Raw genomic sequence first — 115,343 nt, 5'->3', positions numbered from 1 at the left:
GATTCATCCACGGATTGATCTCATATTCGATCCCATAAAAATCAGGTGGGCACATCAGAATCGTCGGCCGAGAAAACTTGATCACGATCCCGCCTCCAGTTCCGCGGCAACAGTTTCAGTACAACAACACACGACGCGCAATCGCGCGGCATCACGAACAATGCTGTGCTTCATTTGCAGGACCGGTTCCTGTCGGGCGCTGGACGGTGAATGGAAAAATTCACAATGACAGTGGCACTTCCAGCGATCCCAATCCCGTAACCAGGAGCCCGAAGATCGTTCCACCGCAAGGCACGAGCTCGTCGCAGCATCGCCCGCCTTCCATTCTACGCGATGACCAGTTCACGCTATTAAATCGCAACTGAACAGGGCAAGACGCCCCACGGATCGTCCGAACGAATAAAACTCGTATGCGTGACCTCGCTGACGATCCGTAAATCGTCGCTCTCTCGCCACTCGATCACCTGGTCACACGAACGCACATTACATTCGATTGACACACGTCCCGTAAAACAACCTGCGCCAGCTTGGTAGCACGCGGTAGGCAGGCCAGATCAAAAACGTACCATTTTCTTCCACTAGACCATAAAACCCATTCTTCACGCACAATACGCAGATCACGTATTTACACTAAAATCATTTTTTACGATCAATTCACCTTGACGCCGACTCTGACTTTGGTAGTCTGACTCAAGACTCTGCAGGGTCCTTATGTACAGTAACTACGGTACGAATCACGTTCCATGGATGGCGTCACCTGAATCGAAACGAATCAATGCTCCTAACCCTGGATGCAAATTGAGGGATTCGAGCCAGATGAACGGAAAGATTCGCACCTCACGCGGATGTGGCGACAACCACATGCACGCACGTTCACGCGATTCTCTGCCAGATTGTCCGGCAGAGGGAAACTGTTACGCCTCAAAATCAAGGTCACAACCATGAAGTACTTCGCAAGCCTCGCAGTGATTTTCGCGTCCGCCCTCTCGGTCCAAGCTGCTGAACCAGTTTCGGCCCGCTCGCTGAGCACAATCGGTCTGTCCGGCATGCGCTCCATGAGCGACGCCCAAGGACAACAGGTCCGTGCGAAGTTTGCAGCCGTTTTTGGCGCCAGCACGGCTAATGCCACCTCGGGCTTCACAAACGCGACCTCGACCAACGGCTACGTTGCCGCTGGCGGCGGGACCCACGGTGGTGTGAACGTCTCTGCAGCGTATGCGAACGGTGCATTCACGCCTGCAGCCTACTCGGCTGCTGGCGGATTCTCGATCGCCCACTAGTCAGCAAGACGCGAATCAGTCTCCTTGGGAAAACCCGAGGACCTGATCTCAACCAGGCTGAAACGAGAACGCCTTCTGGGATCTACTCCAGAAGGCGTTCTTCGTTATCAGGCATTGGCGAGACGCAAGCCTGCGCCCTTAACAATCAAACTACCAGGTGAGCCCGGTGCTGAGTGCCACGCCATAAAGCGACATCCCGAGCGGACCGCTACTTGCAATGGCCGACGATGAGACCGGTGGTGGGCCTGCAACTGCGAAACTGCCAGCAGTCGCCTGGCTGTTCGAGTTGGCATCCCAGAACTGATACTCAAACGCGATTCGCACAAAGGCGTTCGCGTTAATGCACTGGAGCCGTCGCTGCCACTGAGTACCGACCTGAAATTCTGCAATCCACAGCTGAGAGCTTCCGCTACCCAACGCCCCATTGATCGAACCTGAATTGGCTCCTGGTGAAAAAGCACTCGCCGATGAAATCGCCGAGTTATTATCTTCGCCCCAGATCCACGAGTAACGATTGGAGGCAAACAGACTCCAATTTGTACACGCGATCTGTCGCTTCAACTGATACGAGAACGTCAAACCAGTTCCCGAGAAACTCGACAACCCCGTGGCAGTCGCTGAAGAAAACTGATCAATCGCCTGAAGCTGACTTCCAGCCACCTGACTTGAGGTATTCCATTCGACGTGTCGACCACCGAATGTGACCAAGCCGTCAGTGCAAATGGAGTCGATATGGAAGATACTTCCCACTTCAAAATCGAAGGTCTGAACACTGAGGGTCCCCGTGCTTGCGCCAAACGTCGGGCCATTCAGCGCCCGAACATCATTTCCATTGAGCTGCCAGTATTGAACCTGCACAAACAATGGAGAATTGCAGTCACGAAGCCCCGCCCAGATGCGAGGACCGGCATAGAACCCCTCGGCCTGCGTGCTTCCAGACGACGTCCCGTTGACCGTCGCACTCGAAGCCCCCCCGTGAATATTCGGCTTCAGATAAGTGGCCTCGACTCCAACGAACGGCTGGAATCGACTGCTGGAGCAGGTATCACAGAAGTACGAGGTGGCATTGGAAAGACTTTGAAAGGTGTAGTTATTGCCACACCCATTTGCTGCACAAGCATTCGGCGCGCAGACTGTGCCGGAAGTGACCTGAGGAGCCGGAGGAGTGAAGCCCCCATCCGTCTGTTGAAAAACCTGATCCACATTCGCGACACGATCGTCGGCGGGCGCTGACCAGGTTGACAGCAAGCACAGACTCGCCGCCATCCAGGCCTTCACCGTCATCGTTGGCATTTGTCGGTCTCCTTAGTTTTGCATTACTCACACGGTATCGCGACTGCATTGGTCCCACACTTGTTCTGAATCAGCCGCGACTGACACTCCCTGCCGTCCAGTCAGCCGGTGAGGACACCGGCGAAAGGACGCTGCGCTCCATTTTCATGCAAACCAGGCCTGACTTCGCCAACCCTTAACGAGCGCAGGCCACCGAGACGCAATACAGAGACCAGAACACGATCAAATCTATCGTCGACAAAGCACGTCATTAAGCACATCCGTCCACTACCTTATCGACCTGTTTCTATATTTGCGTTCAGTTGTTATGGTCAGGAAGTGTGGGAAATCTATGACAGAGACCCTGTCGAGTGCGCAATCGACAGAAGTCGCTACAAGCCAATGCATTTCAGCAATTATTGCCGACCGCACACCATTCCCACCAGGCTACGCAAACACCCCAGACAAGCATATGTCTGGCCTCACAACTCACGTCAAATCAAGATGTTAGGTAGCCATAAGACCCTCACCAGGCGAGCGTCACACAGTCAGCTCACTTCGTGACCCCAAGCTCAAATGAGAACAAAACACCACTAATGCATCTCCAGAGGCTGCCGGGAGCATGAATGGGATCGCAATCCAGGTTCACGTCAGACAAAACGTATTGTTTTCGCCCACCTCGGACTCAAGCGACTCAATCAGAATTTGAGCCCACGGGACCGGAAGCGGAACGCCAAGAACCCTGTGAAGCGAGGAACGCACCCACACAAGCCTCAGGCCAAGAATGCAGTCGATGAGTCAGCAAGGCCGAAGCGACAGCGCAGAGTCGCGATTGAACCATTGCAGCGACCACACACGTAGCGGCCAACTCGATTCCGATGCGACACCGGCTGAAGACGAGGGTCATGCCACCCGTTGTGCCGAGCACTTTGACACCCACAATCTTGCTCAGGGAGGAGAATTGCACCGGTGCAGCGAGCTCAAACAACGTGAACAGCGTTATGAACGCGCCCGAACTCCGCCATCGGCGATCTTCGCCAATCACTTCAGGGAAGAAACGGATTGATCATGCGATTGACATACGGCCGGTTTGGATAATGAGGATCGACCTCGCGACACGGAATTGTCAGCCGCGAGTTTGTCGACAGATCCAGCTCTTTATGCAACACGACAAGCACCGCATTGTTGACCCACTGCCTCGCGAACTCATGCGTAGGCATGCGAAGATTTCCGCGTGTGGGATCAGCGAGATAGACCTGATCACCAATTGTGCCGCGGACAACAACGTAGTGATTATTCTCTTTCACGCGGATCGCGACAATCACCGGAACCTTGGCTTCGGCAAGTGGCTGAAAGCTATCGAGCGTCCCGATCACGGCACGATAGCCGCGCTGGATGGCAATGTTCTTCAAATCCGTAATTGAAAGACCGTTTTTGACTCGATCCTCGAGTTCCGCCGACGTCAAGTAACGTTCCACGTCATACAGAATGTCCCCCTCGCCCGTTGGGTCATTCCAGTAGTATGTCAACAAGGTCGCAAGTGCCCCTGCGCCGCATGAATAGTCGTGCCTTTGAAGGACAACATGCTCATTGCGCATCGACTTCCAGGAAACAGGCGAGAGCGATAGCGTGTTGCCTTGGCCGCAACAGCGATCGCAAGAACAGTACGTGCGCATCGGCCCTCCGGCCATAAGCGACAAATGGCCGATGCACAATTCCGCGAGAAATGCCGTCAGAATCAGCATAAGATGGCAGCAAGATCGTCTGAGCATTTGAAGACCATTTCATTCATGCACAGGTGAGACTGAGCTCCAGCCGGATGACTGAAAGAATGCCGTAGAACAGCAATCAATCTCCGCAGTGGTTCAGTTCCATCTCTGAACATCTTCGTGAACAAACCCACCCGCACCAGAGATTCTGGCGCCACCGCTCACTCGCTCGACAAAGGCGACTGAGCCCACAGCAAGGAACCCCCACTCAATCAATCGGAGCCGCACCTTCCGCCACCGCATCTACCGGAATGTCACAACGACACCCAACTGAACGTCGTTCGCCTGTTGTGTACACCCAACCGTCACGAACGGCTCATAGATCCGCCTGTCCTCTGCCCTGGTAATCGCGAATCGCAACGCAACCAGATCCCGCTGACTCCCCGTCAATACGTGATTGTTAATCTGCAATGCAGGCTCATAGCTCCCGAACAACTTGCAACTCAGCGAAGTCTGCTCGTTGACGCCGAAACCCACGCCGTATTGATAGTCAACACAGAAGCCGCGATGAACATCCTGGCCGGAAATCTCAGAATTAAACGTGTAACGAATCCCCGCACCGCCAAAGACAAGCAACGGGTCATACCTGCGAATCGCAAGCAAGCTCGACCCGTATTCAAACCACCCCTTGCCGAATTGCGAGTCAGGAAGGGCATATAGATCGTGAGGCTTACCCGTCGGAATCGAAAGAAAATTCGTCCAGACGATGTTGTATTCACCCGTCATGCACTGCGGCAACGAATAATTCAACGAAACGATCGTGTCGCCAATCGGGCCAGTGGTCGAACTGCGCGTATCGTTCGGAATGACATCAAACTGCTCAGAACTGAACCCCACCGGCACGAAGACCTGAGCTTGGAGGCTATCCGTCAGACCATATCGGAGCGCAAACGGGACGTACATATTCCGATCTTGCACACTGGCATTCGTCACGGCCCCAGGCGGCACGACGACAGGAAAGTTGTACTGATTGACCGTGTACACGGCCCCCAGATCTAACATGTGCTGCCCCTGCTTGAGAAGCACGGCCTCATTCCGCAGATAGGTAATCGGCGGCAAGATGGGGGGGCGCTCTTCGCCGAAACGTCTCGATGGATCAATCTTTCGATCGGCGGGCGTGTCACCCGCGTCGCCCCCTGCCTCGGCAGTGGCGTCAGCTGCAGGGGGAACCACCGAAGCCTCTGGCGCCGGCTCATTCGCCTGAGCGATCCTGATCGGACTTAAGACCGAGAAGTTCGACTGGCCCTTCGCCTGACTGACGCTCAGACACATTAAACTTATGACGCAGTAAAGCTTAAACGTGTTTCGAGCGAACATCTTAGATCCCTCTATATCCGCGACCGCCAGGCATCTCGCGTCACTCACGTGACGAGGCAAAAAGCCTCTTCGCGATGTGCAGCAGTGTCCCAATTGTTTGAGTAACGTCCAAAGGCCGAGTGCGACGCAGCACCTGACCACTGCCACTCGACGCCCAAATCAAATTGGGCCGTCGCGAATTTCCCAACCCGAGCCAAAATAGAAACACTTACGAGTCGCATGTACACAATTACTGGTCACCCGAATCGACACTCAGCCAACTTGCTATCGAGCTTGTTCACTACGACACATGAACAAATCAGCACGAAACATGGCAGAGATTTTCCTTGAATGCCGACAGGGTAAAACAGGCGGCGTCCTCCCACCGCTTTAGCCCCCTCGCCCCTGATTCTGCGGTACATACAGAGGTTTTGCGGACTTCGATGACGTCACCGCCAGAACGCGTGGAAATGCGCAGTTCCGACTGACATGTCGTGCCGCCGGCCGCTTGAAACGCATGACCGGCAGTTCATCGCCCACGCCAAGATTCGGGCCTCACCTCGGATGGCGCCGCGACAGATTGCACCTCCAGAGCGATGTTTCGAAATGACAACATCACGGACCAATCCCTTAACATGGCATAGACATCAAAGCCGACAAAACGAGCGACCCACATCGCCACAAAGCATGCCCTGTAAATGCGTTGCAACGCGTGGCAGATTCTTATCAAACACGTCAAATTCGCCGAACAGGTTTACAACGTTTCGTCACGAATTCGATACCTCGCCTCTCGGACGGATAGAGACCTGAGCACGAGAATCAGCCGTTTTTTTGGTCGCTTACCCCTGGAAATCAGGCAATTTCCACGCAGGAAGCCAGCCTTGATCCACCTCCAATCGCGACCCACTGGCACGACGACTGCGTTAAGTGGGTGGCGTGACGCCGGATCGATCTGGAATCCGTGTGACTGGCCAGTTCGCAAGCAATTAAAGCCTGCGACGGTGACCAACGTCCGGCGCTTGCAATGGCTGAGTGCCCAACATCGAGCACCAGACATTTTGGACGCTTTTCGACGACTACTTGCAGTCACTACGCCTGCAAGATCGCCGAACCGGTGCAGCAGGACGCACGACAAAACGGCAGAAATACCCCGTTCACAACATCACAGATTGCAAACTTAAGAGCAGGAGCATTGACCCATGTTGAAGACATTACTGAATGACGAATCTGGTGTGATCATCTCGGCTGAACTGACCCTGGTCCTGACCATTGCGGTGCTGGCCGTGATCATTGGTCTCAGCGAAGTTTCCGTCGCGGTCAACACCGAACTGAACGATATCTCGAATGCCATCGGAGCATTGAATCAGTCGTATTGCGTGACCGGATTCCGCTCGTACAGTTGCGGCAAACTGAAGAGCTCTGTTGCGGGAAGCTCGTTCTACGACGCGGTTGACGATTGCGACACGAACACGACATGCGATATCGTCGCTGGAGCCACACACAACGCCGTCGAAGGCTACTAATTCGCCCCGCGATGTCACCCCATCACAAAATTATCGCCCGAGCGGTCAAGGAATTCCTCGACCGCTTTTTTCGTCGTCACGAACTCGCCCAATCGCGTAACGAAACGCATGGTCGGTTTTGGGCCTAAGCTGGCACCTTGATTTTGAGTGAACTCAAAAGGCAGTTGCTTCGGCCGATCATTTCGGTTATTTCAATGATTGTCCATTTCCATAAATCATGTCATCGCCATGAGATCGCTCGATTCGAATCCTGTACCTGCATGGCGATCGAAGCTGGCGGCATTCGCCGTAACTTCGTACGAACGTCACGTTTCACATAAGAACAGGTGAGGCCGTGAGTGGTGAGCGTTGGGCCCAACTATCGACTGTCGAAGCTCACGTTAAACTGGTGCTGCTCGTGGAGGACGATCCCGATTCAGCCGCGGTGACCAAACAGATCCTGGAACGCAACGGAATGTCCGTGAAAGTTGCCAAGGATGGTGGCCAGGCGCAGTCCTCATTTGTGCTGCAAAAGCCAGATTTTGTGATCCTCGATCTGATGCTGCCCGGCGAATCCGGATTCGAGATTTGCGATCGCCTGAAACATTCGGATAGCTCGATCCCGGTCGTGATCCTGACTGCGATTGACAGTGATGAGTCGCGATCCCTGGCTGCGCGTGTCGGCGCTGATGCGTACCTGACGAAACCGGCCGACCCTGCGCATCTGATCGAAACTATCCAGCAGGTGGCCCAAGATGTCTGGGCCAAATCAAGGCTTGAAAACAAGGAAGTCGACCGCATCCGATTTCATTGCATCTGTGGCAAGCGGTTTCGCGTCAGCGCGGAACACAAGGGCCGCAGCATGAACTGCCCACGTTGCGGCGAGCCCATGATCGTCCCGAGCTAGCCTGCCGCCAGGACAAAAAAATGGGCACCGAGGATTGAGGAATGGCAGGAGTCGCCGTCGATATGTCGAGAACCTCCAGTCGATCGGCAATTGCCGCTGGCCCACAGACCTTCTTGATCAGCGACCGTCGGAAGAATCACGCGGAAACGTGGCCGCCAATTGATTCGCCACATCCAAAAGACCATGATAGAGACACTCTGAGACTCCGACATTCATGACGAAGGCGGTGCGGCGATCCTCCCTAAGGAATCATGTGGCATTTGCCAGCAAATTGCAGGCGACGAGCGTGCCTCGGACGGCACACGACACCGTCAACAAAATCCTGTCAATGAGTTCTCATGAAACGCTCATGCCTTGTTAGGAGTATTCCTCTATGATGTACCTTCGCACATCACACTCATGACGTTTGAACTGGTAAGAGGTCTGGATTCATGGCAGAGTTGATCATCCAATCGGGGAAGCTTAAGGGCAAGCGGCTGGTCCTACCCGCGAAAGAGATGGTTGTCGGGCGCGACGATGATTGCGACCTGCGGATCGCATCCAGCCTGGTCAGCCGCAAGCACTGTATCCTGAAAAGCTCGCCCGACGGAATTCTCGTCGTCGACCTGTCGAGCCAAAACGGCACGCATGTCAACGACATGCCAATTACCGCCCCCACACTGCTGCGGGAAGGCGACACGTTGCGAATCGGCGCGACACTTCTGTCCGTTCCAGCGTCCCCCAAACAACGCGTGAACGTCGAAAACCCCCAGACGAAGATTTCTGAAGCAGACATTGCCGATTGGCTTGCGGAGTCAGGCTCGAAGCACTCTGGCCCCGACACGGCCGTGATTGGAACGTTTCCCCCTGCATCCGCCGTCCCCACGCCGCTACCGCCGACAATCTCTGCACCACCGCCGCCCGCGTCGCCGACCATCGCTCCCACTCCAAAGCCAACACTGGCAAAACCCCTCTCCGTCAAAGACGAAGCCGCACTTGTGATTCGCAAGCACTGGGAAGCCATGAAGGCCAAACAGAAGCACTGATCGAGCGTCAAACTTGAAATGACACTCCGCTGAGTTCGTGGCACGCATATCAATGACTCGCATGCCGTTCGCGAGGCCGACCTGAATTCAATCTAACAGGCGCTGGTGCCCAGCAGCAGGCCAATGGCCGTCGTCACCAGAAACAGCGTTCCACCAAACGCTTCCGTTATTTGATCAACAGCGAACGGGCGCATAAGTGGCGTATCGCTTCCCCACCGCCCAAGCGCCAATCGCTTGCAATCCAGCAGGCCCGATATTCTAATTATCTTCTGAATGTCGAACTATTGAGCGCCACCCGCCCCTCGCCCCCCCCCGATTCGCAAGGATTCATTGCATGAAGCGCCGTGCCTTCACTTTAATCGAACTTCTGGTTGTGATTGCCATCATCGCAGTCTTGATTTCCTTGCTGCTGCCAGCCGTTCAACAGGCACGCGAGGCTGCTCGGCGAACCCAGTGTAAGAACAACCTCAAACAACTCGGACTCGCGTTGCACAATTACGAGAGCACCATCCAATGCTTTCCACCGAACCTGATTCCCGGCGACACCTACAAATACAGTGCGGGAAACTGGGGAGTCTTGGCGTATCTCAGCCCATACCTAGATCAAACGCCAATCTACAACCTCATGAACCTTAACGCTCCGACATATGCCGCCACACCGCCTTATTACATCGCCGACGCAAACAACATGCTGGCCGCCGCATATAAGATTCCGATGTTTCTCTGCCCCAGCGACAAGGCCCAATCACTGGGCGACGGCTACGGTGTCACATCGCTAGGCCCCGCAAATTACTGCGCAAACATGGGGTCGGGCCTGAATACTTTGGCGGGCGCTCCGGCGAATGGTTCGCCTTACAATTCAGATGGAATCATGTACGCGAACTCGAGCGTCAAGATTGGCCATATCTCGGACGGCACCAGCAACACCGCCTGCATGTCAGAGAGCATTCTGGGCGATGGCCAGAAGGCCGCTCCCGGCACAACGCCACCGAACTCGGCACAAAAATCCTATGCGTATCTCATGACATTCCAGGGCTCACTCGACGATGCCGCGTGTGCGGCCCCGACGATCTGGAACTACACCGACCTGCGTCAGTTCCTGTGGTACTCTGGCGAAATTCGCAACACGTCGTACAACCACTACTACACCCCAAACAGCAAGAAATGGGACTGTATCACCAACGCGTTGTCACTCGGCTACACCGCGATCGGCTGGAAGGCGGCTCGCAGCATGCATGTTGGCGGCGTGCATTTGCTCATGTGTGACGGTGCCGTTAGATTCGTGAACGACAATATCGATCTCTCGATCTGGAGGGCGTTGTCAACACGAAACGGTGGTGAAGTCGTCGGAGAATTCTAATCTCGATTTCGCCCGCAACATCAACACGCCTCGACCGTTCGGACATAGAAAAAGGCCCTTCGAATGACGATGCTGATCGACGACGTCGAAACATTGAAGGACGAACAACGCCGGAACTATCAGACGCATGGATTTCTGGTCCTGCGAAACGTGTTCGACACGACCGAGATACAGTCGCTCTTGGAGGAATCAAACCGATTGCTCAACGAGCGTGGTGATTTGATCAGCCCACAGAATCTGCGATGCCGCTACATGGCGCATCACGAAACGGGCGAACAGTTGTTTGAAGTGTTTGATCCAGTCAACGATATCTCGTCCATATGCCAGCGATTCAGTCTGCACCCCCGCATCCTCTCGGCGGTCGAAGCCTTGTACGGTGAACCAGCCTGCCTGTTCAAAGAAAAGCTGATCTTCAAGCCGCCTGGCGCACTCGGATATCAGCTTCACCAGGACATCCCGCTGGCCTGGAAAGATTTTCCTCGCACATTCCTGACCGTTTTAATTCCGATTGATCCCAGCTCGGAAGAGAATGGATGCACCGAAGTCTTTTCGGGTTATCACAATGACTTTCTGACGAACGACGCGAGCCTTTACATGCTGCCCGACAGCGTAGTCGATGCCAATAGATGTACGGCGCTGGTTTTGAACCCCGGTGACATCGCGATCTTTCACGGACTGACACCGCATCGCTCGGCGCCGAACCGCTCAAGCCAAATGCGCCGCGTCCTCTACGTGAGCTACAACGCACGGTCTGACGGGGGTGACCAGCGAGATGCACATTACGCCGAATTTCGCGAACGAATCCGTTCGCATCGTCAACAAATGACCAGTGAACCGGTCTTCTTCAAGTAGACCGCACCCCTGCAACGAAGATGCTTGAGCAGACGCATGACACGACAAACAGCGGCTTCGAACGGACCTGCATACGGATGGGTGATTGTCGCCCTGGCGGCACTAGCCATGATCGCAACATTGCCGGGCCGAACCCACGGACTGGGAATGATCACTGAGCGGCTGCTTGCCGACAGTTCGCTGCATCTCGACCGCCAGGGATTTGGTCAGATCAACTTCTGGGCAACGCTGATTGGGGCACTCTTCTGCTTTCCCGCCGGATGGATGCTTGACCGTTGGGGATTTCGGGTGACACTATCACTCATCGTCGGCCTGCTGGGATTGGTCGTGATCTCCATGACATACGCGACCGGCGTCATGGCTTTCACTCTCTTGATCACCCTGACGCGAGGGCTGGGGCAAAGCGCACTCTCGGTCGTCAGCATTTCGATGACGGGCAAGTGGTTCCGCCGTGCCCAGTTACCACTCCCAACCGCAGTTTACTCGATCTTGGTGTCGATTGGTTTCATGGCGGCATTCTATTGGGGCTATGGCCAAAGCGGTCGCGACTGGAGATCTCAATGGTTTGAGCTCGGCGGACTGCTGCTCGTCGTACTGGCGCCTCTATTCGCAATCCTTGCAAAGTCTGCCCCCGCCGCCCGCCACAACGAGACCGAGCATGGCATCACTGAAGGCGAGACCGACTACACATTGAAAGAGGCACTGGCAACTCCCGCATTCTGGATATTTGGCTTGGCAACCTCGCTGTATGGACTCGTTTCATCGGGCATCTCGCTGTTCAACGAGTCACTCATTGTGGAGCTGGGATTTAACAAAAGTGTCTATTATCAACTGACCACGATGACAACAGGAATCGGTCTACTCAGCAATTTGACCACTGGCTGGCTGGCGACGCGTGTCCGGATTTCGACTCTCGCCTCGGCCGCAATGACATTATTGGCGTCGGCACTCCTCGGACTTCAATTCGTTAACTCATTCCCCGCCCTTGTCACCTACGCCGTGGCGATGGGTGTGGCAGGTGGAATGGTAACGGTCTTATTCTTTACGATCTGGGCACAACTCTTCGGCCAGGCTCACTTGGGACGAATCCAGAGCGTCGCACAGATGCTGACTGTGATTGCCTCGGCCTTGGGCCCCGTCGTCCTGGCCGAAATCAAAGTTCGACACGGTTCCTACTTACCCGCGATCATCAGCCTGGGCCTGATCGCGGCGGTGGTGGCCGTGACAATTCCACTCATTCCAATTCCTCGACGACATGCGCAACCAAGGATCTCTCCCGTCTTGGAACCCGCGTCCAGCACTTAACGTACTCGCCCCCTGACACGAACTCCGCACCGCCGATCCGCGACGGCACCATCAAAAGGTTCATCATGCTCAGATTCCACCTCTCCTTGAACGTTTCGAATCTGCCAAAGGCGGTCACGTTCTTTCAGAACATCCTGGGTGTTCCTGCCGCGAAACAGCGATTGGACTACGCCAAATTCGAGCTCGATTCCCCTCCGCTCGTCCTTTCGCTGGAACCGCGTTCACCCGCGCAACACGGATCATTGAATCATGCCGGCTTCCGCTTTGCGGACTCACAATCGCTGGTGGATGCACAAGCCCGACTCGAGAAGGCCGGAATCACAACGCAGCGGGAAGAGGGTGTTGAATGCTGCTACTCCAAGCAGACGAAGTTCTGGGTTCACGACCTGGATCATCGACTGTGGGAGTTCTACACGCTGGACGAAGATCTCGATCATCGCGGCGATGGACAGTCACTCGATGACATGGTCGGGGAAGCGGCGGCAGCGGCGATTTCGGACACCCCGGAACCAGCCATCTGGGAGCACCGGATGCTTGAGCCGTTTGCCCCGCCCACATCTCCCTGTGACCAGGTTCGCCTGCGCGGCACTTTCAATGTCCCCGTCTCGAACGAACAGATGCAAAGCCAGTTGGCGCAGGCATTCAAGACCCTGCGTCCGGGCGGCCAGGTTACGGTCCACATTCTAACAAGCGAAGAGCCCGTCGGCGGCGAACTGCACCTTCCGGGGCCTGCGGCGTATGTCAAATATGCGCCGGTTCGAACGGAGCTAATGGCGGCCATCGAAGCCGCGGGATTCGTCGATCAGCAACTCGCAACATTCCGATCCGGGGCCTGCTTCGAGCATGAAGGCGCCCCCTTGCGCGAAACCCAGATTATCGCCCGACGACCAGAATACGCGTCCTCGGAAACCTGCAACGTCGTCTTCAAAGGACCGTTCCTCAGTGTTCTGGACGACGAGGGCCACCAATGGCACCGTGGCGAAGCGGTCAGCATTCCACGTTCGCGCTGGGAAGCACTCAAAGCAAGTTCCGTCGCCGAGCTATTCGTCATGCTGCCAGAATCCGCCGCCGTCAGTCATTGTGGCGTCTGAAGCGCATGACTTTCGTCACTTGAATTGCTCCGTGAATTGATGGCCCCTATGATTCAGGAGTCTGCGTTCGTTTCAAAACCACTTCGTCACCTCTCATGGGGCCGATGCGTTCCTTGGAAAACGACAACTTTCAATCAAAATCGTGTGCGGATCTCTTAAAGGCACTCAGCGAACCACTTCGCCTGAGGATCGTTGATCTCTTGCGCCATGGCGAAATGACGGTTGGCGACATCGCCGAGTTCCTCGAGACGGAACTTGTGACCGTTTCCCATCACCTGAAAATCCTGAAGCATGCGGGCCTGATTGAAGTCGAGCGCGACGGCCGCTTCATGGTCTATCGCTTGCGTCAGGATTTACTTCAAAAGGCGGCCCGCAGCAGCAAAGAATTCTTGAACCTTGGCTGCTGTCGGATCGAAGTCCCCGAAACCAAAGCGAAATAGTTCGCGGCAACGGCTCACGGACTTGGCATCGACTACATTGGAACAATGCGAGTCAACGAAACATCATTGACTCGCACAGAACCGCTTCGTCAATCAGCCGTAAGTTCTTGCCAGTTCACGCAGTTCATCGAGCGCATCATCAACGTCCGGAACAACGGCCCCGCACACGCGGCCGCCACGATCACATTCGCCAAGCAACAAGAGATCGTCGTAGTCGGGCGACGCCCTGAGGCGTGCAAAGGCGCGGTGCCCAATCGAGCGATCTCGAATCTGGTGTACGGCCATATGATGCTCGATCAGCCAAGCCGTTCGAGCCGTAATGTGCCCTTCGAGCGCCTCCAGGCCAGACTCGACGTGGTGCTCTTTGTCGAGCCCCTTCCCCACATCGTGTAGCAACGCCGCAAGCTGAAACTCTTCGTCGTACGGACGCTCCTGCTGGGCCAGCACGTAGCATTGCAGCAGGTGATAGAGAACATCCCCCTCGGGATGGTAGTAACGATCCTGCATCACCGATTCGAGCGGCACCAGTAACGAGCGATACACTTGAAAGCGATCGATCGCCGCCTCGGCTGCGACAAGATCGTCATCCAGATTGGCATCGGGATATTCTTGTTTCAAAAACTGTTCAAACTCGGCCAGTGTTGCACGCTCCATCGCCTTGCCGGTGATGGAACTCGTAAACACAAACGACGCCTTGTCGGGAGCATACAACGTCAACTCGATCGGATACCGGTCACGAACATGAATATGCGTAAACAGCCGCTCTTCGCCAAATTTGCGGACCCGCTTACGCTCCACATGATAGTCCATCCCCTCGTCATCCAGACAACTGGTCACCGCGTCGGTGCCTGAGGCAAAGACGTGGATGTCGATGTCGGAGCCCTGGCGAACATGCCCCGTGAAGGTACTGCCAATAATCTTGGGACGACAGTGTTCAAGCAGCCGCATCACACGCAGCGCTTCAATGCGCATTTCACGCAATCGATCGAACCGCGACTCACCCTCAAACAGATTGGCCATCCGTTCGATCTCGTCACGGATCTCGGCATTGCTGGGCAACTCTGATGGTTTGACCCAGCCCCGACAAAGCCGCTTCGCGGCCTTCATTTTGGCTCGATAGTACTCCGACTCTCGGCGTGAGTACATCATTCGAGCGGCTTCAACGATGATTCCGCGTCTTAACTTTTCGTCAGTCATTGCGATGCGTTGGAGACACCCACGCGTTGCTCGATCGAACCAGAACGGCTCGAAAAAACATCGATCAGCGCATGCACCAGGCCCATCAAAGCCAACGCCGGGCCGGTATTCAGCCCATTTATTCTAAAGCCCTGGCACGGCTCGTCAAGATGATTGCACGGACGGAGCAGTCGCATTGTCGAGACCTTCTTAGTTCAATTCACGCGCAAATCCGGAACTGTGACATGAACCGTTCGGCTGAATTCACGTTGACCCGGAAAAGCGACTACTGATACAAGCCGTCGCTCAACTTCAGAATCGGGCCAACGGGCAGTCCGCCTGTTCACTGGTGAGAACGAGCTAAAGGAGTTCGCTCATGCGTCGCATGAACTGCTGTGCCTCACTATTGGTATTGATGAGTTCAACCTTTCTGGGGGCGGAAGAAACCGTTCAGCCACGCAAGCAACGCGTTTCTCCCAAACTGCTACGCCAGGCAATGTCACTGCCGGAATACCGAGCGCAGGCACCGGGTGGAAAGCCCGCATGCCATGTTGATGATGTCGCAAAGCTCGCTGACAAGCTCAAGAAAAGCGGCGACATCGAAGGTGCGGAACTCCTGCAACAATTTATCGCCGCTCATCAGCAGTTGATGAATCAAGTCGGCGTTCAACGAACTGCAACCGCCGAATCGATCGCAATGGAACTGCAGGTGTTCGAAGTGATCGGAGCCGACGTTCCTGAGTCTTCAGTCCTTCGCGGAAGCAGCCTGATTGATAGCGCTGGGGAAAAGCAGACGGAGCTTAGTCGACTGCTGGAAGCCAAGAAGGCAACGGTTCTGATCACGCCAATTTCAATTGAAACGACCGCGAACCAGCCGATCCGCCTGTCTGAATCCGGCGACGGGGTATCGCCACGATTCGCGAATGGCAGCACGCCCCCAAAGGCCGGCCTGGCCATTGAAATCCTGCCCTCTACGAGTGAAACGCACAACTTGAAGCTTCAAACGACGTGTGAATTTCACCACAAGGGCCTTGGTCGCTCGAAACAAGACGCCCCTGAAACCGTGGAAAAACTCCAAGTGAACATCGACGCCAACTATGGAGATACCCTCGTCATTTCACATTCTTCAACGAAGCAGGGTCACCTTTACTTCGTTGTGCTCACTCCCACCCGCAAGAACTGATTGCCGACACCTCAATCCTTCGGAACAATCCCATGTCATGGACGACTTCTGGACCAGTACGATTGATGGCCTTGACGATGGCAGTCACGCCCTTTGCCTTGGCTGTCCTGAATCACACGGGACTTCAATCGGTTCCGCTGGTCATCACGTCCCCGCCGCCCCCGGCACTGGCATTCCGCCAGTACGCGGTTGACCTTAAGACCGTCCAGCCCACCACGGTTGTCGAGGCCAGCTATGTGTTCGAAAATCGAAGCGCAAAACCAATCCGCATCGCACTCGAGCCCAGTTGCGGTTGCTTGACCCCGCGCCTGCAGGGAACGCGTGACAACGTCATCGAACCCGGTGATCACGGGCGCGTCGTCGTCCGCATGCAACCCGCGAACACAACGCCCGGCCCGCATGAATACACCGTCAACGTGAAGTACACCGATACGGAACCACGCGAAACGCCCCTCACATTGAAACTCGTCGTTCCTCGCGGAATCTGGGTGACACCTCCCGCACTGGCGGTGTCGCACCCGCTTGGATCGAGCCCGACCGTCCAGGATTTCACGGTGACGGATGGACGCGGTAAGCCCTTTGAGATCACCGACGTCTCTTGCAACTCGGACCTCGTCGAGGCCGTGATTGGGGAAAGCACCCGATCTGCAATCGGAAACTATCAACAGTCCGTCCGCGTCTCGATCGCCGGCGACCTTCCCACCGTCCAGACAAATGTCGTCTTGAAAATCACAACGGACGACCCCGATATGGGCGAGATTCGCGTTCCATTGCGACTGCAGGGCCGAGTACCAACCCCGGCTGCCGAATCTGACCAGGCACTCGACCATGAGCGTCAGAAATCCTCTGCCAGGCTGACCAGCGAAACCATCAAACCACGAGAACAGCAGTCGGCCGAAAATACGCCCGCCGAAGCGAAGTAACCCTGCCGACCTGAACCACGCTGTTCTCTCGTCGATCCGCGCTGTGATGGATCTACAATGAGGCAAAGCGGGCGATGGATCGTCACGAGGTTATCGTCGAACTGCTCGCGCCCGCTCGAATTCGAGCAAAAGCGAAAAGTCTCGCGCCCAATCTTGCCTTCCCGGAGCCCTCCAGAGCTGCGTTCTGCGAAAATGTCATCGTGACAAGGAACGTCGTCGCTTCTCCTCAAATTTTTCAACGCGAGAGCTCGTCGTCATCCTCCCCCTGGACCTTCGCGCCGCCAAAAGCGCAATGGCTGTCCTGTTTCATCATCAAACGCCACAGAAGCTTGTTCCCAATCCGCAACGTCGATGTCCACATCGCGCAAAATCCGTTAATTCCCGCCGGGACCTGCGCAATAATTTTCGCCCTTCCACTCACCGCAAGCCCCACCTCCTGTTCGCAAACTACAGTGAAATTGCATGACGAACAGCTTGCTGGCTGCGGTCAACGGCACCGACGTTCCGTCAACGGCAGCGCAGCGATTCAAGCCTGTGGAGCCAAGTCTCGCCCGTCTTAATTGATCGTTTTCAACGCCCTTTACCGACGTCGCTCGCTGGCGAATCAGCCGCGGGCTTTTCGGCCAGTGCACCCACCCCTCGCACCTTCGCTCATCACGTCTTTCGCACCATGTGGACCACCATCCGGGAGGCACAAATTCATGACTGCAATCACCCCGACAATCCAGACGTTTGCCCCGCCTTCAATGAGCCAGATCAACCGAGGCGCACAGATCAACAGTAGCCTCAGTCAGACGGCGACGTTGATCTCGGGAAAAGCCGCACATCGCGTGTTTGACAAGAACTACACAGGAATCCAGATCGACAATGAATCACTGAGCACCTTTCCGATCTCCGAATCGGCAAGCGCACTTTCATTGATGCTCAGCCATGCCGCCAGCACGACCTCCACCGTCAGCCCACTGACAGCCCAGTCCACCAGCCCGAACCCGAAAGTCCCGTCATTGATGTCACCCATACCCGAAAGCCCTACAGGCTCATTTGCACGTGTGTACGCCTGACGCTCAAATTCAGATGGCCAGAGACAAAGTTGGAGCAATCTTCGCATCCACGAATCCTCCAACTTTGCGGTTCCGATTTCCCAGGGGAGACCCAATCAGACTTGCTGCAAACCCTGCGCGGTGTTCCAATACTGCGGCTGGATGCACAGAACTTTCGGTGGAGGTCCACGGATGGACATGTTTGTCGTGCGAGGAGGTCGCCCTCTGCGCGGTCGAGTGACGGTAAGCGGGGCAAAAAATGCGGCCCTACCGATCATGGCTGCCGCGCTGGCCGCAAACGGAACCACAGTGCTGCATGGCGTCCCCGATCTGGTCGATGTCACGACCTTATCCCAAGTGCTGCGTTCCCTGGGTATGTTCGTTGAGCGTCGGCCCGACAATTCCTTGGCGCTGACCGCCGTCGATGAACAGCGATGCCTGGCGGACTATGAACTTGTACGACGCATGCGTGCCAGCGTCTGTGTACTCGGCCCGCTGCTCGGTCGCCGGGGGCGCGCCTGTGTTTCGCTTCCAGGTGGCTGCAACATCGGCCACCGCCCGATTGACCTCCACCTGAAGGGACTTCGAGCACTCGGAGCGCAAATCACCATTGATCGCGGCTACGTCTTCGCGCGGGCCGATCGACTGATCGGGACAGATATCTATCTGGGCGGATCATTCGGCAGCACCGTCACCGGAACGTGCAATGTGTTGTGCGCTGCGGTTTTCGCCGAAGGTGTGACGACAATCTCGGCGGCCGCCTGCGAACCCGAGGTCGTCGACTTGGGCAGATACTTGAACGCGATGGGAGCCAGGATCGAAGGCTTGGGAACACCTCTGCTACGCATTGAAGGAGTACACTCACTCGCCGCCGTCGAACACACCGTGATTCCCGACCGAATCGAAGCAGCCACCCTGCTGATCGCCGCCACAATGGCGGGGGGGCGACTGCAAGTCGACAATGTCGATGCCCAACATCTGGCCGCCGTGATTGACGTTCTGCGTATGGTCGGCGTTGGAATCGAAATTCGTGACCGGACGGTCATTGTCACGGCACCAGACCGCATCCGTTCGCTCGATATCACCGCGCTACCCTATCCCGGAATCCCCACAGACGTCCAGGCCCAGTTGACGGCACTTCTGTCGACAGCCGAGGGAATCAGCGTCGTCACAGACAAAGTTTTCCCAGATCGGTTCATGCACATCCCCGAACTGATGCGAATGGGAGCCAACGTTCGTCGAGAAGGCGCCAGTTCTATCATCTCGGGGGTCAAGACGCTGAGCGGCGCTTGCGTCATGGCGTCAGATCTGCGGGCGAGTGCAGCATTGCTTTTGGCGGCGCTCGCCGCCGATGGCGAATCAGTCATCCGCCGCGTATACCATCTTGACCGAGGCTACGAGCGGCTGGAGCAGAAGCTCAACCAAGTCGGTGCCGACATTACCCGCGTGGCAGATCTTCCCGAAACCATGCCGAACAGTTTGCAGCTCTCTGAAGCCGAACAACAACCGCTGGCCGTCGACGCCAGTGACGTGCCACCGCCCAAATTCTTGTCGAAAGGCGAGTTTGATCGATATCGCACACCACAGTAAGCCAACCGCGAATCGTTCGAGGCTTATCGAGCTCAGTGAAATTCAATCTGGCCCGATACCACTGCTTTCACGCTCTCACTTCGAGTTTCGAGTTTCGAAGCTGTCGCATCGCATCCCCTGCACTCAGGCGCATAAAAACCGGCTGCCATTGACGTTGCATCCGACGCCCGCATTGTGAAATCGAACAGGTCGCGTCCTTTTTGCGCTTGGAGTCCGCCCCGCCATCTGTCATATTCATCAACGGCTCTTTAAATGTTCGCCGGTGGGGGTCGCAATGGCAGACAGCTTCCTTGAGTTCGATCAATTCGGATTGTTCAATCGCCGACGCGCGATGCAGTGGGCTGGGGGCACTCTGGGGTTGAATCTCGGGAGTTTGTGGCGTGCTCAATCGTATGCATCCCCCTCGATCGCATTACCACGGACAGGCCACAACTCGCCGATCAAGTCTTGCATCATCGTCTTCTACTACGGCGGCCCAAGCCACCTGGATACCTACGACTTGAAGCCAGATGCTCCCGCCGAAGTGCGCGGCGAGTTTCAGCCGATTGCGACTTCGGCACCCGGAATCTTCGTCAGCGAACACCTTCCGAAGATGTCGCGTGTGATGCATAAGGTCGCGTTAATCCGCAGCATGCATCACAAGAACCGTCTTCATGATTCCGCATCGACCGAGGCACTGACCGGGCGACCTTCACCGCAAGGCGACCGCGAAGAATTCGCGCCCATCAACCAGTTTTTCCCCTGCTTCGGTGCCACACTCAGCTATCTCTGGCAACAGCAACACATCGAGATTCCCCACGCCGCACTGCCGTTCGTCTTCCACAATGTGATTGATACCCCATGTCAGGGCGGCGGCTTCCTGGGAACGAAATTTGACCCACTGCAGATTTCGCTCGATCTCGAAACCAATGGCTATCGCGCGGGTGCGTTGACACTTCCATCGGGACACACGGCCTCGTCCGTTTCCGACCGTCGCCGACTGCTCGAAACACTGGAGTTGGCGGCGACTTCGAAGGCACTGACACCCGTCGGCCATCAATGGCGAATGTTCTGCGACAAAGCATTTCAGTTGCTGGGATCAGAAGCATTACGTCACGCACTCGAGCTGACGCGCGAATCACAAGAAACTCGTGATCGGTACGGATACGGGACCGCCCCTGTGAGCGTCGGCGAAGGTGGGGGCGGAGGCAATGGCTCTGAAATGGGCTATGGACGGCAGATGCGAGGCCAGAATCTGCTTTGCGCGCGTCGACTGGTTGAGGCCGGCGTTCCCTTCGTCAACGTCTACGATTTCCGCCAGCAAGGCCAAAACTGGGACGCGCACTTCAAGAACTTCAATCAGCACAAGACACACTTAATGCCGCTCGCCGATCAAAGCCTGAGCACACTGATTGACGATCTGGATGAACGCGGACTGCTCGATTCGACACTCGTCGTGGCCATGGGTGAGTTCGGTCGTACTCCGAAGATCAACCAGGACGGTGGACGCGATCACTGGCCTGATTGCTACAGCGTCCTGCTTGCGGGCGGCGGTGTGACAGGTGGAGCCGTCTATGGATCGAGCGATCGGATGGGGGCGTTTCCGGCAACGGAACCCACCACGCCCGCCGACCTGGCGGCCACCATTTTCTGGCGTTTTGGACTCGATCCCGCGACGGAACTACATGACTTGACCGGCCGCCCCCACAAAATTGCAGATGGCCAACCGATCAAGAGCCTCTTCGCATGATGCCGCTCTCGATAGGCGGCATCGAATGCGTCACCGATTCGTAAAAAAGCTCTCAGACAAGATCTCGACCGTCTTCGGCGTCGTCATAAATGTACTCGTCTGTATCGCGGCCCTCGCGCAACCGGAGACGCTCTTCATGCTCTTCGACCAGCTTCCGCGCGGCGGCTTCGTGCTCCACAGGCACCATCACTTGGCATGGGACAGCGCCGATCCCCGGAAAAGGGCCATTCGCATTTTCGACGGAGCTCGGAATCTCAACATCGGCAAGCATCGCCTTGACAATTTCCGCGTCAAATTCAACGGGCGTTGAATACACCGTCACGAGCGACTCTGGCTGATTTGTGCTCATCGTGGCAAACTCCTGATCATGACTGCGAATCATCCGGAACGACCGTGTCGTTCTCTTGCGCCAATCTGTGTTATTCGGTCTAGGATCACTCAGGCATCACGTTACGCATGCTGCGTGCCATCGCACGATGTTTTGATCATACCGCCAGAATTGACCAGTAAAAACTCAAAACACGCGGCCATCGGATTTCGATGATCCCTTGAATCTGGGCGTTTTTCCACCACCTGAGCGGAAGCCGATCATCCAGCGACGTATCGACCGAAATTATGCGTGACGGCAAACGTTCGAAACACAGACCGCTCGAGCAATCCTTTTTCTCGCCAATCCGTTTCTCGCACGGCTCAGTGACGATCGTCCTGAGTGGCCGGATGAGCATGTCCAGACTGGCGACGTTCTCGCAACTCGTCCAGACGTGACTTGAGTTCGACTTCGAAGCCACGCTCGACCGGCTCGTAATATCGACGTTCAACCCCCAGATAGTCTTGGGCCACCCACCCTTCAGACGCATCGTGTGGATACTCATACCCGTCACCATGCCCGAGCCGTGCTGCGCCCTTGTAATGGCGATCTCGCAAATGCATTGGCACCGGCAGCAAGCGCGTGGTTTCAAGATCATGAAGTGCGGCATCGATCGCCTTATAGGCCGCATTCGATTTCGGCGCAAGCGCCAAATAGGTCGCCGCTTGTGCGAGAATAATCCGGCATTCCGGCATGCCGATAAACTCCGTTGCCGCCGCAGCCGACTGCGCAAGGACCAACCCCTGCGGGTCGGCATTCCCAATATCTTCTGAGGCGGCAATCACCAGCCGCCGCGCAACAAAGCGTGGCTCCTCACCGGCCGCCAGCATGCGAGCCATCCAATAGACGGCCGCGTCCGGATCGCTTCCCCGAATGCTTTTGATCATCGCACTTGCGGCGTCATAGTGATCATCACCATCGGCGTCATAGCGGATCTGCTTTTTCTGAATCGACTCCTCGGCCGCCTGAAGGTCGAAGGTCTTTTGATCATTGGCGAGCGACAAAACACCTATCTCGAGGGCACTCAAGGCCCGCCGGGCGTCGCCATCACAAATCGTTGCCAAAAACTCCAGCGCTTCGGGAGTTCCCGTGACTTTGCGCGACCCCAACCCTCGAACGGAATCGCTCAATGAGCGCTCAAGAAGCCTTTGGATGTCCTCGGCCTTCAGTGGCTGTAGTTCGAAGATCTGGCTGCGGCTCAGCAGCGGTGCGATCAGCGCGAAGAATGGATTCGCAGTCGTCGCTGCAACGAGTGCCACAATCCCTTCTTCCACATCGGGCAGTAAGACATTCTGCTGCTGCTTGTTGAAGTGATGCAGTTCGTCGATGAACAGAACGGTTCGCTGCCCACCCGTTGAAACATCACTTCGAGCTTTATCGAGAAGCTCGCGTAGCTCTTTCACCCCCGCCGCGGCCGCATTCAGTGAACGGAACGTGCGTTTGGTGTGTTTGGCGATCAACTCAGCAAGCGACGTCTTGCCGGTGCCCGGTGGGCCATAGAACACCACCGATGATATTCGGTCGGATTCAAGCATCCGTCGCAACAGCTTCCCTGGCGCAACGATATGCGATTGGCCGACAAACTCGTCCAGCGTCCGAGGACGCATGCGAGCGGCCAAAGGACGCACCGAATCGCGATTCGCGGCTTCAAGCCGATCAAATAATGCCATGATGAAAAAGAGAAACCTCCGCCTGTGCCGTTGGAACGCTGAGGTTCTGAACCCAAAGGATTCAGGGGGGAGTCGCTCGTCCGGGTTGTGTGAGCCGAAACATCACCGAAGCAATGTTGTGGATATACACGCGGCCGAACGAAAAAACTCCCGCATGAAGAAGTTGTAGGGTCAACGCACAAGCCCCGTATCGAACACCGCAGAGGTCTCTCGAACCCCGAAGGGTTCCTTGGTGATGCTATCCCGTGACCACCGGACATTCAAGTTTTAGAACGCAACTCGAGCACGATGCGCAACGAATTCATCGGCCGTATCGGTATGATCCGCTCTTGTTCAAACAGGAGGTCGAAGTCCGACGAACGTCCTTGACGCTGCAACAGCCCTCTGTAGAATCGACTTACGCATTTCTCTGCCGAAACAGCGGTCATGAACAGTGGCCGATTGTGTCGGCACGACACGCCTCGCTCGGGCAGACATTTCTTGACACAAGATTCTCAGTTCTGATCGGCGTCGTTCTCGACGGACAGTTGGCGAAAGAGAGACTCATTTGATCCCGCCCCGATTCGTATGGTGTTCGGCATGAAGAGATCCGGCCGAGCAACAAGAATGATCGTCCTCGCGATCCTCTCTCTCGTAGTCGTTGCTTTCGGGGGATGGTACGCATTCTCCAAGCCGCGTATGAATGTCCTGCTTGTCACGCTTGATACCACCCGTGCGGACCATGTCGGGTGTTACGGCTGTGCGGACGCTTTGACAACCACGTGTGATGCCCTGGCCAAAGAGGGAGTGGTGTTTGAGCAGGCCTACGCCACGGTGCCGCTGACGTTGCCCTCTCATGCTTCCATTCTCACCGGACTCTACCCGCCGGAAACGGGAATCCACAACAATGGCCGTGGTCACCTTAAAGACACGTTCGCCACACTCGCCGACTCGTTGCGTCGCCAAGGGTACGAAACAGGAGCCTTTGTAGGTTCGATCGTACTGCCCGCCCGATCTGGACTTAGTCACGGATTCCAGAAGTATGACGACGACATGGCAGGTGGCGAACGTCACGGGCACGAAGCACATCTCATGCGAAGTGCACGCCTGGTCATTGACTCGGCCTTGAACTGGCTTCGTGGACGCCCTTCACGACCATTTTTCTGTTGGATCCACCTGTACGATCCGCATGCTCCATTCGAAGGACATTCCGAAGTCTTCAAGGACCGGTTCCGAGGCAAAGAATATGATGGCGACATCGCGTATGCCGACCTGCAGGTCGGTCGACTGATCAAGTATCTCAAAGACAAAGGCCAATACGATCACACCATGATCGTATTGGTCGGTGACCACGGTGAATCGTTCGGTGAGCACGAAGAACTGGAGCACGGCTTCTTGCTGTACAACGCAACGCTGCGAGTCCCGCTCATCATGTCAGTGCCAGGTGCCTGCCGAGCGGGGTATCGCGTCCCCACGTCCGTATCCCTGGTCGATATCTATCCGACGATTCTCAAGAGCCTGAATCTACCCCTGCCGGCACACGTCAGCGGTGTCGATCTCACCCCGGCGCTTCAGGGTAAGCTCATTGAGCCTCGCCCCTGTTATTCCGAGTCAGAGGCGTGCTATGCCGCATTTCGCTGGGCCCCACTTCGTTCAATTACCACCAACTCGTGGAAGTACATTAACTCGACGCACGAAGAACTTTACGACCTGGAGCATGACCCGAACGAGTTAATCGATCTGGCGAAGTCTCAACCGGATCAGGTCGAGCAAATGCGGCTAACGCTTGAGTCTGTTCGCGAGAGCATGGTCGACTGCGCAGAAAGCGATACCCCCTTCGACGCCAAGCACATGAAGCAATTGAGTGCCCTCGGGTATCTGGGAACGACGAAAACGTCTCCAGTAGGCGAGTCCGAAGAGTCGCTTCCGGACGTCAAAGAAATGATCGGTCACTACAACGCCGAAATCGACGCCAGAAAAATGCTCAGTACCAATCCTGAGCAGGCCATCGAAGCGCTGCAACGGATCGTCCTAGCCGCCCCCAAGTTCCTGCCGGCACGCCTGACACTGGCGACTGGACTACAGAAGCTCAAACGCTTCGATGAAGCAATCGAGACCTACAAGCAAGCGACCGAAATGAATCCGGGCGCGACAGATCCCCATTTTGATCTCGCCAAACTGTACTTCAGTCGCGGCCAGCGAGAGCAAGCGATCGAACAGTACGAAACGGTCCTAAAAATCGATCCGAACTACGCGATGGCTCACGTCAACCTTGCCAGCATCTTGATGGAACAGGGCGACAATGACGAGGCTCGACGACACTTCAAAATCGGACTTGAGAAGTTTCCCGAGTCGACAGTCGCCTTATTCAATTACTCAGTCTTCCTGCAACGTCAGGGCGACCTTGATGCCGCTCGCAGGCACCTCACACGCGCGTCACTTCTTGATCCGCAACTCCCACAAATTCACTATCAATTGGGCTTGGTACTGGTCCAACAACAGCATTTTGATGAAGCGGCCACACAGTTTCGAGAGACGCTGCGAATCAATCCTCGCTTTACCGGCGCGATCGAACAACTCAAGGCACTTCAAGAGCGGCGCTGACGGAATCGCACTCGAACGCTCTGAACACACAAATCAATCGCCATCGCCGCCACAGCGGTCATCCCGGCAATCCGACTGGCGGGTTCTCACGGTCCCACCTTTTCTCATGGTACCACTTTGCAGCCGGGCATTGCCTTCTTGAAATCGGCGACATCGGCGACATTGACGATGGCATCTTTCAAGGACAGGAACTTCAGACCTTTCTGTGCCAGCAATGGCACCAGGCCGTGCTCCCCAAGTGTCGCACCGTTGATCGACAATTCCTCCAGATGCGGGCACTTCGCCAATAGCTCGATGCCCTGATCGTCAAGCTTTAGTCCGCTCGCCCCCAGATTCCGCAAACTCGGAAATTCGGCGAGCGAACCGAAGGCCTCCTGACGAATGTCGCTGAAATTCAAGATCAATGTCTTGAGATTCGGCAATTGTGCGAGCGGCGCGACATCGGTCACTTTCGAACCAGCCAGCTTCAGACTTTCCAACGAAGTCAATTTGGCCACGACTTCCATACCGGCACTTGTCACCAGGCTGTCTTCCAGGTCGAGTGACACAAGGTCCGGCAACCCTTGCACCGTTGCCAATTGTTCGTCACTGATCTTGTCGCCCGACATGGTGACTCGAACCAGACAATTCCGATCGAGAAACGAATGAGAATTCGGCCCCGCAATCGACTGCAGCCACATTGGGACGCGCCGTTCCGTTTCAATCCGTCCGCCCACCATGGCAATTGAGCGGCGTTTTTGCTCGGTCTGCTGCTCGGCTTGCAATGCGAACAACTCAATCACCAGAAATACGGCGAGTGGCACGATCAACACTCCAACGACAATTCGTTTGATTGTTCGACCTCGACTCGTCGCAGTTGCGGTCTCATTAGCGCTGGCCGTCGGCGTTGTGGACATGTCGAAACTTTCCTGTCTAGGCGATCGAAAGCGGCGGATGACAAATCGGACTGATGGGGCGACACACGCCCTGAAATGAATTCGGAACTTGCATAGTGATGATGCAGAATGTTGTACGAACATTCTAGCTTGCCCGCGGGATACGGCGGTATGAGGCCCGGCGATTGCGAAAAGAAACGTGATGCACAACTGGCCAATGGAACGCCGAAATCCTCAGCCAGACTGAAGTCTCGATCCGCAACCCCACCGTTCACGCGAGATCGCGCCAGCGCGGTAACTCCACAGACAGAAACGACGCAACTCCTGTCCGTCACGCACAACGGCACGTGTTGGCAAGAGGCACTCTTAGCGATTTCGAGTGTCCGTCGCAAAGTCTGCGAACAACTTGCTTCGGCAATCTGAAGTCGATCTTCGGCTACCCGACTCCATGAATCGGACTGATGACCCGCACCCGGGACTCACGATTGCGAATGAGCCCACGTGAATCTGCTCATCTTCGCGACACTTTGTGCGTCGTGGATAGGCAGATTCATTTTGCGCATCGCCACAATCGTTCGCGTTGTGGCCATTTTTTCATATGACTTTTTGCTTAATGTCTTCATGATGTTGAACTCATGGCCGACTGAGTCCAACTGAGTGGCATGGCGTTCGCGATTCCACTTGAACCGAAATGAATTCCCGTTAGACGTGAATTTCCAAATTCGAAGTCCCTTCATTCTTGGTACGACAACTGCGTTGTCTCCAGGTCCATGAAGTTCTTCATAGTTGTTTCGAAAACCGCTCTCATCATCCAAGGCCGACTCTGCCGCTCACTGTCAATTGTCTGTCTGCGATAGACTCATCGGATCAAAACGAACGAAGCTTCGCCCGGCGTCAGTTCGACACGCAATCGTTGCGCGTCGAATTCGGAGACGGACAGTCCGCGTCAAGTGACGGCACGTCCAAGACGACAGTGCTCCGTTCAACGCATCATGCCGATCGATTCCGCCCTACAATTTCTCGATGAAACGACAAGCCTCCGTACGGACCGGTCTTGCCGAATCTTCAACTTGCCCCTTGACATTTCAATTCAGGGATCGTTTATTAGATCTTCACATCTCCAGAAGAACTACTTTTGTCAATCGTTCTCAAACGTTCGCACAAATCTGAGTCAGTGTTCTAGCCCGGTTCGCAAAAGCTCCTACCGGTTGCGATTCATACGCCTCGATTTCAATTCTGGTTTGCGTCCTTTCGACGCCTATTCGTTGTTTGTTTCTTTGTACTCGGGAGCCCCCCTATGACAACAGAGCCCTCGTGCGTGGCTGCGCGCCGTACCCACTCCCTTATTCGATCGTTGTTCGTCTCGGCCAGCATGATTGGTTTGATCTCACTTCCAGGTTGCGGTGGAGGACCTGCCGGCCCCAAGCGTGAAGCCGTCTCGGGAACCGTGACGCGCGAAGGTGTGGATGTCGATTCAGGAACAGTCACATTTGAGCCACAAGGCGGCGGACCAGCAGCCACGGCGAGCATTACTGACGGGAAATACAAACTCGACACCAAGACCGGCCCCGTCGCCGGAAAGCAAAAAGTCATCATCGTTCAAAATGCCTTGCGAGACTTCAAAGAGGGGGTTCCCAAGAAAGAAGCCGCCTTGATGCCTGACACGCGATTCAAGAAAAAGATGCCGCCTACGGGTTGGGTAAAGGAAGCGGAAATTCAAGCGGGACAAAAAGAACCGATTGATTTTCATATCGACTCTTGACCCTCAGAGTATGCAGAGACGCGCGTCTCCGTCTGGCCGGCTATGGTCGGTGAATGGTTCGCACACTCGATCCGGGAATATCGCTTCGTATCAAGGAGGTCTATGGATTAAGTCGCCGTCGTTTTGATTTGAACATTGATTTTTCTCATTCAGTCTCAGTTCATTTGTGCCTTAGTTGTTTTTTTGTTTCGCAATTCGAGGATCATTTTATGAAGTTACGTCGAAATCGCGGTTTCACGTTGATCGAACTGCTTGTCGTCATCGCGATCATTGCGGTCTTGATCGCTCTGTTGTTGCCCGCCGTGCAACAAGCTCGTGAGGCCGCCCGCCGCACGCAATGCCGAAATAACCTGAAGCAGTTGGGCTTGGCCTGCCACAACTATCACGACGCTTACAACTTGTTCCCGCTCGGCTGCGGCTACTCGCTGTGGGGCTGGAAGGTCTACATCCTGCCGTACATCGATCAGGGCAACCAGTACAACCAAATCAACTTCACCGACGGTTTGGACACGGCTGGAACCTTCTGCCGTGGACAAGGAACCCCTTGCTACACCAGTCAGCACCAGGCCGCGGCCTTAACCACGGCTGGCAAGAAGAGCTGGGCCAGCACGCCCTTCACCATTCTCGCCTGTCCATCCGATCCGCTCGGCAATACCGCCTACGGTCAGGGTGCTGGTGTCGGCAACGCAGAAAACATCAACGCCAACTACCAAGGTGTTTGCGGTAACGTCAACAGCGTGCTCCGCGCCAATGTGAACTATGGTCCAAACTCGCGTCACCGAATTGTGACCCCCGTGGGAACCGCATCAAGCGACGTCATCGGCGCTTATGATATCGGTGCCGAATACAACGGCATCTTCGGTTACGCGTTGAAAGTGAATATCGGCAACATCACCGACGGCAGCAGTAATACGCTGATGATCGGCGAACGAGCGATTGATGATTCGCACTCATGGGGTTGGACACTGACAGGGAACGAAGGCGATAGCATGCTCGGTACCGGTGCTCCAATGTGGAATACCGTCTTCAGCAGCAAACCGCCGTACAACTACAACTGGCAAAACTCGCCAGTGTTTTCCAGCCGCCACACCGGTGGTAGCCACTTCCTGATGGGTGATGGGGCAGTCAAGTTCCTCAGCACCGCCATCGACTTCAACACCTACAAGGCCCTCGGCACTCGTGCTGGTGGCGAAGTGACGGGCGAGTTCTAATCTGAACTGAAGCTGTTGATTCAGAATGCGGCGTAATGCCTGACGTCACAAGTGACCCCGGCCTGGTGACAGGCCGGGTGTTTTTACGAATGCAGATTCGTTCTTTGACTGATAGTCTCGACATCCAATTCTCACGCACCGATATCGCTCCTAATTCGTCCTTATTCCCTCGTTTATTTCAGCTGCTTGATTTGCCTGATTGGCACCTTCGTACTCTTCGTACTTTTTCCCTCTTTGCCAGGGTCTGAATAGATGAATAGCGACAATTCAATGAAACACCTCAGGATCTCACGACGCGAGTCGCTGATTGCACTCAGCGCCGCAACTGCGGCATTCAGTATGGCGAATACTCCCATTTTTGGCGGACTCAAAGGGACCACCACTCCCGATTGGAATCAGATTTCCAAGCAGTTTTTGCTCGACAAGCAACTGACCTATTTGAATACGGGCTCGCTCGGATCGACTCCGATCCCCGTCCTCGAACTGCGTCGGAAGATCGAGCAGAAACTCGAATCCAATCCGGTCGGCGAAGGTTTCGGCTCGGTCCTCCGCGACGCAGAAGCCGTCGCCGCAAAACTCGCCGGGTTGATCGGCTGTCACGTGAAAGAAGTGACCGTCACTCGCAACACAACAGAATCGATCAACTTTGTTGCCGAGGGAATCGACTTAAAACCCGGCGACCGAGTCCTGACCAGCAACAACGAACATGGTGGCGGACTCGGGGCCTGGAAGTACCTGAAGAAGTACCGTGGAATCGAAATCGACGTCGCGGAAATCGCGTCGCCCCCCGCCAGCGAAGACGAGATCGTCGACCAATTCAAAAAAGCGATTACGCCGAAAACGCGCGTGATCCTTTGCAGCTATGTCACCTTCAGCAACGGCGTGAAAGTTCCAATCGCCAAGCTTTCAGAACTGGCGCATCAGAAAAATTGTCTAATGATCGTGGATGGTGCCCAGTCGACGGGCGGCGTACCGGTCAATGTGAAAGAACTAGGCTGCGATGCGTACGCATCCAGCGGCCACAAATTCATGATCGGCCCGAAGGGCACGGGGATTCTTTACATCAGCGAGACCGCTCGCGATCGAATCAAGCCGATGCAACTTGATGACGGCTATGGATTCTACACCGCGATTCGTGGGACCAATTGCATGCCCGAGGCGATCGGTCTGGGCGCTTCGATCGATTGGGTTGATCAAATTGGACGTGACGCCGTCTACGCCCGCCTGATGACCTTGAGAAATGCGCTCTACGAAGTTCTCGAGAAAACGAACGGGATCAAGATCGACAGCCCGCCGCCCGGCAGTTCAATGGCTTCCCACCTGGTTTGCTGCTCCGTCATTGATCGCGAAAAGTATGCGAAGGTACAACAGCAATTCGCCAAGGACCAGGTCATCGTCAAAGGCGTGGGCATCAATGGAATCGACTATCGCCTGAGCGTTCATCTGTATAACACCGAAGCCGACATCGCGAAGTTCGCCGAAAGCCTGAAGAAGGGTATGGCGTAACGGCAAAATCGCGTATCCACGGTCAAGCGGAACATCCAAAGTAACGGACATGCGTTGCTGCGTCCGCTCGTTTAAACTGCCGCAAGTCGCTTGCATCGGCCATCGCGGACGTGGACGCCACGTCCGTGGCCCTTGATTCTTCGCAGGAGTTTGCCAGATGCCCTTGAACATCGTGAATCGCCGTTCGTTCTTCCGCGACTGCGCACTCGTGGGAACCAGTGTCGGAGTCGGTAGCCTGCTGCCACATCTCTTTCATCGACAATTCGAAAGTTCCGCTGTCGCCGACGAGACTCCTCATCCCAGCTTTGAACAGCGATTGAAGGAACTAAAGATTGAGCTACCGCCTCCGTCGAAACCAGTCGCCATCTATGCTCCGGCCATCGTGACCGGGAACCTGCTTTTCACCGCCGGACATATCCCCTGGTTGCCCGACGGCAAATTGCAGCAGGGACGCGTCGGAGCGGATCTGACCCTTGAACAAGGTGCCGATGCGGCGCGGCTGGTCGGCCTGCACTTGCTGACCACGTTGCAGCAAACCCTTGGCAGCCTTGACCGAGTTGTGCGACTGGTGAAAGCACTCGGTATCGTAAACTGCACGTCCGACTTCACGCAGCAGCCCAAAGTGATTAACGGTTTCAGCGAACTAATGGTCCAGGTCTTCGGGGAAGTCGCGGGGAAAGGCGGACGTAGCGCGATTGGCGCGGGTTCGCTGCCATCGAATGTCCCCGTCGAAATCGAAGCAATTTTTGAAGTGCGTCCCACGTGAGGATGCGATCTCAACCAGCACTCTGATTGGCAAATTCTTCAGCATTTGCGGATGCGGACATTCGCCGTCTGTCAAAAACAAACGCGTTCCATGGCGGACCTTCTATTGGTCCACCATGGAACGCAAATTTTGTTCACTTTGATCTCGTACGCCGCGGCCTCGATTGTGACAGCCATCTTCACAGTGCTGGCAGCAACAATGTTGCGAGAACTACTTGGCCACTTTCGGATTGAACGACTTGAGCGCCAGAATCTCGTCAGGCACGACGCTCATGACCTCAACAACCTCAGGCTCGCCCCCCGTCTTTCCCTGCACGCTATAGTGGACACAGAGTTCCCGCTTCTTCAAGAGGCCGGAGAAGTAGTACAAATCGTACCGCTCTTCGCCCACGGCCGCCTTCACATTGAACGAATCGTCCGGCTGCTTGCCGCCAAGGATCTTTGTGACCGCATCCTTGCTAATTCTGTGATCGGTCGACTCGGCCCGCTCCAGTTCCGAGATCAGCCCGCGATGAGCTAACGTGAGGCGAACATAGCTCCACGCCTCGATCGACACAATCACCAGCATGATCAGAATGCCGCCCTGCACGATCACACGCTCCACCAGGGAACGTTTCGGTTTGGTCTCAGCAGGAACAGGGGTGGTGGTGGTTGAAGCGGTCGTTTCCGGTGTGTCCATCGCGAGTGGCCTTCGTCAAAAGAAAGAAAAGAATTGTCGGAGATGGGAGAACCATCATCCCAAACAACAGGTACGAAGCAAGTGATATGCCGAACAGAATCACCGAACGCGACGACAATCATTGCCACGACGAGTGCGGAAGCGACTCAATCCGAGTCAGCGCCGTCACCACGTGGAAAAACGAACGAAAGGCTTGCCCCTGAGCCAAAGTAACATCAAGACAAGAAGGGCCGGCATTTCGATGAATGCCGGCCCTTCTTCAAAATCGTCAGCCCCACGTTTTCGGGCCGAAAACAAGAACGAGTCTTGATCGCGACGAGACTACTCGTCGGTCACGCACCCTTCGGAAGCACTCTTCACGTTCTTGATGTACTTGTACAAAGTCCCCCGCTTGGCTTTGAGCGCCGGTGCCTTCCATGCGGCACGGCGACGAGTGAGTTCTTGCTCGGAAAGATCGACATCGATTCGGTTCGACTTCGCATCGATCGTAATGATGTCCCCATTCTGCACCAGAGCGATCGGACCACCTTCCTGAGCTTCGGGAGTCACATGCCCAACGATAAACCCATGCGATCCGCCTGAGAATCGGCCGTCGGTCATCAAAGCCACGTCAGATCCCATACCCGCGCCCATAATCGCCGACGTCGGCGTCAGCATTTCGGGCATACCAGGCCCCCCCTTGGGTCCTTCGTACCGGATGATGATCACATCGCCCTTCTGGATCTGCTTTTCTTCCAGCCCCTTGAGCATCAGCTCTTCCGAATCAAACACGCGGGCCGGGCCTTTAAAGACGAGCCCTTCTTTGCCCGTAATCTTGGCGACCGCTCCTTCGGGGCTAAAGTTGCCGCGCATGATTCGAATATGCCCCGACTCTTTCAGCGGGGTTTCGATCGGCTGAATGATCCGCTGACCTTCGGCGAGGCCCGCCAGGTCTTTCAGATTGTCGGCCAGCGTCTTGCCCGTCACGGTCATACAACTCCCGTCGAGCAGCCCCTTCGACAAAAGGTACTTCATCACGGCCGGCGTACCACCGACATAGTGCAAGTCTTCCATGACGTACTTGCCACTTGGCTTCAGATCTGCGATGTAGGGAATGCGGTCACTGACAGACTGGAAATCATCGATTGTCAGCGGCACATCGACGGCCCGCGCCATCGCGATCAGGTGCAGCACGGCATTCGTCGAGCCGCCTGTCGCCATGATCACGACCATCGCGTTTTCAAACGCGGCACGCGTCATGATATCGCGAGGCTTCAGGTCGAGTTCCAACAGATTCCGAATCGCCTTCCCTGCCGCCACGCACTCACCCAGCTTCAGGGGATCTTCCGCAGGAATTGACGAACTATATGGCAGCGACATACCAAGAGCTTCAATCGCCGACGCCATCGTATTGGCGGTGTACATCCCGCCGCACGCACCGGCACCTGGGCAGCTTTTTTCTACGATGGCCTGACGCTCTTCGTCCGTAATCTTGCCAGAGATGTACTCACCGTAGCACTGGAACGCCGAGACAATATCCAACTTCGGATGCAGCGGCAGGCAACCCGCTCGGATCGTTCCGCCGTAAATCATGATCGAAGGGCGGTTAAGCCGGCCCATGGCCATCAGGCAGCCCGGCATATTCTTGTCGCAGCCAGGAATCGAGATGTTTGCATCGTACCACTGGGCAGACATGACGGTCTCGATGCTGTCGGCGATCAGATCGCGCGACTGCAACGAGTACGACATCCCGTCGGTCCCCATGGAAATCCCGTCGCTCACACCGATCGTATTGAATCGCATCGGCCAAAGCCCCGCAGCGGCGACTCCCTCTTTGACCTTTTCCGACAGCTTGTTGAGGTGCATATTGCAGGTATTGCCCTCATACCAGATGCTGGAAATCCCGACCTGCGCCTTGTCCATGTCCTCTCGGGTCATTCCTGTCCCGTAGAGCATGGCTTGCGAGGCGCCTTGCGAGCGAGGTTGCGTGATGCGGGCACTGTACTTGTTGAGCTGGGACATGGGATGATTCTCGGTTCGATGGATCGTGGACAAGTTCCTGGACGCCGTTAGGACACCAGATCGGATGGATGTGGGACGCGTTCAACACGCGGAAGAACTTTGGGTTGGTAAATCGTCGTATAGGCTGTGGCTTTGCGATGTGCATCGATCGCAGCCTGATCGGCCCAATGTTCGTTGAGCAGAAACACGCGCGGGTCAGTCTGAGAATGGTAAACTTCAAACCGCAGGCAACCGGGCTCCTGTCGCGACAAACGCCCCTGCTCAGACAGCAGGGCCTGGATGTCCGCGATGTCGGCGGCATCTTTGACGGTCAATACAACATTGATGTAAATCACATTTGTTCCTTGTTTCCAGACGACGACAGGGTTTCCAGTCGACGATAGGCGGCAATTGGGCTTCTAGCTTGCTCTTCTCCTCGTCCTCAAGCTCCTGCGTTGGGAACGCTCCGTCATGTGTCCGAGAGAGTTTAGAGTCGCTTTTCCATCTGGAAGAAACCGCGATCACAAGCAGCGTCGCCAAGCGGGAGCTTGAAAACGAGGGAAACCGCAACTTCAAAGCGTCTCACTGCTTTCCAAATCTTCGACTCGACATGATTTTCAGCATATCGAGTTAGAATTGCTGGAGGAAACGCAGATCGTTTGAGTAGAAGTGTCGGATGTTTTTGATGTCGTGACGCATCATGCAAAACCGCGCAATTCCAAGGCCAAACGCGAATCCGCTGACTTCATCGGGATTGTAGCCGACGGCTTTCAGCACGTTGGGATCAACCATCCCCGCGCCACCCAGTTCGAGCCATCCATCGCCCCGCTGCACATCGAACTCAACGCTTGGTTCGGTGAACGGAAAGAACGAGGGTCGGAATCGGACGTGAACATCTTCGCCCAGATAGGCTGCGGCAAACAGCCGAAGGACCGTCTTCAACGAGGCCATCGTCACATCGGGTCCCACCATCAGACCTTCCATCTGATGAAACATCAGGTGATGGGTATCGTCGATTTCATCGGGGCGATACACGCGTCCGATCGAGACGATCCGTACGGGCGGCTTGCGATTTTCCATGACGCGGATCTGGATCGTCGACGTCTGGCTGCGAAGCAATCGCGGCCCGCCGCCAGCAACGGCGGCCGTGGCGAGATAGAAATTGTCGAGCGGATCACGGGCCGGATGATCGTCTGGAATATTCAGCGCCACGAAGTTGTGCCACTCGTCCTCGATTTCTGGACCATCTTCAACCTCAAACCCGAAGCGGGACATGATTTCTTGAAACTCGTTGATCGTCTGCGTCAGCGGATGCAACTTACCCGTGGCGGGACGAATCCCCGGCAACGTCAGATCGATCGCGGTCGCCGCGACTTTCGGCCGGTTCAACAACTGCTGTCGTTCTTCCCATGCCTGGGTGACGACATCTTTGATCTCATTGAATCGCTTGCCGACTTCAGGACGTTGCTCGGCGGGCACCTGCCCTAGGACAGTCTGCAGATCTTTGAGCTTTCCCTGCTTTTTCCCCAGGAACTCAATTCGAACCTGTTCCAATTCCGCCGCATTTGTGGCCGCCGCGATCGCGGTCATGGCAAGATTCTGGAAATTGGCAAACGTCTGACCGAGATCCATGTCACGTTCCGATCAAAAGACTGGGAGTCACTACGCCAGTTTGCGGGAGACAAGAGTCATCTGGGACCAGGCAGGTTCGGTGCGAACGCTCGTCGACTCGAAAGAAATGGATTCGCCCCGCGATCTGCACGACCGAATCGAACTCATCACGAATCACCCGCCAATTCATTGCCCCAGCCCCCGCGATTCGGCTTGAGTAACGGATTTCGGGAAAACAAAAAACACCGCCCCTTGGTGGATGGGGCGGTGTCACGAACGATCATGTTCTGGGCGAAACCATCTCAGACGGCTTGGCCAGCCTTCTTCAGCCCTTCGCGCACCAGCGTGGTGACTTCGTCAAAGACTTCAGGCGAATGAATGGCCATTTCGCTCAGCGTCTTACGATTCAGCTTGATCTCGGCCAGCGACAGACCGTAGATGAAACGTGAGTACGACAAACCGCGCATCTCGGCCGCCGCCTTGATTCGAATGATCCACAGCGCACGGAATTCACGCTTGCGGTTGCGACGATCGCGATAAGCGAAGACGCGATTTCGAACGACGGTTTCTTTGACGAGACGCAACAGGTTCTTACGACCACCGTAGCTGCCTTTGACTTCCCGGAAAAGGCGCTTATGGGATCGACGACGTGCGACGCTAAAGCTGATTCTCATGATTAAAGTTCGCTGATTGCTTCAAGAGTAAAGAATACGGGGAAGAAACGACGACACGTCAGATCGCGAGCTATCGCCCGGCTGAGCGCAACGCATCACAAATCATTGCGGCGTCGGCCTTGATCAGAACAGTGTCTACGCGGTTCTGCCGCTTCCGCTTACTCGGCTTGTGGCTCTGCAAGTGCCCACGATACGGACTTCGGCATTTTGCCTTGCCCGAAGCGGTTACTGTGAACCGCTTTTTGATTCCCTTGTGTGTCTTCTGTTTCGGCATGGCCGCAATTCCTTGAACTCAATGGCTGTTACGCCGGATTCCGAAACGGATCATCCTCTCCGTCCGTTATTTGGGGCGGGGAGTATAGACGAAGGTTCACAGACTTTTCCAGCGAAAGGCACCAGAAAGTCTTCGATCTCAGAATTTGCTTGATTTTCTGAATTCACGATCGATTAATTCCCGGCGTGCCTTGACCGAATTTCAGGCTGCGGCAGCACTTTTAGCGAAACGTGCCGCCAGTGTGAACCGTCGACACCCCACTTTTTCAACTTCCCGACTCATGAGTCACAATGATGACGCAATGTCTTTTTGTACCCCAGATCATAGGCAAGTCGCTCTTGATGTGTGTTATGCTGAACGAAACCTGAAGATTCGAGAAGAATTCTCGTAAAGCATCAAAGCTGAATCGACACGTTGATGATCTCCGACACGATGAAGAATTCATTGTGCACCCGTCAGGACCGAGTGGCTGCAACGCCACAACCGTCACGCTCACCTCCGATTTGCCCCTCGTTAGGCTTCGTTCCGCGATTTTTGGTGGAACCAAAATTTGATCAGAATGCGAGATGCGCATGAGCCCGCTTTCCGTTGATCTTTCAGATCCGATGTCGTCCGCCGAGTTCGCAACTCTCGACACGGGTCGAATTGCCGAAGTCGAACGTCGCCACCGACAAGTCCGCGAATTCCTTGAACGTGAAGGCTACTCAGCGCTGCTGATTCAACAGCCCGCGAATTTCGCCTGGCTGACCGCCGGTGGAAATAACCAGCGCGGCGGTTTGACAGGACAGACGGGCTCGCTGTTCATCACCCCCGAGGCCCGCGTCATCGTCTGCAGTAATTCAGATACCGCTCAGTTCTTTGAGTCGGATGCACCTGGTTTGGGATTCCAATTGAAGGAACGTCCCTGGTTCGAACCGCGTGCGGTCATGGTGTCTGACTTGTGTCGCGGAAGACGCGTGGCAAGCGATACAGGGGCCAACGGAACCGACGATGTCAGCCTCATGCTGCTGGGAATGCGGTTGCCCCTTCGAAATTTCGATACGGAACGACTACGCGAAGCCGGTCGCTATATCGCTCATGCCGTCGAGGCCACGGCTCGAGCGTTAACCCGAGGACGCACCGAAGCCGAGATCGCCGGTGAACTTTCACACCGACTACTCAAACACGGAGTCATTCCCGAACGAATCCAGATCCTGGGAGACGGGCGCGGACGTCGTTTTCGATATTGGACGTTCGATCAATCCAAAGTTCAGCGCTGTTGCACAATCTCCGTGGTCGGTCGGTATCACGGACTTCATGTGGGCGTCGCCCGCACCGTCTCGTTCAACGAACCACCTGCGGACTTACTGGCGGCCTTCGAGCCCGCTGCGCTTGTCGCCGCGACCGGAATTTATTTCTCTCAACCCGAATGGGAGCTGTTTGAAGTCTGGAACCGCGTGCTTCGACTGTACGAAAAGTCGGGAGCCGCCGCCGAATGGCGACAGGCCGATCAGGCCGATATCGTCGAGTATGCATTTGGATCGGTTCCATTGATGCCCAACAGCGAGTTTCGTTTGACTGCAGGTGTTCCCGTGTTCTGGCACCCCTCCGTCGGCCCGGCGCTGATGGGAGACACAGTCCTCGTCACAATCGACGGAACAGAGATCATCACTCCCGCAACCGACTGGCCGACCGTTCCGATCAGCGTCAAGGGCGTGACCATCAACATCCCGGCGATTCTGGTTGTCGGCCGTTGATTCTGGTTGTCGCCCGCTCGCGCATTGAAGCCCGATTCCAACGCTTACGCGCGGACAATCAGGATTGCGACGACTCACGTGCCAGACGACGTTGGATTGCACGGCGGTGCGCCACGTAGAGCACGGCTGCAGCGACAACCTCCGAACCAAACGAGACGGCTCGAACCAGCACTGCCGCCAGCACTGCGGTCGCCGGTCCGATTTGTGCCTGCCTCTGCAAGATTTCGATGAGCACCCCTTCGCGAACGCCTATACCACCAGGCGCAATAATCACCAGGAAGCCGCCGACCATCGAACAGGTTGTCGCGGCCAGCCAGATTGGAAACTGAGACCATTCGAGGGGCTGACGGGAAACAGACTGAAGCACGAATCCAAGGCTCACGGCATGTAGCAGCCAACCGAACGTGGTCGCGACGACCCCCTGGCAAACAAGCCAAGCAGAGATTGCAGGTATTTCGATTCCGTTCGTCGCCGTGGGCACCGTTTTTCGGCCCAAGTTGGTGAAGATCCAGGCACTAAATGGCGTTGTCGCGAAAATCGCCGTAAACACGGCGGCCACCGACAACACGGGATAGCCGGACAACCATCTCAGCGACTCGGGAAGTCGCGACCAGAAGGCCTCGCCAAAAACCCAAGGCGCCGTAGCAATCCCCAAGGCTGTTCCAGCGGCCATAAAGACAAGCGTCTCATACACCACCATCAGCCCGGCCAGGAGCGGGTCGACGCCGACATCTTTCACCATCGTGCCACGAATGACCAGCACGAGTGCTTTTCCCGGGACATACTTTCCCAGATGCCCCACGTAGTACGCCCTCAGCGCTGTCCAGAAGTCGATCGGCTGCCGGGTCCGCTTCAATAAAGCCATCCAGAACCAGACCGAAGGCAACCAACTCAACAGGTACGTCAGACTCGCGGGCACCAGCCAGATGGCATGAATCTCAACCTGCGTTGAGGGAGCCGTTTTCCAGATTTGGAATGCCCGCTGAAGCACGAACATAACCACCACGCAAAACAGCAGCAACTTGATAAGATGCCAGATGCGAACTCTGCGAATCGCTGGGGGGGATGCCTCATTCATGATGAGGACTCTAACGATTCGAGACCGCGATTCAATCCGAACGGCAATCCCCGACTCGGAATCACCTCCGCACGAAGCAAACAAACACCGGTCATCGACGCCGAAAACGCCTCAATCCGAGCGAACTTGAATGCGACGTGGCTCCGGTTTGGGATGACGCGGCAATACCACTTCCAGCACGCCTTGATTCAACTTGGCCGTGATCCGCTCGTGGTCAACTTCGTCACTCAAGATGAACGACCGCAGGAAGTGACCGACCTGATACTCCTGGTGGATGATCCGTGCGTCCGAGGGAATGGGAAGCGACACTTTCCCGAACAGCGACAACTTGTTGTCCTGCACCTGCAGTTCAAGCGAATCCGATGAAACCCCCGGCAGATCCGCTTGAAGCACCAGCCCTTCTGCCGTCTCAAAGATATCGATCGGCGGGGTGAACACGACCTGATCGACAGGGTACTCCTGAACGGGTTGCGCAACGACGTCCATTGTCCGAACGATTTCGTTTGACATGCTTGTCTCCTCGCCGTCAGCAGGATGCGACATCATGGAGTTCCATTCGTGACAGGAATTTGTCTCGGAGCGGTGACCGGAGCTTTGGGAAGTCGAATTCGCAACACGCCATTCGACAGTTCAGCCGCAAGCTGATCCTCGTGGATATGAGCCGGCAATGTCAGTGACCGCTGCCAGGCACCTCGGGGACGCTCTTGTCGACGAAAACGGTCATCGGCAACCCCTTCCGGCCCGGATCGTTTCCCCTTGATTGTCAAAACCCCTTCAGAGATCAGGACTTCAAGATCTTCCGCACGCGTCCCCGGAAGCTCTGCGATCAACAGCAATTCGTGATCAAGCTCATACACATTAATGGGAGGGTACTGCCGCCCAAAGCGAATCCCCTGAAACAACGAGACGTTCGCCAGCAACTGGTCAACTTCTCGTTCCAGGTCACGAAAGGGATCCCAAGTTTGGCCCCAGCGAAAGACGGGCATGATATCCCCCTTCATTCCAGCGATCGTCAAACGCACTGCCCGATTGCCCCATCACGCTGAATTCAACAGCTCGGCGACATCAAGGCGAACAAATCCGAACGTCGCTGGCGGCCTTAGGTTTTTCCAGTGCCACCACGTGATCCGAATCCATTAGGAAAACGTTGATGCAAACAGCGTACCGGTAAAAATGGCGATCCGAGGGGATCCATCAAATCTTTCCACGCCCTGTGAAGGTACAGTCAGCGGTGGGTTTTCTCGCAGTTGATTCGATCACGACCGTCAAACACACCGCAGTCCAGCATCGAGATGAACTGCCAATCTGACAGAATGACAGCTTGGCGTCAGGTCTCATACCAGCATTTTGGCGAATTGATTTGTCCATGAAAGTTCGCAGGAACACTCGGCAACCTCTCATTCGGACTTGCTGAACAATCGGCGATCACTACAACATGAATGTCTGAATTGTTTGTAAGCTGGGATCCAACATGTCCAAATCACTCCGGTGGCTGACAGTACTGCTCGTCTTGGGCGTACTCGTTGTCGGCGCCTATTCACCGATTAAAGCCCATCTGGCAGAACGCAATCGCATCGATTGGCGCTCTGAAAAGGTGAGCCAGGGCAACATCAAGTCCGTCGTCAATTCCACGGGGACGGTGACTCCGAAACAGAAGGTCGCGATCGGCTCGTTCGTCTCCGGGCCCATCCTCGAAATTTACGCCGACTTCAACGACGAAGTCAAAAAAGACCAGTTACTCGCCAAGATCGACCCTCTGCTTTATGAGGCCAACTTCGAGCGTGACAAAGCGTCCTACGCCAGCCGCGAAGCCGATGTCCTACGCGTGAGGGCTCAGTTGCAGCAGGCAATCAATGATGAGAAACGAGCCATTGCGTTACGCAAAGAAGACCCCAGCTTCATCGCGCAGGCGGAAATGGACAAATACAAATTCGCGAGACTGTCTTTGGAAGCCCAGCTTGTCGTCGCCGAAACGGCCGCGCAACAGGCAAAAGCGACAATGGACAGTACAGGCGCGAATCTGAAATACACCGACATCGTCTCACCCGTTGACGGGATGATTATTGATCGAAAAATCAATCAGGGGCAAACGGTCGCGGCCTCGTTTCAAACACCGGAACTTTTTACCGTCGCCCCCGACATGCGCAAAGAAATCAATGTTCATGCGTCCGTGGATGAAGCCGATATCGGACTGATCAAAGCCGCTCAGGCGCACGAGTATCCGGTCACCTTCACCGTCGACGCCTATCCGGATGAACTGTTCGAAGGGCGAATCTACGAAGTTCGGCTCAGTCCAACTGTCACCCAGAATGTTGTCACCTATCCGGTCATTGTGACGGCCCCCAACGCGGAATTGAAACTCTTGCCCGGCATGACAGCCAGCCTGTCTTTTCAGGTCGCGTTTCGGAACGAAGTCATCAAAGTCCCTAACGGGGCGCTCCGCTACTACCCTGACCCCAAACATGTTCGGCCAGAAGACATCCCCATCTTGGAAGGCCATCAGGACACCATGGGCAATCAAGACGACGATGACGCGCAGCAAAATAGCAAACAGATGTCCGCCGACGAACGAACGCAGTTGCGAAAGCAACGCGATCGCCGTCATGTGTGGATCCAAGAGGGAAATCTGTTGCGGGCGGTGGCCGTCTCCGTCGGATTGAGCGACAGTAAATACTCAGAACTCGTCGAAGGCGATCTGGAACCCGGCCAGAAAGTCGTCACCGGTATACAGCAACCCCGCATCGGCGCGGCACGCTAGCGCCGCCTCCAGCCAAAGCCATCCTTCGATCTATGAACTTCTTCCTCACTCTGCGGATCGCCTGGCGCGCTTTGAACAAGAACCGCATGCGCGCGGGCCTGACCGTGCTTGGTGTCGTGATTGGCATTGCCGCGGTGACCACCATGGTCTCACTGGGACAAAGTGCCAGCGCTCTGGTACAGGGACAATTTCGCGCCCTCGGCACAAATATGATTCTAGTGTTTCCTGGCCACCGAAATCGTGAGGGGTTGCAACAAGCCATCGTGACACTGACGGCGCGCGACGCCGAGGCGATCGCGAAAGACTGTCCCTCGGTGCTGGCGACGAGCCCTGTCATTGGTACATCTGGCCAAGTGATCTACGGGAGTTCCAATTTCAGCCCTCGCGAAATCGAGGGCGTCGGCGAAGACTTTCCTATCGTCCGAAACTGGCCGACGCAGAAAGGCGAATTCTTCAGCGAGCGTGATATCAACAGTGCCAATAAAGTCTGTGTCATCGGGGCCACGATTGTGGCCAAGCTGTTTCAGACCGTGAATCCGATCGGAGAGACGCTTCGAATCAAGAACATCCCCTTTCGCGTCGTGGGCGTCATGCAGAAAAAGGGCGCCAATATGGTCGGACAAGATCAGGATAACCTGGTCCTCCTTCCGTACACGACCGTTCGAAAACGCCTGCAAGGATCAGAGTTTGACAACGTCGGAGCAATCATGGTCTCGGCACGCTCGATGAATGCCATGGCCGATGCGCAACTCGAAGTCGATCAACTTCTGTCAGAGCGGCATCGGATTCAGCCTGGGCAGGCGCGCGACTATGTTGTCCAGAACACTACCGAAATTGCGAACATTTTCGGCGCCGTAACTGGCACTCTGACCCTGATGCTGGCAAGCATTGCGGGAATTTCGCTGGTCGTTGGCGGCGTGGGAATCATGAACATCATGCTCGTGTCCGTCACCGAAAGAACGCGTGAAATCGGCATTCGAATGGCCGTTGGAGCCCGGTCAACTGATATCCTCAGACAGTTCCTGGTCGAAGCAGTCCTGCTCTCGTGTATCGGCGGGATGATCGGTTTTCTGCTCGGCGTCGGTGCATCGATTGGACTGGTCACTATGATCAACTCGTTCACGACCGGAACGAAATGGACTCACGAAGTCTCAATCACCGCGGGCTGCGTGGCATTTGCCTTCGCGGCCGCCGTGGGCGTCTTCTTCGGATACTATCCTGCACGCCGCGCCAGCCGACTTGATCCGATCGAGGCCCTGCGCTATGAGTAGCCGGTGATAAGCGGATCGCCTCGAACCGAGTGCCCCCCTTCATCGCGTTTCCAAACATCACCTCTATGAAACTCGCCCACGATTTTCCGCGTCATTCGTGCCGCATCGTGTTCTGGCCAATCAACTGTTTGCTCTGCAAGTAATTCCCTGGAATCAGCGCGACCCGATTGTAGGGAACTTGAACCGTGACGGTGATGGAATCACGCGGCAAACAATTTGCGATGACATTCCCCGGACTCGGATTTCCGGTCGCGGGCGTGACGGCAATTGCAACGCTGATGTCTGAAGCAGAGACGCCGAGAGCCCCCACGAGGAACGTCTGAACGGACTGAGTGACGGCGGCATTGGTCGATCCATCTAAGACCGCCGCCCGCGTGCCTTCTCGCGCCGCATTGGTAATCAAGTTGCATACCATCATGGCACGCCCGAACTCGATGATGCCAAAGACGAGCATCACAAAAAACGGAGTCACAAGCGCCATTTCAACGGCGGCCGCGCCACGACGGTTCGGTCCTCCGACGGGGGTTCGTTGGTACATTTCTGATGACCTTGAAACGGAATTGCTTGGAAATTGACAGATGTTTTCGCCCGGCGTGGCCTGGCGAATCAGCGTGAACGAATCGGTGAATGGGGGGGGGCGGTGTGGAGGAAGTCGCCAAAAGTGATTTTCGACGACCGCCGATTTGGAAGGGATGCCGATCAATTCTGCGTGGCCGTAAGAGCGGCGAATTGATGGCATTCAACTCTTAGTGTTGATTGGCCGCGCGAATGCAGAATTCTCGGATGTCACGTGAATTTCGCAGCCCAATGGCCGGATTGTCGCGGCCGTAACGATTGACGCGTTTCTACTGCGACTTTGAATGTCCGTCGCACGTACGGAGAATTTTACGATACCTACGTGAACCGAGGATCTCTCGCTGAATCCTTGACGTTCTGACGGACTTTAACGGTTATGCAATCATGGGTGCGCAAAACCTCAATATTCTCCGGAAAACCACACGAGTTTTCATCTCCCGAAATCAAGACGGCGCGATGTTGAAGATGATGCAAAACCAACCTGCCTTTTGATCGCCTCCCGATTCTCGGGCAGTCTCCGCGATCTCAATTCACCTCGCTTCCCCCCCTGCCACAATCTGATCGCCTCTTCATGGACCAATGCGCTGGTCCGTGTCCACACATAGCCACATTTCCGATTCCACAATCAAAACTGCCCTCAACCCTGGTGCAGGAGAACGCACATGAGACGCTGGGTCTTCGTGAATAAACCAAACACATCTCGCCGCGCGGCCATCCTGGTACTCGCCGCAATTATGATGATTGTCGTAATCGCATTTGCGGCGCTTGCCATTGACCTTGGCCTGATCGCACTCGCCGCGAACCAGCTCCAGAACGCCGCCGATGCCGCGGCGCTCGCGGCGGCCTATGAGTTGATTCCCGACGCAAAGCCCCCATTCCCACTCAAGTCTCCGCTGGCGGTTGGCGTGAATGTCCCTTCGATCGTCTCGCTGACAATCGGCTTGAACCTCAGCACATCTGCATCGGTCTTGGGAACTGATATCCAGGTGATCCAGCCACAAACCCCCACGTCGAACGTCGCTGCGGCGATTGCAGCGGCGCGAGACGTCGCGTCGAAGAATCGTTGCCTGCAGGCGACGTCACTTCAGACCACCGACAGTGATGTTCAAGTTTACTATGAGCCCCAGCCGTCCAAGCCGCTTCCCTTGCTCCCGATCCCGGGAGTCGACGCCTTGCTCTCGAGCCTGATCCTGGCCTCGACGGTCGATACGCGACCGAACACGGCACGGGTGACATTGCGAAGTGATGCCGCGGGAAACAGCCTGATCCCGCTGGTGTTTGCTCCGGCCTTGGGCATGAAGTCGGTCAAGTCCAGCAAGAGCAGTTCCGCACGAGTCGCCCCAGCCTATACGGCGACAAGGGGGGCAAAAATTCTGCCCATCGCCATGGATGTCACCATCTGGCGGGCACTGCGACTTGGCAATGGAGCGTACAACGGAATTCCACTCGCCGGCCAATTGCTGCAGCAAAACGGGGCACCCGTCATCCTGATTGACGAACAACGTTGGGATCCGAAGACGCAAGCCATCTCCACCGGCTCTGACGGAATTTGGGAAGTCTCGATGATCACACAACCGCTTGGAGCCCTGCAACTTCCTTTGCTGTCGCTGCTCGGACTGTCGAATGCTCAGAACGCCGCCGCGACAGTTGTCACTGTGCGAACGAGTTCCAGCCAATCTAACGCGCAGTTGCTGTCACAGATCTCGAACGGACTCGATACGTCGCCGCTTTCAGGCGCACGCATGACGCTCCCCTTTAACATGCAGGGAGAAAAGTCCATTCCCGACGCCGTCTTGTCAGGGATCGAGGCGACCATCGGAGAACCGCAGGTGATCCTCCTTTACGACACGTTGTCAGGAACCATCACCAATACGTTGAATCAACTTTTGAATTTGCCGCAGACATATAAGATCGTGGGATGGGGAGGATGCGTCGTCACAAAGGTGGAGCGACTGGGCGTGCTCACCCTGCTGAAGGTCCAACCAGCCCCCTATGCCAGCAGTACGATGACGGTGCAGCAGTCCGCGAACTCAGCCTACACAGACATGGTTTTTACGGGCCCGCGACTGGTTGAATAGTGACGGCACGCCGTCGCCCAAGGCGGTCTGACGCCGCCACATCCGCAGAAACAGAATCCCCAAGCCTCTCTCGATCGCAGGAATTTTCCTCATGAACTACATGCTGGTCCAGGTCAATAGCAACAAGAACCCCAACGTTTGCTACGAGTTGGAGTGTCAGATCAATCAATTGATGAAGTCTGGATGGGAACCGATTGGCGGCGTCGCGATTCATTCGTTTTCGGACGACATGGGGCAATCGCAACAGATCATGTACCAGCCCGTCGTCCGCCGCCACATCCCGGTCGCTCCGCGAACCGATTGGGGAGTGGGATCGGATGGAACACTGCAGTGTCACAGCGTAGAACGATATCGCTTCGAGCCCTGCATGCCCAAATACTGATTCGAGTTCATCCGACAGTCAGGGTTGCAGCAGTGCGAAACGCCAACGTGGCGCGAACAGCCCAAGCACAAATTCCCCCGTCCACCGCGACCGCCGTCAGCTTCCGGCCTCTGACTCGTCTTTCGTGGCGGAGGGCTCTTCCTGGCCGTCTTCCGGAGCAAACTCGGGCAAAAGTGGCAACCGGTCAGGATACTGGTGGAAAACCGGGAAATTGTGTCCGATTTGTCTTAGACACATCACCACGCCGCTTTCCGTCGCCATATAAATGCGGTCGGTACGTTCATTGCCCACGCGAACGGAGAATCGTCGCAGCGGCATCGAACCAAGAATCTCACCCTTGGCGCGATTCACCAGAACGATGTTTCCATCCACATCCGTCGTCGCAACAGTGTCACCCATAATCGCGACGAATTCCGACAGATCTGGCTGCGACCACCGCTGATTTCCGCTCGCGGGATCGAGTGAATACATGCCGCCACGCTGTGGGAACACGTACAAATCCTGCCCAATGGCGCGAATCGGTTTTCGAATCGGCAAACCGGATGTGAATTCCCATTTCACCTTACCGCTCGTCAGCATCAGCGCCATAAAATTATTGTCGTCCGAGGCCACGAATAGCGTGTCGCCAGAACGAGCAAGGGGCGCAACGATCGGACCATCCGTTTCGAACTGATAGATCAGCTTTCGATTCGACTTGGCAACAGAATACAACGAGGCATCGCGGCTGGCGAAATAGACAAATCGACCGACCGGCATCGGCGGTGATGTGATTTCTTTCGCCGCCTTCGATTTCCAGACCTGCGCCTGTCCCGACCACTTCGGCAAGCGTCGCTCTTCATAAAGCTTGTGAATCTTCTTCAGATCGTACGCGTAAACACTGCCGTCAAGAGTCCCGAAATAGACCTGATCATCGTCGACCGAAGGACCGGTTGACGGTTGCCCCGGCAGAACCAGGTTCCAAAGGACGCGACCGGTCGCCTTATCAATGCCATACATCGATCCGCCGTTCACCGTCAGCACTTCATCTTCATTCGACGTTGCGGCAAAACTCGGTTGATCGAAGCGTCCAACTTGAACCGACCAGATCTGACGCCCATTCTCGGCATCGAAGGCCGTCATCACTCCTGATGTGGCCTGAACATAAACCAAATCTTCATCAACGGTGACGTGCTCAACCTTGTCGCGCTGCGGATTGATGACCGCGTGCGACCACCAGGCCCGCTCAAGGCTGAGATGACTTAATTGCTGCTGAGTCGGAAGCGGATTTCCCCCCGTGACCTGAGCCTGAACGAAGTTGTTCAGGGCCGATGAGATCAACAGCGGGAGGATCAGTCGCTTCCAGAATCGTTTCATGTCTTCGCTCTTTTCGCGTTGGATTTACACGGCCAGCGACGGTCGGTTGCCTCAAACTCAAATTTCATCAAATCACCGGAAGGCTCGTCCTGCCACCTTGATCGGCCGATCGTCTCACTTCTCGCGTTCCAACGCGTCTCGATCTGATCAACTCATCAACGACCTCAACTCGATTCTCTCTGCGTCGACAGTCAGAGGCATTCAAGGTGAATTCTGATCTGGGGATCGTTGTGTCACACCATTTCGCATTTCCTTGCCTATCCTACCGAGTCGCTGCAACCAGTTGCCAGCCTCACTTTTCCACGAATTCAACCGTTTCGCTGCGTTTTCACCTGTGCACCATCGTCAATTTGGACCGACGACACCGATCGACAGGAATCACGATCTGACCTTCACCCGAGCCCGCCGCATCGGCCACCGTGGCGAGACTCTGCAACGTGCAGAATTCAAACACAAGTGATTGCAGCAGCAATTCGTCACAAGTTACAATCCGAGCCGCGTATTGACGTCCCGACAGGATCCAACGTGATCGGTCATCAGATGAGCCATTTAGATGCCATTCGCATGCGTCGATTGTGCTCGCGCGGCCCGAGCCGTTCGGGCCATGCTCACTGGCGCATGGCGATCGGCACCGCCTGCTTCTGCCTGACATTCCTCGTCCTCGGTTCCAACTTCGCTCGCGCGGATCTCGTCAAACTGATAAATGGCGGCGAACTGCGGGGAAAGGTCATCACGCAGAAAGAGGGCCGAAATCAGATTCGCCTCGAAACGGTGACGGGGGCAACTGTCATTGTCGAACGAGATCAGACACAATTCGTCACGATGCGTTCTGCCGTCGTTGAAGAGTACGAAACCAAGGCACGTCGGATCGAAGACGAATGGGAACCCCACTGGGAACTGGCCGAGTGGTGTCGACAGCACGCGCTGGCGAAGCAGCGCGAACATCATCTGAGACGCGTCACAGAATTGTCTCCAGACCACGACAAGGCACAAGTCGCCCTGGGCCGTGTTTGGCACAAAGGCACCTGGATCGACCGCGACGAACTGATGACGGCGCAGGGGTACGTGAAGTACAAGAACAAGTACATCACGCCGCAAGAATTGGACATCATTGAGAAGACCGCCGACGAGTTACAGCGTGAGCGGGGTTGGTTTCAAAAAGTTCGTGCATGGCACGGTTGGCTGATCGGCATGAACGCCGATCGCCATCGCAAAGCACTTGATGAATTCCAGGCGCTCGACGACCCCAACGCGGCGACCGCCATCATCAAATTCCTCAGCGACGACCCGCATATCGAGGTTCGCCGCATTTGCGTGGCGGTCCTGATCAAAATCTCCGGCCACAAAGCTGCCACGGGCTTAATCAAGATTGCCCTGTTCGATGTCGCGCCGGAAGTCCGCGAACTGGCGCGGGACGGCATCGGCCGCGAATACTACGAACAGGCGCAGAATTCATTCATCCAAGCGCTTCGCAGTGAATACAACGTCGTCGTGTGTCGCGCCGCAATGGCGCTTGGAGAAATCGGCGACAAGAAGGCGGTCGGCCCCCTGATCGACGCTCTTGTCACGGCACATCTCTATCAGGTCACGTCCGATATCCCTTCGCAGCCCACTTACAGCTTCACCACCGACGGAGCGTTTGGACCAAACGGAACGGCAATTCCGCCGAATGTCCTGGCCGCTGTGCGAACGGGCCAAATGAATCCACCAATCATCGCTCCATCCGGCGATCAACTGCCGAAGAAAACGGTGACGGTTCGAGTCGAACACCAGAATTCGGAAGTGCGCGACGCACTCGAGAAGCTGACACAGCAAGACTTCGGGTACGACAAACGAACCTGGGGATTGTGGTGGGCAGCTGAAAAAAACGTCGGCGGAAAACTCCCGAAATAGTCAATTCTTCACTTCGATTGGCTTCCGCCGTCGCCCCGTCCTCCCGGCACGTCGTCGCTGGTTTCCCCCGCTCGCCGCAATCCTCGCCGCACAAGCCTGACAACCGGCATAAGCCCGGCAACTCGCATTTTCTGTAACGCCGTTTTGTCCGCTAGCGGGCAATTCAATGCCTTCATTCTCTGCAACTGGAAAGCTTTACCTGAGCTGTCCACTTTGCCAGAGACGATAACTCTCGCGGGATGCACTCAATTCACTTGAACCGATGACGTGATACGATGGAAACTCTGATCATGGCCACACGCGTGGCACTGCTGACCCTCGTCACCGGCACGTTCACGGCGTTGTGGTCTGGCGACCATCCTGAACGACTTGCCGCCGCCGATCGGCCCACCCCGTATCTGGTGGGAACCCACGCTGGATTCTCGGAGCGACACACGCAATGGTCGCGGCCAGCGCGACCTGTTGGCGGACTGCAGACGGGGCGCAGTCCTGCAGCAGAGAAATCGTCTCTGCCTCTGCCTGAAGGCATTGTTGAAGGAACTTACCTAGTCACGGACCAGACGGGACAGACGCAGGTGCGACTCGTCGCGCCTCAAGAAAATGCCTCGCATGATCGCTGTTTGCTCGCCAAACCCGAGGATCACTACGTCGTCGAGCGGAACGGGCATCGCTGGCACTACATTCGCCTGGATGACTCCGTCGTGAATCGATTCAGCCGCTCGTCGTCCACGCAGCACAATTGACGATCTCGATCCGCCCCGAACTGCGGTTTGCCGGATCTGGCAGCCCCTCATTCGATTGAAGCCTTCAGCGCCGCCGGTAGGCCGACCCCCATTGTCGGATAAGCAGGATTCCAGTTGAACTCCTCACGCAGGCGGCGATTCGAACAGCGTTTGTTCAACCCGCCGGAACCGCGAGCACTCGGCTGCGCCGGATCGAACCGCGGTGTCGGCGCTTCCACAAGACGCGCCAGGCATTCGAAATAGTCACGACGCGTTATCGGTTCATCGTCGACAACGTTGTAGACGTTGTGAATTGACTCCAATTCCTGCGTCGCCACGGCACGGATCGCAGTCACGGCATCGTCAACGTGGATCAGATTGAGCCACGAATCGCCTCGCCCCGACAACACCAAACCCTCGCGAAGTGCATTGACACGCGAGAGCAACCGATCTGGACCATAAATTCCCGCCAGACGCAGAACCACCACCCGGCCATGTCCCCGCGCCGAGAACGTTTCATGCAACAGATTCTCCGCGGTGAGCGCGAGCTGACCTCCCGGTTGAATCGGTTCGCAGGTTGCATTCTCATCGACCCATTCACCGTCAGACTGCCCATAGACGCTTGTGCTCGAGATCTGAATAAATCGTCCACAACTGTTGGGCAGATGGTTCAACACGTGTCGCAACCCACCGCAAGTCACGTCTTCCTGGGTTTTCCCGGATGACCGGTCAAACCCGATGGAATGCAATGTCAGATCGATCGCTGGCAGGTCGCGCAACGAACCCGGATCGCACACGTCGCCCAGAATGGGGCGTATCGCCGCTTCGAGAAATGACTTCGCATTCTGCTCACTTCGCGTCAGGGCGAACACTTCATGTCCATCGGCCACCCAAGTCGCAGCCGCACGACGCCCCACATATCCGCAACCCAATACGAGAATTCGCATGCCCAGAGTCTTCCTTCAACGCTAAGAGCCTTTTCAATAACGAGGATCTACAAAGCCTACGAACTCTTAAGAACTTGCGTAAGAATATTGATTCAGGTAACTGGAGCGATTTTGCAGATTGCCAAGTTTGCGAAACTTTTGGCTGCGACCTGTCGATTTGAATTTTGTGCATTGAAATCGCAAAGTCGAGACCGCCTTGAGCGAACTCGTCTTTTACCTTGCGGTAAACGAAACGAACTGATTTGCAGTTCGACTACCGCTTCCTATAATCCCTGAAATCGCTGATGCGAAACAAAGAGACATCGCCGAACATCCGTGAGGCTTAATGATTTGGTGACGCGTCCTTCGAGAGGACGTCCCCGAGACGAAATTGAGGATGCAGGCGGCCATTAATGAGAGCCGCGATCCCGTTTCGAGCGTTCCATGAACGAATGATGGCAGTAGATGCCGCAGGGAGTGACAACGTGACGGACTCGACTTCCCAGCCCCAAGCTGGGTTGATTGACCAAGTGGGTTTGCGCTGGGTTCTACGGTTGCTGTCGTCGTCGATCGGCCAGAAATTTGTGATGGGGGTCACGGGACTCTTCCTGACCGGATTCGTGGTCGCACATCTGGCTGGAAACCTGTTGCTATTCGTTGGTGCTGATGAATACAACGAATACGCGCACGCCCTGCACAATCAGAAAGAACTGCTGATCATCGCCGAAGTGGGGTTGTTGGTCCTGTTCGTGGCGCATGTGTACCTCGCAGTCGCCACTTCGATTGGGAATACGACCTCACGCAATAGCCAGTACGTGATGAAACAGACCAAGATTCCCGGCCGCGTGATTGGTGCCAATTCTTGGATGTTCGCCTCGGGAGCCGTGGTGCTCGGGTTTCTGATTCTGCATCTGATCGACATGCGATTCGGCTTACGCGGCGACCTGAAATATCTGGCCGAGTCTGATCCCAACGCACCCTATCACAATACGATGGTCGTGCTGAACAGCCCCATTAGCCGGGTGATCTACTTTGTGGGTGTCGTGGTCTTGGGCGTGCATCTGTCGCACGGATTCCAAAGTGCCTTTCAGTCGATCGGGCTGAATCACCCCAAATATATGCCGCTGATCAAAGTCATTGGAAAGATTTTAGCGGTCGTCATCGCTGTCGGGTTCGCCAGCATCGTCGTCTTCGTCCCGGGACTGCGGCACTAGTCGCGGACCGGACGGCGTCCTTCGGAATTAAGCGAACACCGGCTTTCACACTTGTTACAGAGTAGACCGCGAGAGGAATGACCATGGCGACCGTCGCTGATACCCCACTGGACGGACTCTGTCCGACCGGCGCAATTGCCAACCGCTGGGATCAACGAAAGAAAGACCTGAAGCTCGTTGCTCCGAACAACAAGCGAAAGTACACGATCATCGTTGTCGGCACCGGACTTGCCGGTGGTTCAGCCGCAGCATCACTCGCCGAACTGGGCTACAACGTCCTTTCGTTCTGCATCCAAGACAGTCCACGCCGGGCTCACAGTATCGCCGCACAGGGCGGGATCAACGCCGCCAAGAACTATCAGAATGATGGCGACTCGATCTGGCGTCTGTTCGCCGATACCGTCAAAGGCGGTGAATGGCGCGCCCGCGAATCGAACGTCTATCGTCTGGCGACGCTCAGCACTTCGATCATCGATCAATGCGTCGCTCAAGGGGTGCCCTTCGCACGCGAGTACGGCGGCACACTGGCCAATCGCTCGTTCGGTGGTGCACAGGTCTCGCGCACGTTCTACTGCGGTGGCCAGACTGGTCAACAATTGTTGCTTGGTGCTTATCAGGCCATGATGCGCCAGGTGGATGGCGGCGGAATCAAGCTGTTCGCACGCCGCGAAATGCTCGATGTTGTCGTCGTCGACGGGATCGCCCGCGGAATCGTGACGCGCGATCTGGTCACAGGCAAATACGAAACGTTCGCGGGCGATGCCGTCGTGCTCTGCACCGGTGGCTACGGGAACGCGTACTATCTGTCCACAAACGCCAAAACCTGCAATGTGACGGCTGCCTGGCGCTGTCACAAGCGCGGTGCCTACTTCGCCAATCCCTGCTACACGCAAATTCACCCGACCTGTATTCCTGTCAGCGGCGATCATCAATCAAAATTGACCTTGATGAGCGAGAGCCTGCGAAATGACGGCCGCGTCTGGGTTCCTAAGAAAAAAGGCGACACCCGCTCGGCCGATCAGATCCCCGAAGACGATCGCGACTACTATCTCGAACGGCGTTATCCCTCATATGGAAACCTGGCCCCGCGCGATGTGTCATCGCGCGCAGCCAAAGAACGCTGTGATGCGGGTTATGGCGTCGGTCCATCCGGGATGTCGGTCTACCTGGATTTTTCCAAGGCGATCAAGCAATACGGCGAATCTGTCATTCGTGAAAAGTACGGTAATCTGTTCCACATGTACGAACGGATCACCGACGAGAATCCGTATAAAGTGCCAATGCGAATCTACCCGGCCGTGCACTACACCATGGGTGGGCTGTGGGTTGATTACAACCTGCAAAGCAACCTGCCGGGCCTGTATGTGCTGGGTGAGGCCAACTTCTCGGACCACGGTGCGAACCGCCTGGGCGCGAGCGCGCTGATGCAAGGCCTGGCCGATGGCTACTTCGTCATCCCCTATACCGTTGGCGATCATATTGCGACCCGCAAAGTCACCCCGGTGACAACTGATCGCCCCGAGTTCAAGGCCGCTCTCGACTCGGCCAAGTCACGGACCGATGCCATCCTGAGCGTGAATGGCAAGACCAGTGCCGAGCACTTCCATCGCGCACTCGGCAAGATCATGTGGAACAACGTCGGAATGGCCCGCACTGAACAAGGCCTGATCTCGGCGATCGATTCGATCCGGGAATTACGCGATCAATTCTGGAACGACGTGAAGGTCCTCGGCAGCGGGGAAACGTTGAACCAGAACCTCGAACACGCCGGACGAGTTGCTGATTTCCTCGAATTCTCGGAACTGCTCGCACAAGACGCGCTGCATCGGGACGAGTCGTGCGGTGGACACTTCCGTGAAGAACACCAGACGGAAGAAGGCGAGTGTCAGCGAAACGATGATGAATTCAGCTATGTGGCCGCCTGGGAATACAAAGGCGTCGGTGCCGATTCCATTCTGCACAAGGAACCTTTGACATTTAACGATGCCCCACTCGGCGTCCGCAGCTATAAGTGAGATCGAATCCAATATGAGCCACTCTTCATCCAAAAACATGAATCTGACACTCAAGATCTGGCGACAGGCCGGTCCAACGGCCACCGGAGTGCTGAAGACCTACCCACTCAGCAACATCTCGCCCGACATGTCATTTCTCGAAATGCTCGACGTGCTCAACGAGCAGTTGATCGCGAAGGGTGAAGAGCCCGTCGCGTTCGACCACGACTGCCGGGAAGGAATCTGCGGCACCTGTGGCGTCATGATCAACGGCCAGGCACACGGCCCCGATTCGGCCACGACGACCTGCCAACTGCATATGCGCCGCTTCCAAGACGGCGACACGATCGTCATCGAACCGTGGCAAGCGAAGGCGTTTCCCATCGTTCGCGACCTGGTCGTCAACCGCTCTGCCTTCGATCGCATCATCCAGTCGGGTGGATATGTGTCTGTCAACACGGGTAATGCCCCCGAAGCGAATACCACTCTCGTGCCACATCATGTGCAACAGGACGCCATGAACGCGGCGGCATGCATCGGATGCGGCGCTTGCGTCGCATCCTGCAAGAACGCGTCGGCCATGCTGTTCGTCTCTGCAAAAGTCTCGCACCTCGCCAATATCCCTCAGGGGCAAGGCGAACGTAGCAAGCGCGTCCTAAAGATGGTGGCCGCGATGGATGCCGAAAAGTTCGGAAACTGTACGAACACCGCCGAATGCGAAGCCGCTTGCCCGGCCGGAATCAAACTGACAAACATCGCTCAGCTCAACCGCGAGTACATCAAGGCAACGCTGTTCTCAACCGAGTGATCGAAATCGATTCGAGCTCGAAGAAGATGGGTGGGGTACCCGGGGCTGGACGAGCGAATCGCTGGAAGCCCCGGGGGTTCGGCAAAGCCATTCAACCCGGGCAACCCGATGATTTCGCCATGACAGGTCACTCGTCAGCACTGCGAATTTCGATCGCCACGACGCCATACAGGCCACCAGAAAGCGCCGGAAACTGGCTGGGTTCGAACGCGATCTCAATGGTGAATTCGTTGAACGAGTTCAATCGGCCAGTGACGTCAAATTCGACGGCATTCCCTTCAGCCGTGAATTCGCCGAGCGGATGTTCGTTCAAACTCGCCCGTCCTGCTCCGCGAACTTCGGTACAGACAAGCACGACACGTTCTTGCGGCGACAGATTCGTAGGGCGATGAAACTTCCGGCGAAAGACGGCCGTTCCGCCAATTTCTTCGAAGACCTCGCGCCACTCACGCGGCATGTTCGCCGTACCGATTTTCGTCACCGCCGGCGCAACGCCAACTGCCGCCGCGTGCAGTGAATAGTCCCAAGGTCCGCGCAGGTGAATTCGATGCGTCGCCATGTCCTCACCGCGCCGGAACCTGCGGCGTTGTCATAAGAAGATTGGGGGTGGCCGGGGTTCGAGAGCATTACGGAAACCCAGGGGCTTCCAGCGTATTCGCTCGTCCAGCCCCGGCTACCCAACCCCCGTTTTTCATCCTGGTAAACCACTCGCCGCCCTCCGCTCCATCGGAAACGATAGACCGGAGGGCAAGCAGGTATTGAAAATACGACTACTTGACGTTGGCCGCCTTGCCTGCCTGCGCAAGACCTAAAGTCTTGATTAGAGCCGCAACACGCGTGCGTTCCGTTTCATCAATCTCGATGAACGGCGGAGCGACTCGGCCTGAGCAGATTCCGGCCGCTTCCAAACCACTCTTCAGACCGCGCAGGTAACCCGCCGGCCCCGCACCGCAAATGTTGTACAGCTCGCCGAGACGCAGCAGCTCTTCTTGCAGGCGATCGATCTCTTTCTGATCTTTGCGGTCCGCAGCCTGGAACAAGCTGACGAACAGGCGTGGGTACAGGTTCCCACCGCCGTTCACGCCGCCGTCCCCTCCCATTAATACCGATTCCGCCATCAGGTGTTCGGGGCCGATCAAGAACGTCCAATCGGGGCGAACGCTGCGAAGTTTCAACAACTGACGATACCACTCAATATCGCCCCCGCTGTCTTTCACGCCGCAAATATTCTTGTGATCCGACAGTTGCTCAATCGTCTCCACAGTCAGCGACAACTTCACGCACGACGGCATGTTGTACACGAACATCGGCAGGACCGATTCGTCCGCCACATCGCGCAGAAACTCGCGCACTTCGGCTTGGCCCAAGCCAAAGTAGTAGGGCGGCGCGGCCACGACGGCATTGGCGCCAGCTCCCTTCGAGAATTGCGACAATTCCAACGCTTCTTCGACCGAGGTGTCCGTGATCCCGACAAGAACCGGAACACGTCCGGCGACGATCTCGCACGTGCGTTCGACCAGTTCGTAACGCAGCCGATAGCTCAGGCTCGGCCCTTCGCCGGTGGTACCAAGAACGAATAACCCAGCCACTCCCGCTTTAACCTGATGTTCAACCAGTCGATCCAGACCTGCGAGATCCAATTCGTCGCGATTGAGCAAAGGAGTGACCATCGGCGGGACAATGCCGCGTAGCGGCTTTTGAAACAGGGACATTGAGTCAGGCTCCAGTGAATGTTGACGCAGGCAGGAATCGGGGCAGACGGACGTTTGTCCGCGGCCGGGTGCCGCAGGACACGAAACAACCGTCGTGTATTGAGTTTATCGACCGACGGTCAGTCTCAAGTCGCGGGTTCTTGAATGGTCTCAAGATTCTCACCGGAACTGATCCGAACATCGCGAGTTTGCCGAACTGAAAAGCGACTGACGGCCAGACCAACCAGCAGAATCGTTAATGTTCCGACCACCAGAATCAGATTATCGTGAAAGGGGCTCACCAGCCACGCCATATTATTGGCCTCGAGACGCGTTTTCCAGATCGGGCTGAATGTCATCCAGACGATCACGACCGCACCAAAAATGACGCCGATCGCCGCATGAAATGACGTCGCTCTCCGTGACAAGACCCCCAGCAGGAACAATCCCAAGACCCCGCCGCTCAGAATCCCAACCAGTTTCCACCAGATGTCGAGCGCCGCAGAATTGATCTGCGTGATCCCGAGCGCTGTCAGGATACTCAGCGCCCCCATCACCAGCGTCGACGCGTGCAAAGCCATCATCGACTCGCGCTCTGACGCATTCGGCCGCAGGTACCGGCGATGAATATCGCACAGATACAGCGTCGCACAGCAGTTCAAATTCGAATCCATCGCCGCCGAGAATACCGCGGCCAGCACCAGTCCCATCACGCCGGGCGGAAGTTCGTGTCCGATGAAATAAGGCAAAACCCCCTCGGGCTTCGTACCGACCGGAATCTCACCAGGCCGCTGATGGACATACAGCACGAACAGGGCCGTTCCAATGAAGAAGAACGCCGCGCTCAGGGGAATGAAACACAAGCCGCCCAGCCAGACACTTCGTCCCGCATCGGCATCGGATTTTGCCGTCACGTACCGCTGAATATAGGCCTGATCAATCCCAAAGTTCTGCAGATGCGTCACCATCCCCATAACCAGCACGACCCAGAACGTCGACTGTGAAATATTCGCGTACCAAACCTGCGATAGCGTGGCATTGGGCTCAGCGAAGGCGATCTTTCCAAGGCTGAACTTGTTGTTCTCGATCGCCACTTTGAACAGTTCGCCAAACCCGCCCTGGAGTTCCAGCATCACCGCAATCAGGCAAACAATGACTCCCGCGACAAGCACGATCGACTGCACCACCCCCGTCCAGATGACCCCCTCGGTCCCACCCAGGAACGGATAAAGCGTAATCGCAATTCCACTGACGATGATGATCGTCTTGACGTCGATACCGACAAGCGGCTCGAACGCCAGCGCCAGCATGTACAGAATCATTCCCAGCCGCGCAAGTTGCGTCAGTAGGAAACAGACGACAGCATACGTGCGAGCCCAGGCGCCAAATCGTTCTTCGAAATGTTCATAGGCCGACAAGTGACCGCTTCGGCGATAGAACGGCACGAAGTATTTGACAGACAACCAGATGGCAAGCGGCATCGAAATCGCGAACACAAAGGCATTCCAGTTGTCTTTGTAGGACTTTCCTGGATTGGCCATGAAGCTAATGCTGCTGATGTACGAACCGAAAATCGAGAGTCCGACGGCCCAGCCCGGAATCGATCGCCCGGCGGACATGAATTGTTCTGACGTCTTCGTACGCCAGGCAAACCAGCAGCCGTAACCCACCACGGCAACCAGGTAAATTGCCAGCACGGCAATATCGAGCGTGTGATCACGGGCGTGTTCGGATAACGGCATGAATGATCTGACGCCTTTCTCAAAATGATGATGACGTAAAAACTTCGATCGTTGGAATGATCGAATCGGACAGGAGAAGGTTTGCCGATTCGGGGGAAATAAGTTGACGAGTCTACTCGCGCATCCCCTCGAAATCGACCGTATTTGACGTCTGAATCTGGAATCGCGTGGCAATCCGGTTTGTTCAGTCGTTTTGGCCACGAAATGGCGTTCGTGGATTGCACTCTCTCGATCCGACGCTGAGAATGGAGAGTCGCACGTCCAAAGTCGTTTGTGCCTTCGAACTTGCTCAGTTTGAGGGACCGCTTCGGCGCCTCGAATCGCCGAGTGGCCGATCGTGGTCCGAATTCCGACGTGCATGACCGACAATTGTCCACGGTGGCTCGGCAGGGCAAAAAACTGGGTTTCCCGATTCAGTGATTGAACTCTAGGAATCGACAGGCATGACCAAGAGGATGATCGGCCCCTTTGAAGTTGGGGACCGAATCGGCGTCGGCGGAATGGGAATCGTCTATCGGGCGACCTACACCAAGAACGGAGCGCGTGTCGCTCTGAAGATTCTTTCCCCCGACGTTTCCGACTCAGAATCTTTGCAGCGCCGCTTCGAACGCGAAATCTCGATCCTGAAAAAGCTGCAGCATCCCAACATTGTCCGCTATTACGGCGGGGGCAAATTTGGTTCGCAGCGTTTCTACGCGATGGAACTGGTCGAGGCGGGGTCCGTCGAATCGTACCTCAAAAAGAAACAGCGGCTTCCCTGGGAAGAAGCCCTCGATATCGCTACGCAAATTGCCATGGCCCTCGAGCACGCTCACGAAGCGGGCGTCATCCATCGCGACCTCAAACCCGCGAATCTGCTGATGAGCCCCGGCAATGTCATCAAGCTCACCGACTTCGGGATCGCGCGCGACACGACCGCGACAGCCCTCACCGCAGCCGGAAAGACGGTCGGAACCTACGCCTACATGGCGCCCGAACAGATTCGAGGCAAACCGCCCGTCGACAAGAAGACCGATCTGTACGCTCTGGGCTGCGTCCTGTTCGAGATGATCGCCGGGGAAACACCGTTTACGAGCGAGAATCAAGGTGAGATGCTCATGCAGCATCTCCAGGAAGATCCGCCTCGAATCACGTCACTTGTCCCCGACTGTCCCCTCTTTCTCGAAGAATTGATCTTTCGATTGCTCGAGAAAGACCCCGCCGATCGCGTCTATGATGCACTCGCCCTGCAGGGTGAAATCGAAAACGTCCGGACGAAAGTGACAGAGCAGCGCAGTATGGCCGCGCAGACTCTGGCCACCGGCACGGTGGGTGGCCGTAGCCAGTCGGCCGAAGAATTGAAATCGATCCTCGGAAAGAAGAAGAAAAAGAAGAAGAAAGACAACAGCCCGTTCTACGAACGAATCTGGTTTCTGGCACTCTGCTTGTTACTTCTCTTGGGCGTGGTGGCCTGGCAGTTCATGCCGCCCGGTGAAGAACAGTTGATGGCGCGCGCCGACAAACTCTTGCTGACGGAATACACCGCGGATTGGCGCGAAGCAAAAACCAAGTACCTTCAGCCACTCATTGAGCGTTTTCCTGAAGGTCGATACGCAGAAAAAGCGCACCAAATGATGGTCGATATCGACAAGAAGGTGCTCGACAAAGATATGCATAGCCCCCGCCGCCTGCGAGAAGGTCCGGCCAATGAACAAGAGAAACTGTTTCTGGCTGCAGAACATTTCTTGAAATTTGGCGACCGAATCACCGCGCTTCGCCAGTTTCGCAGCATCACGCGTTTGTTCAAAGATAAGAAAGACGCCCAACTCTACGTGCTGCTCGCGGAAGACCAGATCAACGCAATCGTCAAAGCGGGTGGTGCAGACGAAGACTACATTTCCTACATCAATAAAAAACTGAAGGAAGCCGACTCGCTCTTCAAAAAGGGAAATACGGTCGACGCCGAAGAGATCTGGACAAGCGTGAAAAACCTCTACCGCGACAACGAAGAGGTTCGCCCGCAGGTCGCGTATGCCGTGAAGCGAATCGAGCGTTCAGACAATCCCGGAAACCCGCCTTGGCTCGAACCACTTGAACCAGCAGACAACTCCAGCAATCCACAATAGAGCTTTGACATAAGACTTCATTGGGATTTCCAACGCGAGTCTCAATGTCAGCCGCATTTCAATCGCAACGACCTCGCCGTTGAACTGATGGCGCCCGTGCGTTGAAGCTGTTCGTGAATGCGTCAATACATCACGCAGAATCCAATTCGGAACGGCGTCAACGCGCGATCACGTCACAACGAGGCGTTCCCAAATCCACGGGAGTTTCCAAACGATTGGAAGATGGGACCAAATTGGCCGTGACGCGCTCGGCAGAGCTCCTATGATATTCGTCGTCGTGCAACCCTCGTGCATGGGGAGTTCGAACGACACATCGACAATGCATCACAGAGTACCTTCCCCATGACCGTCTCCAACCCGAATCAACCGAATGTTTCGGCCACAACACCATTCCGTGCAGGTCGCGTCCGCACGGCACTGACAGAAAGACTGCAACAACAAGATCAACGTGCTCAATTGATCGCCTTGTCAATCTGCCATAACACATTGCCGCATTGAGAGATCAGCAACATCTAGTTCAAAACGATCAAGGCGATCAAAAATTTGACGAGACGCCAGAGACACTCATTTTGTGGCACCGCTCGGCGATGCCTCCTATGAGACGATCTCTCGAGAAATATCCGAAGGGAATTTTGACGTTGCGTTCACTGAGAAGTGACCTCTCTCCGAATCCATCGTTTCCCGAACACACCTCGCGAAAACCAACATGCCAGCCGATCACGAACAGCGACGTTCGTCCCAGCATCGCGAAGCGATTTCGTCCGCCGCATTTGCAGATCACTCGCATCTTCAGCGTTCTGAGGTCGAGCGTTTTCATTTCACGCTGCAAGAAAATGCAAGTCGCCTGGTCCAGGGCAGCGATCTACAGGAATTCCTCGTCCATACACTGTCGAGCGGCGCGGCGTTACTAAAAGCGGATATTGCCCAAATCTTCGTCTTCAACGCGGACGACAAAACCTTTGAATTCATGGCGGGCGTTCGTGATGGACAGACGCAAATCGGGCTTCGCCCCGACGAACCGCAGTACCTGCAACGATTTTCGGCGACCATCTGCCCCGCCTATCGGCAGTTTCTCGACAGTGGCATGTCAACCATTCTGGCCGACGACGCGCGCAGTTTACATCTGCCCGAAGAACTCGCCGTCTGGTTCGACTCGGTTGGGGTCAAAGAGTGGCTCAGCATGATGCTTTTGGCGGGCGGTGAACCCGTCGGGTTCATGGGAATGGCATTCTTTTCCAAACCAACATTCAATTCCTCGGAATGGGAACTCGCCCACGCTCTGGCCAACCAGGCCGCATTGGGAATGCAACTCATTCGCTTAACGGACCAGGCCAGCCGTGCCGCCGTTGCCGAGGAACGCAATCGCCTCGCGCGAGAGATTCACGATACCATGGGGCAAGAGTTTGCCGGAATCAGCCTGCATCTCGAGACTGCACGACAGACCCTTGGTCGAAACCCAGACAAAGCACGTGAATGCATTGATGAAGCGATTGCCCTTGCACGACACGGACTTTCTGAAGTGCGCCGTTCCATCTGGGGCCTTAGGCCGCCTGATCTGGAAGGCGTCGACTTGCCCTCGGCGATCCGACAATTCGTCGATCGAATCCGGAACCCGGAATCGCCTCGAATCGATGTCGAAGTGTTGGGACCGCTTCGCTCGTTGCCGCCCGCTGTCGAAACGGAACTGTTTCGCATCGTGCAAGAGGCACTCAATAACAGCCTGAAACATGGCCACGCGCAATGGATTCGAATTTCGCTCGAATGTTCAAATCGGCTCGTTAAGATCACAATCGCTGACAACGGTCGGGGATTCACGCCGACGACGGAACACCTGCCACGTGGCTTTGGCCTCATCAGCATGCGCGAGCGTGCCGATCGCATTGGCGCGTCCTTCTCAATGGCCAGCGTTCCCGGTGAAGGAACCGACGTCTCTGTCGAACTGCCGCTTCAGGCAGAGAATGAGGTGACTCTTGAATGACATCCGAATCATGCTCGCCGACGACCATATCGTCGTCAGAAAGGGACTGGTCGCCATGCTGAATGAAGCTGGCGGCATGAAAGTGATCGCTGAAGCGGCAAATGGTGACGAGGCTGTCAGTCTTTTTCGCGAGCACCATCCCGATTTGTTGCTACTCGATCTGCGAATGCCCCGGCGGGATGGAGTCGAGGTCGTCGCGGCCATTCGCGAAGAATTCTTGACGGCACGGATTATCATTCTGACCACGTTCGACACCGACGAAGATATTTATCGTGCGCTGCGTGCTGGGGCCAAAGGATTCCTGCTGAAGGACGCCACATTCAGCGAAATCATTGAGAGCATTCGTGCGGTCCATGCAGGCAAAACTTGTATCCCCGCGCTGATTGCGGCCAAGCTGGCGGAACGGGCCGCGGCCCCAGAACTGACTCCGAGAGAGCTCGATGTCCTGCGGCTCGTTGTGCAGGGTAAGTCGAACCGCGACGCGTCGCTCACCCTCTATGTCACTGAAGAGACCGTGAAAAGCCATATCAAGAATATTCTTGCGAAAATGGGCGTCAGTGATCGTACATCGGCCGCAACCATGGCCCTGAAACGCGGGCTCGTTCGGCTGGACTGACACTTCGGAAATCCGCATCGATCGACTGACTGTGGGGCCATACGCAACCACGCCTCCCTCAAAAGAGGTACGCCGCCGCTCCTCAACCGGGGGCCTTCGAATCCCCTCTTTCGTGGAATAGTTGGATCGAATCAATCGAACTACACTTTCTTGCGTTCCTGTCCGCCGCCACGACAGCTTCCCTTGAAGGAATCCTCCGATGTCGAAACCGATCCTCAGCCTGCTCGATCCCACAAACTGCGCGGTAATCTTCATCGATCACCAGCCGCAAATGACCTTCGGCGTCGCCAATATTGACCGGCAAACACTCGTCAACAATACGCTGGTCCTCGCGAAAGCCGCCAAAATCTTCAACGTGCCGGTCATTCTGACCACCGTCGAGACCGAAAGTTTTTCGGGACATATGTGGCCCCAAATTACCGAACTGTTTCCCGGAAACACTCCGATCGAACGAACGAGTATGAACTCATGGGAAGACAAGAAGTTTGTGCAGGCGGTCGAGAAAACCGGACGTAAGAAGCTGGTCATCGCGGCCCTCTGGACCGAAGTCTGCCTCACGTTTCCCGCCATCCAGGCGATGCAAGCCGGTTACGAAGTCTATGCAGTTGAAGATGCCTCTGGCGGGACGAGCGAAGTCGCCCATCGCGCAGCCATGGACCGGGTTGTCCAAGCCGGCGCAGCCCCCGTCACCGCGCTACAAGTGTTGCTGGAATTTCAGCGCGACTGGGCCAAACGAGACACCTACGACGCCGTCATGGGGCTGGTCCTGCAGCACTGCGGCGCCTACGGACAAGGTGTCGAGTACGCATACACCATGGTTCACAAGCAGCCCCCCTACCCCGTCCGCTTGAAATCGGATCATTAGGATAGGAATCGAATCGGCCGAATCCACCGAATTGAAAGTCGCCCGAACGGCGCGACAACGATCCGCAGATTCGGCCGACCGGCCCCTTCGAAAAATCACAGCGTGTCGCGTTCCAATACGGAACTTGGGTCGCTCCAAACGAATGATCCCAGCGGACAGCAAAAGTCGCCGGTCTAAGCGGCGACGAGTGGTCAATGAAGATCGAATCAAATTTCGACAACAGACGCACTACCCCGAAATCTGTTGTGCACATGGCTTCGAGTGAGAACAGAATGTTCGCAAGTTGCCGATGAAGAGATGCCGTCAAATTAGGAGGAATCACCTTGACCGAACTGTTCCCCGATCTCGTTCTCTTCAACGGTCGAATTTCGACCCAGGATTCATCGGCTGCGGAAGTTTCCGCACTCGCCGCCCGTGACGGCAAGGTGCTGGCCACGGGTGACGACGCCGCCGTTCTGGCGCTTCGGGGTCCGTCGACCACGGTCGTTGACCTGCAGGGCCGCCGTGCCATTCCTGGACTGAATGATTCGCACCTCCACCTGATCCGCGGTGGCCTCAATTTCAACCTCGAACTGCGTTGGGATGGCGTTCCTTCTCTCGCAGATGCACTGCGAATGCTTGCCGAGCAGGCGAAACGAACGCCAGCGCCGCAGTGGGTTCGAGTCGTCGGGGGATGGAGCGAATTTCAGTTTGCCGAACGACGGATGCCAACCCTGGCAGAGGTGAATGCCGCCGCCCCTGATACGCCCGTTTTTATCCTGCATCTCTATGATCGCGCAATTCTGAACGCCGCGGCCCTGCGTGCGGTGGGATACACGAAAGACACCCCCGATCCGCCGGGCGGTGAAATCCAACGGGACAAACAGGGAAATCCAACCGGGATTCTGATCGCGCGGCCCAATGCCATGATCCTGTATGCGACACTGGCCAAGGGCCCCAAACTGTCACCCAGCGATCAGATCAATTCGACGCGACATTTCATGCGTGAGCTCAACCGCCTGGGGATCACCAGCGTGATCGATGCCGGCGGAGGATTTCAAAACTACCCCGACGACTATGCCGTCGTCGAAGATCTGCATCGCCGCGGCGAAATGACGGTACGCGTTGCCTACAACCTGTTCACGCAGAAACCGAAGGGCGAATACGAAGACTTCGCCCGGTGGACGTCCATGACCAGCCCCGGCGCGGGCAGCGATTTCTATCGCATGAACGGGGCGGGAGAGATGCTTGTCTTCTCTGCGGCCGACTTTGAAGACTTCCTCGAACCGCGCCCCGATCTGAATCCGTCCATGGAAGACGAGCTTCATCGCGTGGTCAAACTTCTCGCCGAACAGCGTTGGCCGTTCCGACTTCACGCGACCTATAACGAATCCATCAGTCGCTTTCTGGATGTCTTCGAACGGGTTGATCGAGACGTCCCGTTTGCCGGATTGCGTTGGTTCTTCGATCATGCCGAGACCGTCACAGAGCAAAATCTCGAACGCATCAAGACCCTCGGCGGGGGAATCGCAATTCAACACCGAATGGCATTTCAGGGTGAGTATTTCGTCGATCGATATGGTGCCGAGGCGGCGACACAGACGCCCCCGATCTCGAAAATGTTGTCGATGGGAATCCCCGTCGGGGCGGGTACCGACGCCACCCGCGTAGCCAGTTTCAACCCGTGGGTCTCGCTCTACTGGCTGGTCAGTGGGCGCACGGTGGGCGGTCTGGCACTTTATCCCGAGGCCAATCGAGTCGACCGCGAAACAGCCCTGCGATTGTATACGCAAGGCTCGGCGTGGATGTCTGGCGAAGATCAGACGAAGGGACGACTCGCCGTGGGCCAGCTTGCCGACGTGGCGGTTCTGTCGGCCGACTATTTCTCCGTGCCGGAACACGAAATCAAAGGCTTGCAATCGGTCCTGACCGTCGTCGGCGGAAAGATTGTCTATGCCAACGGGCCGTTCTCGAACCTGGCACCGAAACCATTGCCCGTTTCACCAGATTGGTCTCCGGTCGGAACATACGGTGGATACTACAACGGAATTCCCGCGGCACTGCAGACCAGAAACACTGTCCAGCAGGCTCACGGAACGACGTCGCATGACTTGTTTCATCGGATCGCGGGCTGTGTCGAAGGTGCGATTTACGAACCATTCTGGGGAACGGGTTGCTCGTGCTGGGCGTTCTAAGTGGCGTACGGGGCAACGGCCGAGGAATTTGGAATAACCACCGGACCACAATGAGAGGGACGACAGAAATTACGGTAAGGCCGCTGCATCAACGATCGGTCCATACAATGTTGCGACACTGTCGCTTTCATTGCGGCGCGATCGTTGTCGGCCTGCTGATCCCTCTCGTCAGCGCCGCCCAAGGGCCTGAAACGGATGTGACTTCTTCTGTTCCATTTCCGACTCAGACGCAGCAGACCACGCAGGAAGCCGGCACATCAAGCAGTTCATCGGCCGCCGACGCGCCTCAGCTCGGCCCGGGCCAAAGTGCACTCTCTGGATCAAACAATCGGGCGGGTCCCAACCACCCGGCATATAAGGTGCTTCGTTACGACGAAGACTTTTCGTATCTGCGAGACCCCGCAAAGCAGACTGACTTCTGGGACCCGCTCAAGTTCATCCCTTTTGGCGAAAGCAACGATCACTTCATCACGCTTGGCGGTGAAGTGCGTGAATGGTTCGAGTCCTATCACAATGATGGATTCGGAGCCGGCCCGGCGAATGCAGCAGGTTACAACACGTATTTTCTGCAGCGTTATATGTTGCACTCGGACATTCACCTCGGGTCAAATTGGCGCGTCTTTCTTCAGTCCATTAGCGGATCGGAAGAGGGACGAATCGGCGGACCACGCCCGGATATCGACAACAACACGTTCGATATCCATCAGGGCTTCGTAGATTGGATCTGGTCCGGCGACGAATCCAACAATCTCACGTGGCGCATCGGCCGTCAGGAATTTCGTTATGGCAGCGGTCGCCTGATCGACGTCCGCGAAGGCCCAAACTTGCGGCGATCATTTGATGCTATCCGGGCCCTGGCGAAAGTCGGTGACTGGTCGATTGACGCCTGGTGGTCGAAACCCGTCGAAAACAACCCCAACATATTCGACGACATCCCCGATCCCTCCGTGTCTTTTTGGGGACTTTACGGGACAGGACCAGTTGCCGCTGACAACCGGCTCAGTCTCGATCTGTACTACCTGGGATTTCACAATCAGGACGGGATGTTTAATCAAAAATCCGGCGACGAGCTGCGTCATTCGGTGGGGACAAGGGTCTGGGGCCGACCGATGCCCTGGGAATACAATCTCGAGTACGTCTATCAATTCGGCCAGTTCGGTTCCGGACGAATTAGTGCATGGACCGCCGCCAACGCCGTGCGCTACAACTTTTCGGACGCGCCTCTCAAACCCGCCGTCGGAATTCGATTTGACGTGGCGAGCGGGGATCAGAATGCCCAGTCGGCAAACCTTCAAACGTTCAATCCGCTTTTCCCTTCAGGAGCCTACTTCAACCTGGCCGGCCCCTTCGGCCCCTTGAACATCATTGATCTTCATCCCACGCTCGACTTGACCCTCAGTGAAACGTGGAAGCTGTCCGCAGACTGGAACTTCTTCTGGCGCGAGTCCCTGCAGGATGGTGTGTATCGCTTATCTGGATCTGAAATCGCCAGCGGACAGGCCAGCAATGCCCGGTATATCGGCTCGAGCCCCTCGATCACGGCAGTCTGGACGCCGCAGCCTCATGTGACCGTACTGATCAGCTACGTCCATGTCTTTCCGGGGCAGTTTCTTACCGATGCGACTCCGGGACAGCCACTCGATTTCGTCACCGGCTGGCTCACCTACAAGTTTTGATTTCCGCGTCCTGTTGAATACCGCTTGAAAAGGATCTCGTCGTGAAGATCACCCTGAATCTCATCAGTTGGATCGCCCTTACCTCGATGTCGTTGGGTCTCTGCGCCGCAGATTCGGCCCCACCCGAGACCAAGTTATCGGGCCCCAAAGGACTACCGATCATCGTCCGTATGCAGGGGCCCTACGATGCCGACGTTGCCCTGCAGGTTGTCTGCTACTTCCAGCGAACCGAGACCTCTGACACGCGACTCGCAGGAGCGCCCGTGGAACTCGACAAACACCTGGGGGGACTCATCGCGGCCGTGCGCGAGCGGGGCGAATTTCGCGGCGATGAAATGGAGACATTCCTCATTCAGGCTCCAGAAAACTCAATCAAGGCCAGGCAATTGCTGCTGATTGGACTCGGTGAAGAAAAATCACTGTCGCTCGAACGCATGGAACGCGTGGGACGAACGGCCCTTCGTGAAGCACTACGGCTCGGAGCAACTCGCGTCGCCTTCGCACCGTTGATCAAAGATGCGGGAAACAACACTCTTCCCGCCGGTCAGGTGGAAACGGCCGTCGTACGCGGCATGCTACTGGCACTCGACACGGAACAACGTCTCCAGGCACAAGGTCTCTCCAAACCGGCAGCGCTTGAATCCTGGGTGGTTGAAGCGGGACCGAAGTTCTACGACGAAACCATCGCCGGTGTCACCGCCGCAATTGCCGAAGCAAATGCCGACATCGCCAAACGTTCCACACGGCCCTACTCGTCGAAAAGCAAATAGGACAGAATGTGCATGGACGGGTCACAACGACTCGTCCGTCTCCGGCATGGATTTGCGTGAACGATGGAACGAGCCGCGAATGCACGACATGAATGATGATCCGACGAGCGACAGCAATAGCGCACCCGTGTCCGCGTATGCCCCGCTTCAACGCCCCGTCTTTCGTGCACTTTGGATCGCCTCCGTCGCTTCCAACTTGGGAACATGGCTGCAGAACGTGGGCGCGGCATGGCTGATGACGAGCCTCAGCCCCTCGCCCATGATGGTCGCTTTCGTTCAGGCGGCAACGACATTGCCCGTGTTCATTCTCGCGATTCCTGCGGGCGCACTGGCGGATGTCGTCGACCGCAAGCGGTTGCTCTTGATTGCTCAGGCCTGGATGCTTCTGGCCGCCACGATCCTGTCGGCCGCCACATTCTTCAATGTCATGACGCCATGGCTGCTGTTGGCGCTGACCTTCGCACTTGGCGTGGGATTCGCGCTGAATGCGCCGGCATGGCAGGCCATCATCCCGGAACTCGTCCCTCGATCGGAAGTGCCGGCGGCCGTGGCCCTCAACGGCGTCTCGATGAACGCCTCACGCGCAGTCGGTCCCGCGATCGGCGGACTCCTGGTCGCGGCCGCAGGTCCCGCCGCCGCATTCCTTTTGAATGCGATCTCGTTTGTGGGCGTGTTCGCCGTCCTCTTTTCCTGGCGCCGGTCCACAAAAGATTCGGCCCTTCCCTCCGAACGACTTGTCGGCGCCCTTCGTGTGGGAATTCGATACGTTCGCAATGCACCGCAGTTTCAGGCGATCCTGGTGCGCGCAGCCGCCTTCGTGACGGGTGCGAGTGGCTTGTGGGCGCTGTTGCCACTCTTAGCACGGACGCACGCAGATTGGGGACCACTCGGATACGGTGTCATGCTCGGTGCGGTTGGCGCAGGGGCCGTGATCGGAACAATCTTGTTGCCATCAGTCCGGAATCGCGTCAACGCCGATCTGATTGCCTTGGGCGGCTCGCTGGTCTATGCAGCGGGCGCGGCCCTACTGACGATCGCCCCTGGGGTGTGGACCAGTTGTCTCGTCTTACTCCCCTGCGGCGCCGCCTGGCTCGCAGTTCTAACCGAATTCAGTTCGTCTGCTCAAAGCCTGCTTCCCGCCTGGGTACGAGCGCGTGCATTGTCGGTGTATCTGCTCGTGTTCTTTGGCGGCATGTCCGCGGGCAGCATGATCTGGGGCGGACTCGCCAACATTATCGGCGCCCAACAATCACTCGCCGCCTCTGCTGCGTGGATGGTTCTTGGTGCCGCAACCTACGCATTCTATCGATTGCCATCAGGCCCCCCTCCCGAAGTCGAACCATCGCATCACTGGCCCGAGGCACCAATCGTGCCAAACGCCGCACACGATCATGGTCCCGTGCTGGTGACCGTCGAATATCACATCCTGCAGAAATCGGCGGCCCTTTTTCGCAGTGCGGTCTTGCAACTTCGGTCTGCCCGCCTGCGGGATGGAGCCATCCGCTGGGACCTGTTTCAAGATGCGGAAAATCACGAGCGATTCGTTGAAGCCTTTCTCGTCGAATCCTGGGCTGAACACCTTCGACAACACGAGCGGGTCACACACGACGATCGAGCCCTCGAACGTGCTGCCCGTGCATTCCATGTGGGTGATCAACCGCCTAAAGTGACCCATCTTGTCGCAGCGACGGGTCCGTTCGACAACCACCACGCCGAGTCTCGACCGTGCCCTTGACCGCGTTTTGAAAGATTCGAAACGGCTCTGCGAATGCCTGAAAACACGACGATCGATTTAAGTCCCGCAACACCGTTGTCCCGAATTGAAGTCACGGCCAGGTGACTTCGGTACCTTGGCATTTTTCTCAGATCGGTTGCGTTTTTTCATTCCGTATATGATGTTTGGCGAATCGTCGTGACGACAACACTAGGCTGAAAACGAAGCACGCCCGTTTTGCATCCTGTTTGACCGACCTTCAAAGGCCGAGCCATGAACTGGGGACAACAGCGAATTGACCGACGGACGGTCCTGCGCGGAGCTGGCGTCGCGATGGGGTTGCCATGGTTCGAATCATTATCGAGCTGGGCCAGTGACAATCCTGCAGCAGCCAGATCTGAACAACTGCCGAAGCGTTTCGCAGCGCTCTTCATGGGCAACGGGATTAACTCCAAACATTGGTGGGCAACCGGCACTGGCGTAGACATGGAGCTCAGCCAAAGCCTGCAACCGCTTGAGCCGCTGAAGGGCAAACTCAATGTCATCCATGGGCTGTTCAACAAGCAGGCGACGGGTGTCGGAATCCATCCAGGTCAGACGGGGAATATTCTTTCAGGTGCGGCCCTTCAAAAAGGATCCGTCCTGAAAGGCGGCATCAGCCTCGATCAGGTGCTGGCCAACCATTGGGCGGAGCAATCTCCACAGGCCAGTCTCGTCCTGGGATGCGAACAGCCAATCACCGGCTATCACGAAACGAATTTCTCGATGGCTTACAGTTCGCATATCTCCTGGCAAGATGCGAATTCGCCCGTGCCCATGGAAGTTTACCCATCACTCGCATTTGATAGCCTGTTTGATAACCATGGCAGTCGGCGAACACAAAGCATTCTCGATCGCGTGCAAGAGCATGCCAGGCAGATCAAGCGACAAGTCAGTCACCGCGACCAAACCAAATTGGATGAGTACCTGACCAGTGTTCGCGAAGTCGAGAAACAAATCGAGCGAACACGAAAAACAAAAGACGATGCCGACGAACGGGCTCGAAATCGCGGACGTCTCGCCGCGCTGATGAAGCGACCGGACAACGGCCTGCCCGAGGATATTCGCGACCACATGCGGCTGATGTGTGACATCGTCGCACTCGCCTTTCAGACAGACAAAACCCGTGTGGCTTCGGTGCTGCTCTGCCGTGATCTGTCGGGATTGTTTTATCCATTCCTGGACGTGCGCGCGGCACATCATCCGGCGTCACACGACGATTTGTCTGACGCCTACGAACGAGTCTCTCGCTATTACGTCAGCCAGATGGCCTATCTTGCCAGCCGACTCGATGCGATGCCGGAAGGAAACGGCACAGTCTTGGACAATACTTGCCTGATGTTCATCTCAAACATGTGGTCGGGAAGCCAGCATGATTCCACCAAAGTTCCTCTGCTGCTCGCCGGTGGGCTGGGCGGAACACTAAAAACCGGTCGTGTCCTGGACTACGCGGCCTCTGGCGATGACAACCGCAAACTTTGCAGTCTTTATTTGGCTCTCATGAATCGCATGGGAGTGAATCAAACGGAGTTTGGCGACGCCGATCGTCAGCTCGAACACCTGTGACGAATGCCATATCGATTGTGCCATAGCACGAATCTAGACGAGGGACAGATGCTTTCACGAAGATCGTTTTTGGGAACGGTGGGTGCCGGACTGATTGCCGGCCCGATGTTGTTTGCCCAACAGCCGAATTCCGGTTCGCGGAAACGCCTGGCAATTTTGACCACCGAATGGCGATACCATTCGCACGCCTGGCACATGGGAGAACGATTTCTCGTTGGCTATCCCGAAAACGGACAATGGCACCGTCCGCCCCTGGACGTCGTCGCGGTGTATGTCGATCAGTTCCCGGAAAACGATCTCAGCCGGCAGCGTTCACAGGAATTTGGCTTTCCGATCTATCCCACCATTGCCGAAACCTTACGCTGCGGTGGCGACAAGCTGGCCGTCGATGCCGTGCTGATCATCGGCGAACACGGCAACTACGAGAAATCGGAATATGGCCAGACCAAATATCCCCGATACGAATTCTTCAAACAGATGACCGACGTGTTTCGCAAGGATGGAAAAACGGCACCTGTCTTTAACGACAAGCATTTGTCGTGGAAGTGGGACTGGGCCAAAGAAATGGTCGACCTGTCACGCGAGTTGAAATTTCCCTTCACGGCCGGTTCCTCATTGCCCGTCACCTGGCGCATGCCCTCAATCGAGATGCCGTACGACGCGGAAATCATGGAAATGATGAGCGTCGCGATTGGTGGCATGGATAGCTATGACTTCCACGCGCTTGAGGCGATTCAGTGCATGGCCGAACGGCGAAAAGGTGGCGAGACAGGTGTCTCGGCCGTGCAGGGCCTGCGCGGTGAGGCCGTCTGGAAGGCAATGGCTGCCGGAAGCTGGAGCGCCGGTGGATGGGACCCGAAGCTGTTCGAGGCCTGCCTCAGCCGTTCTCAGACCTTGTCTCAACCCAAAACGTTCAGCCATCGCTATCCGACCGAGGGACAGATTCGCGAATGGGTCGCTGATCCCATCGCCTACCGGATTGAATATACAGATGGTACCAAGGCGACGATGCTCCTCTTGAATGGTCTGGTCGGCGACTTCACCTTTGCGGCCACGCTCAAAGGTAAGGCAGAACCGCTCTCGACGCTGTTCTATCTGCCGCCCACGCCAAATGTGAGCTACTCGGCCTCGCTGATGTCGAAAGCAGAAGAGACATTCCTCACAGGCAAATCCCCATATCCCGTTGAGCGCACCTTGTTAACGGGCGGATTGGTCGAAGCGGGGGTGCAGTCGATCGGCAAGAATCAAGTACGCCTTGAAACACCGCATCTGGCCGTTCGGTATAAGGCGCCACGCGAATCGACATTCGTCCAAAGTTAAAAGAGCGTCGTATTCCCATGGTCCGTCCCACCAAAAGATTTCGCATCGCCCCGAACCAGCGGCGACGGCAACTGGATCGCACGATTTCGCGGACTCATGAATGAAAGCCTTCAACGCATTCATGCGTCTGCCAATTCCGCCACAATTGAATCGACAGCCACGACCACATCAAAGTCTCTGGACACGATGACACACCCCAGCCTCGTCTGGTTTCGCCATGACTTGAGATTACAGGACCAACCTGCACTGGTCGCGGCCGTGGCGCGCGGTGAACCCGTGATTCCAGTCTATATCTGGTCACCCGATGAAGACGGAGACTGGCCTCCAGGGGCCGCCAGCCGCTGGTGGCTGCACCATTCGCTACATCAATTGAACGAACAGCTAGAGGAACTCGGCTCGCGTCTGATCATTCGCCAGGGCAATGCCCTGACGGAGCTCCTGTCACTGATCGACGACACGGGCGCAGACGCCGTTTATTGGACACGTCGTTACGAACCGGCCGCCATCCAGCGAGATTCACGCGTCAAAACCGAACTGCGCCAACGCAATGTGCTCGCACAGAGCTTTAACGGGCAGTTGCTGTTTGAACCGTGGCAGATCGAGACAAAACAGGGGCGGCCGTATCAGGTTTTCACTGCGTTCTGGAAAACATGCCTGACCCAAAGAACGCCTGACGAACCAGAACCCGCCCCCTCGGACTTTTTGTCACCACGCCCGTGGCCGAAATCGGCGAAACTCAACGACCTTTCGCTTCGACCGACAATCGCTTGGGATACGGGTTTCGCCGAACGATGGGTCCCCGGTGAAAAGGCGGCCAGGCAAGAATTGCATCGCTTCCTGGAGTCGCCCGTATTTGACTATGTGACGATGCGAGATCTACCAGCACTCCACGGGACCTCGCGTCTGTCGCCCCACCTGCATTTTGGCGAAATCAGCCCTCGAACGATCTGGCATGAAACTCAGAGACGGCTCAGACAACATTCGCAAGATCCCACATCTGCCGAAACGTTCCTCAAGGAAGTCGGCTGGCGCGAGTTCGCTCATCATTTGCTGTTTCATTTCCCAAACACGCCTCGCGAACCGCTGCGTTCAGAATTTGCCAACTTCCCTTGGATCAATGACAACCCAAGACTGAAGGCATGGCAGACTGGCCAGACGGGCTATCCGATCGTTGACGCGGGGATGCGCGAGCTCTGGACCACAGGCTGGATGCACAATCGCGTGCGGATGATTGTCGCTTCGTTTTTGGTCAAAGACCTTTTAATTCCGTGGCAAAAAGGAGCTGAATGGTTTTGGGACACACTCGTCGACGCCGATCTCGCCAGCAACACTCTGGGTTGGCAATGGACCGCGGGATGTGGCGCCGACGCAGCGCCTTTCTTTCGAATTTTCAATCCGGTGCTGCAATCACAGAAATTCGATGCCGAGGGCCACTACATTCGACGTTGGGTGCCAGAACTGAAGAATTTGCCAACAAAGTGGATTCACGCCCCCTGGACGGCTTCTCAATCCGTGCTGACCGCCGCGGGAGTGACAATGGATCAAGCGTATCCATTACCGATCGTCGACCATGACGAAGCACGCCATTGCGCATTGGAAGCATTTCGCCGGATTTCTCAAAAAACATCGTAAGCGACGCGAAGTTCTGCATCCTGACATTGACCACAAAGGTAACCGTGAGCGGTATGATCACGATCCGTACAGGCATCTCGCCTTCGTGCTCTAACGGACTTGTCATTGAACGACAAACCAATTGTATGAACGATCAATAGTGAATGACGCCCGTTGATCACGGTGATCAAATTCTCAAAAACGAGTTTTGAACAAGCAACAATCGAGCGACCGTTGCCTACTGGACGGACTACGGCTAGTTTATTGCGAACCCTTAATTAACCCCCATTCATTTTTCTGAACAGGACGTATTCCGAATGCGGATGGCCCGGTTTGCTGCTCCCGCTGTCGACTCAACTTCCGAATTTGCAGTTTGGACGATGTTCGCCGGGTGGCGTCATGGGTTGAGCGTGTGTTTGGTCATGGCAATGATCGTGCTGGCATCATGCTCGCCATCAATCGCCGCGGAAGAGGCCGTTCATCATGGCGGTGAAGCGAGCCTCGTCCTGCCCGACCTGAATAGTGTCAAGTTCCTCTGGGGGCTTGTCGGCGGACGCGACCTACTATGGGTGGGACTTGTGGTTTCCATCGCGGGCGTCGTGTTCGGTCTCATGACATCCGCCCAGATCAAGCGGATGCCCGTTCATCGCTCAATGCTTGAAGTCTCGGAACTGATCTATGCCACCTGCAAGACTTATCTGCTCACGCAAGGCAAATTTCTGTTCACCCTGTGGCTGTTCATTGGCGCGATCATCTTTGTGCATTTCAAGTTCGTTGAACAACTGGAAATGAGCAAACTCGCAACGATTCTGATCTTCAGTGTGATCGGAATCCTGGGGAGCTATGGAGTCGCGTGGTTCGGCATTCGAGTCAACACGTTCGCCAACTCCCGTACGGCATTTGCCAGCCTCACCGGTAAGGCCTATCCCTGCTACTCGATCCCACTGAAAGCGGGAATGAGTATCGGCATGCTGCTCATCAGTGTCGAGCTGTTGCTGATGCTGATCATTCTGATGTTCGTCCCCGGAAACTACGCGGGCCCCTGCTTCATCGGATTCGCGATCGGCGAATCACTGGGGGCTGCAGCGCTCCGCGTGGCAGGTGGAATCTTCACCAAGATCGCCGACATCGGTGCCGACCTGATGAAGATTGTCTTCAAAATCAAGGAAGACGATGCGCGAAATCCCGGCGTGATCGCCGACTGTACGGGTGACAACGCTGGCGATTCCGTGGGACCATCGGCCGACGGCTTCGAAACGTATGGTGTCACCGGTGTCGCGCTGATCACCTTTATTCTGCTGGCAGTGAAAGATCCCAAGGTCCAAATTCAGTTGTTGGTCTGGATCTTCATGATGCGCGTGATGATGGTCGTGGCGTCGGGGGCGTCCTACTTCATCAACGAGAAGAAGGCTCTGAAAAAGTACGGTGAGATGTCCGACTTCAACTTCGAAGCACCACTGACATATCTCGTCTGCCTCACCTCCGTCGTATCGGTCGTGTTCACCTACGCCAGTTCGGTCATCCTGATCCCCTCGCTGGGTGGCGACTATTCGCTCTGGTGGAAGTTGTCGACGATTATCACCTGCGGCACACTCGCCGGTGCGATCATTCCGGAAGTCGTCAAGATCTTCACCTCCACCGAATCGGGTCACGTGCGTGAAGTGGTCACCTCGTCTGAACAAGGTGGTGCGTCACTGAATATTCTTTCAGGGCTGGTCGCAGGTAACTTCAGCGCTTACTGGCTGGGAATGATCATCCTGCTGCTGATGACGGTTGCGTACTGGATCAGCGGCCTGATCGGCGATCAGATTATGCTTGCCCCGACCGTATTTGCTTTCGGTCTGGTAGCCTTCGGCTTCCTTGGGATGGGGCCGGTGACGATCGCCGTCGACAGCTACGGTCCCGTGACTGATAATGCCCAGTCGGTTTACGAACTTTCGACAATCGAAGCCCTGCCCAATATCAGTGCCGAAATTGAGCAGGATTTTCAGTTCAAACCACAGTTCGAACTCGCGAAAGAAAATCTCGAGAAGAACGACGGGGCGGGCAATACGTTCAAGGCCACAGCGAAACCCGTGCTTATCGGCACGGCCGTCGTTGGTGCCACGACGATGATCTTCTCGATCGTGCTCGAGCTGACTGGCGGCTTGAAGCCCGAACTGATGGTGAACCTATCGATCATGCACCCGCCCTTCCTGTTGGGATTGATCGCGGGCGGTGCGATTGTCTACTGGTTCACCGGGGCTTCGATTCAAGCCGTCACCACGGGCGCCTATCGTGCAGTTGAATTCATCAAGGCCAAGATCAAGCTGGACGACACCGTCACGAAAGCGTCGATTGAAGACAGCAAGAAGGTTGTCGAAATTTGCACGCAATATGCCCAGCAAGGGATGTTCAACATCTTCATGACGGTGTTCTTCACAACGCTTAGCTTCGCATTCATGGAACCTTACTTCTTCATCGGCTATCTCGTGTCGATTGCGCTGTTCGGACTCTTCCAGGCGATCTTCATGGCGAACGCGGGAGGAGCTTGGGACAACGCCAAGAAACTTGTCGAGACTGAAATGAAGGCCAAGGGTACCCCGCTGCATGACGCCTGTGTCGTCGGCGATACTGTCGGTGATCCATTCAAAGATACCTCGTCGGTTGCCCTGAATCCGATTATTAAATTCACGACGCTCTTCGGCCTGTTGGCAGTCCCACTCGGCGTGAGCCTGAAACAAAATCAGGGATCGTTTATTTCCATCCTGGTTGCGACTATTCTGCTGGCTGCTTCGATGTACTTCGTTCGCCGATCGTTCTACGGGATGCGAATTCAGGTCTCGGAACCTGGCAAGTAGACGATTCACCAGAAAAGATATTTCGCATTCATGTCGACACCGCCGAATGCTTTGCCAATGGATTCGCCTTTAGTGCGTGGCCCGATTTGGGTCACGCTGCAGGTGGTGATTAACGCATTCTTCCGCGTCTGGCTCGGGTACCGCGCAGCGGGGTATCAGCCGATTGAAGGCGAAGAAGGGGCACTGATCCTCGCAAATCATCAAAGCTTTCTTGATCCCCTGGTCGTCGGACTTCCGTTTCGTCGACCGATCAGCTTTCTGGCTCGCGACTCGTTGTTTCGTGCGCCAGTCGTCGGTTGGATTCTGAAGAACACGCACGTGATGCCCATCAATCAGCAAGCCGCCAGCACGGCCAGTTTGCGCGATACCATCAAGCGTCTGCAGGACGGCTGGCTGGTCGGCATCTTCCCCGAAGGAACACGTTCGCCGACGGGTGCAATTGGCCAAATGAAACCAGGCTTTGCGGCCATTATCCGTCGCGCGAAACACCCGGTCTATCCCGTCGGCATCTCAGGCGCATATGACGCACTGCCAATGGGTGGCTGGTTCCTGAAACCTGCACGTGTTCGCGTCGTCTTCGGCGAACCCCTGACGGTCGAGCAACTGCAACAGTACAGCAGCCGCGATCAGGATCAGGCACTTGTCGATCTGGTCCACGCGCGCATCGCAGCCTGTCATGCCGCCGCCGAAGAATGGCGACGCACAGGAAAACGCCCTATTTGAGTGGTCTTGAATTGAATTCAACCTCATTCGTGATCGCCTCGCTCAACGTCATGATCAGACAGAAAGCGGCACTGCCGACTTCGCGAGCCATGGGCGCAGATGCCGTGCCGCCACAATTCGCCACACTCCATACATCCAGCAGAAGAGCGTGACGATCGTCCAGAGCAAGAACCAACCGGCTGACATATGGGTCTCGTAAAACAGTGACTGAGGGAATCCGAAGTTGAACAACTTCGACGCGAAGGCCGGCCCAAAGGGGCCACCACTGTTCGAGTTCTGCGGATAAGACTGAACGACCGTCTGAAATGGATTGTCGGCCGACATGTTGGGCACCTGACAGAAGACATAGGCGACGAATAGCGCGACACTGCACGCCAGTGACCAGATCGATAGACGGACCGCAGTTCCCACCCATCGTCCAATCCAGCATCGAACCGACACGATCGCTTTCGACAGCTCAGTATCGGCCCAAGGCATCGCGGTGAAGGAATTCTTTGCCGCGGGCTGCCGCAACCAGATGAGCGTGACGATCGCCAGTGGAACGCGGAACAACGCTCCTGGCGAGAGAGGCAGTAGTCCAAATGCGGCTCCGCGGAACACAATCTGCGGATTCTCCCTTCGGAAAATCGCATGTGCGACGAATGCAGAAACAAGGCATAGTGACATTGTGATCGGAATGGGCAACAACGATTTCGTTGGTCTCATCTCAAGGAAAAGTAGATAGAGCCATGCCAGGTCGATCAAACTCACGCCACACCACGCGGCAAACAGCAACTGACTTCGCAATTGTTGGGTATCCCAGGCCTGAACCTGCTGCGCAACTCCTTCCCAACTCGCCTCCGCAGCGGCCGCCGTTCGTTGAACAAATGGCCGGGCACCTTGACGTAATCCACTCGCAACGTTCTTACATGTCGTCTCCGCAGCAGTTGCTGCTCGTTGAACAAATGGCTTCGCGTCTCGAAACACTCCCTCAACAGCGGCCTTAAATGTCATCGTGGATCGTGGAACGTCTTCGTTGACAACGAAGTCGGACGAATCGTTCTTCTCGCGCCAGAGCCTTATACCGAACTTTCGCCAAAGGCTGAGCGCCCCCCAAGCGATCAGGGCCAAGATGACAATCTCGAGCGGCGATGCTCGATTCATCAAAAGCACCAGCACCACGCAAAGCCCAATTCCATAGCGGGCCGATCCGGAGAATGGCCACGCTAACGGACTCTCCACGCGATTGAGCTGCGTTGCGACTTTCGCGTGAGGCACGGCATTCGGTATCGGTTCTTTTATGAAGACGGGCTGGGCATTGGCAGAAGGCTGCTGCACGTGGGCCAGCCACCGCTCAAGGAGTTCGGCCACTTCGCGCGCCGATTGGTACCGATCTTCCGGCCGCTTCGCCAGCAGTTTCATGATGATGGCGGAAAGCCAGACGGGAATGTCTGGATTCAGTTCCTGTATCGGACGTGGCGGGTCATGACAGACTCGCTTGAGGACACCCATCGTCGTGCTGGCACGAAACGGCGAGTGACCGACGCACATCGAATACATCACACTGCCCAAGCTGAACAGGTCGGCACGATAATCGACCGCGTCTCCGTTCGCCTGCTCGGGAGCCATGTACTGAGGCGTCCCGGCAATCGCTCCGCTTTGAGTCAAACTGGCGTCGTCCACGGCCCGGGCCAGTCCAAAATCCGTCAACTTGACGCGTTGAATTCCGTTTTCAAGCAGAATGTTTGACGGTTTGACATCGCGATGAACCAGCCCCTGCGCATGGGCCGCGGCGAGACCCGACGCGGTCTGCATCCCGATTCGCAAAATCTCTTTGAGATCCAGCGAGCCTTCGGCATCAATCTTCTGTTGTAGCGATTGTCCTGCGATGAACTGCATGACAATCATGGGCCGCTCTGCCGATTCGTCGATCGCATGAATCGTGATCACATGATCGTGGCTGACCGCTGCAATCGCCTGGGCTTCGCGTACAAACCGCTTCCGGGCGTTTGAATTGTGCGCCAGATACGGAGCCAGAATTTTGACCGCGACCACGCGATGCAGTGACTGGTCATATGCTTTTAAGACGATGCCCATCCCACCCTGGCCGATGACCTGCGTCACTTCATAAGATCCCAACCGGCCGATGGAGCCCGGCTGGTCCGAGGGTGACAGATATTCAAGTGGATTCGCGGAACTCTTCCCGAAGCCTTCATTCGCATAAGCGAACTCGTCCGATTTAATCCGCTTCATCGCTTCGGAAAAGAGCGTGTCGTCAATCGATCTTTCACCTTGCCGGATATGGCCGACGGCCGCATCCCAGGATTCAGTTCCCGCAACGAGCGACTCAAGTTGCTGCTGACACTCCGGGCACTGATCCACGTGCTGCTGCGTGGATTGCGATTCATTCTCGGCGAGCCGTCCATCAATGAGGGATCGCAATTGATCTGCTGAAGGACAAGCGGAAGAATAGTCTGTCATGGTCAACCTCGTCCTTCGCCAGAATTCTCGCACGCCACTTATTACATTCGGTGTGCCGCGAGGGCATCGTCGTGAACAATTTTTTCATGGGGTATCTGTGTGCCACTGGCCGAGCCCGTGGCAGTCGATGCAGGAGTGAGGAACACCGTGGGAGGGAAATCGAACGGCATCCGTTGTTGAATGGTCGACCGGCATCTTTCATTGTCCTTTTGAGGATCAATGTGTACTGGGGACTGGCACAGCCAGTGGCACACAAAAACAACCAAAACATCCTTCACGGCGTTGGCCGCGAGGGCAAGGATTCCTCGCCCACCAGCAATTTGATTTGCTCTTTCAATCGCGTCATCACACGCCCCTTGGCGAGATACACCGCAGCGACAGTCATTTCCAATTCCTGAGCGACGACTTTCCCGGGACGGCCCTCAATAGCCGTCTGCCAGAACGCGGACCAGGTCGCGGGGGTAAAGTCCTGTTTGACGATCTGTGATGCGAAATGGAAAAGTTGTCGTTCATAGTCGGCGTCCCATTCTGAACTGTCTTCCAGAGTTCCCGGCTGAGGTATCTCATGGAGCCGTTGCAAAGCGTCCGTGTCACCACTCGCCCGCTCCTGCTGTTTCCGCCAGTGTGCCAGCATTCGGTTCTTCACAATCGTAAACAGCCAACCTCGAAACGATCCCCGCTGAGTGTCGTAATCCAATCGGTGAATTGCAGTTGAAACCTGGCGAAAGACGTCCTGGGCCAGATCGACAGCATCGGCGTCCTGCAAGCCGCGCTTTCGCAGAAAGCCGTAAACAAGCGGTCCATACAGATCAACGAATCGGTTCCAGGCATCGTGGTCATTGCTGTTTCGAATCCGAACAAGCAGCGTTGGTTGTGTCGGCGGAATGCTGGTCATGAAATCCTCTGACGAGTGATATGCGCGCGCCGCGAAAGCCTATCGCGAAAATTGTCAGATTTCGTCCGATTGCGCGATTTTCGCCGTCACTCGCGTTTCAAAAACGCCATAAAGGCCGGATTGCCAATCCTCAGACGTCTTGTCATACTGCGAGCGTCGCAGAATCTTGCGACAGTGACTTGATGATTCGCCTTGGAAACACGGACCGACCGAGGGTTCTCAAGATGATGGGCACACGACTTCGCCTTATTTTTCCACGCGTCGTACTGGTGCTCGCGCTCAGCCTAACGCTGACCGCCACGGATAACACGCCGGCGGAAGATCTTGTCGGAACGCCAGCCACACCGGTCGCCGAGCGAAAAATGCCCGCGGCAGACTTGGCTCGCTGGATTGACGAGCAATTTCAGCGTGATTGGAAGCAGCAGGGAATCGTCCCCGCACCGCTAACCAATGACAGCGAATTTGTTCGCCGCGCCTTCCTCGATCTCATCGGGCGGATTCCATCCGTGGCCGAAGTGCGCGAGTTTCTCGATGATCCCACGCCTGACAAACGTCCGTATCTGGTTGAAGAACTGTTACAGCGCGGTGCGTTTGCCAATCATCTGGCCAACACCTTTCGCGATCTGATGCTGGCTGGAACCACGGCCCCGGAAACGCGAGCCCTGGCCCCTTCCCTGGAAATCTGGCTGAAACTGCGTTTTACGGCCAACATGCCCTACGATCAGGTTGTCAGCGAACTCTTAACGGCACCACTGGATCGCCCCGCCATTCCGCGGGCCCCCACCCCCTTGGCCTTTTATCAGGCGGCCGAGTTCAAACCAGAACAACTCGCTGCGAACGCGTCACGCGTTTTTATGGGAATCCAGGTCCAGTGCGCCCAATGCCATGACCACCCCTTCGCGGAATGGAAACAACCACAATTCTGGTCGTTTGCCGCATTCTTCAAGAACGTCTCGCCACAGGGCACTGACGGCCAAGCGATGATGCAATCCGACGACATAGACGGAATCAAGATTCCCGGAAAAGACGTCTTGGTTCCCGCTCTCTTTCTCGACGGCAGCCCGCCAGTACGCGATTCGAAAGACAATCGGCGTGCCATGCTGGCCCACTGGGTGACGTCACCCACGAATCCCTATTTTGCCAAGGCGGCCGTGAATCGTGTCTGGGGCAGCTATCTCGGACGCGGGTTCGTCCAGCCACTCGACGATCTTGATCCTTCGCATCCGCCCGCCTACCCAGAAATCTTCGACGCGCTCTGCACACAATTTCGACTGCATCACTACGACCTGAAGTATCTGATTCGCGTCATTGCCGCGACCCAGGTCTACCAACTTTCCTGCCGAGGCGCCCCACGCGAAGGCGAAGATCACCTGGCGGTTCAATTTGCACGCATGCCACTACGCCGTCTGACAAGCGACCAGATCTACGCCAGCTTCATCCAGGCGACCGGCTTCCGCGAGGCCACGCCGAATATCAGCGAGAACGTCGCCCGCGATGAGTTTCAGGAAAAGTTCGCCGATTCGTCGGTGTCGCCAACAGAAATCAAAACCACGATCCTTCAAGCACTTTCGCTGATGAACGGACGACACGTCACCCTCGCAACGGACCTGGAAAAGAGCGAGTTCCTGTCGGTCATTGCCGAGGCCCCCTTTCTCGACGCGTCTGGCCGCATCGAATCGTTGTTCCTCGCGACACTTAGCCGAATGCCCGATGACGCAGAGCGTCAATTGTTCGTCGATGCACTCGGAACAGACGAATCCAAAGCTGCGCTCGCCGACCTGTTTTGGATGCTGCTGAACAGTGCCGAGTTTTTACTGAATCACTAATCAGATCCGTCCCTGACGAGTTGGCGTTTCGAATGCTTGTCGACACACGCACGGTTTCTCCGAATCGCTTCAACGCCAAAATTTCCTTGAGATCCAGCTGTTTCATCACTCCATCATGAGGTCAGTCATGCAACACCCATTCGAGCCGAAACGTCAGCCGATGTTCGACGGCGGATCGCTCAACCGACGCGACTGGATGAAGCTGTGTGCCGCGGGCGCGGTGGGAACATCCGTCTCGGGCTGGTTTGGAGCGTTCGCCAACGATGTCGCCGCCCGCACCGATCGCCGCCGTTCGTGTATCCTGCTTTGGATGAGTGGCGGCCCGAGCCAGATCGACACCTTCGACCTGAAGCCAGGCCATGCCAATGGTGGAACATTTCAAGAGATCGAAACGGCCGTCCCAGGGATGAAGTTCAGTCAGCATCTGCCTCGTCTGGCCAAGCTGTCGAATCATCTGGCCGTCGTCCGTTCGATGAGCACTAAAGAAGGCGACCATTCACGCGCCACGTTGCTCGCACATTGTGGATACATGCCGCAAGGCCCCGTCCAATATCCGACATTCGGTTCATTGATTGCCAATGAACTCGGCCGCGAAGGTGCCGAGCTACCAAACTTCGTGAGCATCGCTCCCAACCGCGCGATCAGCCCCGCCTCGTACGATCCCGGCTTCCTGGGAGCTCAATTGGCACCTCTGGTCGTCGGCAATGGTGCTGCGGTCCCCAACGGTGCCGCCAATCAGATGGAAGCCAGTAACGACTTGAAGGTCCAGGATCTTGAACCCTCTAAAGAGATCCCTAGCAAAACTCTGGAAACGCGTTTGACGCGTCTACGCTCCATGAACGGACGCTTCTTCGAGAACTTCTCGGGGCCACCCGCACAAAGTTACAACGCGGCCTACGAGCACGCTGTTCGCCTGATGCGAAGCGAAGCCGCATCGGCATTCTCGCTCGATCAAGAACCGGATGTCGTACGCGAAGCCTACGGTAAGAATCGGTTTGGTCAGGGATGCTTGCTGGCACGGCGTCTGATCGAGCGAAATGTCCCCTTCGTCGAGATTACACTCGGCGGAATCGATCAGCAAATCCTGGGCTGGGATACCCACGCCGAGAACTTTGACAAGATCAAACAATTGTCCCAGGTTCTCGATAGCGGATGGGGAACGCTTATTGAAGAACTCCGCGACCGCGGCCGACTCGATGACACGCTCATCGTCTGGATGGGCGAATTCGGCCGGACCCCCAAAATCAATCCACAGGGCGGACGCGACCACTACCCACAAGTCTGGAGCACCGTCCTTGCCGGAGGAGGAATCCAGGGTGGTCAAACGATCGGGCGGACCAGCGCCGACGGAATGGAAGTCGAAGACCGCCCCGTTGCGATTCCAGATCTGCTCGCCACGATCTGCCAGGGCCTGGGCATCGACCCGATGAAGTCCAACATCTCGAACGTCGGACGCCCAATCCGTCTTGTCGACCCTGCGGCCAAGGCATTGAAGGAGATTGTTGGATGAACGGTCCGCAATCGCACCTGTGCGATCTGACTGCCGAGGTGCATCAACGATTCGATTGGTTCAGGGCGCGTTGTACATGGTCACTGCTGATCGCCTCGCCCCTGATGGTCTTCAACCTGCAGAGCGGACTCGCCGTCGACACCAAAGGACCATCAACTTCTCCCGCGGTGATAGCACACGAACTGCCCGACGCGCAGGATTTGTTGCTGCTTGGTCCGGTCGAACCAACACGCGTCCGCCTTCGCATTGAAATCGACGGCGTTCCCTTCCGAACCGCCTGGCGCGACACATTTGGTCGGTTATTTGACCAGTTCGATACGGATCGTGATGGAAGTGTCTCACTCGAGCAGGCCGGCCAGATCGCGAATATCTTCGGCACCACCGCAGGGTCTCAGTTCCGCGCCGGCGCGGCGAAACTCACGATGGATCAGATGGCCGCCAAAGCCACTGGACTGACCAAAGCAGAACTTCGCGCCATGCTCGAAGAGTCCTCTCCGCCGATTCGACTCTCTCAGAAGTTGTCGAGTCAGGGTGCCGGACCGGCGCTCTCGCCGCTTCTGGATTACGATGGGGACGGCCGCTTGTCACGGCAGGAGCTATCGCGCGCCGCTACCAGCCTGCACGGCCGCGACTTCAACGACGATCAACTGATTACAGAATTGGAACTGGTCGCCGGCCCCGACGTGACCGAATCCAACTCGCCCGGTGAAGTCTCGGCAGGGACTGGAACCGTCATCCTGTTGACAGCCGCGCTGGACCACACCGCTGTCGCCGAGATCCTGTTATCGCGCTACGACCGAAATCGTGATGGCGTCATTTCACTCGAAAAGCCTGCCGAAATTCAGTCCGAGTCCGAGGGTTTGGCAAGTCTCGACACCGACGGTGATCATTTGCTGACTCGTGCCGAACTTCGCGGATACCTCGAACTGCCCCTAGATGCCGAATTGCCACTTGTTCTGGGAAGCGGCAGCACCAAGAAGAAGGGAAATGCGGCGCCCCGTTATCGCTTGCGTGGCAAATTGGACGGCGGTTTTCGCCTGCAGGTCGGATCACGCGAGGTGAACCTGCGTCGCAGCAACCGTAATCCGAATCAGGAGGATGTTCGCGTCCGCATGGCCGATTTCGACGCCAATAACGACGGCTCACTGGATGCGACCGAGTTCACCATGATTGTCGATCGCCCCGACTTTGCCGTCATCGACACGAACCACGACGACAAAATCAGCCTCGTCGAATTCGATTCGTTCTTCCAGCACCGCTCACGCGCCACCGCGGTACAGGTGCTGCTTGAAGCGACCGAACAGGGGGCCGACCTGTTCCGCCTGCTTGACCTGAATGGTGACCGAGTCCTGACTCCGCGAGAACTGCTCCTGGCCCCAAACGTGATCGACACCGAAGACCAGGACCGAGACGGTTTTCTTGGCGGAGCCGAGATGACGTACAATCTGATCCTGGAAATCTCGCGAGCCGCCCGTCGCCCCGCCAATGCCAACCTCGCTCAACGAGGCCCCTCGATACCGCGCGTGAAGGCCGATCGCGAAGGGCCGGCCTGGTTTTTGAAGATGGATCGTAATCGCGATGGGGATGTGAGCCTGTCTGAGTTTCCCGGCAGCCACCAAATCTTTGGCAGACTCGACACCAATGGCGATGGCTTGATTTCATCGCAAGAAGCGACGGCCTCGACTCCGAGTAAATAGCACGCGGAGCGGTAAGGCTTCGCGTGCGTTCGGGAATTCCATTTGCTCGTTGCCAAGCTCCTGCTTGGCAACGCCGCCGAAGAATTCAAGAAGCGTTACCAAGCGGGAGCTTGGTAACGATGGTAAAAGAGGTCTTGCTTGGTAACGAGGAAAACGGGGAGCAAACGAAAAAACGTGTGTCACAACAAGCGTGCAACACACGTGTACAACTACAACCAGACTCGCATTCAACCGATTCGTCGATCAGCGAACGGGCCAGATTTTGACGCTGCCGTCCCGACTGCCTGAGGCCAGCATCTTACCGTCGTGGTCGAACGCCACGGTGTGCACCGTGATCTTGTGACCGCTATAGGTTTCGATCAGATCACCCGTCTCGGCGTTCCACAACCGCACCCCTCCATCGTGGCCGCCAGTGGCGATCTTGGTGCCATCCGGCGAGAACGCAACGCCCCAGATGTCATCGCTTTGTCCATCCCAAGTCCGGACGACACTGCCGGAACTGACATCCCAAATTCGGACCTGCTTGTCCCACCCGACCGAGGCGAGCCGATGCCCATCGCGACTGAACGCAACGCCATAGACCGATCCTGAATGCCCTTCCAGTGGGATCTTCTGCACCAAAGTCTTTGCATTCCATAGCCGCACGACATTGTCGCTTCCGGCCGTGGCGAGTGTTTCATCATCAGGTGAAACGGCGACAGAATAGATCGCCGATCGGGGAATCTGCGTTTCCGCGATCGGCTGGTCAGAATCCATCGACCAGACTCTCAAGCCACCGTTTCGATCCCCGGCGAATAATAGATGGTCGTCGTGAGAGAACGCCAGTCCTCGCACCGCGTTGGGGCTGTGAAGTTCGTGCAATGGTTCGGACTTTGAAACATCCCAAAGCTTGATCAAACCATCATCTCCCGCTGTGGCCAGCAATTCACAATTGTGCGAGAATTTCGACGACCAGACGATTCCACGATGCGCCAAGAACGTGGACTTGACGCTCTTCGACGCGATGTCCCACAAGCGAACCGAGCCATCTTCAACGCCCATGACGATGGTCTTGTCGGATTTATCAAATCCGACCGACCAGACTGTTCCGGCATTCGCGCTCAGAACGGCCAAGGGTTCCACACCGCTCGTGACCGCAACAGAAGGGCCAGGCCGACCGTTCGGAACCCACCCCCGGTTTGCAAGGAACACGCCGCCGAAAAGTCCCAGTAGCGAAAACACCGCACCGATTGCGACAGCGATCCGACGATTCCGCTTCGATTCCTTTTCCTGTTCAATCTTGCAGACGGTCGGAAGATCTTCTGACGTCTTCATCAGAGCCAGATGGAATTCCAAAAGCTCCGCCAGGTGATGCGCGGTTTGAATTCGATCTTCTGGCTTTTTCGCCAACAACTGGTCGATGGTTTCGGCCAGCCATTCAGGCGTTTGTGGATTAAGCTCTCTCAGTGGTCGATGCTTCGTATCCGAAATCTGCCGAAGAATCGCAAGAGCCGAATTGCCGGTGAACGGCGGTTGGCCGGCGCACATCTCGTACATGATCGCGCCCAGGCTGAACAGATCGGACCGATGATCGGCCTCATCTCCCATCGCCTGTTCCGGTGCCATGTAGAGTGGTGTGCCGGAAACAAATCCCGTGCGCGTCAATTTCACATCTTCGGCCGCACGAGCCAGGCCGAAATCAGTCAGCTTGACGCTGTCGTGCGAATCTTCGAGCAGAATATTGCCGGGCTTGATGTCTCGATGGATCAGCCCCTGAGAGTACGCGGCTGCAAGCCCATGAGCGACCTGAGTGCTAATGCGAACAATTTCGCGCAGTGGCAAGCGCTTTTCTCGCGTCAGACGCTGTTCGAGCGACTCACCCGAAATTAATTGCATGACCAGATAGGGAAGCCCCACTTCCCCCGCGCGTTCGACTTGATGCACTGCGACGACGTTCTCGTGCGAGATCGACGCGGCCGCACGCGCTTCGCGACAGAACCGCTGTCGCGAGACTTCGTCGCCTGCCAGATCAGGATCGAGAACTTTGATCGCCACGTTGCGCTGCAATCGCGTGTCGAATGCTTCGAGCACAAGTCCCATTCCGCCACGCCCCAGCACGCGCATTACGTCGAATTGGGCGAGTCGTCCAATGTAGGCCGAATCACTAGGGGGCTGAAGAAACTCCAGCGACGCATCACGCCGTCGCACAGGGGCCTCGGGGACAAACGTTTCTCGAACGGCCTCTTCAAGCGACTTGGCCGCCTGCCAATACCCTGACACAGGTGACACCTGCGACTCGTGCAGGCTTTCAACGATCTGCGACAGATTCGTGCCTTCGGTCGCGATTCCTTCGAGCTTCACCTGGCAGCCATGACAGCTATCCATATGGTCGGTACAGGCCTGTTGTCGATCACCCGAAAGCGTGCCATCGAGCAACTGACGCAGTTCAATTGATTCAGGACATTTTTTGACATTCATTTCAGTTCTCTTCCTGACGCCGCATCGAATCCACTTCGTCTTTCAGCCGCGCGAGCACTCGACTTTTGGCGACGTACACGGCCCCAGTGGAAAGCCCCACTTGGGAAGCAGCCTCCGATGCAGAGACTCCTTCTACGGCGGTCAGCCAGAACGCACGCCACGTATTGTCTTGAAACTCATTCTTAATCTTATCCATCGCCAGGGAAGCAAGCCGTCGTTGATACTCGAGCTCCCATGTTTCCGTGGTTTCCGTCTCGTCCGGGTGTGAATTCAACATTTGGTTCGTCGCGGTGTCTCCCGTGGCTTGCGGCCGAATTCGACGCGACGACAAGAAATTGAAGACCTTGTTGCGGGTAATTGTGAACAACCAACCTGCGAATGACCCCCGTTTGCGATCGTATTCCAGTTGTCCGATCGCTGTCGCGACCGAACGCATCACGTCCTGCATCAAATCCGCCGCGTCGGCATCCTGCAATCCGCGTTTCCGCGCGAACCCGTAGACGACCGGACCGTAGAGATTCATGAACTCGTTCCACGCGGCGTGATTCGAACCGTCGCGGATCTGAAGCAACAAGCTCGCGCGTGTCAGAGGTGAGTCGTTGACTGCCAATATAGCACCTGAACAAACCATCCTCGGTCTCGGACTCGGCCGACGCGGAACGGCGTCGCCGTGGTGTCCATAATGATAGGTTCGAAGTGATATCTGGACCAGTCACGGCAGGCCTTCCGGCAATTTTTGCTTGAGAGAACATCATCTCTTCCACACTTTCATGTCGTTCAGCCGGAATGTCGGACTGCCAACGTCTCATCGCACACGTTTACCTTTGCGTTAGAATCTGTTCTGTCTTGGGCGCGGCAACCTGAATCTGCAAACCATCGCTCAAATCGTCGCTTGGATTGACCACCAATCGTTCGTGCCCCTTGATTCCTTCTGTGACGACGATCCGCGTGCCCAGATCGCGTCCGAGCCTCACACGCCGCATTTCAATCCGATTCGAGTCACTGATGACAGCGACGTGCGGTCCATCGATTCGCATCGCCAGTACGTTCGTTGGAACCGTCCACGATTCATTCCCCTGCGACGCATTCAATGTGACCTGAGCATAAATGCCTGACTGGAAGCGACGATCACGGTTATCGAGTTCGATTTCGGCAAGCATCGTGCGACTGCTCGAATCCACCGAGTCGGCAATCCGAGTTACCTCGGCAGTCACCACCGAACCAAGCGACTCGGGAATCCGAATGCCTGCAACGGTTCCAACATGCGTCAGAGAAGCAAACGCCTGAGGAACAGCAAGCTGAACTCGAATTCGATTGAGATCTTCGATCACGAACACCGATCCCTGCCCCGCGGTCATCAACATCCCGACCTCTGCCGTCCGCCGAGTCACCACGCCATCAAATGGAGCGACGATTCGCTTGAATGCCTGCAGTTCTTCCAACCGGTTCACATTCGCCTGCCGGCTGTTGACGGTCGCTTCGCGTGCCTCAATGATTGCCGTGCGCGTTTCCAGATTGGTACGCCTGCGAGTGACGTCCGATTCCGCAGCATTGATCTCTGCCGTGCGCGTCTCGACCTGAGTCGTAAACGTCTCGAATTCTTCACGGCTGATCACGTTCTTCGCGACGAGCTCGCCACGACGAACGTGCTGGCTTTTCGCCAGGTTGACTTCTGACCGAGCACGTGTCACTTGCGCTTCCGCAACTTTAAGATCCGCCTCGGCTTCCACACGTTCAGCTCGGGCCTGCGTTACCGCGGCAACTGCTTCACGGACCAAAGCCCGAGCGGTCATCAGTTCCTGATCCAACTCCGGTGTATCGATCTCAGCCAGCAGTTCGCCCGCACTCACACTGTCCCCCAGATCCTTGTGCCATGCGGCCAGGTAGCCACTGACCCGGGCGTGCAGCGAAGCGACTTGCCAGGGGCGAAACGACGCCGGCAGCACGACCGTTGCCGTCGCTTCCCGCGTTGGCCGACTGACTGTGACGGTTCGATCCGTCGCAATCGCCCCGTGTTCGGCAGCAACGGATGTCGCTTCCGTCGACTTCCAAGGTTCGAACGCGACACCGAGTGCGGCCGGAGCGAGAATTGCCGACATCAACAGAAATCGGTTCTTGCGAGGTGATTTTGGGCCCGGCCGATCGACTTGATTGACCACGGCCGATTTCGTGGTGGGCCTCGTCGATCGAATGAATGGTCGAACGGCGTTCCGAAGAGCAGTAAAGCTGGAACCATCAGCAAGACCGAAAAAACGTCGAGTCCGTTCAAGAACCGCAGTACGCATGATCAATTCCCTTAGAACCAGTTGTGATCTCATCCGTCTCAGGGAATTACAGTCGGCGCAGTCAAGTCTTACAGATTTTTTTGCATGTTGCAGGTCGGACCCGTGGGATCTGCGCTTCGGTGATTGGCAAGCAACGAAGACGTTCCAATCACCGAAACGCAGAAAAAAAGACAGGGAACCGGTCAAGGATCGGTTCCCTGTCTTCAGCCATGATATGCAGTCTGAATCGAACGATTATGCGGTTTCCACGGACGTTGTCACAGGCGCCTTGTGACGGAGTGAGCTGTACACAATTGGCACGAACAACAGTGTCGTCAGCGTCGCGACGAACAGCCCCCCGATCACCGCTCGCCCCAATGGTGCATTTTGTTCACCACCTTCACCCAGCCCCAGCGACATCGGCAGCATCCCGATAATCATCGCGGCCGCAGTCATCAGCACGGGTCTCATTCGGGTCCGACCGGCTTCCAACGCCGATTCGAAAGCCGATTTGCCTTCACTACGCAGTTCATTGGCAAACGTGACGAGCAGAATACTGTTCGCAGTAGCCACACCGATCGACATGATCGCCCCCATCAGGGCAGGAACACTGAATGCCGTTTGCCACAACCACAAGGACCAGACGATTCCCACAAAAGCTCCCGGCAATGCCGTGATGATGATGAACGGATCGAGCCAGCTTTGGAAATTCACCACCATCAACAAGTAAACCAGGACCGCCGCGAAGACCAGCCCCCAGCCCAGTCGCCAGTAGGCCGATTCCATGCTTTCCACCTGTCCGTGCATTGTGATCGTATTGCCCGGTGCCAGCTTGGCTCGATGCGTCTCAAGAATCTTGTGAATTTCATCAGCCACACTGCCCAGGTCGCGTCCCTCGACATTGGCGTACACGTCGAATGTGGGCTGCACGTTGGTGTGATTCGCCACTTCGGGAGTCACACCGCGTTCCACCGTTGCCACATTGGATAACAGTTGCACGCCCGAGAACTGAGCCGACGTCAGCGGCAGGCCGTTGATCGCCTCGACGGAATCCACACGGTATGTCGGAGTTCGCGACTCGACCAGGTACGAAATTCCCATTTTCGGATCAACCCAGTAATTCGGCTGAACCTGTCCGCTGCCCGACAGGGAAACGAGCAGACTGTTCGCCACATCCTGCTGCGTCAGCCCCAATTCGCGAGCCCGAGATTGATCGACATTGATATGCAGCTTGGGCACGTTCATCACCTGGTGAATATGCGCGTCTTTCACACCGGGAATTGACTTGATCTGTCCGGCAATGGCAACGGCCGTCTCATAGTTTGCGGCGCGATTGAGTCCGGCAATCTTGATATCGATCGGGGCGGGCAATCCGAAATTCAAAATCTGACTAACAATGTCCGCTGGCTGAAAGAAGAACACCAGATTGGGAAACCGGCGCGGCAATTCTCGTCGCATTTGTGCAATGTATTCCGGCGTCGAATGCGTTCGATGATGAGTCAAAGCCACAAGAATTTCGCCGTCCGCCATCCCTGTTGTGGCACTGTCACCGAAGGCCATGGCGTAGGTTCGATTGGGCAAGCCGATATTGTCGAGAACAAGCGAAATCTCATCGGCAGGTATCATTTCACGAATTGCCCTTTCGACCTCGCTGAAGTAGATCTCGGTCTGCTCGACGCGTGTTCCCGCGGGAGCACGCAGATGCAATCGGAACTGCCCCGTATCCACAGTCGGAAAGAAGTCACGACCAACTTTCGGCAACAGAAACACGCCACTGATCACCACGATCGTAAACAGCCCCATGACGATCTTCCGATGATTCAGATTCCAATGCAAAATCGACACGTACCAATCCCGAAACTGTTCGAAAGAGCTCTCGAACTTCGTGTGCAGTCGCGCAAATACACCGCGTCCCGTCGAGCCGTGTCCGTGCGAATGCTTCAATTCGGCAGGCAGCAGGTAGTCGACCATCGTAGGGACGATCGTCCGAGACAACAGGTACGACGCCAGCATTGCGAACGCGACGGCCAGGGCGAGCGGCGTGAACAGATACTTGGGGGGACCATCTAAAAACAACACTGAGACAAACACGATGCTGATCGTCAGTGTCGACACAAACGTCGGCCCTGCGATTTGCATCGCCCCATCGAGAATCGCCTGCCGTAACGGCTTTCCCAAACCCAAATTTCGGTGAATGTTCTCGATCTCAACGGTCGCATCATCGACCAAAATCCCGACCGCCAGTGCCAGTCCACCAAGCGTCATCACGTTCAGTGAATGCCCCATTAAATAAAGCATCACGATCGACGACAGAATGGCGAGCGGAATCGAAACGGCGACAATCAGCGTGCTGCGCCAGCTTCCCAGAAACAGCAAAATCATCGCGGCTGTCAACAACCCCGAAATGACGCTTTCTGTGATCACACCTTCGATCGCAGCCGTCACGAAGATGGATTGATCGAACAGCATGTCGATTCGAAGGTCCGGCGGAGCGGCCGCCTTCACTTGCGGCATAATCTTCTTGACCTGATTCACGATGTCGAGGGTCGAGGCATTGCCATTTTTCAGCAGCGTCACCAGGGCACCACGTTGCCCGTCGCGACGCACGATCGTCGATTGCGACGTACTGCCATCGCGGACTTGTGCCACGTCACGCATGTAGATTGTCGCACCATCGACGACCTTGATCGGGATGTCGTTAAAGCGATCAGGCGTCAACGGCGTGTTATTCAGAGTCACGGGGTATTCATGAGTGTCGATGCGGGCTACGCCTGTCGGATAGGCGAGGTTATAGGCATTGATCGCGTCGGACACTTCTTTTGGCGAAATCCCACGTGCCTGCAGCATCTGGGGATCAAGGTCGACCATCACCTCACGTTCGCGCCCGCCGTACGGCGTCGGCATGGTCAGCCCCTGCACCGTGGAAAGCTGCGTCCGCAGCACGTAAAGACCATAGTCATACACTTCTTCTTCCGACATCGTGTCGCTGCTCAGTCCGATTTGCAAAATCGGCACGCTCGACGCATTGAATCGAATGACGATCGGCGGTTGTGTTCCCGGCGGCATCAGAGCTCGAATCGACTGGCCAACCGCAGTCACCTGAGACAACGCGGTCCCGATATCGACACCGGGATGGAAGTGCACTTTAATCACCGACACCCCGTTCAGCGTCTGCGATTCGACGCGTTTGATGTCATTCACGTTCGAGGTGACGGCATATTCGGAATACGTCGTAATGCGTTGCTCGACTTCGCTCGTCTCCATCCCCTTGTACGTCCAGATCATGGTCACGACGGGAATGTCGATTTCCGGAAAGATGTCGGTCCGCATTTGACTGATCGCCGACACTCCAAGCACCACGATCAGTAGCGCCATCACCGCGAAAGTGTAAGGACTTTTCAGGGCCAGCTTGACGATCCACATGATTTTGACTCCACGAAAAAGTGCGTTCGTGAAGGCAAGTACCGCCGGTTCCTCGAATTCTTACTTGGGAACGACAAGAAACTCGCTGATCTCCGAACAATCGTCGCTTACAAGGAAAGCCACAAATGTTGTGGCAGATCTCCGCGAGCCCCTCGCGAAAGCGGATCAGGCGTTGCTGGCGGAAGAAGTGGCTCGCAAACTGAAGGCCGACTGCCCCCGATATCACACACTGATGAAGCTGCTGCATGAACGTGGTTTTTTGCTCAAATGAGGGCAAAAAGAGAGAACACACTGTCTACAGATTTTCCGCCGCAATGGAACGTCCATTTAAGAACGTTCGCAGGCTGTTGGAGCCACGAGAAGAGCCCCAGAAACGCCACGAAATCGACAATATTTCGTGCATTGTCCGAGTTAAGAAAGCGGTCGAGTGGCACACAAAAGCGAATCAATAAATCCGTGATCACATTCCCCCGGCCGCCGTCACATTCTCCGTTCAAATCAACAAATCCGGTCCATTTGTTCGCCATGATCTCGCATCGCCAAGTACCGGACACCTTCGGTTTTCGCAGGATTCTTCCATCGCCACATGCACATATGTGACGATATACTCTCTGTATCGTGGTCAAGTCGCGCCGTCGATTGTCGGTTCATTGGCCATGGGTATCATCCACGATTCGGAGCGATCGCTTATGTCGGTTCGTCGACACTCAGCAGAACATGCGGAATCAACACACGCATTTTCTTCGCTACAGCCCCGCGAATTGGAAGGCGTCACGGTACTTGGACGCCGAAGCATGCTCAAAGCGGGGCTCGCCGGGATGGCAGGACTGTCACTGCCAAAGCTGCTGCAGGCCCGCGAAGTATCAGCACAGTTGGACCAGCGTCCAATGCGGCAAAAAAGTGTGATTCTCGTCTGGATGACGGGTGGCCCCAGCCATATCGATACGCTCGACATGAAACCGTCGGCTCCGATTGAAATTCGCGGCCCCTTTCAACCGATCTCAACGGCACTTCCCGGTGTTCAAATCTGCGAGTTCCTGCCGAAGCAGGCCGCGATGCTCGACAAGATGACGATGATTCGTTCAGTCGATTGCCGATTCTCAAACCACGAACCAAACATGGTCATGCAGTCGGCCAATCTGGACGCCGAACCGCGAATCAATCGGGAAGCCGAAAAATTTCCGGCGCTGGCATCGATCATCGCTCGCCAACGATTGGAATCGATTCCCGACCTTCCCCCGTATGTCGTCTTGAATATGAAATCACGCTCACACGTCGCGTGGGGCGGCTACCTGGGACATGCCTACGACCCGTTTCTCGGAGATGATGTTGGGAAGCTCTTCTCATTACCATCGGGACTGACCACTGACAGACTTCAATCACGGAGAACTCTGACAACCGATCTCGATCGATTGCGTCGAGACCTCGACCTTTCCGGTTCGATGGAAGCGACAAATCGTTTCACCCAACAAGCCGTCAGCATGGTCACGGGATCACGTGCGCGTTCGGCGTTTGATATCGGCAAAGAGCCGGAGAGTACTCGTCAGCGATACGGCGATCACGAATGGTGTCGCCAGGCCCTGCTGGCTCGGCGATTGGTCGAATCGGGTGTCAGCTTTGTCACCATCGACCTGAGCAATCATGGTTCGTCAGGAACGTGGGATACCCACGGCGACAATATTCCGCCGTATGGAGGAATCTGGAACGGCCTGCGGCCCCTGCTGCCGGTGTTCGACCACATGCTGACAACATTGGTGAGCGATCTTGAGGAACGCGGGCTGCTTGATGATGTACTGGTGCTCGCGATGGGCGAATTCGGCCGCACGCCGAAGATCGGCACGCAGGGAAGCAGCGATGGACGTGACCACTGGCCGATCGTGATGTCGATGACCGTCGCCGGAGGTGGTTTCCGCCATGGGCAGGTGATCGGCGCATCAGATCGTGATGCCGGTCAGATCAAAGATCGCCCCGTGACACCGGGCGATCTTGCCGCCACGATCTTTCAGCACATGGGCGTCCCGCTTGATGTCACTTATCTCGACAATCGGGGCCGTCCTCGATTTCTCATTGATCAGGGCAAGCCGATTGTCGAACTGTGCGGCTGACGGCCTGTTTGTTCGAACCGAGGACAATACCTCTTCCAAGACAAAGACCTCGGTCGCAGATTGGCGATCGAGGTCTTTGGTCGACTCAGGTTGGCGACGAAGTCTTCAGACTTCCTTCGAGAAGAGCGCCGCAAAGTCCTTCTTGACGGTATTCACCCCCGCCACCGCCATCCGCACGTCATTCGTCGGCGATAGCATCCGACACCCCTTGCTGATCAGCATTTCGGCGTGTTCAGCATTGAACGTGACAGCCGACCAAGGCTTTCCTGCATTCCGGCAGGCGGCCGAAACCTTATCAATTGCTGCCAGACACTTCTCGTGAAAGAACTGCCCCGTCACTCCCAGCCCCTGGCTCAGGTCTGACGGGCCGACGAACAGCGCATCGACTCCATCAATCGCGGCGATCGCTTCGCACTGCTCGACCGATGCCACCGTTTCAATCTGGATCGCCACAAACGTTTCTTCGTTCGCACGGCGCGTAAATTGAACCACAGGCTCCATCGTGAACTTGGCATCCCAGCCACCGGTATTCAGACCACGCCATCCGCGCGGTGCAAACTTGGCCCATCGCACGAATTCTTCGGCCTGAGCGGCACTGAAAATCTGCGCGGCCATCACGCCGCTCGATCCCGATTCCAGGCAGCGGGTGACAGTCGCATAGTCAGTGGGAGCGACACGGCAGAAGGTATCAAGCCCATGCTCGCGGGCCGCCATCGTGACAATCTCAAGCTCTTGCGTGGAAAAGCTGGTGTGCTCGAGATCGAACCAAAGTCCGTGAAATCCACCGCTGAGTCCGATGATGTGGATCAGGTTGTGATGGGGAATGCGCCCCATCCCGCAAATCCGCACGAATTCACCGGCCGCCAGACGCTGCTTTAAGGTGGGCATAACTTCGCAATCCCCGTCAAACGTAAAAAGAATGCCGTCGAACGTTGCAAAACTGGAATCGTCCGCGTGATTGTGGCTAAGCCCTCACGGAAGAACAACCGACTCACCGGAAGTTGCCGCAGGCCGTTCTGTCGGGTGTCGATTCGCGCATTCGGATCGGGAATCCTGCGGCTTTACCTCAATGTCAACTGCCGACTGTGATTCTTGGTGGTTCGTCTGGTTCTGGCTACAATAGTCGGCCTATCCAGCTTTGATGAATGCCGTGTATCTTGTCGCGATCCGTGCGAAGGCTCTGAGACTTCGCGCGGACGGGGCGGGGACGTATCCTCTCACCGCATTAAAAGAACGACTCTCAGTCGGTCCAGTACGATCATCTATGTCTCGATGGAGTTGAGCGTCCGATGTCGCTGCCGGTTTCCATCCTTTATGAGAGCTTTCCATGACGACCATTCTCGTGGTCGACGATTCGAACGTCGACAGAATGTACGCGGCAGGACTGCTCGCGCACGAAAATGCGTGGAACGTGATCCAGGCCGCCGATGGAAAAGCCGCGCTTGTGGCCGTAAAGACACAAGCACCCGACATCATTGTCACTGACATTCAGATGCCGGAACTGAATGGACTGGAACTGCTCGCCGAATTGAGAAAATCGCACAGCCACATTCCCGTCATCCTGATGACTTCGCGTGGCAGCGAAGAGATTGCCGTCGAAGCGCTTCAATCCGGCGCGTCGAGTTACGTCCCCAAGCGGTCGCTGGCGTCAACGCTGGTTGACACGATTCAGCGTGTCGTCGCCGCCATGCAAGAGACACGTAAGCATTCAGAGCTGATGAATCGCCTAGGCGAACGCATCGAGACTTATGTTCTGGAGAACGATGTCAACCTGGTCATGGCACTATCGCGCCATTTGCAATCGCTGCTCGCAGACAGTTGGGGCCTGGATCGAACCGATCGTATGCGGACAGGGACCGCGATTGAGGAGGCATTGCTGAATGCCATGTATCACGGAAACCTCGAAGTCAGCTCGGAACTGAAAGAGCGTGATCACCAGGCATTCTACGCGCTCGCCGACGAACGACGTCTTGCAGCCCCCTGGATCAACCGACGGATTCGAGTTCGTATCGAGATGAATGCCGAAACGGCCAAGGTCGTGATCCGAGACGATGGCACCGGGTTTGATCCCGCTCAGTTGCCCGATCCCACCGATCCCGAGAATCTGGGACGTCCCTTCGGACGGGGCGTGATGTTGATGCGAGCCTTCATGGATGACGTCAGCTATAACGCTGTCGGCAATGAAGTCACGCTGACCCGAAGCCGCTTCCGCGAATGATTTCGCGACCAGAATAAGTTGCATGCGGCAGTCGTCCGCCATTCACGCGGGTTTCAATCGCTCGCCTGCGCCCGCTTGCATCTGCGCAGCAACGTCGACCCCCACGCGTTCGCCCCACGCCTTAAGAAGTCGCTGAAAGACGGGACCTGGTCGCCCGCTTCCCACGGGCTGCCCATTGAAACGCGTCACAGGAAGCAGGCAATGCGGTGTCGATGTCAAAAAGGCTTCTCCACCTCGCGCCAGATCTTCCGCCGTTAAACGAGTGTGCCCAAACGTCAGGCCGAGAGTCGTTGCCAATTCGGCGACGAAGTCACGACTCACACCTTTCAAGACATGAGACTCGGGCGTCACAATCGTATTGCCTTCGACAACGCACAGATTCCCGGTCGCGGTCTCGGTCAGATACCCTTCATCGTCAGTCAACAGCGCCATCGCTGATGGATCAGACTTCTTGACTTCCAGATCCGCGAGGTACCAGTGCAGGCGACTGCGATGTTTGATTCGTGAATCGATGATCGCATCGGGTATGCTGCGAACTGACGGTGTCACCAGATGCAGCCCCGCTTCATAAGTTTCCGCCCAAAGCTCGAACGGGAGCGGAAACGTGTGCACGCAGACGGAGGGGGTCCTCACGGGAGACTCGGGGGTACGACCGATATACGTCAAATTCTGACCCGCCGTCACAAAGAGGATCAAGCCAAGATCGTGATTCGCGGGAATCCACTTCACATTCTCGTCCACGATGCGATGGCACAATGCCTCAAGCTCGGTACGCGAGCATTTTGGATCAAGTTTCAACACATCCAACGAATGCGCGAGCCGATCGAGATGCTTGTCGAGCTGAAACAGGACGTGACGAAACGTTCGCGCCATTTCTGTCACAGCCACACCCGACACCAGCCCCAGATCGAAAACGGAGAGTGCCGCTTGCGACACCGGAACAATCTGACCGTTCAAATAGGCAATTGGTTCTGTCATGGCGCGGCTGCAGTCCCGGTAAGAAATTCATTGGCGACGTGAACTCGTCTCATCGCACAAGATTACTCGTCGGCATCCTTGTCAGGGAAGAGTTCACCCGGTCGTCGCCACTCAGACCGTTGGACGACCTCAGGAACTTTCCGCTGGACACATCTCGTTCGCGCATTCCTATTCGGCTCGGGACAATCGAATTTGAACGTTGACGAATTCAAAGTCATCCAGATCGCTGAGATCCAGGCATTTGACCGCGTGCATCTCGAATTGATTCTCGCCCACTCGCAGAAAACTCGGATCGATTGCAAACTGCAGGGGACTGAATGAGCCGTCTGATGCGGATTTATCGGATGCAGGAGTCAGTTGTTTGCCGTTAATCGACACCTTCGGCGAACACTGCACACCTTTCGCCATGAACGTCGCAGTGGCACGGATCGGCTTGGGTTGGCGAAAGCTGGGAAGCAGTTTGAATTTTAATACGATCGAGGTTCCTTCGGACCGGCGCTGAAACTGACTGTTGATCTGTCCTTCAAATCGGTCATCACCCAGATGATGGACCGAGGGTTGGTCCTCCACCGCAATCACGCTGTCGTTGCTGGATGACATCGTGAAGTTGAGACGAGACGACATTTGTCGTCGGTCAGAACCATCCAGATTTTTTGAGACTGGTAGATACCCCGGCAGCGAAGCGGTAACGGCCGTGTTATCGGGCACTTCGTTGAACGGAATTTCATACTGGCCGTCTTCTGTGGTGATCCCGCTCAGTGGTCCTCCTTGCAGTTGGTCGATGCGAACCGTGACCCCCGCAAGCGGCCGACCTGTTTCCCCATCCTTGACGACACCGTGCACAATCCGCTGCGGCTTGGGGTACGGCGCCACAGGTCGAATCTTCGTTCGTGACGTCTCTGTGGGATCGCCATTGCGAACGCCCGCCGGTGGCGACGACGGCCGCGCCGCCACCTCAGGAACCGGGACGCTGGACGCTCCTTCAGGCAGCCTAAACGCATCCTGGTCTGTGGACGAGTTTTCAGAGGTCGCCGCACGTCGCTTATTGGCCGTGCGAGAAGCGATGGAATCAGGCGATGTCAGCGGATCGGCTGTCCGCACAGCGGGCTTTCGTAGACGTTGTAGCGGACGTTGTTCGGACTGCGGAGCCGTCTCGGCAGGCGCGTCGATTTCCGAGAGCGCAGGTGCCTTCGCAGGAGTATTGTTCTTCAGCGCAGCCGCAGGCTTCTCGAGTTGAGGCAAAAGCTGCGGTTCTTCGATCTCGGCCAGCAAACGAGGCACATCCGCCGTCGGAGACATCCGCGGGCGAGGAGTTCGATCAACCGACGGCGCGGATGGTTCGGCGACGACTTGTTCGGGAATCTGCGGCAACTGGGCGCTCGGCCGCGCCAATGGTTGTGGCAGTCCTGAAAACGGACCATCGGTGGACTGCGACTTCTCGGGAACAATTTCAGGCAGAAAGACAATTCGAACAGGGTCTGGAACGGGAGACGGCTTTGCGTTCGCGGTTTCCAGACCCCGAGGACTGACAACGTTCCACTCAAGCACGATGCAGATATGAACCAGAACCGATAGCAACAGGGATTTGATCAGCGAGTTTCGGTCACCCCAGCGCGTACCCCACATCGTCATCAATTGAATGATGACCAAGACGGCGCAGCCGATGGCGGCCACTTGCAGGATCATTTCAATGCTCGATGTCGCCAGGCGAAGGCCGACTCGTTCAAGCATGTGCTGAAGGGTCGCGGTCATTCAGGGCGTTTTTCTCCAAATCCAATGGCGTGCCAGAGCGATCGATGAAGGTCACATGAAAGTCGAATCGATCCGGTCGATTCACTGATCAATAGGATCTGCATCGATCGTTGTGCACTCCGCTCTGGTCAGGTTCCATCCCTCGGTGGGGATTGTAAGCCATCGGTAAACGTCGCGCCGAGAGGTATCTCCCCCATGGCACCAAACTTTCACTTCGGAAGAGTGACGAATCATTCGTCTCCGATGGTGATTTCTTCATCGGTCGTTCAGGGCAATCAAGATCATTACCGCTGAAAAATCAGTCAATCTCCTCGTTGTCGCCCCTGCGGGCCTGAAAATTGCTTCAAACGGGTGTTCAGGGCAATCTGAACTGGAACCAACGATCCGCGGGAACTTTCGCCCCTTTCATGATTTACCGCTAGAATTAATATGCACAAGCGCACGAACTCGTTTCCAAGCCACTTCAGTGAATACGAGGACTCATGAAAGGGTTCACGATGTCGAGGAACAGCCGTTCAATGTCTGGTTTCCCCAATGAACGACATGATTTGAGCCGGAGCTGCGCGTCCCCTCGAATGGCTTCGGCTGTGATGTTCGCCTTCGCGTCGATCTGCCTTTGTCCCCTTCTCGCGGACGAACCGACTCCGTCAGCACTTGAAGGTCTTCGTCTAAAATCTCCACAGATTCCCGTCGCGATCACAGGTGAACTGAGATCATTGAACGAGACGCTCTCGCAAGGCGTTGCACCATCAGAGAACGCCGCCGTGGTGTTGACACAACTGTTTGGCGACGGGCTATTCGAACCGGCACTGCGCGATGATTCGCTCGAAATGCTGGGAATCGAGCAACTGTCTGCAACAGCCCCCCGGTTCACCTATGTCGAGCCGTTTATCAAGTCTCTAGGTGTCAAAGACCTGAACGTCCTTGCGGGACGCTCACAACAGCTCGAGCAACAGATATTTGCTGGTGCCAATCGCCTCTGGACGCAGCCGGATCTTCCGGATTTGCACGCATTCCTCACGGCAAACCAAGCGGCGCTCGATCTCCTTCGCATCGCCGCAATCAAACCACACTACTATGCCCCGCTGTTAACCGTTGAAGATCCGCCTCAATTGCTGACGGTGTCACTCGCCCTTGAACGACGATTGCCGTTTGTCGTTCAAGTCCTGTGTTCTCGGGCGCTGAACCGACTGGCCACTCAAAACGGACTTGCCGCGATGGACGACTTGCTGACATGCCAAAAATTGGCCGTCCTGCTCGCCAACGGATCACCGCTGGACGTCTCCGGGATGAAATCGCATCAGATGGATGCGTTTGCGGCGAACGCGGCACTCGGGGCGCTCGCCAGCGGACAACTTCTGCCGGGCGATGCGAAGTATTACCTCGCAGGACTCAAACAGTTTGCCCAGTTGCCGCCATCGTCGATCGCAGCCGATCGGGGCGAACGCGCGATTCTGCATCAAGAGTTGGAACTTCTAAAACAGGATCAAACATCGGTCCGTGAATTCTTCGAACTTCCCGACGACGAGAAATACAAACCCCTCAATACGCTTCGCCTGTCCGAGCTTCCCTGGGATCTGGCAAAACAGCGGGCCGACGAAGTTCACGATCGCTTCGTCAAGGTGATTGCAATGTCAAACCGCGCTGAGCGTGAGCAGTTGTGCGAACAACTCGATAAAGACTATCACAAATGGACAGACACTTCTGATGAGACCAATCGTGCTATCGCCGAAGCCTTCGACAAGGATGTGACGGAACTCACCCGCTGGATCGGCGAGACCATGGCCATGTCACTCCGTCCCTGGTACGTGCAACGAATCGCAGCAGATGAACGTGCGCGTGTCCGTCGCGATCTGGTCATGCTCGGTATGGCACTCGTCGCTTTCCGAGGTGATGAGGGTCAGTTTCCGCAGGCACTGTCAGAACTGGCTCCGAAGTACCTTGAGATCCTGCCACTCGATGCCCATTCTGATCAGCCCTTCCGCTACGTCCGAATTGACCAAGATCAGGCAACACTGTCGTCCTTGGGTGGAAACCGTCAGGATGATGCGGGACAGCCATTCAACGACGATCGCACCCTGGAACTGAAATGGGTTCCTGGCAACAATCGTACAACGACGAATTGAGGGGGCGATGATCGGGTCGATTTACTGAAAGGCACTGAGTGGCATCTCTGCGGCGCGTGGCACTTCTCGTCGAAACCTCGCGCGCCTACGGCCGCGGGTTGCTTCGCGGCATCGCTCAATATCACGCAGAACAGAAAACGTGGCTGACCTACTTTCAGCCGCATGGACTGGGAGATCCCCCCCCGCCCTGGCTGAAACAATGGAACGGGCATGGCGTCATCGCCCGCATCGATAATCGGCAACTGGCCGCCTCGCTCGCCGCACTGCAGATCCCCGTCGTCAACCTGCGTAGCACGATGGCAAATCTCGCGTTCCCGTTTATCGGCACGAACAATCAAGCCGTGGCCGAACTTGCCGCGAATCATTTGCTCGAAAAAGGACTGCGCCACTTCGCGTTTTTCGAACTCCGGAGAAAGTCCTATCCCGGTTTTGAACTGCGTCTCAATTGGTTTCGCCATGTCGTCGGACTAGCCGGCTCGAAGTGTGACGTATTTGAACCAGGGCCGACTCCGGCCACTTCCCGAGGTCGTCATCAGTACCAAAGACAACTTCACAATTGGATCAAGCGGTTGCCCAAACCTGTCGGAATCATGGCCGGCAACGATGACCATGGCTTGCAAGTTCTCGAAGCGTGTCGGCAATTGAATCTCATTGTTCCCGACCAGGTTGCCGTGATCGGAGTCGACAACGACGAATGTCTTTGCAACCTCTCGATCCCCTCTTTGACCAGTGTCGAGCTCGATTGCGAACGCATCGGATACGAAGCGGCGGCATTGCTTGATCGCCTGATGGCCGGTCGAGCTGCCCCCAAGGTTCTGGATCAGATTCGCCCTCGCGGTGTCGTTTGCCGTGCATCAACCGACGTGATGGCGGTCGACGATATCGAGGTCTCACGGGCGATTCAGTTCATACGCGAACACGCCTGTCGGGGAATCCGTGTCACGGATGTGTTTGCCCACGTTGGAACATCACGTTCAAAATTGGAAGCCAAGCTGCGTCAGATCCTCCGGCGGACGGTTCATCAAGAGATTCAGCGCGTGCAAGTGGAACGGGCGAAGACATTGCTACGCGAATCGGAACTTCCCATCAAACAAGTCGCGGATGCAGCAGGCTTCAGCACAGTGCAGTATATGACTCGTCTATTCGGGGCCGCGACCGGCGAAACGCCCGCTCTGTTTCGCCGCCGGCATCGACTCGGCAAGGCGTAATGCGGAAGCATTCTGCAATTCACCGCGTTCGAAGGGTGTTCTTCATTTGGAATCAAGCGACCGGCCTGCGGTTTCCGGAGCGAACCAGATGGTGATCATGCCTAAACCATAGAACAGCCCCACGACCGTTCCTACTGCCGGGTACTTGCCTCCCAGCAGCACGAACAATGTTCCCGCGAGAAGGACGCCGCCCGCCGTGACAAAACGCCCCGTATTCATAGCGACACCAGTGCCAGTGGCTCGAACGGCAGTCGGGAATAGCTCGGGCAAGTACAGCGGCAGCCAGCCGAAAAACAAGGTCGAAACAAACCCCTGAGCGAACACGATCGGCAGGAATGAGGGCTCAAGGGGTGCGGTCCACTGAAACAGAGCGATCGTCAAAATGGTCGTCCCCAGGCTGATCAGGAAATAAGAACGTTGTCGCCCCAGCAATCCCGCGATCTGCGCCCCTGAAAAGCTTCCCAGCGTTGCGCCCAGTGCCCACCAACCTTGTGTGATCGACTTGTAACCGGTCTGAACTTTCCCTGCGACTTCTTCCGCCCAGGGAATCATCCATTTGCTGCCAGCCCATGCTCCGATAAGCGGAATCGAACTCAAGAGAATCCCGACGAAAAGCGCCTGCGATAGCGGCGGACGTGTGAACTCACGCCAAGGAACATTCGACTTCTTCGAAGGTCCCCGCGTCGCCAGCCACTTCGGCGATTCCGGCAATGCGATCAGCACCACAACCCCCAAGAGGGCAGGCAATGCCGACAACTGAAAGATCCAACGCCACGAATCGGCCGTCACGGGCCAGATCCGTGTCAACTGCGACAGGAACAGGATGCCGACGTTGATTCCTGCACCCAGAATCCCAGACACCAGCGGACGAGAAGTATTGGGCCAGCATTCGGCGACAAGCGCCACACCGTTGGGCCACATCCCGCCAACGCCAAGCCCCACGAGAAACCGCAGCACCAGCATCTGTTCCTGAGTGGTCACCCAACCGCCCATTCCAGCGAACAGTGAATAAAACAGAATCGAGATTCCCATCGCCCGCGTGCGGCCAACTCGATCTCCTAATGACCCCAGGACAATGCCACCGATCGCGGCCCCCAGCATCAGCGATGCCATGTACCAGGCAAACCAGTTTCCGCCCAAAGTTTTCGTGAACGCACTACCGACAAGACTCGCGGTGACGGATTGTGATGCAACCGGCATCAGACCGAGTTCAAATCCGTCAAATACGAGTCCACTGAATGCCGCAATCAAAACGCAGATGCGCCCCGATCGTGAGAGCTCTTCCGGTAACGTCGTGTCACTCATTGTGAAGTTCCCACAAGATCAGATGGCGTCAGTGCCACTTCATAGACCTGGGCATGCCCACTGCGGTCGGAGGTGAAGACGACAAATCGTCCGTCGGGCGAAATGTTGGGGTGTGGATGCGTGTGCTGTGGTGCATACACTTTGACCGGTCCGTCATCGTAAGGACAATGATCCGTCTCCCAATGCTTGCCCTCATTCGACGAGGCACTCTCGCAAATCACGATCGGCAGATCACAATGGACTTGCGGATCAAGTTGATGCAGTCCCCGGTCAGGCCAAGTGGTGTCACAGACCATCCGACGCCCTTCGCGGTCAATCGACAAATGCCACCCTGGGAAGTCACTGACCCGGCGCACGGTACCGTCGTTGATATCCACCCCCACGATTCCGTGCGGCCAATTCACCGTCAATAACTCGGGTCGCAACGGATTCCAAATTTCATGGACCATCCACTCTTTTTTGGCAATGTCGCGCTGATAGACCAGGCGATGCTCGCTGCCATCACGACGCACCACCCACATGCGATTGTGATACGCTCCGGCATAGTGCAATAAGCTGAAATCACGGGGGTGAAACTCGGGATGCCCAATCACATTCGCCTCAAAGATCGGCTGACAGCCGCCCGTTGAGGTGTCGATGATATGCATGCGCGCCTTCGCGTCGATCTTCACCGGCACCGCCCACCAGCGATCATCGCCGCTCAGCGTCGTCGTTCCCATCGCATCGGCGACCATCCCCGGCGGGATCATCGGCACATTGCCAAAATGAACCAGGCACTCTTCTTCAAACGTGTTGATGTTGATCCGCCACGCACCGCAGCCCGCCGTGAAATAGACAAATCGTCCATCGTGTGACGGATGAATCGACCACTCGTTCAAATCGTCCCGGTCGGTCAGTTGAATCAACCGTCCCGTTGATCGTTCTTCCACGAACAATTGCGGACGCCCGGTCCGATGCGAGACAAACACGATCCACTGCATCGCATCGTCGAACGCGGGAATGTAGACGAAGGGGTGATGGTGGATCGAAGGATGCGTTGTCACCTGTCGAACGGACGTTCCCGTCAATCGATCCCGGTGAATGAGGGATTCGGTAGGCCAGATCCGCCCCTTGTTGCCGGTACGTGCCGGGGCTGTGGGTTGTTTCCCCAAGACATCGGAATGAGCGTTCCCGACACTCACTGGATTACCCGTGTCGTCTAGAGGGCTCGGCATGGGAAACCCAATTGTTCGAGTTCATTGCGCATCCGAGCCACATCTTCACCCGGTAGTGGACGCACCGGTCGGCGGAATCGAGGGCTTGGGAACTTGTTCATCAGCCATCGCGCAACTTTCATCCGCTGATGTGCACCGCAGCCGGGTTCGCCAAAGTTGTAAATCAGACGGGCCAGAGGTGCGACCAGCTTTTGTGCCTGTTTCGCTCCGGCCAGGTCTCCGTCTAGGGCGCAGTGGACAATCTTGATCATGAGCTCGGGCGCGAAACCTGCGAAGCCAATCAGTGCCCCGTCGCAACCTTCGATCAGACTCGGCAGCAGAAACTCGTCGTGACACGTGATGATCGAGACATGCGGCGCCGCTTTCTTGAGTTGTTCGTATTCGTAGAGCCAGCGCGCCATGTCGCGCGTGCCCATTTTGATCGTGACGACCTGCGGCAGCTTGACCATTTCGAGCATTTCACCCAGCGAATACCCCGCCTTCGTCCAGCCGGGATATTGGTGAATGACGATCTTGATGTTGGCTCCCTCGGCAACATCCTGAATAAAGCCGACCGCCGTCTTTGGAGATCGACCGAACCGCAACCAATGGTGCGGCGGCATCAACAGAATCGCATCGGCGCCGGCTTCTTTCGCCGCAAGCGCGTGATCAATTGCCTCCAGACTTCCTTCCGCCGAAACGCCCGAGATCACCTTAACTTGGCGTCCCGTTTCTTTGTTGGCTGCGCGCACCGCTTCGGCGCACACACGCGTCACTTTCGCGCGTTCTTCCGGACGTAGCGACATGATCTCGCCGGTGTGACCATTACAGGTCAAACCCTGTACGCCGTCGACTCGCGCTAGTTCGGTGAAGTAGGCTTTCAAACCACCTTCGTCGATCGATTCGTCGTCGTGAAAAGCACATAAGGTCGCGGGAAAAACGCCTGTCCACGGTTGTTCGCGCCAAGACATTTCGAGATCTCCGAAAAGAATGTTGAGCGTTGATTGAAAATTGGAAAACTACTGTGCTGGCGGGCGTGGCAGTTCTGCGACAATCTTGAGAAAGTCGCCATAGGCCGTCGCAGCATCCAGTTCTTTCCCTTTGGAACTGTGCAACAGGATGCCGTATCGCAGACGAAATGGTTCGTTGGCACTGACGACGATACGGCTCTTCTCAACGCCACCGAACACTTTTTGTCCAAACGGATTGGCTGTCAGCAGTCCGTAATTGCGAGCGTGATATCGGGAAGGGCGAAAGTTCGTCGGGTCTGTCGCAATCAGAAGACCAGCGTTCTGCCCTTCGATCTGCCCGCTGTAGTCGCACCACGCGGAAGCCTTGCCCCAAATCTCTTTTTCGTTCACACGTCCGTCTGCATCACGCATTTGGCCACCAGATTTCACGGAAATCGGCGTCGCCACACGGATCCCCAGCCCCATCTCTTCCTGATCGCCAAAAGCAAACTCGTTGGATGAGTGAAACACCGAATCAAAGACCAGCCAATAACCGGCGGGATTGTTCATGATCGAATATCGACAGGTCTCGTAACAGACAACTTCATCTGTGTCGTCCTCGCGGCGGTACGAATTCCGTACGGTAAAACGTCCCGAACCATCCGCCGCAATGGCCTTCTCAATGAACTTCTCGTGCCGCACCACCGCTTTATTCCGCCAGACGTCCTGACCACCAATGTCACCAAATGCCAGCCAGATTCCCGGATGAAACGTCCCGTGATCGACAAGGTCTTTACCGGCAATCGGCGGATGGTTCCGCGTGATCTGAACTCCACCCGGAACATGCACGTGTGCGAAGAACGGACGCGTGATTTCTTTGTCAGCGTAGAAGTAGGTCGCAACCGGTTGATCACCCGCGGTGATGACGATCTGTCCTGGCGTTTCGCGAAACGCGATGGGATCAGCGGCGATCGCAAACCGTCCTGTCACGTTCAGAACATTGACAATCACAAACAGCCAAACGAGGTTGGAAGATCGCAACGAGATCGTGAAAGAAGGGTGATCAACGAGCCTAGTGGGCGCATATTTGGCTGACTTCAAACTGGCAATGCACATCTGATTCGTTCCGAGGTCGGACCAGGAGCCGGCGAGGTTTACGCGAGCATCCTAGTCCGGCTTCATCAGGCACACCACCGTCCTCGATTGTCAAAAAAGACAATTCTTTTGCACATTTTGAAGATTCGAATTGGCGAATTGCGGCCTGAATTGCTTGGCACACGTCAGAGCTATCCGTGCCAATAGAAGCCGTCCAGTTGGAATTCATCTGCAGATCAGCGAAATGAATTTGCGGCGAGCGTGACAACGATGCGACTGTCGCCGCCACGATTGAGTGTCATCTCACGAGGGCTTATCCGATCTTAAGTGACGTCATGGAAATCGAGCTCGCGACGATGGCGTCGTTGAAAAAGGTCACCTTCTCGTCCTTGCCCGCCAGGGCAATTGCGTAGAGCATCGGCAGATAGTGTTCTGGCGTGGGAGCGGCAAGCTGAAACGCGCGGTTGTGCTTTGTGTAGTTGATCAGCTCGCGGTGATTCCTATCGATCACCAGTGCCTTGAACTCGCGATTGGCTTCGATCGCCCAGTCGAGCGACATCGGGTTCTGCTTCGTGGCGTTCATGTTCAGATATCGAAAATTGTGGATGACGTTCCCGCTTCCGACGATCAAGACGCCCTTCTTCCTGAGCCCCGAAAGCTCACGCGCCAAATCGTAGTGATATTGCGCCGGTTTCGTCTGATCCAGACTCAGTTGAACGACGGGAATGTCCGCAGCAGGGTAAAGACGTGACAGGATGCTCCAACAGCCATGATCCAATCCCCACGCATTGTCCAAACCGATGGCTGCGGAGTGAACTGTCGATTGGGTTTGAGCTGCCAGCCATTGGCTACCAGCGGCGTTGTACTGAAAATCAAACAACGCTTTCGGAAACCCACCAAAGTCGTGAATCGTTTTGGGCTTCTCCATCGCCGTGACGAACGACCCCTTCGTCTCCCAGTGCGCCGAGATACACAGGATCGCCTTGGGCTTGGGAAGCGATTTTCCGAGCGTCATCCAGGTTCGAGTGAACTCGTTGTCCTCCAGCGCGTTCATGGGCGACCCGTGCCCCACGAACAAGACTGGCATTTCCTGATCCTGCTCGTGAATCTCGTCCGCGATCGCCTTGAATTTGTTCAGAGTCAGCATGGACGACAATCCAATGGCAGAGGTGAGAAACTGTTTTCGATCCATGACAACACCTACAGCGAAACAAGAATCACATACACGAACGAATTTTTGATCACCGCAAAGGTCGCCGGTCCTCGACAAGTGCCTTGTCACAGCCTTGCCTTCGTACAGACACAGTGGCCGGAGCAGAGATCCCAATGCGAACCTGTGAACCAACGATCGAGAGAATTTGCAGTTCCGTTGTGATCCCAGGAATCACGATCGTCTGCCCGACCTTACGACTCAGAATCAACATTTTGGCGTACCTGTAAACTTGACGACGCACAATTCAACGCTTCATTTGTAGTGCCAGCGGCGTGGAGGAAAAACGTCTGCCTCGCCTGTTTTCTAGTCCGTTCGTCCAGCCGCCGATCGGCTCAAGGTGGGTCGCGTTCGCGTATTTTCCAAGCGAACTGCGGCGAATAGTCCTTGGCGCAACGATCACGGGATTCATCGGAATGCGATTCGATCGCCGCGGCGTACCGTGGCGTCATTCGGCGAGAATCGTCGTCTGACAGAACGGACAATTTCGCGTAGGCATTACGAACTGCGGCACATCGGCCAATTCTTCGCGGCACTGCGGGCATTTGAGCCCCAGAGCATGTCGCAACCAGCGTTGCCCGAGAAACGTCGAAATCGCTTGCACGACCAGGGCAAATGCCATGAGCAGCGCCGCAGCTGCGTTGACTTGTTGTGGATTGGATGGTGGGCAGAGCCCGTAAACGACGGCCATCCAGGCGAGCGCAGGCACCGCGCCTGTCAGGCAGGTGATCCAGCCCCACTTTTGCCATCGTTTGCCATGCACGCGATACCAGGATCTGGTCCAGACGTCCTTAGCATGCGGCCAGGGCGGCGCGAGGAATCGTTCCGCAAGAACCTGTGATCCGCAATTGCGACAATTGCCCGTGATTGATGTCATCGCGTCTTCCCCGAGTGCTTCGCCACATTCCTCACATTGGCACTGGTTGAATACGCGAAGTCTCGCCCGTGATCGCAGGGCGATGTAGCCAATCGTGGCAAGTCCGCCAGCAAGAGCGACACTGAACCGATAGACCGGAAACCAGTCGCGTTCGCCTGACTGATCAAGAGGTTCGTCCCATTTTGTCGCAACCGCGAAACATACAGCAATCACGCTCATTCCAAGTAAGCACGGAACGAGCGGATTGAAAGGCCGAAGATGCGACCGCCGCTCTTGGAACTCGATCCTCGTCAGGAGTTCTGTCGAACGTGACACTTCCCTCCCCCCGGAAGTGCCGTCCACCGCGAAGAGCGACTCCAGACACTTTGGACAGTATCCCGTGGATAAGACCGTCATCCGATCGTATCGTTCAACGAATTCCTCATGACAATGAGGACAAGCAAACCTCGGCGACCTGGGTACGAACCAGCAACAGATCGCAATGGCGATGACAGTACCGCCGAACCAGCCCAGCATCACGACCGCTCGTTTCAGCGTCATTTCTCCAGGCGGCTCAACATTCAATCCCCATTGCTCGACGGCAATGAGCGCCAGTCCCATCCAAACGATGACTGCGACAAGCATCGCCACGATGGGAACGACAATGCGTCGCTGATGCGTACGGATCTGCCGAATCATTCCTGCAAAATCAAAAACAACTTCGTTCATCTGCGGCAACCTCCGATTGAAGTTAACGCGAAAGGCGACTTCTTGGATCAAGACGGTGATTGATTCTCGAAGCGCAGTAACGAACCACATCTCCGACAAGCGGCAACTGCGACGGGCCTTTTTGTTGATTGAATTGCAAAAAATCAAGGTCTCCATTGTGAACCTCGAGACAGATCCAACTGTCCGTCAACGATGGACGTCTCGATTGCGACAGAAAACGCACACAGGCCGGAGACTGGCTCATTTTCCCGCAGTAACGGGAAGGACGAGCCTCGTCGATGTACTGTGGATTTCAATTGAACCGAGAAAGTGTGCCAGTCCCCCTCTCTTCGGGCCGTCAGCTGTTACATCGCGACAAGATCGAACAAATGAGACCTGATCACAGATCGTAACGCGGACAACTCTATTGCCATTCGATTTTGGAATTCTCGGACTTCGTAAGAACTTGACCCTCAGATTCTCCGCAGCCGTCAGTCAGTACAAATCACGTTTGAACGGAAGGAAGGATTCATGAGCCGAAAACGTGGCCGTCAAACGTTGCAGAACCGGCATCGTCCTTTGCTGCCCGGTCAACTGAAACGGCGTTTTATTCGTGAACGACAACTTCGCCGTGTTGAGTTCGAGGCGAGCCTGGCACTCCTCGAACCTGACAACGATTACTACGAGCATTGGAACAACTACGACTATTTTGATCAGTGGGGAGATCATGAGGACCTCATTCGCTTTGAGTTCAATCAAGAATTGAACCGCTTGCTGAATCCGGGATCGCCGCTGGTCGCCTCGTCTCTCATCGCATCCAGTTCAGCTCCAATTGAAGAGGAAATCACGTCCTTCGTCCCGCCAACTGACGATGACACAGGAACTCAGTCGATCCTGGATCGCCTCAGGAATCTGCTTCAGCGTGGCCAACCGATCGCAACACTACGCTCGTCTCTCGAGCACACTTTCGAGCGGCTCACTCGCCCAGCGACCGAGACCGCCATCGTACGTTGCCAGTCCATTTTCAAGCACTCCTCATTGACCAAAAACCTGTGCTGGTTCGCTCAGTTCTGGATTCGCGACCCCGCCACATGGCAGAATGGCGATGAAAAGTCACTCGTAGAACATTTGCTCGCTCGCCGGAACATTGAAGTGGACCCCGTTTTTCGGACCACCGGGAGCCATTTCTTA

Annotated in this window: 91 protein-coding genes and 1 other RNA gene (1 of these 92 running past the window's edge); 52 read left to right on the top strand and 40 right to left on the bottom strand. The window is 56.1% G+C overall.

All coding sequences use genetic code 11. From position 1 onward, the window contains the following. Nucleotides 1-85, bottom strand: the start of a protein-coding gene (locus OSO_RS0117750) for a dimethylarginine dimethylaminohydrolase family protein (RefSeq protein ID WP_010584556.1). Its footprint begins 743 nt before the window's first position; the window shows 85 of its 828 coding nt (coding positions 1-85); it begins with the start codon at nucleotides 83-85; the stop codon falls past the left edge of the window. Between the two features lie 856 nt (nucleotides 86-941). Here OSO_RS0117750 and OSO_RS0117735 point away from each other — a divergent pair. Then, nucleotides 942-1,280 (top strand): hypothetical protein, encoded by a 339-nt coding sequence (locus OSO_RS0117735; protein ID WP_157605322.1) that lies wholly within the window; start codon nucleotides 942-944, stop codon nucleotides 1,278-1,280. A 150-nt stretch (nucleotides 1,281-1,430) separates the two neighbouring features. Here the strand turns inward: OSO_RS0117735 and OSO_RS0117730 are convergent, their stop codons facing one another. The 3 genes from OSO_RS0117730 to OSO_RS0117715 all read right to left on the bottom strand — a co-directional run bounded on the left by OSO_RS0117730 (nucleotide 1,431) and on the right by OSO_RS0117715 (nucleotide 5,638). Then, nucleotides 1,431-2,573 (bottom strand): hypothetical protein, encoded by a 1,143-nt coding sequence (locus OSO_RS0117730; RefSeq protein WP_010584554.1) that lies wholly within the window; start codon nucleotides 2,571-2,573, stop codon nucleotides 1,431-1,433. A gap of 1,025 nt (nucleotides 2,574-3,598) precedes the next feature. After that, nucleotides 3,599-4,150, bottom strand: a complete 552-nt coding sequence (locus OSO_RS48185) for a C39 family peptidase (RefSeq protein WP_157605321.1) — start codon at nucleotides 4,148-4,150, stop codon at nucleotides 3,599-3,601. A gap of 414 nt (nucleotides 4,151-4,564) precedes the next feature. Next, nucleotides 4,565-5,638, bottom strand: a complete 1,074-nt coding sequence (locus tag OSO_RS0117715; protein WP_157605320.1) for a hypothetical protein — start codon at nucleotides 5,636-5,638, stop codon at nucleotides 4,565-4,567. A 1,178-nt stretch (nucleotides 5,639-6,816) separates the two neighbouring features. Between OSO_RS0117715 and OSO_RS0117710 the strand changes: the two genes are divergently transcribed. The 8 genes from OSO_RS0117710 (at nucleotide 6,817) to OSO_RS0117660 (ending at nucleotide 14,099) form a co-directional block, all read left to right on the top strand. Beyond that, a complete protein-coding gene (locus OSO_RS0117710; RefSeq protein WP_010584550.1) occupies nucleotides 6,817-7,140 on the top strand; it encodes a hypothetical protein in 324 nt (107 codons plus the stop codon). Between the two features lie 334 nt (nucleotides 7,141-7,474). Then, nucleotides 7,475-8,026, top strand: coding sequence for a response regulator transcription factor (locus tag OSO_RS0117700; RefSeq protein WP_010584549.1), 552 nt, complete (start codon nucleotides 7,475-7,477; stop codon nucleotides 8,024-8,026). Nucleotides 8,027-8,457: 431 nt separating this feature from the next. Then, a complete protein-coding gene (locus OSO_RS48180; RefSeq protein ID WP_010584547.1) occupies nucleotides 8,458-9,051 on the top strand; it encodes an FHA domain-containing protein in 594 nt (197 codons plus the stop codon). Between the two features lie 334 nt (nucleotides 9,052-9,385). Further along, nucleotides 9,386-10,411: a DUF1559 domain-containing protein gene (locus tag OSO_RS0117680; protein ID WP_010584546.1), complete on the top strand. Its 1,026-nt coding sequence runs from the start codon at nucleotides 9,386-9,388 to the stop codon at nucleotides 10,409-10,411. Nucleotides 10,412-10,474: 63 nt separating this feature from the next. Further along, entirely contained in the window at nucleotides 10,475-11,263 is a 789-nt protein-coding gene (locus tag OSO_RS0117675) for a phytanoyl-CoA dioxygenase family protein (protein WP_010584545.1), read from the top strand. 36 nt (nucleotides 11,264-11,299) lie between these two features. Next, nucleotides 11,300-12,568, top strand: a complete 1,269-nt coding sequence (locus OSO_RS43990; protein WP_010584544.1) for an MFS transporter — start codon at nucleotides 11,300-11,302, stop codon at nucleotides 12,566-12,568. Between the two features lie 65 nt (nucleotides 12,569-12,633). Continuing rightward, nucleotides 12,634-13,659: an ArsI/CadI family heavy metal resistance metalloenzyme gene (locus tag OSO_RS48175; RefSeq protein ID WP_010584543.1), complete on the top strand. Its 1,026-nt coding sequence runs from the start codon at nucleotides 12,634-12,636 to the stop codon at nucleotides 13,657-13,659. 104 nt (nucleotides 13,660-13,763) lie between these two features. Next, entirely contained in the window at nucleotides 13,764-14,099 is a 336-nt protein-coding gene (locus OSO_RS0117660; protein WP_040592767.1) for an ArsR/SmtB family transcription factor, read from the top strand. A gap of 93 nt (nucleotides 14,100-14,192) precedes the next feature. On the opposite strand, the gene OSO_RS0117655 is transcribed toward OSO_RS0117660, so the two are convergent. Then, nucleotides 14,193-15,296: an HD domain-containing protein gene (locus tag OSO_RS0117655; protein WP_010584541.1), complete on the bottom strand. Its 1,104-nt coding sequence runs from the start codon at nucleotides 15,294-15,296 to the stop codon at nucleotides 14,193-14,195. A 355-nt stretch (nucleotides 15,297-15,651) separates the two neighbouring features. On the opposite strand from OSO_RS0117655, the gene OSO_RS0117645 reads away from it, so the two are divergent. From OSO_RS0117645 to OSO_RS0117615, 6 genes are all read left to right on the top strand, one after another. Next, a complete protein-coding gene (locus OSO_RS0117645) occupies nucleotides 15,652-16,458 on the top strand; it encodes a hypothetical protein (RefSeq protein ID WP_010584540.1) in 807 nt (268 codons plus the stop codon). Between the two features lie 32 nt (nucleotides 16,459-16,490). Next, nucleotides 16,491-17,381, top strand: coding sequence for a DUF1573 domain-containing protein (locus OSO_RS0117640; protein ID WP_010584539.1), 891 nt, complete (start codon nucleotides 16,491-16,493; stop codon nucleotides 17,379-17,381). A gap of 74 nt (nucleotides 17,382-17,455) precedes the next feature. Next, on the top strand, nucleotides 17,456-17,941 hold the full coding sequence (locus OSO_RS50835) for a hypothetical protein (protein WP_010584538.1): 486 nt from the start codon (nucleotides 17,456-17,458) through the stop codon (nucleotides 17,939-17,941). A gap of 141 nt (nucleotides 17,942-18,082) precedes the next feature. Further along, nucleotides 18,083-18,442 (top strand): hypothetical protein, encoded by a 360-nt coding sequence (locus OSO_RS43980; RefSeq protein WP_040592547.1) that lies wholly within the window; start codon nucleotides 18,083-18,085, stop codon nucleotides 18,440-18,442. A gap of 171 nt (nucleotides 18,443-18,613) precedes the next feature. Continuing rightward, entirely contained in the window at nucleotides 18,614-20,011 is a 1,398-nt protein-coding gene (murA, locus tag OSO_RS0117625; protein WP_010584537.1) for a UDP-N-acetylglucosamine 1-carboxyvinyltransferase, read from the top strand. A gap of 274 nt (nucleotides 20,012-20,285) precedes the next feature. Next, nucleotides 20,286-21,740, top strand: a complete 1,455-nt coding sequence (locus OSO_RS0117615) for a DUF1501 domain-containing protein (RefSeq protein ID WP_010584536.1) — start codon at nucleotides 20,286-20,288, stop codon at nucleotides 21,738-21,740. 52 nt (nucleotides 21,741-21,792) lie between these two features. On the opposite strand, the gene OSO_RS0117610 is transcribed toward OSO_RS0117615, so the two are convergent. The 3 genes from OSO_RS0117610 to ssrS all read right to left on the bottom strand — a co-directional run bounded on the left by OSO_RS0117610 (nucleotide 21,793) and on the right by ssrS (nucleotide 23,986). Next, on the bottom strand, nucleotides 21,793-22,089 hold the full coding sequence (locus OSO_RS0117610) for a putative signal transducing protein (RefSeq protein ID WP_157605319.1): 297 nt from the start codon (nucleotides 22,087-22,089) through the stop codon (nucleotides 21,793-21,795). 341 nt (nucleotides 22,090-22,430) lie between these two features. Further along, complete coding sequence (locus OSO_RS0117605) at nucleotides 22,431-23,777, bottom strand: replication-associated recombination protein A (RefSeq protein ID WP_010584534.1); 1,347 nt, start codon at nucleotides 23,775-23,777, stop codon at nucleotides 22,431-22,433. 11 nt (nucleotides 23,778-23,788) lie between these two features. Further along, a non-coding RNA gene (ssrS, locus tag OSO_RS49455) (6S RNA) lies at nucleotides 23,789-23,986 on the bottom strand. Between the two features lie 370 nt (nucleotides 23,987-24,356). On the opposite strand from ssrS, the gene OSO_RS0117595 reads away from it, so the two are divergent. Continuing rightward, nucleotides 24,357-26,360, top strand: a complete 2,004-nt coding sequence (locus OSO_RS0117595) for a sulfatase (RefSeq protein ID WP_162130551.1) — start codon at nucleotides 24,357-24,359, stop codon at nucleotides 26,358-26,360. Nucleotides 26,361-26,464: 104 nt separating this feature from the next. On the opposite strand, the gene OSO_RS0117590 is transcribed toward OSO_RS0117595, so the two are convergent. After that, nucleotides 26,465-27,256, bottom strand: coding sequence for a leucine-rich repeat domain-containing protein (locus tag OSO_RS0117590; RefSeq protein WP_010584531.1), 792 nt, complete (start codon nucleotides 27,254-27,256; stop codon nucleotides 26,465-26,467). A 1,276-nt stretch (nucleotides 27,257-28,532) separates the two neighbouring features. Between OSO_RS0117590 and OSO_RS48170 the strand changes: the two genes are divergently transcribed. The 4 genes from OSO_RS48170 (at nucleotide 28,533) to OSO_RS0117560 (ending at nucleotide 32,480) form a co-directional block, all read left to right on the top strand. After that, on the top strand, nucleotides 28,533-28,997 hold the full coding sequence (locus tag OSO_RS48170) for a hypothetical protein (protein ID WP_010584528.1): 465 nt from the start codon (nucleotides 28,533-28,535) through the stop codon (nucleotides 28,995-28,997). 209 nt (nucleotides 28,998-29,206) lie between these two features. Continuing rightward, complete coding sequence (locus tag OSO_RS0117570) at nucleotides 29,207-30,208, top strand: DUF1559 domain-containing protein (RefSeq protein ID WP_010584527.1); 1,002 nt, start codon at nucleotides 29,207-29,209, stop codon at nucleotides 30,206-30,208. Between the two features lie 270 nt (nucleotides 30,209-30,478). Next, nucleotides 30,479-31,714, top strand: a complete 1,236-nt coding sequence (locus tag OSO_RS0117565) for an aminotransferase class V-fold PLP-dependent enzyme (RefSeq protein WP_010584526.1) — start codon at nucleotides 30,479-30,481, stop codon at nucleotides 31,712-31,714. Nucleotides 31,715-31,871: 157 nt separating this feature from the next. After that, nucleotides 31,872-32,480 (top strand): RidA family protein, encoded by a 609-nt coding sequence (locus tag OSO_RS0117560; protein ID WP_010584525.1) that lies wholly within the window; start codon nucleotides 31,872-31,874, stop codon nucleotides 32,478-32,480. A gap of 210 nt (nucleotides 32,481-32,690) precedes the next feature. On the opposite strand, the gene OSO_RS0117555 is transcribed toward OSO_RS0117560, so the two are convergent. From OSO_RS0117555 to rpmI, 6 genes are all read right to left on the bottom strand, one after another. Beyond that, the gene (locus OSO_RS0117555) at nucleotides 32,691-33,158 is read right to left on the bottom strand and encodes a hypothetical protein (protein ID WP_010584524.1); all 468 of its coding nucleotides are present in this window, start codon (nucleotides 33,156-33,158) and stop codon (nucleotides 32,691-32,693) included. Nucleotides 33,159-33,479: 321 nt separating this feature from the next. Next, nucleotides 33,480-35,159, bottom strand: a complete 1,680-nt coding sequence (gene ilvD, locus OSO_RS0117550; protein WP_010584523.1) for a dihydroxy-acid dehydratase — start codon at nucleotides 35,157-35,159, stop codon at nucleotides 33,480-33,482. Nucleotides 35,160-35,206: 47 nt separating this feature from the next. Next, complete coding sequence (locus OSO_RS0117545) at nucleotides 35,207-35,494, bottom strand: putative quinol monooxygenase (protein WP_010584522.1); 288 nt, start codon at nucleotides 35,492-35,494, stop codon at nucleotides 35,207-35,209. Between the two features lie 274 nt (nucleotides 35,495-35,768). Beyond that, complete coding sequence (gene pheS / locus OSO_RS0117540) at nucleotides 35,769-36,770, bottom strand: phenylalanine--tRNA ligase subunit alpha (RefSeq protein ID WP_010584521.1); 1,002 nt, start codon at nucleotides 36,768-36,770, stop codon at nucleotides 35,769-35,771. 281 nt (nucleotides 36,771-37,051) lie between these two features. Next, nucleotides 37,052-37,423 carry a 50S ribosomal protein L20 gene (gene rplT, locus OSO_RS0117530; RefSeq protein ID WP_010584519.1) on the bottom strand — a complete coding sequence of 124 codons (372 nt, stop codon included), beginning with the start codon at nucleotides 37,421-37,423 and terminating at the stop codon, nucleotides 37,052-37,054. Between the two features lie 70 nt (nucleotides 37,424-37,493). Next, nucleotides 37,494-37,697, bottom strand: coding sequence for a 50S ribosomal protein L35 (gene rpmI / locus OSO_RS0117525; RefSeq protein ID WP_010584518.1), 204 nt, complete (start codon nucleotides 37,695-37,697; stop codon nucleotides 37,494-37,496). Between the two features lie 572 nt (nucleotides 37,698-38,269). Here rpmI and OSO_RS0117520 point away from each other — a divergent pair. Continuing rightward, on the top strand, nucleotides 38,270-39,433 hold the full coding sequence (locus tag OSO_RS0117520; RefSeq protein WP_010584517.1) for a M24 family metallopeptidase: 1,164 nt from the start codon (nucleotides 38,270-38,272) through the stop codon (nucleotides 39,431-39,433). 58 nt (nucleotides 39,434-39,491) lie between these two features. On the opposite strand, the gene OSO_RS0117515 is transcribed toward OSO_RS0117520, so the two are convergent. The 3 genes from OSO_RS0117515 to OSO_RS0117500 all read right to left on the bottom strand — a co-directional run bounded on the left by OSO_RS0117515 (nucleotide 39,492) and on the right by OSO_RS0117500 (nucleotide 41,497). After that, nucleotides 39,492-40,511, bottom strand: coding sequence for a lysylphosphatidylglycerol synthase transmembrane domain-containing protein (locus OSO_RS0117515; RefSeq protein ID WP_029247144.1), 1,020 nt, complete (start codon nucleotides 40,509-40,511; stop codon nucleotides 39,492-39,494). A gap of 111 nt (nucleotides 40,512-40,622) precedes the next feature. Beyond that, entirely contained in the window at nucleotides 40,623-41,021 is a 399-nt protein-coding gene (locus OSO_RS0117505; RefSeq protein ID WP_029247143.1) for an Hsp20/alpha crystallin family protein, read from the bottom strand. Between the two features lie 32 nt (nucleotides 41,022-41,053). After that, the gene (locus tag OSO_RS0117500; RefSeq protein WP_010584514.1) at nucleotides 41,054-41,497 is read right to left on the bottom strand and encodes an Hsp20/alpha crystallin family protein; all 444 of its coding nucleotides are present in this window, start codon (nucleotides 41,495-41,497) and stop codon (nucleotides 41,054-41,056) included. A gap of 485 nt (nucleotides 41,498-41,982) precedes the next feature. On the opposite strand from OSO_RS0117500, the gene OSO_RS43965 reads away from it, so the two are divergent. Next, nucleotides 41,983-43,269 carry an efflux RND transporter periplasmic adaptor subunit gene (locus OSO_RS43965; protein WP_010584513.1) on the top strand — a complete coding sequence of 429 codons (1,287 nt, stop codon included), beginning with the start codon at nucleotides 41,983-41,985 and terminating at the stop codon, nucleotides 43,267-43,269. A gap of 86 nt (nucleotides 43,270-43,355) precedes the next feature. Beyond that, nucleotides 43,356-44,540 (top strand): ABC transporter permease, encoded by a 1,185-nt coding sequence (locus tag OSO_RS0117485; protein ID WP_202799954.1) that lies wholly within the window; start codon nucleotides 43,356-43,358, stop codon nucleotides 44,538-44,540. A 91-nt stretch (nucleotides 44,541-44,631) separates the two neighbouring features. On the opposite strand, the gene OSO_RS48165 is transcribed toward OSO_RS0117485, so the two are convergent. Further along, entirely contained in the window at nucleotides 44,632-45,078 is a 447-nt protein-coding gene (locus tag OSO_RS48165) for a TadE/TadG family type IV pilus assembly protein (protein WP_086013402.1), read from the bottom strand. Between the two features lie 700 nt (nucleotides 45,079-45,778). Here OSO_RS48165 and OSO_RS0117470 point away from each other — a divergent pair. Both OSO_RS0117470 and OSO_RS0117465 read left to right on the top strand, forming a co-directional pair. Further along, nucleotides 45,779-47,194 (top strand): pilus assembly protein TadG-related protein, encoded by a 1,416-nt coding sequence (locus tag OSO_RS0117470; RefSeq protein WP_010584510.1) that lies wholly within the window; start codon nucleotides 45,779-45,781, stop codon nucleotides 47,192-47,194. Between the two features lie 91 nt (nucleotides 47,195-47,285). Then, nucleotides 47,286-47,576: a hypothetical protein gene (locus OSO_RS0117465; RefSeq protein ID WP_010584509.1), complete on the top strand. Its 291-nt coding sequence runs from the start codon at nucleotides 47,286-47,288 to the stop codon at nucleotides 47,574-47,576. Nucleotides 47,577-47,672: 96 nt separating this feature from the next. Here the strand turns inward: OSO_RS0117465 and OSO_RS0117460 are convergent, their stop codons facing one another. Continuing rightward, nucleotides 47,673-48,929, bottom strand: coding sequence for a BamB-related PQQ repeat family beta-propellar protein (locus tag OSO_RS0117460; RefSeq protein ID WP_010584508.1), 1,257 nt, complete (start codon nucleotides 48,927-48,929; stop codon nucleotides 47,673-47,675). A 540-nt stretch (nucleotides 48,930-49,469) separates the two neighbouring features. Here OSO_RS0117460 and OSO_RS0117445 point away from each other — a divergent pair. Further along, nucleotides 49,470-50,822, top strand: coding sequence for a hypothetical protein (locus tag OSO_RS0117445; protein ID WP_157605318.1), 1,353 nt, complete (start codon nucleotides 49,470-49,472; stop codon nucleotides 50,820-50,822). Between the two features lie 290 nt (nucleotides 50,823-51,112). Then, nucleotides 51,113-51,565, top strand: coding sequence for a hypothetical protein (locus OSO_RS0117435; protein WP_010584505.1), 453 nt, complete (start codon nucleotides 51,113-51,115; stop codon nucleotides 51,563-51,565). Nucleotides 51,566-51,612: 47 nt separating this feature from the next. On the opposite strand, the gene OSO_RS0117430 is transcribed toward OSO_RS0117435, so the two are convergent. After that, on the bottom strand, nucleotides 51,613-52,491 hold the full coding sequence (locus OSO_RS0117430) for an SDR family oxidoreductase (RefSeq protein ID WP_010584504.1): 879 nt from the start codon (nucleotides 52,489-52,491) through the stop codon (nucleotides 51,613-51,615). 464 nt (nucleotides 52,492-52,955) lie between these two features. On the opposite strand from OSO_RS0117430, the gene OSO_RS0117425 reads away from it, so the two are divergent. The 3 genes from OSO_RS0117425 to OSO_RS0117415 all read left to right on the top strand — a co-directional run bounded on the left by OSO_RS0117425 (nucleotide 52,956) and on the right by OSO_RS0117415 (nucleotide 56,486). Further along, nucleotides 52,956-53,684: a succinate dehydrogenase cytochrome b subunit gene (locus OSO_RS0117425; RefSeq protein ID WP_157605317.1), complete on the top strand. Its 729-nt coding sequence runs from the start codon at nucleotides 52,956-52,958 to the stop codon at nucleotides 53,682-53,684. Between the two features lie 83 nt (nucleotides 53,685-53,767). Next, nucleotides 53,768-55,699 carry a fumarate reductase/succinate dehydrogenase flavoprotein subunit gene (locus OSO_RS0117420; protein WP_010584502.1) on the top strand — a complete coding sequence of 644 codons (1,932 nt, stop codon included), beginning with the start codon at nucleotides 53,768-53,770 and terminating at the stop codon, nucleotides 55,697-55,699. Nucleotides 55,700-55,712: 13 nt separating this feature from the next. Further along, nucleotides 55,713-56,486: a succinate dehydrogenase/fumarate reductase iron-sulfur subunit gene (locus OSO_RS0117415; RefSeq protein ID WP_040592544.1), complete on the top strand. Its 774-nt coding sequence runs from the start codon at nucleotides 55,713-55,715 to the stop codon at nucleotides 56,484-56,486. 127 nt (nucleotides 56,487-56,613) lie between these two features. Here OSO_RS0117415 and OSO_RS0117410 read toward each other — a convergent pair whose 3' ends face one another. From OSO_RS0117410 to OSO_RS43955, 3 genes are all read right to left on the bottom strand, one after another. After that, nucleotides 56,614-57,045, bottom strand: a complete 432-nt coding sequence (locus OSO_RS0117410) for a glycoside hydrolase family 2 (RefSeq protein ID WP_010584500.1) — start codon at nucleotides 57,043-57,045, stop codon at nucleotides 56,614-56,616. A gap of 211 nt (nucleotides 57,046-57,256) precedes the next feature. Beyond that, entirely contained in the window at nucleotides 57,257-58,198 is a 942-nt protein-coding gene (locus OSO_RS0117405; RefSeq protein ID WP_010584499.1) for a dihydrodipicolinate synthase family protein, read from the bottom strand. A 125-nt stretch (nucleotides 58,199-58,323) separates the two neighbouring features. Further along, nucleotides 58,324-59,919, bottom strand: coding sequence for a sodium:solute symporter family protein (locus OSO_RS43955; protein WP_157605315.1), 1,596 nt, complete (start codon nucleotides 59,917-59,919; stop codon nucleotides 58,324-58,326). 443 nt (nucleotides 59,920-60,362) lie between these two features. Here OSO_RS43955 and OSO_RS48160 point away from each other — a divergent pair, with 443 nt between their 5' ends. The 13 genes from OSO_RS48160 to OSO_RS0117315 all read left to right on the top strand — a co-directional run bounded on the left by OSO_RS48160 (nucleotide 60,363) and on the right by OSO_RS0117315 (nucleotide 79,916). Further along, nucleotides 60,363-62,024, top strand: a complete 1,662-nt coding sequence (locus OSO_RS48160) for a serine/threonine protein kinase (protein ID WP_010584497.1) — start codon at nucleotides 60,363-60,365, stop codon at nucleotides 62,022-62,024. A gap of 706 nt (nucleotides 62,025-62,730) precedes the next feature. After that, nucleotides 62,731-64,002 carry a GAF domain-containing sensor histidine kinase gene (locus OSO_RS48155; protein ID WP_010584495.1) on the top strand — a complete coding sequence of 424 codons (1,272 nt, stop codon included), beginning with the start codon at nucleotides 62,731-62,733 and terminating at the stop codon, nucleotides 64,000-64,002. Then, nucleotides 63,995-64,618, top strand: coding sequence for a response regulator (locus OSO_RS0117375; protein ID WP_010584494.1), 624 nt, complete (start codon nucleotides 63,995-63,997; stop codon nucleotides 64,616-64,618). Before OSO_RS48155 ends, OSO_RS0117375 begins: the two co-directional genes overlap by 8 nt. Before the next feature lie 199 nt (nucleotides 64,619-64,817). Beyond that, nucleotides 64,818-65,483, top strand: coding sequence for a hydrolase (locus OSO_RS0117370; protein WP_010584493.1), 666 nt, complete (start codon nucleotides 64,818-64,820; stop codon nucleotides 65,481-65,483). Nucleotides 65,484-65,806: 323 nt separating this feature from the next. Further along, a complete protein-coding gene (locus OSO_RS0117360; RefSeq protein WP_010584491.1) occupies nucleotides 65,807-67,657 on the top strand; it encodes an amidohydrolase in 1,851 nt (616 codons plus the stop codon). A gap of 107 nt (nucleotides 67,658-67,764) precedes the next feature. Beyond that, nucleotides 67,765-69,333 carry an alginate export family protein gene (locus OSO_RS0117355; protein ID WP_010584490.1) on the top strand — a complete coding sequence of 523 codons (1,569 nt, stop codon included), beginning with the start codon at nucleotides 67,765-67,767 and terminating at the stop codon, nucleotides 69,331-69,333. Nucleotides 69,334-69,374: 41 nt separating this feature from the next. Then, entirely contained in the window at nucleotides 69,375-70,103 is a 729-nt protein-coding gene (locus OSO_RS0117350) for a M17 family peptidase N-terminal domain-containing protein (RefSeq protein ID WP_010584489.1), read from the top strand. A gap of 79 nt (nucleotides 70,104-70,182) precedes the next feature. Then, complete coding sequence (locus tag OSO_RS0117345; protein ID WP_010584488.1) at nucleotides 70,183-71,838, top strand: MFS transporter; 1,656 nt, start codon at nucleotides 70,183-70,185, stop codon at nucleotides 71,836-71,838. A gap of 252 nt (nucleotides 71,839-72,090) precedes the next feature. Further along, nucleotides 72,091-73,422, top strand: a complete 1,332-nt coding sequence (locus OSO_RS0117340) for a DUF1552 domain-containing protein (protein WP_010584487.1) — start codon at nucleotides 72,091-72,093, stop codon at nucleotides 73,420-73,422. 48 nt (nucleotides 73,423-73,470) lie between these two features. Continuing rightward, nucleotides 73,471-74,742 (top strand): hypothetical protein, encoded by a 1,272-nt coding sequence (locus OSO_RS0117335; RefSeq protein ID WP_010584486.1) that lies wholly within the window; start codon nucleotides 73,471-73,473, stop codon nucleotides 74,740-74,742. A gap of 96 nt (nucleotides 74,743-74,838) precedes the next feature. After that, nucleotides 74,839-76,374, top strand: coding sequence for a cryptochrome/photolyase family protein (locus OSO_RS0117325; RefSeq protein ID WP_010584485.1), 1,536 nt, complete (start codon nucleotides 74,839-74,841; stop codon nucleotides 76,372-76,374). A gap of 401 nt (nucleotides 76,375-76,775) precedes the next feature. Further along, nucleotides 76,776-79,193 carry a sodium-translocating pyrophosphatase gene (locus tag OSO_RS0117320; RefSeq protein WP_157605314.1) on the top strand — a complete coding sequence of 806 codons (2,418 nt, stop codon included), beginning with the start codon at nucleotides 76,776-76,778 and terminating at the stop codon, nucleotides 79,191-79,193. 72 nt (nucleotides 79,194-79,265) lie between these two features. Next, the gene (locus OSO_RS0117315; protein WP_010584483.1) at nucleotides 79,266-79,916 is read left to right on the top strand and encodes a lysophospholipid acyltransferase family protein; all 651 of its coding nucleotides are present in this window, start codon (nucleotides 79,266-79,268) and stop codon (nucleotides 79,914-79,916) included. A gap of 54 nt (nucleotides 79,917-79,970) precedes the next feature. Here OSO_RS0117315 and OSO_RS48150 read toward each other — a convergent pair whose 3' ends face one another. Beyond that, a complete protein-coding gene (locus OSO_RS48150; protein WP_010584482.1) occupies nucleotides 79,971-82,376 on the bottom strand; it encodes a serine/threonine-protein kinase in 2,406 nt (801 codons plus the stop codon). A gap of 274 nt (nucleotides 82,377-82,650) precedes the next feature. Beyond that, complete coding sequence (locus tag OSO_RS0117305) at nucleotides 82,651-83,271, bottom strand: RNA polymerase sigma factor (protein ID WP_010584481.1); 621 nt, start codon at nucleotides 83,269-83,271, stop codon at nucleotides 82,651-82,653. A 224-nt stretch (nucleotides 83,272-83,495) separates the two neighbouring features. Between OSO_RS0117305 and OSO_RS0117300 the strand changes: the two genes are divergently transcribed. From OSO_RS0117300 to OSO_RS0117290, 3 genes are all read left to right on the top strand, one after another. Then, a complete protein-coding gene (locus OSO_RS0117300) occupies nucleotides 83,496-85,097 on the top strand; it encodes a DUF1549 and DUF1553 domain-containing protein (protein WP_162130550.1) in 1,602 nt (533 codons plus the stop codon). Nucleotides 85,098-85,224: 127 nt separating this feature from the next. After that, the gene (locus OSO_RS0117295; protein ID WP_010584479.1) at nucleotides 85,225-86,607 is read left to right on the top strand and encodes a DUF1501 domain-containing protein; all 1,383 of its coding nucleotides are present in this window, start codon (nucleotides 85,225-85,227) and stop codon (nucleotides 86,605-86,607) included. Beyond that, entirely contained in the window at nucleotides 86,604-88,304 is a 1,701-nt protein-coding gene (locus tag OSO_RS0117290) for an EF-hand domain-containing protein (protein WP_010584478.1), read from the top strand. The genes OSO_RS0117295 and OSO_RS0117290 overlap by 4 nt, the downstream gene beginning before the upstream one ends. Before the next feature lie 243 nt (nucleotides 88,305-88,547). Here the strand turns inward: OSO_RS0117290 and OSO_RS43935 are convergent, their stop codons facing one another. From OSO_RS43935 to OSO_RS0117270, 4 genes are all read right to left on the bottom strand, one after another. After that, on the bottom strand, nucleotides 88,548-90,761 hold the full coding sequence (locus OSO_RS43935) for a WD40 repeat domain-containing serine/threonine protein kinase (RefSeq protein ID WP_010584477.1): 2,214 nt from the start codon (nucleotides 90,759-90,761) through the stop codon (nucleotides 88,548-88,550). 1 nt (nucleotide 90,762) lies between these two features. Next, nucleotides 90,763-91,392 (bottom strand): RNA polymerase sigma factor, encoded by a 630-nt coding sequence (locus OSO_RS0117280; protein ID WP_040592541.1) that lies wholly within the window; start codon nucleotides 91,390-91,392, stop codon nucleotides 90,763-90,765. Between the two features lie 187 nt (nucleotides 91,393-91,579). After that, nucleotides 91,580-93,046, bottom strand: a complete 1,467-nt coding sequence (locus OSO_RS0117275; protein ID WP_010584475.1) for an efflux RND transporter periplasmic adaptor subunit — start codon at nucleotides 93,044-93,046, stop codon at nucleotides 91,580-91,582. Between the two features lie 234 nt (nucleotides 93,047-93,280). After that, complete coding sequence (locus OSO_RS0117270; protein WP_010584474.1) at nucleotides 93,281-96,448, bottom strand: efflux RND transporter permease subunit; 3,168 nt, start codon at nucleotides 96,446-96,448, stop codon at nucleotides 93,281-93,283. A gap of 130 nt (nucleotides 96,449-96,578) precedes the next feature. Between OSO_RS0117270 and OSO_RS50830 the strand changes: the two genes are divergently transcribed. Then, nucleotides 96,579-96,719 carry a hypothetical protein gene (locus OSO_RS50830; RefSeq protein ID WP_157605313.1) on the top strand — a complete coding sequence of 47 codons (141 nt, stop codon included), beginning with the start codon at nucleotides 96,579-96,581 and terminating at the stop codon, nucleotides 96,717-96,719. A gap of 418 nt (nucleotides 96,720-97,137) precedes the next feature. Continuing rightward, nucleotides 97,138-98,553: a DUF1501 domain-containing protein gene (locus OSO_RS0117255; RefSeq protein WP_010584471.1), complete on the top strand. Its 1,416-nt coding sequence runs from the start codon at nucleotides 97,138-97,140 to the stop codon at nucleotides 98,551-98,553. A 105-nt stretch (nucleotides 98,554-98,658) separates the two neighbouring features. Here OSO_RS0117255 and OSO_RS0117250 read toward each other — a convergent pair whose 3' ends face one another. Next, nucleotides 98,659-99,441, bottom strand: coding sequence for an HpcH/HpaI aldolase family protein (locus OSO_RS0117250; protein ID WP_010584470.1), 783 nt, complete (start codon nucleotides 99,439-99,441; stop codon nucleotides 98,659-98,661). A gap of 439 nt (nucleotides 99,442-99,880) precedes the next feature. Between OSO_RS0117250 and OSO_RS0117245 the strand changes: the two genes are divergently transcribed. Next, the gene (locus OSO_RS0117245) at nucleotides 99,881-100,771 is read left to right on the top strand and encodes an ATP-binding response regulator (protein WP_010584469.1); all 891 of its coding nucleotides are present in this window, start codon (nucleotides 99,881-99,883) and stop codon (nucleotides 100,769-100,771) included. 42 nt (nucleotides 100,772-100,813) lie between these two features. Here the strand turns inward: OSO_RS0117245 and OSO_RS0117240 are convergent, their stop codons facing one another. Both OSO_RS0117240 and OSO_RS0117235 read right to left on the bottom strand, forming a co-directional pair. Next, nucleotides 100,814-101,749 carry an aminotransferase class IV gene (locus OSO_RS0117240; RefSeq protein ID WP_010584468.1) on the bottom strand — a complete coding sequence of 312 codons (936 nt, stop codon included), beginning with the start codon at nucleotides 101,747-101,749 and terminating at the stop codon, nucleotides 100,814-100,816. 168 nt (nucleotides 101,750-101,917) lie between these two features. Beyond that, on the bottom strand, nucleotides 101,918-103,501 hold the full coding sequence (locus OSO_RS0117235) for a carboxypeptidase regulatory-like domain-containing protein (RefSeq protein WP_010584467.1): 1,584 nt from the start codon (nucleotides 103,499-103,501) through the stop codon (nucleotides 101,918-101,920). Between the two features lie 518 nt (nucleotides 103,502-104,019). Between OSO_RS0117235 and OSO_RS0117225 the strand changes: the two genes are divergently transcribed. Further along, nucleotides 104,020-105,627 carry a hypothetical protein gene (locus tag OSO_RS0117225; RefSeq protein ID WP_010584466.1) on the top strand — a complete coding sequence of 536 codons (1,608 nt, stop codon included), beginning with the start codon at nucleotides 104,020-104,022 and terminating at the stop codon, nucleotides 105,625-105,627. 38 nt (nucleotides 105,628-105,665) lie between these two features. Continuing rightward, a complete protein-coding gene (locus OSO_RS0117220) occupies nucleotides 105,666-106,835 on the top strand; it encodes an AraC family transcriptional regulator (protein WP_010584465.1) in 1,170 nt (389 codons plus the stop codon). A gap of 42 nt (nucleotides 106,836-106,877) precedes the next feature. Here the strand turns inward: OSO_RS0117220 and OSO_RS43930 are convergent, their stop codons facing one another. The 7 genes from OSO_RS43930 to OSO_RS0117175 all read right to left on the bottom strand — a co-directional run bounded on the left by OSO_RS43930 (nucleotide 106,878) and on the right by OSO_RS0117175 (nucleotide 114,173). Further along, nucleotides 106,878-108,140, bottom strand: a complete 1,263-nt coding sequence (locus tag OSO_RS43930; protein ID WP_010584464.1) for an MFS transporter — start codon at nucleotides 108,138-108,140, stop codon at nucleotides 106,878-106,880. Next, nucleotides 108,137-109,354, bottom strand: coding sequence for an oligogalacturonate lyase family protein (locus tag OSO_RS0117210; protein ID WP_010584463.1), 1,218 nt, complete (start codon nucleotides 109,352-109,354; stop codon nucleotides 108,137-108,139). Before OSO_RS0117210 ends, OSO_RS43930 begins: the two co-directional genes overlap by 4 nt. Next, the gene (locus OSO_RS43925) at nucleotides 109,339-110,304 is read right to left on the bottom strand and encodes a dihydrodipicolinate synthase family protein (RefSeq protein ID WP_010584462.1); all 966 of its coding nucleotides are present in this window, start codon (nucleotides 110,302-110,304) and stop codon (nucleotides 109,339-109,341) included. The genes OSO_RS0117210 and OSO_RS43925 overlap by 16 nt, the downstream gene beginning before the upstream one ends. A 48-nt stretch (nucleotides 110,305-110,352) precedes the next feature. Next, nucleotides 110,353-111,324, bottom strand: coding sequence for a DUF6807 family protein (locus tag OSO_RS0117200; protein ID WP_029247130.1), 972 nt, complete (start codon nucleotides 111,322-111,324; stop codon nucleotides 110,353-110,355). Between the two features lie 367 nt (nucleotides 111,325-111,691). Beyond that, nucleotides 111,692-112,525: a 4,5-DOPA-extradiol-dioxygenase gene (gene ygiD, locus OSO_RS0117190; protein ID WP_237729310.1), complete on the bottom strand. Its 834-nt coding sequence runs from the start codon at nucleotides 112,523-112,525 to the stop codon at nucleotides 111,692-111,694. 94 nt (nucleotides 112,526-112,619) lie between these two features. After that, nucleotides 112,620-112,802 (bottom strand): carbon storage regulator, encoded by a 183-nt coding sequence (locus tag OSO_RS43920; protein WP_010584459.1) that lies wholly within the window; start codon nucleotides 112,800-112,802, stop codon nucleotides 112,620-112,622. Nucleotides 112,803-113,036: 234 nt separating this feature from the next. Further along, a complete protein-coding gene (locus tag OSO_RS0117175; RefSeq protein ID WP_157605312.1) occupies nucleotides 113,037-114,173 on the bottom strand; it encodes a hypothetical protein in 1,137 nt (378 codons plus the stop codon). A 510-nt stretch (nucleotides 114,174-114,683) separates the two neighbouring features. On the opposite strand from OSO_RS0117175, the gene OSO_RS43915 reads away from it, so the two are divergent. After that, nucleotides 114,684-115,343: hypothetical protein (locus OSO_RS43915; protein ID WP_010584457.1), on the top strand; the 660-nt coding region annotated here is incomplete at its 3' end.

Source organism: Schlesneria paludicola DSM 18645, assembly GCF_000255655.1.
Lineage (GTDB): Bacteria > Planctomycetota > Planctomycetia > Planctomycetales > Planctomycetaceae > Schlesneria > Schlesneria paludicola.
This window is presented reverse-complemented; position numbering and strand designations above follow the sequence as displayed.

What these genes read in the sequence shown, in the direction of transcription:
- OSO_RS0117735 (WP_157605322.1), top strand. Translation starts at nt 942, where the DNA reads ATGAAGTACTTCGCAAGCCTCGCAGTGATTTTCGCGTCCGCCCTCTCG.
- OSO_RS0117730 (WP_010584554.1), bottom strand. Translation starts at nt 2,573, where the DNA reads ATGCCAACGATGACGGTGAAGGCCTGGATGGCGGCGAGTCTGTGCTTG.
- OSO_RS48185 (WP_157605321.1), bottom strand. Translation starts at nt 4,150, where the DNA reads ATGCGCAATGAGCATGTTGTCCTTCAAAGGCACGACTATTCATGCGGC.
- OSO_RS0117715 (WP_157605320.1), bottom strand. Translation starts at nt 5,638, where the DNA reads ATGTTCGCTCGAAACACGTTTAAGCTTTACTGCGTCATAAGTTTAATG.
- OSO_RS0117710 (WP_010584550.1), top strand. Translation starts at nt 6,817, where the DNA reads ATGTTGAAGACATTACTGAATGACGAATCTGGTGTGATCATCTCGGCT.
- OSO_RS48180 (WP_010584547.1), top strand. Translation starts at nt 8,458, where the DNA reads ATGGCAGAGTTGATCATCCAATCGGGGAAGCTTAAGGGCAAGCGGCTG.
- OSO_RS0117680 (WP_010584546.1), top strand. Translation starts at nt 9,386, where the DNA reads ATGAAGCGCCGTGCCTTCACTTTAATCGAACTTCTGGTTGTGATTGCC.
- OSO_RS0117675 (WP_010584545.1), top strand. Translation starts at nt 10,475, where the DNA reads ATGACGATGCTGATCGACGACGTCGAAACATTGAAGGACGAACAACGC.
- OSO_RS43990 (WP_010584544.1), top strand. Translation starts at nt 11,300, where the DNA reads ATGACACGACAAACAGCGGCTTCGAACGGACCTGCATACGGATGGGTG.
- OSO_RS48175 (WP_010584543.1), top strand. Translation starts at nt 12,634, where the DNA reads ATGCTCAGATTCCACCTCTCCTTGAACGTTTCGAATCTGCCAAAGGCG.
- OSO_RS0117660 (WP_040592767.1), top strand. Translation starts at nt 13,764, where the DNA reads ATGCGTTCCTTGGAAAACGACAACTTTCAATCAAAATCGTGTGCGGAT.
- OSO_RS0117655 (WP_010584541.1), bottom strand. Translation starts at nt 15,296, where the DNA reads ATGACTGACGAAAAGTTAAGACGCGGAATCATCGTTGAAGCCGCTCGA.
- OSO_RS0117645 (WP_010584540.1), top strand. Translation starts at nt 15,652, where the DNA reads ATGCGTCGCATGAACTGCTGTGCCTCACTATTGGTATTGATGAGTTCA.
- OSO_RS0117640 (WP_010584539.1), top strand. Translation starts at nt 16,491, where the DNA reads ATGTCATGGACGACTTCTGGACCAGTACGATTGATGGCCTTGACGATG.
- OSO_RS50835 (WP_010584538.1), top strand. Translation starts at nt 17,456, where the DNA reads ATGGATCGTCACGAGGTTATCGTCGAACTGCTCGCGCCCGCTCGAATT.
- OSO_RS43980 (WP_040592547.1), top strand. Translation starts at nt 18,083, where the DNA reads ATGACTGCAATCACCCCGACAATCCAGACGTTTGCCCCGCCTTCAATG.
- murA (WP_010584537.1), top strand. Translation starts at nt 18,614, where the DNA reads ATGGACATGTTTGTCGTGCGAGGAGGTCGCCCTCTGCGCGGTCGAGTG.
- OSO_RS0117615 (WP_010584536.1), top strand. Translation starts at nt 20,286, where the DNA reads ATGGCAGACAGCTTCCTTGAGTTCGATCAATTCGGATTGTTCAATCGC.
- OSO_RS0117610 (WP_157605319.1), bottom strand. Translation starts at nt 22,089, where the DNA reads ATGAGCACAAATCAGCCAGAGTCGCTCGTGACGGTGTATTCAACGCCC.
- OSO_RS0117605 (WP_010584534.1), bottom strand. Translation starts at nt 23,777, where the DNA reads ATGGCATTATTTGATCGGCTTGAAGCCGCGAATCGCGATTCGGTGCGT.
- OSO_RS0117595 (WP_162130551.1), top strand. Translation starts at nt 24,357, where the DNA reads ATGAAGAGATCCGGCCGAGCAACAAGAATGATCGTCCTCGCGATCCTC.
- OSO_RS0117590 (WP_010584531.1), bottom strand. Translation starts at nt 27,256, where the DNA reads ATGTCCACAACGCCGACGGCCAGCGCTAATGAGACCGCAACTGCGACG.
- OSO_RS48170 (WP_010584528.1), top strand. Translation starts at nt 28,533, where the DNA reads ATGACAACAGAGCCCTCGTGCGTGGCTGCGCGCCGTACCCACTCCCTT.
- OSO_RS0117570 (WP_010584527.1), top strand. Translation starts at nt 29,207, where the DNA reads ATGAAGTTACGTCGAAATCGCGGTTTCACGTTGATCGAACTGCTTGTC.
- OSO_RS0117565 (WP_010584526.1), top strand. Translation starts at nt 30,479, where the DNA reads ATGAAACACCTCAGGATCTCACGACGCGAGTCGCTGATTGCACTCAGC.
- OSO_RS0117560 (WP_010584525.1), top strand. Translation starts at nt 31,872, where the DNA reads ATGCCCTTGAACATCGTGAATCGCCGTTCGTTCTTCCGCGACTGCGCA.
- OSO_RS0117555 (WP_010584524.1), bottom strand. Translation starts at nt 33,158, where the DNA reads ATGGACACACCGGAAACGACCGCTTCAACCACCACCACCCCTGTTCCT.
- ilvD (WP_010584523.1), bottom strand. Translation starts at nt 35,159, where the DNA reads ATGTCCCAGCTCAACAAGTACAGTGCCCGCATCACGCAACCTCGCTCG.
- pheS (WP_010584521.1), bottom strand. Translation starts at nt 36,770, where the DNA reads ATGGATCTCGGTCAGACGTTTGCCAATTTCCAGAATCTTGCCATGACC.
- rplT (WP_010584519.1), bottom strand. Translation starts at nt 37,423, where the DNA reads ATGAGAATCAGCTTTAGCGTCGCACGTCGTCGATCCCATAAGCGCCTT.
- rpmI (WP_010584518.1), bottom strand. Translation starts at nt 37,697, where the DNA reads ATGCCGAAACAGAAGACACACAAGGGAATCAAAAAGCGGTTCACAGTA.
- OSO_RS0117520 (WP_010584517.1), top strand. Translation starts at nt 38,270, where the DNA reads ATGAGCCCGCTTTCCGTTGATCTTTCAGATCCGATGTCGTCCGCCGAG.
- OSO_RS0117515 (WP_029247144.1), bottom strand. Translation starts at nt 40,511, where the DNA reads ATGAATGAGGCATCCCCCCCAGCGATTCGCAGAGTTCGCATCTGGCAT.
- OSO_RS0117505 (WP_029247143.1), bottom strand. Translation starts at nt 41,021, where the DNA reads ATGTCAAACGAAATCGTTCGGACAATGGACGTCGTTGCGCAACCCGTT.
- OSO_RS0117500 (WP_010584514.1), bottom strand. Translation starts at nt 41,497, where the DNA reads ATGCCCGTCTTTCGCTGGGGCCAAACTTGGGATCCCTTTCGTGACCTG.
- OSO_RS43965 (WP_010584513.1), top strand. Translation starts at nt 41,983, where the DNA reads ATGTCCAAATCACTCCGGTGGCTGACAGTACTGCTCGTCTTGGGCGTA.
- OSO_RS0117485 (WP_202799954.1), top strand. Translation starts at nt 43,356, where the DNA reads ATGCGCGCGGGCCTGACCGTGCTTGGTGTCGTGATTGGCATTGCCGCG.
- OSO_RS48165 (WP_086013402.1), bottom strand. Translation starts at nt 45,078, where the DNA reads ATGTACCAACGAACCCCCGTCGGAGGACCGAACCGTCGTGGCGCGGCC.
- OSO_RS0117470 (WP_010584510.1), top strand. Translation starts at nt 45,779, where the DNA reads ATGAGACGCTGGGTCTTCGTGAATAAACCAAACACATCTCGCCGCGCG.
- OSO_RS0117465 (WP_010584509.1), top strand. Translation starts at nt 47,286, where the DNA reads ATGAACTACATGCTGGTCCAGGTCAATAGCAACAAGAACCCCAACGTT.
- OSO_RS0117460 (WP_010584508.1), bottom strand. Translation starts at nt 48,929, where the DNA reads ATGAAACGATTCTGGAAGCGACTGATCCTCCCGCTGTTGATCTCATCG.
- OSO_RS0117445 (WP_157605318.1), top strand. Translation starts at nt 49,470, where the DNA reads ATGAGCCATTTAGATGCCATTCGCATGCGTCGATTGTGCTCGCGCGGC.
- OSO_RS0117435 (WP_010584505.1), top strand. Translation starts at nt 51,113, where the DNA reads ATGGCCACACGCGTGGCACTGCTGACCCTCGTCACCGGCACGTTCACG.
- OSO_RS0117430 (WP_010584504.1), bottom strand. Translation starts at nt 52,491, where the DNA reads ATGCGAATTCTCGTATTGGGTTGCGGATATGTGGGGCGTCGTGCGGCT.
- OSO_RS0117420 (WP_010584502.1), top strand. Translation starts at nt 53,768, where the DNA reads ATGGCGACCGTCGCTGATACCCCACTGGACGGACTCTGTCCGACCGGC.
- OSO_RS0117415 (WP_040592544.1), top strand. Translation starts at nt 55,713, where the DNA reads ATGAGCCACTCTTCATCCAAAAACATGAATCTGACACTCAAGATCTGG.
- OSO_RS0117410 (WP_010584500.1), bottom strand. Translation starts at nt 57,045, where the DNA reads ATGGCGACGCATCGAATTCACCTGCGCGGACCTTGGGACTATTCACTG.
- OSO_RS0117405 (WP_010584499.1), bottom strand. Translation starts at nt 58,198, where the DNA reads ATGTCCCTGTTTCAAAAGCCGCTACGCGGCATTGTCCCGCCGATGGTC.
- OSO_RS43955 (WP_157605315.1), bottom strand. Translation starts at nt 59,919, where the DNA reads ATGCCGTTATCCGAACACGCCCGTGATCACACGCTCGATATTGCCGTG.
- OSO_RS48160 (WP_010584497.1), top strand. Translation starts at nt 60,363, where the DNA reads ATGACCAAGAGGATGATCGGCCCCTTTGAAGTTGGGGACCGAATCGGC.
- OSO_RS48155 (WP_010584495.1), top strand. Translation starts at nt 62,731, where the DNA reads ATGCCAGCCGATCACGAACAGCGACGTTCGTCCCAGCATCGCGAAGCG.
- OSO_RS0117370 (WP_010584493.1), top strand. Translation starts at nt 64,818, where the DNA reads ATGTCGAAACCGATCCTCAGCCTGCTCGATCCCACAAACTGCGCGGTA.
- OSO_RS0117355 (WP_010584490.1), top strand. Translation starts at nt 67,765, where the DNA reads ATGTTGCGACACTGTCGCTTTCATTGCGGCGCGATCGTTGTCGGCCTG.
- OSO_RS0117345 (WP_010584488.1), top strand. Translation starts at nt 70,183, where the DNA reads ATGCACGACATGAATGATGATCCGACGAGCGACAGCAATAGCGCACCC.
- OSO_RS0117340 (WP_010584487.1), top strand. Translation starts at nt 72,091, where the DNA reads ATGAACTGGGGACAACAGCGAATTGACCGACGGACGGTCCTGCGCGGA.
- OSO_RS0117335 (WP_010584486.1), top strand. Translation starts at nt 73,471, where the DNA reads ATGCTTTCACGAAGATCGTTTTTGGGAACGGTGGGTGCCGGACTGATT.
- OSO_RS0117325 (WP_010584485.1), top strand. Translation starts at nt 74,839, where the DNA reads ATGAATGAAAGCCTTCAACGCATTCATGCGTCTGCCAATTCCGCCACA.
- OSO_RS0117320 (WP_157605314.1), top strand. Translation starts at nt 76,776, where the DNA reads ATGGCAATGATCGTGCTGGCATCATGCTCGCCATCAATCGCCGCGGAA.
- OSO_RS48150 (WP_010584482.1), bottom strand. Translation starts at nt 82,376, where the DNA reads ATGACAGACTATTCTTCCGCTTGTCCTTCAGCAGATCAATTGCGATCC.
- OSO_RS0117305 (WP_010584481.1), bottom strand. Translation starts at nt 83,271, where the DNA reads ATGACCAGCATTCCGCCGACACAACCAACGCTGCTTGTTCGGATTCGA.
- OSO_RS0117300 (WP_162130550.1), top strand. Translation starts at nt 83,496, where the DNA reads ATGATGGGCACACGACTTCGCCTTATTTTTCCACGCGTCGTACTGGTG.
- OSO_RS0117295 (WP_010584479.1), top strand. Translation starts at nt 85,225, where the DNA reads ATGCAACACCCATTCGAGCCGAAACGTCAGCCGATGTTCGACGGCGGA.
- OSO_RS0117290 (WP_010584478.1), top strand. Translation starts at nt 86,604, where the DNA reads ATGAACGGTCCGCAATCGCACCTGTGCGATCTGACTGCCGAGGTGCAT.
- OSO_RS43935 (WP_010584477.1), bottom strand. Translation starts at nt 90,761, where the DNA reads ATGAATGTCAAAAAATGTCCTGAATCAATTGAACTGCGTCAGTTGCTC.
- OSO_RS0117280 (WP_040592541.1), bottom strand. Translation starts at nt 91,392, where the DNA reads ATGGTTTGTTCAGGTGCTATATTGGCAGTCAACGACTCACCTCTGACA.
- OSO_RS0117275 (WP_010584475.1), bottom strand. Translation starts at nt 93,046, where the DNA reads ATGCGTACTGCGGTTCTTGAACGGACTCGACGTTTTTTCGGTCTTGCT.
- OSO_RS0117270 (WP_010584474.1), bottom strand. Translation starts at nt 96,448, where the DNA reads ATGTGGATCGTCAAGCTGGCCCTGAAAAGTCCTTACACTTTCGCGGTG.
- OSO_RS0117255 (WP_010584471.1), top strand. Translation starts at nt 97,138, where the DNA reads ATGTCGGTTCGTCGACACTCAGCAGAACATGCGGAATCAACACACGCA.
- OSO_RS0117250 (WP_010584470.1), bottom strand. Translation starts at nt 99,441, where the DNA reads ATGCCCACCTTAAAGCAGCGTCTGGCGGCCGGTGAATTCGTGCGGATT.
- OSO_RS0117245 (WP_010584469.1), top strand. Translation starts at nt 99,881, where the DNA reads ATGACGACCATTCTCGTGGTCGACGATTCGAACGTCGACAGAATGTAC.
- OSO_RS0117240 (WP_010584468.1), bottom strand. Translation starts at nt 101,749, where the DNA reads ATGACAGAACCAATTGCCTATTTGAACGGTCAGATTGTTCCGGTGTCG.
- OSO_RS0117235 (WP_010584467.1), bottom strand. Translation starts at nt 103,501, where the DNA reads ATGACCGCGACCCTTCAGCACATGCTTGAACGAGTCGGCCTTCGCCTG.
- OSO_RS0117225 (WP_010584466.1), top strand. Translation starts at nt 104,020, where the DNA reads ATGTCTGGTTTCCCCAATGAACGACATGATTTGAGCCGGAGCTGCGCG.
- OSO_RS43930 (WP_010584464.1), bottom strand. Translation starts at nt 108,140, where the DNA reads ATGAGTGACACGACGTTACCGGAAGAGCTCTCACGATCGGGGCGCATC.
- OSO_RS0117210 (WP_010584463.1), bottom strand. Translation starts at nt 109,354, where the DNA reads ATGCCGAGCCCTCTAGACGACACGGGTAATCCAGTGAGTGTCGGGAAC.
- OSO_RS43925 (WP_010584462.1), bottom strand. Translation starts at nt 110,304, where the DNA reads ATGTCTTGGCGCGAACAACCGTGGACAGGCGTTTTTCCCGCGACCTTA.
- ygiD (WP_237729310.1), bottom strand. Translation starts at nt 112,525, where the DNA reads ATGCTGACTCTGAACAAATTCAAGGCGATCGCGGACGAGATTCACGAG.
- OSO_RS43920 (WP_010584459.1), bottom strand. Translation starts at nt 112,802, where the DNA reads ATGTTGATTCTGAGTCGTAAGGTCGGGCAGACGATCGTGATTCCTGGG.
- OSO_RS0117175 (WP_157605312.1), bottom strand. Translation starts at nt 114,173, where the DNA reads ATGAACGAAGTTGTTTTTGATTTTGCAGGAATGATTCGGCAGATCCGT.